The organism is Mycolicibacterium sp. 624, from assembly GCF_040548615.1.
Classification (GTDB): domain Bacteria; phylum Actinomycetota; class Actinomycetes; order Mycobacteriales; family Mycobacteriaceae; genus Mycobacterium.
Map to the genome: position 1 here is coordinate 966261 of NZ_JBEPRZ010000002.1, position 111258 is coordinate 1077518.

The following is a 111258-nucleotide window of genomic DNA, read 5'->3' on the forward strand; positions in this document are numbered from 1 at the left end:
ATGCACCCGAACGCAGTCGAGATCGTGTACGTGCTGCGTGGTCAGCTGCACGTACAGGTCAGCTGCGAGGCGTTCGACCTGGAGCCAGGCGATTACGCGGTGATCAACCGATGCGACCCGCACTACCTGGAGGGTTCGTCCGACAACGTCACAGCCGTCCTGCACTTCGACCTGGCCGCGTTCGCCGACGTCGACCCATTCGTCGAGCACATCGTCTTCGCATGTGAGTCGTTCGACCTCGCTCGTTGGCGCGGGCAGGAAGCCCTGCTGCGTGGCCTGCTTCTCGGCCTCATCGAGGACGCGGCGACCACGTCGGAGCGCGGCCGAACGCCGGCTTCACACACCAGATGCGACGAGCTGATCCGCCTGCTGTGTGGCGGGTACTCACTGGAGCACTACTACAACCGTGACGCCCCCATCAGCACCGGCCGCCGCGAGAAGTTCCTGACCATCTTCCGCCATCTCGTCGAGCACGCGAACCAGCGTGATGTTCTGGATCTCATTGCCGCGCAGCAGCATTACTCCAAGTCGTATGTGTCCCACCTGGTCAAGGAGGTGTCCTCGATCAGCTTGCGCGATCTGCTCGTGTTCTTGCGGGTCGCCGCGGCCGAACGCATGCTGCTGGCGACCGATGCCACCGTGCTGGAGATCTCGGCGGCCTGCGGCTTCTCCGATCTCAAGTACTTCACCCGCAGCTTCGTCGACTGGTTTCATCAGACACCGACGGAGTACCGCCGAAGTACCCGGCCGAAGCTGTTGCGCGACAACGAGACCTCCGCGGTGTCGGACGCCGACGTACTGCACCTGGCCGGAGAGCACCGGCGCAGAGTGGCCTCCCCCGCTGAACATCCGCGGCTGAGCATCACACCACTGCTCCTGAAGAACCTCGGGTCACGAACGGACCCGTTCGATGCGGTGCGCACAAACCCACCCGAACATGACAAGCCGGCTGAAACCGAACCGCGCCGGGCCATCTCCGGTACCAAGCACCTGGTTCCGATTCGGGTGGAACAGGCCGACCTGGACGGCGGCTACCTGATCGACGGGCTGGCATCGTTTGATCAGATCAACACGAAACCATGCCTGGTCCTGGAGTACAGCACCAAGGCCGCCACTGTCGCGCTCATCGAGGCACTCGCGGCACGACTCTCGTCAGCCTCGGTGCCGGATCCGGCATTCTGGCTGGCCTACCGGGCAATACACGATCGTGCCGGTGTCGACGACGTGGTCATGCACGCCGGCGCCGCACTGGGGCTGGACGTCACGCCCATCCTGATGCCGTGACCCTCAGATCGCCGCGGCGGCTTCCCAGAGCGGGCGCGGATCCGCATCGACACCACGCAGCGGGCTCAGCACGACATCGGTCGCGCCGGCGTCGAGGTAGCGACGTAACTGTCGCAGAACGGATTCCGCGTCACCCACCGCGGCCAAGTCGGCGACGGAGCCGACACCCTCGCGGGCGATGACCTTCTGGTAGGACGGGATCGTCCCGTAGAACGCCAGTTGCTCGGCCGCAACGTCACGGCCCCCGTCGACGTCGTCGGTGACCAGAACCGGAACCATGGCGATGACCCTCGGCGCGGGACGTCCGGCCGCGGCCGCCGCCTCGGTGATCGTCGGCACGATGAGCTCCTCGATGGTGCGCGGGCCGGCAAGGAACGGCAGCGTGCCGTCGGCCAGTTCGCCGGTCACGCGTAAAGCCTTGGGCCCCATGGCTGCGACGTACACGGGGATTGGGTTTCCGCCCGGCACCGTGACGGGCCACTCCGGGCTTGCGGTGAACTCGTTCCCGTGGAAGTCGACGGCACCCGTGTCGAATATCGATCGCAGGATCTGCAGGTGTTCGCGCAGTCGGTCGATGGTGTTGGGCCACGCGGTACCGAAGGCGGTCTGCTCGGGGGCGTGCGCGCCGAGACCCAGCCCGAGGCTGAAGTTTCCGTGCGATGCCGCCTGCGCGGTCTGCGCCAGCGACGCCACGATCAGCGGGTGTCGCGGGTTGATCGGCACGACCGACGTACCCACACCGAGGCCGGGTACGGCCGCGCCGACAAGCCCGGCCAGCGCGATGGCGTCGTGGTCGAACTGCTGGGCCAGCCAAATCTGCCGGACGCCTGTGTCGAAGGCCCCGCGGGCCTGCTCGACGACGTCGTCGACATGGTTGTGGGCACGAGGATCTGGCAAGAGCACTACTCCGGTGGGCATATCGCTCACAACCGCGCGCGGCTACGGACGCATTCCCTTCGGATCACCACGAGTCTGACCGGCAGCTACCCGTGATTGCGCGTCACGCGGCATCGCAGCCGGTCCACGGCAACGTCGAGAACCTGCTTCTTGGCGCGCTTGATGAGGAACTCCGGGATTGGCGCGGCCAGGTCGATGATGAGGTCGAACCGTACTCGCGTCTGATCGCCCTCGCGGGTCAGCTTGTACTCGCCGTGCTGACCCCGCTGCTGGAACGTGTCCTCGGCGTCCCACACCACCCAGTCGTCACCCCAGTGGTACTCGAGCACTTCCTTGTCGGTGATGCCCATGATCTTGAGCGTCGCCTTGACGTGGTGTGGCCGACCGTCTGGGTGCCGGTCGAGCACTTCGGCGTGCCGGTGCAGCGTCGACCACGACGGCACCTCCTCGATGTCCGCCAGCGCATCGAGGATGGCGTGGGGTGATGCGTCGAACACCACTTCCCGGCTGGCTCTGACTGCCATAGAGCAAATTTTAGTCCTTACTCCGGCGAGTCGCAGGCCGTACGCCCAGCTAACCGAGATTCACCAGCCGATCTGGTCAATCGGGGTGGTCACGTGCGGCGGCGCGCCGGCGGGGCCGGACGGTGTGCGGGAGAACCGGGGAGCGGGCGCGGCCTGCGTGACCCCGCCTTCCGTCACGATCGTGGAGCGAGCCGTCAGGTGCTCGCTGACCGCCGCCTCGGTCCAGGTGAGCACGGGCGTCACACACGCATCGGTACCGGCGAAGACCGCCGTCCACTCATCGCGCGTCCTGCTCGCGAATCGTTCGGCGAAGATCTTGTGCATCTCGTCGTAGCGGCCCAGCTCGGACTGGTTGGGCACCTCATCGGCGCGCAGGCCCAGCCCACTGACCAGTTGCGCGAAGAACTGCGGCTCAATGGACCCGACGGCCATGTACCCGCCGTCGGAGCACTCGTAGGTGCGGTAGAACGGGGCGCCGCCGTCGAGCAGGAACGACTCGCGTTGATCCCTCAGCGAGCCGGTCGCCTTCATGGTCCACATCATCTGCGCCAGGATGCTGACCCCGTCGACCATCGCGGCGTCGATCACCTGTCCCCTGCCCGAGCGTTCCCGCTCGTATAGGGCGGCGACGATGCCGAGCACCACCAACATCGACCCACCACCGAAGTCGGCGACGAGATTCAGCGGCGCGACGGGTGGTCGGTCACGGTAGCCGATGGCACTCAGCGCCCCGGTCTGCGACAGGTAGTTGATGTCGTGGCCTGCCGTGGTGGCCATCGGCCCGTCCTGCCCCCATCCGGTGATGCGCGCAAAGATCAGTCGCGGGTTGACCGTCGCGCAGTCGTCGGGCCCGATGCCGAGCCGTTCGCACGTGCCCGGCCGGAAGCAGTCGAGCAGCACATCGGCCTTCGCCGCCAGGTCGAGCAACGCCTGGGGGTCGGCCTTCACGTCGAGGTCGACGATGCGCTTGCCGCGGTGCAGCAGGTCGAGGTTCTCGGCAGGCATCTTGAGCGGTCTCTTCGTCCCGTCGCTTCGCTCGCCCGGATCGGGTCGCCGCACGCGCACGACGTCGGCACCCATGTCGGCAAGGATCATGGCCGCGTGCGGGCCCGGTCCGATACCGCCGAGCTCGATGACCCGCACCCCCGCCAGGGGTCCCGTGCTCAACCCTTCTTGACCTTCAGGACCTGCTTGCGCAGACCGTCGGTTGCGGTCTCCATCCCACCCTTCAAGGTGCGCTTCAGGATGAAGCCGGGCATCGGAATCGACAGGTCGATCTTCATGTCGAACTTGACCTTCGTCTTATCCCCGTCCGGGGTCAGTGTGTAGCCGGCGTCCTGCGCCTTCAGCTGCCCGGACGACACCAGGGTCCACGTCACGCCGTTGTCAGACCACGTGTACTCGATCACCATGACGTCGGTCAGGCCTGCGGCCTTCACCGTCATCTCGACCTGCTTCGGCCGCCCGTCGGGGTAGCGCTCGAGGATCTCCGCCTTCTGATACTGCGGTGACCACGTCGGCGTCGCTTCGACGTCGGCGATGACGTCCAGGATCTCCTCGGGCGTAGCTTCAATGACGACTTCACGCGAATCACTGGTTGCCATGCCGCGACATTAGCGGGGTCTGCGCAGTGTCGTGCGCAGTTCACCAGCGAGTGGAAGCATCAACTCCGTGGCAGCAGAGACGAGAGACCAGCCGGACAATCCGCAGACCATCGCCTACCCCGCACCGGGCGCACGCCCGCACCGCCACGACGAGGCAGCGCTGGCGCCGCACGTAATAGTCCTCTTCGGCGCGACCGGCGACCTGGCGAAGCGCAAGTTGCTGCCGGGTATGGCCTATCTCGTCCTGTCGTCCCTGGCCCCGAAGATCCGCGTCGTGGGCACATCGCTGGAGGACCTCACCGACGATGAGTTCCGCGCGCTGACCAAGGAGGCGGTCGACGCGTTCAGCACGCACAAGCTGACCGACGAGCAGTGGCAGAGCTTCGCCAGTCGCATCACCTACGTGCCGCAGGGCGCCGGGCCAGAGGCCCTTGCCGAGGCCGTCGCGGCCGCCGAGGCGCAGCTGGGAGCACAGGCCAATGTCGCCGCCGGGGCGGCTCCAGAAACACAACGGCTGCACTATCTTTCGGTGCCACCCAAGGCTGCCCGTGCCGTCATCGCCATGCTGCGCGACGCCGGTCTGGTCGAACGTTCCCGGGTGGTGATGGAGAAGCCGTTCGGCACCGACCTGGCAAGTGCCATCGAACTGAACGACTTCGTGCACGACACGTTCCGCGAGCGGCAGATCTTCCGCATCGACCACTTCCTGGGCAAGGAGGCCGCGCAGAACATCCTGGCGTTCCGCTTCGCCAACGGGCTGTTCGAGCCGATCTGGAACCGCAACTTCATCGATCACATCCAGATCGACATCCCGGAGACCCTCGGCCTTGACCAGCGCGCCAACTTCTACGAGAGCACCGGCGCCTACAAGGACATGGTGGTGACGCACCTGCTGCAGGTGATGGCATTCGTGGTGATGGAGCCGCCGACTGCGCTGGAACCGCGCGCCATCAGCGAGGAGAAGAACAAGGTCTTCCGCTCGATGCTGCCGATTCGGTGCGCCGACGTCGTTCGCGGACAGTACACCGGGTACCGCGACGAGGACGGTGTCGCAAGGGATTCCGACACCGAGACCTTCATTGCGCTCAAGGTCGGAATCGACAACTGGCGGTGGGCTGGCGTGCCCATCTACCTGCGCACCGGCAAGAGGATGGCCGAGGGCATGCGGATCATCTCGATCGCCTTCAAGGAGGCGCCGCGCACCATGTTCCCGGCCGGCTCGGGCGTCGGCGCCGAGGGTCCCGACCACCTGACATTCGACCTCGCCGACGCATCCAAGGTGTCATTGTCGTTCTACGGCAAGCGACCAGGGCCGGGCATGAGGCTCGACAAGATGTCGATGCAGTTCTCGACCCAGGAGACCGAGGAGCTCGGCGACGTCCTGGAGGCCTACGAGCGCCTGATCCTGGATGCGATGCGCGGTGACCACACGCTGTTCACCACCGCCGAGGGCATCGAATCCCTCTGGGAGCGTTCAACACACCTCCTGGAGGACCCGCCCCCGGTCAAGCTCTACCAACCCGGCACGTGGGGACCCAATGCCATCCACCAGTTGATCGCGCCGAATGCGTGGCGCCTACCGTTCGAGCGCGCCTGGCGCGAGAGGAAGTAACGCCCGCCTACCGTCCCGGCGGCACCAGCATCGACTGCCACGTCTCGTGTCCAGGGTGGGCGAGATCGCCCTGGGTGTGGGTCTGCCCGTCCGGTCCGATGTACGTTCCGGTTGCGGGGTCATACGGCACTGCGGCGACGGCCGGCGGCGCCTGCGGCACGGGTTGACCCGACAGCGTCGCGTTCGGGTCGCCCTTCCAGTTCCATCCGTCGTTCAGCGGAACGTAATGGTCGTCGCTCTCACACAGTTCGACCGTCGGAGCACGTTTGGCGGGATTTCCCTCGCATGGAATATTGCGCACACCACGCACATTCAGCGTGGAGTCCTGCGGCACCCGGCAGTACAGCTCGCCTGCGGGCCGTTCGGGGGCGTCGGTGACCGCCGCCGAGCGCTGCTGGGAGACCGGCAGGAATCCGGTGTTGCACGGCGGCGGCAGGTTGAGGTTCAGGTTGAAGTCGAGGTAGATGCCCCGGTAGTCCTGCTTGGTGCCGGAGTTCGCCAGCGCGATCGCCGACATCACCGCCGTCCCCTGCGGGAAGAGCACCAGGAGCTGCTCGATATCGGAGCGATAGGTGATCGCGATGTCACCCAGGCTGACCATGTTGGCCAGCAGCACCGGCAGGGCGGGTGCGACCCGGTCGAACAGGGCCCGGCCCTCGTTCAGCGCAGGGCCACCCTGGTCGAGCAGACCGGCGAATGCCGCGTCTCGGGCCTCGAGCTGACCGGTGATGGCGGCCATGCGCTGCGCCCAGGTCTGGATCGAGTCTGCGGTCTGCACCTGAGATCTCAGCACGGCGGGCGACTCGTCGATCAATGTCACGAGGGGATTGATGGTCGCCGCACCCTCGATCGCCAGCGATGTGGATCCGTCGACGATACGAGACAGCTCGGGCCCCAGACCGGCGACGGCCTTGCTCGCCTCCTCGACCACTGTTCGCAGATTCTCCTGCGGGATCGCCTGCAGTGCAGTGTTGGTGGCGTCGAGCAGGCTTCCGATATCGGCGGGAATCTGGACCCTGCCCGCGGGTATGACGTCGCCGTCGCTCAGATTCGGCGCTCCGGCGGGCGTGTCAGGGGCGGGGGTCAGCTCGAGAAACTGTTCGCCGACCGCCGAGCGGCTGTGCACCGCAGCGGTCACGTCAGAGGGCACCTTGATCGCAGAGTTGAGCAACAGGGCGGCCCGCACGCCGTCCCGCGCGACGTCGATCGAGGTGACCCTGCCGATCTCGGTGCCCCGGTAGGTCACGACGGACGTCGGGTACAGGCCTCCGGTTGCGGGCAGCTCGACCGTCACGTGGTAGCGGCCGATCCCGAGCAAGGCTGGCACGTTGACGAATCCGAATGCCATGATGCCGCAGGCGATGACGGTGACTGTCGCCAGGATCGCCAGCTGCGTCCACACCGCACGGGTCAGGCGCACCATCAGTACGACCCCCAGTGATAGGGGACGATCAGCGGGTTTCCCGCGGTGTAGGGGCTCGGCATCTGGCCGATCGTGCGGCCCCACTGCAACTCGAGTTCGGTGAGGTTGCCCTCCCACCTCGTCCCAGTGAACAGGCTGCTGTCGAGGCGGCTCAGGGTGAGGTCGACAACCAGGGTGATGTTGGCGAAGTCGCCGCGGAACCAGTTGGCGATGGTGCTCTTCACCCAGGGATAGGTCGATAGGAAGTCCAGCCCCCTGGTGAGTGCGGGCCCGGCGTCGGCCAGCTCCCGGAACACCGGCGCGATGCTGCGCAGGTTGGCGATCAGCGACTCCCTGGTCTGGTTGACCGTCGAGGTGGCGACGGCACTGAACTTGCCCAGCGAGTCGATGGCGTTCGCCAGATTGGTACGCGAATCAGCCAGGACCTCAAGCGCCTTCGGGATCTCGGTCAGTGCCCGATCCACCGTCTCATCGTTCGCGGCGACCTGGCCTGCCAGCGAGTTGAGCCGTTCGGTGGCGGCGATGATGTCATCGGTCTGGACGTTGAGCGCTCCGATGAAGGTGTCCAGTTGGGTCAGCAGACTGCGCATGTCGTTCTCACGGCCGGCCAGGGCCTTGGCGAAGGTCTGGTTGATCTCCTGAAGTTGGCCCAGGCCACCGCCGTTGAGCAGAATCGACACCGAGGCCAGCGTCTGCTCGGTGGTCGGATACGTGCCGGCCGAGGCCAGCGGGATCACCGAGCCGTCGGCGAGTTCACCCCGGGGCGCCTCGTCGGTCGGTGGCGCCAGCTCGATGTGCATGGATCCCAGCAGGCTGGTCTGGCCGACCTTGGCGGTGCTGTTCGCGGGCAGGTGGACGCCACCGTCGATGCGCATCGTGACCAACGCGTGCCAGTCCTGCACCTCGATCTTGGTGACGTTGCCGACGTTGACGTCCGCGACACGAACGCGCGTGTTCCGTTCGATCACCACGACATCGGGCAGCTGCGCGGAGATGGTGTACGAACCGTCGCCGCCTCCCTCGGTGCCCGGCAGGCTCAGCGAGTTCAGCCCCCGCCAGTCGCACCCGGTGATTGCCGTGAGGCTCACGGCGATCAGGAGTGCGGTGAGCACGCGCCTCACGGCGAGCCACCGGGGACCATCAGACCCTCCAGTCCCCTGCCGGGATCGGTGGGCACCGCCACCGGCGGTGGCGGCGGGTTCGGGCTCAACCGGTCCTCGCTGTAGGTGATCTCGTTGGGCCGTGCCGATGCACCCACGAACGGGTTGACGCCCAGCGGCGGATAGTTGAACTGGCGGTTCTTGATGATCGGCGCGAGGTACTGAACGCACAGCTTGGAGGACTGCTCGAAACCCCGCCGCGAGGCGGCCTCGATGGCGCTGCAGATGAACTGGACGGTGTTGGCGAAGTTGACCGGCGCGAGGATTCCGCTGATCGCGCTCTGCGCCGGTTGGTAGATGTTGGTGAAGTTCTGAAACACCGTCGGTGTGATGTGCAGGACCTGCTTGACGTCACCGCGGCTGTCGTTGAGTGCGGTGGTGATGGCGCTGAGCCGGTCGAACGTGACCCCTAGCCCCTCCCTGTTGTCGGCGACGAAGGCCCGCAGGTCGGTCACCGCGGTGTCCAGCCCCTGGGTCGCGTCGGCCACCTCGTTGGGGGTGTTGGACAACACTGTGGTGATGTCGGCCAGGTTGGTGTTGAACGCGGCGAGTAGATCGCTGCTCGAGGACAGGGCCGATACCAGCAGCTGAAGGTTGCGGACTGTGCTGAAGATGTCTGTGCTGTGATCGCCGAGCGCCGAAACCGCTTGGGACAGCTTGATCACCGTGTCGCGGGCAGTGTCACCCTGACCGCGCAGGTTGGCCGCGGCGGTGTTGATGAACTCTCCCACCGCACTCGGCCCACCCGGCGTGGTCGGTTGCAGCGAGCCCGAGAGCTTCTCCAGTTGCTGACGGAAGTCGTCCCACTCGACCGGGACCGCGGTGCGCTCGCGCGGAATCGTGGCGCCCGCCTCCAGTTTCGGCCCACCGGAGTATGCGGGAACGAGCTGGATGGCCCGCGCGCTGACCAGCGACGGTGACAGGACGGCCGCCTGGACGTCGGCTGGCACCGGGTACTGCGACTCGACCGAGAACGTGACCTTGGTGGCGTCGGGTTGCGGCTCGATCTCGTCGATGGTGCCAACGGCCACGCCGAGGATGCGGACCTCATCACCGGTGTAGAGACCGTTGGTGTTGTCGAAGTACGCGACGAAGGTGTCCCTGCTGACGCCCTTCCACCACGGGGTGCCCACCATGGTGATGCCGATGGCGAGGATCACGACCAGCGCCGAGGTCAGCGCGATCCGGGCTGTGCGTACCGACATGATCACTGCCCTCCGTCGGCGGGAGGAGCCACGGGAAGCGGCCCGACGAACGGGGTCGGTATCTGCGGCGCCGCGGCGGGTGGACCCGGCGGCGGACCGCCCGGCGGGGGCGCGGGCAGCGGTCCCCGGTATGGGTAGCGGGGATCGCCGGGGTTACCCGTGATGGCGTCGGGCAGCGTCAGATTCGGCTCGCCACCCTGGCCGGTGCGCGGGAACGGCACCGGTAATGCGGGGGTGCCGGGTTGGCCGACGGGTGGGTCGACCAGTCCGGACGGCAGTTTGACGTTGGGGTCCAGCCCCAGATCGGAGAACGCCGCGTCGATGAAGGGCTGCGCGAACTGGCCGGGTGCGAGGTTGACCACGGACGCCTTGAAGAACGGGCCGGATCCCAGCACCTCACCGAATGACATGGCGTACCGACGCAGCAGATAGAGGGTGCGTTGCAGTTCCTGCTTGCGGGTGTCCAGGATCGACAGCACACCGTTGAGCTTGTCGACGGCCGGCTTCAGCTGCGTGCGGTTGTCGTTGACGACGGCGGAGATCTGGTGCGACACGTCGGCGATGTTGGTCATCAATGCGTCGATCGAATCCCGCTGTGCGAGAACCTCGGCCAGCAGTGCGTTGGCGTTGACCACCAGTGCCGCGATCTGATCGCTGCGCTTGGCCAGCACCCCGGTGACCTTGTTGGCATCGGCGAGCAGATTGCGCAGTTGTGCGTCTCGGTTGTTGAGCGTTCCGGAGAACCGCGCCACCCCCTCCAGCGCGATCCTCAGATCCGGTGGGGTGTTCTGAAAGGTCTGCGCCAATGTGGTCAGCGCAGAAGACAACTGGGCGGTGTCCAGACCGCTGATGGTGGTGGTGAGGTCACCCAGAGCGGCCGGCAGGTCATACGGCGAGGTAGTCCGCTCGAGCGGGATGGTGCCGGTGAGCTCGCCGTCGCCTCGTGGGGTCAGCTCGAGCATCTTGGTGCCGAGCACGGTCTCGGTCTTGATCGCGGCCTCGGTCCGGTCGCCGAGTTCGACGCCGTCGTCGACCGTGAAGTCCACCCTCACCCGGGTGCCCTCCAACTGGATGTCGGAGACCCGCCCGACCGACAGCCCCGAGACCCGCACGTCGCTACCGGACTTGATGCCACCCGCCTCGGAGAAGTAGGCGGAGTGATCGGATGTGCCCTTGACGAACGGGATCTCGTCGTAGGAGAAGGACGCGACCACGATCCCGATCACGACGAGGATCCCGACCGCGCCGACGGCGATCCTGTTGCGCTCGGCAAGTGGCTTGATTCTGGGCCTGTTCATTTGGGTGCGCACCGTCCGGAATCCTGGCCAGCGACCTTGACGAACACCGGTTGACCGCCCTTGCCGTTGAGCTTGAGAATGGCGTCGCACAGGTAGAAGCCGAAGTAGTCGCCGTAGAGTCCCTGCCTGGCCAGCACCTGGTAGGCGTCGGGCAGCGTTCTGACCAGTTCGTCGACGTACTGATGGTCGGCCTCGATCTGGCCGGCGAACCGATCCGTCTCCGTCACGACGTCCTTGATCGGTTGACGGGCGTCGGCCAGCAGGTCCGCGACCGACCCCGCCGCGGCGTTGATGTAGGCGGTGCCGTTGGCGATGTCGGTCTTGCGTTCCGATAGGCCCGCAACGAGTTCGGACAGGTTGTCCAGCCCGTCGGCGAACTGGTTGTCGCGGGCGGCGAAGGTGCCAAGCACGGTGTTGAGATTGGTGATGACCTGGCCGATCAACTCGTCGCGGCCCGCCAGCGTCGTCGTCAGCGCGGAGGTCTGCGACAGCACCGACGCGATCGTGCCGCCCTGACCCTGGAACACCATCAGCAGTTGTGCACTCAACGCGTTGACCTGGTCGGGATCCAGCGCGCGAAACAGCGGCCGGAAACCGCCGATGAGGGCGTCGACGTCCAGTGCGGGCGCGGTGCGCGCCAACGGGATCGTCTCGCCCGGCTGCAGCCTTCGCACCGAGCCCGGACCGTCATCGAGGGCCAGGTAGCGGTCACCGATGAGGTTCTCGTAACGCACCGCCGCTCTGGTGCCCTCGGTCAGTGGCAGGTTCTGATCGACGTCGAACTCAACCGACACTGTGCCGTCCCGCTGCAGGGTCATCTCTCGGACCTTGCCGACCTCGACGCCTGCGATCCGCACGAAGTTGCCGCCCTTGAGCCCCGACACGTTCACGAGCACCGCGTGGTAGGTGGCACGCGTGTCGAAGCGGAACTGGCCGAACACCGTCACCAGGACGAACGTGAAGACCAGGCACATCGCGGTGAAGAGCACGACCCGCACCAGTGTGCGAATGGTTCTGCCTCTCATGGCTGTCCCCCGCCGGGTAACGGGCCGGGAGCAGGGCCGCCCGGGTAGCGGATCTTGGGCGGCTCAGGCACCCCCTTCGTCGCGGGAAAGTAGTTGGCGAAGCCCGGGAATCCGATACCGGGGTTGGGCCGCACATCAAGTCCCGTGCCGAATCCGGTGTCGGTGACGAGGTACTTCACCGGGAAGTTCTTGCTGACATCGGGCAGCGACCCGCAGCCCGGTCTGCCGCCCGGCCCGCCTCGCGCGTTGACGATGGGCAGGTTGTCCGGATAGCGGTACGGGTCGTCGCCCATCAGCAGCCCGGCATCCATGATGACGGACTTTCCGTTGCCGCCCAGCGCATCACGACCGCCGTTCTCCAGAAACCATTGAGCACCTTGGAACAGGCAGGTGTAGCTGGGCGAGTACACGTTCAGCAGGTCGGTCGTCGGCGCGAGCGTGTCAATCGCGCGCGCCAGGTTGAGCTGGTTTGCGCCGATGACCCTGATACCGGACTCGGAGAATCCGACGGCCGACAGCAGCACGTCGTTGAGTGCCGCCGCGTGGCCCGCGATGGTGTCGCTTGTGGTGGTGAACGACTTCAGAGCGGACAGGATGTCCTGGGCGGCAGTGGAATACGCCTGGGCGGTCTGACCGAACAGCTGCCAGTCCTGCTGCACCGTCGACATCCGGGGATTGACGGCGAGCAGTACGGCGTTCGCGTCGGTGATCGCCTGTCCGATGACCTCCCCCTTGCCCCGGAACGCCTCGGCGAGCGCCGACAGCACCGAGTTGAGTTTCGCCGGGTCGATCGCTGCCACGACCGACTGCAGGTTCTCGAACACGGTGTTGACCTCGACGGTCACATTGCGCGACTGCAGCACCGCGCCCGGCTGCAGGGGCTCGAACCCCGCCGTGTCATCGGGAACGATGAGGTCGACGTACTTCGCGCCGAACGCGGTGCTGGACTTGATCTCTGCCGCGACGTTGCTCGGAAGATACTGGAACTGACGCTTGTCGATCCTCAGGGTCAGCTTCGAGAAGGCGGGCTCGCCCGAGGCGCTCTCTGCACCAATGGATCTGACCTCCCCGATCTGGACGCCGCGCAACTTCACCTTGGCGCCGTTCTCCATCACCAGGCCGGATCTGTTGGCCACCAGGGTCAGCGGGACGGTCTCACGCAGCGCCCCCGTGAACAGCAGAGCGGTGACGGCGACCAGTCCGATGGCCAGGAGGAACAGCACGGGTGCCCACCAGATGGGGTCGATCCCCCCGCGTCGGGGTGAGTTGTCCATCGTCTAGCCCGACAGGTGAAAGTTGCCGGACTGCCCGTACACGGACAGTGTGATGGTCAACAGGATGAAGACGCCGGCGGTGATCGACGTCCGCACGGCCCGGCCGACAGCCTCGCCGACTCCTGCCGGTCCGCCCGTCGCGGTGAACCCGTAGTAGGTGTGCACCGCCATCACGGCGGCTGCCATCGCCAACGCCTCGGTGAATGACCACAGCAGATCCGTCGGCTGCAGGAAGGTCGAGAAGTAGTGGTCGTACACCCCGCGCGACTGCCCGTAGATGATCGTGGTGCCGAACCGGGTCGCCAGGAACGACATCAACACCGCGACGGTGTAGATGGGGATGACCGCGACGATGCCCGCCACGATGCGGGTCGACGCCAGGTAGGTGATGGCCCGGATGCCCATGACCTCGAGGGCGTCGATCTCCTCGTTGATGCGCATGGCGCCGATCTGCGCCGTGGCGCCCGCACCGATGGTCGCGGCCAGCGCCACGCCCGCCGTCGCCGGGGCGATGAATCGGACATTGAGGAACGCCCCCAGAAAGCCCGTCAACGCCTCGATTCCGACGTTGGAGAGGGTGTTGTAGCCCTGCACGGCGATCAGCGCACCGGTGGACAGCGTGAGGAAGCCGACGATGACGACGGTGCCCCCGATGACGGCCAGCGCGCCGGTGCCCAGGCCCATGGTGGCGATCAGCCGAAGCACCTCACCCGGGTAGCGGCGGACGGCTTCGCCGGTGGACGCAAACGCGCTTCCGTAGAACGCCGTCTGCTCCCCCAGTTTCCGCGTCGCACCGATGACCTCCGTGAAGGCGGCCCGTGCCGACGGTTCGCTCGCAAGCTCGCTCACGGAGCCACCTTGACGCCGAAGGCGGTGGCCAGGATGTTGATGAGGAACAGCGCCATGAACGCGAAGACCACCGTCTCGTTGACGGCGTTACCGACCGCTGTCGGCCCGCCGCCGACGGAGAGCCCCTTGTAGCAGGCGATCAGGCCAGCGGACAGACCGAACAGCAATGCCTTCACCAGGGAGACGATGACCTGCGGCAGGCCCGTGAGCAGGGTCAGTCCGGCGACGAACGCACCGGGCGTGACGCCCTGGACGAACACCACGAAGAAGTAGCTTCCGACCAGGCCGACGACGGCGACCACCGAATAGAGCATCAGCGCGACGAACGTCGCCGCGACGACCCGCGGCACCACAAGAGCCTGAACCGGATTGACGCCGATGACCTGCATTGCGTCGATCTCCTCGCGGATGGTCCGCGCACCGAGGTCGGCGCACATCGCGGTGGCACCCGCGCCGGCCACAACGATGGCGGTGACCACCGGACCGACCTGAGTGACCGACGCCAACGCGGCGCCCGCACCGGACAGGTCGCCCGCCCCGACCTCGATCAGCACGATGTTCAGCGTGAAGACGATCAGCACGGTGTAGGGAATCGACAGCACGATCGTGGGAACGATCGACACCCTGGCGACGAACCAGATCTGATCGATGAGTTCCCGCCATGCGAACGGGTGGCGGAACAACGCGGCGCCCGTCTCACCGGCGAGCACGACGAAGTCGCCCACCGCAGCGGCGGGTTTGGTCCAGGCTGTCCCAGTCACCGTCGCCTCCCCAGGGATCGCAGCACGAGGTTGGGCGGGACATTAAGAGCGCGGGAGTTAGCCGTCAAAGGGTCGATTTCACCAAACATGCACGTCAATAAGCGAACAAGCTGGTATCCCGTCCGTCGCTACTTTGGTTCACTCTGATCCGATTTGCCCGACTGAAACGGTTGCGCACGCATTTGCGCTTTCGCAATTACGCTCGGACCTATGGGCGTCGAGGTGAATCCGGCAGTCCCGCCGAGCGGGATGGGTTGCGTCGAGTGCGATGCCGTCGGCGGATGGTGGTTTCACCTCCGCCGGTGTGCCGCGTGCGGCCACGTCGGCTGCTGCGACGATTCACTGGCGCGGCATGCCTCGGCGCACTGGCGAGACACCGGCCATCCGATCATCCGGTCGTTCGAGCCCGGTGAGGACTGGTTCTGGGACTACCGGACCGCCGACTACTACGAGGGCCCCGAACTCGTTGGGCCACAGAATCATCCAGAGGATGACCCCGTGCCGGGTCCGCGTGGTCGGGTGCCGGCAGATTGGCTGGAGCAACTGCAGCGCCGAACCGACTGATCCGCCGTGGCCAAGTCCCAGGGTGACAGCACCCTCACGGTGGCGGTCGCGTTCGCCGCGAACCTGGTGATCGCCATCGCCAAGACCGTTGCCGCGACACTGACCGGTTCCGCGTCGATGAGTGCGGAGGCGACGCATTCGTGGGCCGACGCCGGCAACGAGGTCTTCCTGCTCATCGCCAACCGGCGAGGTGGCCGTGACGCCGATGCGCGGCGACCACTGGGCTACGGCCGCGAGGCGTACGTCTGGTCACTGCTCGCCGCGGTGGGCCTGTTCGTCGTCGGCGCGGCGGTGTCCATCTGGCGGGGTGTCACCGAACTGCTGCACGGCGGCGACGGCGCCGAGGACTACCGGATCGCGTACCTGGTCCTCGCGATCGCCTTCGTCCTGGAGGGCATATCGCTGCTGCAGGCTGTACGCCAACTGCGGCGCGACGCAAAGACTTTCGACAGCGATGTCCTCGAGTACGCGCTGCGGACATCGGACCCCACGGTGCGCGCCGTGTTCGCCGAGGACGCCGCGGCACTGATCGGGATTGCCATCGCCTTCCTCGGCATCCTGCTCCACCAGCTCACCGGCGAGGTGGTGTGGGACGCCGCGGGTTCCATCCTGGTGGGTGTCCTCCTCGGCGTGGTGGCTGTGGTCCTGATCGACCGCAATCGAGTGTTCCTCACCGGCGAGTCGGGCTCACCGCGCATTCACGATGCGCTCGTCGCGCGACTCGCCGAGTTTCCCGAGGTCACCACGGTGCGCTTCCTAAGGCCCGAATTCATTGGGCCGAAACGCCTTTTCGTCATCGCCAGCGTGGACCTGGAGGGCGACCGGGTCGAGTCGTCTATCGCCCGCACACTGCGCGACCTGGAGCACCGCTTGGAGCAGGATCCCTACGTCGCCGAGGCCGTGCTGACGGTTTCCGAACCCGACGAAACGGGTACTAGCGGGGGGTGAGTACTGCAGGTGACCCCGAGACCATCGAATCCGAGTCAGGGCCCGAGGGCGCCAAGGACGTCCAAAGCGACCCGGCGAAGGGCGGTGGTGAGAAGTCCGACTGGACCGACGAGGGTGGAGCCCCGCCGACCGGACCCGCTGACGAGGGCGACGAGGCTCCGTGACGCCTAACGCGCGTCGGCGAGTGCGGCCGTCGCGGCGTTGTAGCCCGGGATGAAGGTGATGCCGGGCCCGCCGTGGCAGCCGGCGCTGCCCAGGTACAGCCCGCCGATCGGAATCGGTTGATCGACGTAACCCCTGGGGCCCGGGCGATTGGGGCCCATCTGCTCCGGATGAATGAGGCCGTGACAGTAGTCGCCGCCCGGGGCCCCGAACATCGTGCCCATGTGCTTCGGCGTGAACGTCGTGTGCCGGATGATCTTCGACTCGAAGTCGGGTGCCAGCCTGGTGATCTTCTCGATGACGCGGCGGCCCATCTCGACCTTCAGATCGCCGTAGCTGGCGTCGCCGGTCTCGACGGGGAACCACATTGAGAATGCCGAGATCGCGTGCTTGCCAGCGGGGGCCAGCGCCGGGTCGTGCACCGAGGGAAACTGCATCGCGATCGCCGGGTCGGCGGGAACGATGCCGCGCCGAGAGTCCTCCCACTGCCGCTGGAGTTCCTCGGGGGTGCTGAAGAGCCCGATGCTCGCCTGCATCTCGGGATCGTTGAGCATCTCGTAGGGTGCGGCGAACGTCGGCATGCCGTCGAGCGCGAAGTGCATCTGCAGGTAGCTGCCCCGGTGATCGACCCGGGCGAACCGATCGCGCACATCACCCGGCAGGGCATTCGGGTCGATGAGCTTGGTGACGGTGAGGTCGGGTGCGAGACCGGATACGACGACGTTGGCGTCGACGGTCGAGCCGTCCTCCAGTCGCACGCCGGTGACCCGTCCATCGGCCACCAGGATCTCCTCGACCTTGCTGCGCAGCCGCAGCTCACCTCCACCGGAGACCAGGGTGTCAACCAGATGTGCTGTGAGCGCGCCGATTCCGCCGCGCAGCTTCTTCATCAACTTGGCGTTCTCATCGGGGACCGCCAGCCCGTACGCGAGCGCGGCGGCGCTGCCGGGGGTGGCGGGGCCGCGGTAGGTGGTGTTGATCGCCAGGAACGACAGCATGCCGCGCAGCGCCCCGTGCTTCTCGGCGTCGGGGAGGTACCGGTCGAGGACGTCGGTGACCGAGCCGAACAGCATGTCGGTGATCGCCGAGCGCTCGAATTCGTTGTTCGCGCAGGCATACATCTCGTCGATGGTCTTCGGTGGGGCCGCGGCGTCAAACCGGCCGAGCGCCCGGGTGGGGGCCATGCTCCACGCCATCAGCCCGGCCATGCCGTTGACGGCCTCGGCCCCGTGCACCTCGTTGAGATGAGTGAGCATCCGCATCGGGTCGGCGTAGTACACGACGGGGTCATCCCCGATGCCGCGCAGCGACACCGACATGACGTCGAGGTCCACGGTCGGCAGGTCGTCGAGACCGAGTTCCGCACTGACCTTGGCCGAGGTCGGGAACTGGAGCGACCCCGCGATCTCGAACTTGTACCCGTCGAAGAGTTCGACGGTCGAGGCCATACCGCCCGCGTACAGCTTGGATTCCAGACAGAGCGTGCGCAGGCCGTTGCGCTGCAGTAGCGCCGCCGCAGCGAGTCCGTTGTGTCCTGCGCCAATGACAATGGCGTCGAAGTCCGTCATGTTCCGAGGCTGGCACGACGTCTGATGTTTTGTCAATAATGACGAAACTTGGGATGTGCGTCAGCGGCGATCCGCGTCGAACCCCTCGGAAACCGACTCCAGCGCAGTGCGGCACAGCCGCGCGAGTTCGGGCACGGACCGGTTCTCGTCGAGCATCCACACCTCCATCGCGCCGAACACCGCGGCCGAGATGCAGCGCGCCGTGACGGTGATGCGCAGCCGTTCGTCGGTACCCGCCGCGGGTGGGTCGCTGCGCGTCAGATACTCCTCGACCGCCTCGGCGAAGTCGGCCTCCACCTGACGGATGTGCCGGACGATGCGCCCGGGGTCGAGTTCCCGCGCACGCAACTCGGCGATCTTGGCCACCGCGTCGACGTCATAGGGTGCCGACATCACCGCCGCGTGCACCGAGTCGATGATCGACTCCTCGCCGGACTGCTCGGCCAGCGCGGCGCGAAACCACTGCAGCCCCGCGTCGTAGTCGGCGAACAACAAGTCGTGCTTCGACGTGTAGTGCCGGTAGAACGTCCGCAGCGACACCCCCGCGTCGGCGGCAATCTGCTCCGCGGAGGTCTCCTCGAGCCCCTGCCCCAGGAAGCGCACCAGCGCCGCCTTCTGCAGCGCGTCGCGAGTGCGCTCGCTGCGTGCGGTCTGCGCAGGTCGGACCATGGTGGGTAACGTACCGCGTCAACCTCGCGGGCTGACCAAAGCGATGGCCGCGTCGACCGCCTCATCGGTGATGTCACTCATCCGGCCGCCACTCTCGACGGTGACCGCGGTGAGTTCACGCAGGCCGCCAAGCAGCATCACGATCCGTTGCCGTGACACGGGGCCCGCCCCGCCTGCGAGGAACCCCTCGGACTGGGCGAGCGCCTGAACCATCGTGATGAAGTTCTCCATGGCGTCGCGCTGAAGGTCGCGGGCGGTCAGTCCCAGTGCGGGCACGTCGCGGATCCAGCTCAGCATGAGCGCGGGGCGGGAGTCCACCGATGCGATCCACGCCTCAATGGCCTGGCGCACCTGCGTGTCCCATGCGGCAGTCGGGTCGACGGCGCCGGTGATCCGGCGGATCTGGGTGGCGTTGGCCTCGGCGAGCAGCGCGACGAAGCATTCGTCCTTGCTGGAGAAGTGCTCGTAGAACGTCCTGCGCGACGTGCGCGCCCGGCGCACGATGTCGGCGATCGTGGTCTTCGGATATCCGTCCTCGGCGATCGACTCCTCGAGCGCGTCGAACAGGCGTTGGCGGAAATCGGCTTTCACTGAAGGGAAAGCCTACCGCCGGTCCCGGACGGCCCGGGAAGCGGTCGAATTTCACTGGTCAAACGAACATTCGAAGCCGGTGCCGGCGATATTCGTCCGCATCCCACAGCCGTTCTGAATTCGTGATTCATCGGGCACCGGTATTTGTCGATAGGACGCGCTGCGGGAACGACCGAAGGCAACTGCCCCGTACCCGCGCCACACACCGATGGCACAGGTCAGGCCCGGCACACCTGACATGGGCTTCATGATCAAGACGAATTGTTTGCCCACTATTTCCGTAGTCAATTAATTTAGCGCGGTGTGCACATGAACGCGGGATGGGCCGTCATTCAGGAATCGCAATAACGCTCACAACGCGCAGTGGGCAGATTTATGCTCGCGAAATTAGGGCCCTGGTGCCTGTCAATCGAAGAGAGGGAGGCAGCCGTGCGATCAACACAGCGCTACCTGATAACGGGATTGGCGGCGGCCGCCGTCCCCATCGCGATAGTCGTCGCGGCGCCCCCCGCGACAGCCGACTGCAACTACGCCGGCGGGGCAACCGTGTGCGCCCAGGGCGAGGTCCGCGGCGCGGACGGGGTGCCGAGGGCGGCGACTCCGGTCGTGCCGTATCCGTGCGAGAACGACTGGTACTGCGGCACCGACTGGGATCTCGACATCGGCTGGGATCCGGGCCGTCCCAACCGGCCCAACCGTCCCGGCGGCGGCGGCGGAGGCGGCGGAGGCGGCATCATCGGAGGCCGTTGAGCGACTACCCACAACCACGTCAACCACTTGATGAAGGAGCCACCATGTTGCCCTCAATGCACTCCGCACGCCGCACGTCGGCGGTAGCCATCGGCACCGGCGCCATTGCCGGTGCCATGCTCTTCGCCGCCGCGACCGCGGCGGCCGAACCACCACCGCCTGCACCCGTTCCGCCGCCGTGCACGGCCGCCGAACTCGCGCGAGTGATGTCCGGGGTCACGTTCGACACGTCGAACTACCTGACTGAGAACCCCCCAGTCAACGACTTCTTCACGAGTCTCAAGGGCCAGCCCAAGGACCAGATCTCAGCTCAGGTGCAGACGTACCTGGATGCCAACCCGGGTGTGAGGGAGGAACTTCAACGCATCCGGCAACCCTCGAGGGACTTCCGGGATCGGTGTGGGGCCCCGGTGACCCCCTGAGGGCCTGCTAGGCGATCAACCTACGGCCGTGCCAGCCGCCGGGACCAAGCCGCGGCTGACTTCTTCAGGGACTCGGGTCGCTCGGCCTCGACACCGGGCTGGGTCACCGGCTGCCCGATGCCGGTGTCGAACGGAACGTAGCCGGTCCAGATGCCGGGCTCGGGGGCCTCGTCGGGATGTCCCTCTCTCGCCTTCACGCTGGCCGAGTCCAGCGACAGTCGCAGCACATAGGTGGCGGCCAGTTCGCGTTTGGTCGGTGGACGCACTTCGGTCCATCGCCCGGGCATGAGGTGCTCGGAGATCTTGCGCACGCAGTCCTCACGTTCCTCGGCAGGCACGGCGAGCGCGGTGCCGAAGACGACGGCGCAGCGGTAGTTCACAGTCGAGTCGAACAGGGATTGGGCGTAGACGAGTCCATCGAAGATCGAGATCGTTGCCACGAGATCCACACCTGCGTTCGCCGACTTGGTGAGCCCCGCCCCCGACGAACCGTGCATGAGCAGGAACTCGCCGTCTCGCACGTAGGCCATTGGGATCACCATCGGCTTGCCGTCTGGGCGGACGAATCCGATGTGCGCGATGGTGCCGGCATCAAGGATGGCGTGCAGATCAGAGCGGTTCCTTCGCTGCAGCTCCTTGTAGCGGTGCACGCGAAGCTCGGGGGTATCGGGCAGCTTATCGAGGCTCACTGTCATGCAGGCGATGGTGCCGCCCCGCCCAGCCGTGACAACAGTCCAAAACCACCGATTCCGACCAGTCCACTGCTCACGCGACCCGTTGCGTCGCTGCGGGGATGGGATGATCGTGCGGCTTGCCGACGGGCCGCACGCCCGGGCGAAAGGGGTGTTGGCACGGCCGTGGATATTCCGATGGACATCGACCGCGCCAGCGGTGAGGCCATCCGGTTGCAGATCGTGCGGCAGCTTCGGGCGGCGATCGAATCCGGGTTGCTGGGGCCGGGCTGCGCCGTGCCCTCGAGCCGCAGACTGGCCACGACACTCGGCGTCTCCAGGAGCACGGTGGTGTCAGCGCTGCTCGAACTCGAGGGCGAGGGCTGGATCGAGTCCGCCCAGGGCGCAGGCACTTACGTGTCGCATCGACCGGACGCCCCACGCTCGGGCGGCCTCGACGACCCGCGCACCGACACCTCTGCCGATGCACAGATCGAGATCGACATGCGCCCCGGGGATGTGAACTCCGCCGACGTCTCGATGGCGGGGTGGCGCGCGGCCTGGCGCACCGTCGAGCCCTCGAGCGCACCGCCGCCGTCGGCCGGTTGTCCCGCACTGCGTCAAGCGCTGTCGTCGTACCTGGGATCCTCGCGCGGCCTCCCCTGCGAACCCCGGCAGATCGTGGTGTGCGCGGGCACCGCCGAGGCTCTCACCCTGCTCGCACTCGCCTTCGACTGGCGCGGTGCGGCGGTAGCCGTCGAGGACCCCGGTTACCCCCAGGTGCGTGACGCATTCGCAGCGCTGGGCGTGCGGTGGGCTCCGCTGGATGTCACCGACCCGGGACGTCTGCTCAGCAATCTGCGGTCCATCGATGCGGGGATCGCCGCGGTGTACCTAACCCCCAGCCACCAATATCCACTGGGGCATCGGATCGATCCAGGCATGCGGCGCGACATCATCGAGTGGTCACGCACGTCCGGGGTGATCCTCCTGGAGGACGACTACGACAGCGAGTTCCGGTTCGGGGTCGCGCCGCTGCCCAGCCTCGCCGGCCTGGACCCCGACGCCAGCACCGTGTACCTGGGCACCATCTCGAAGGTGCTCGACCCGGGACTTCGGCTGAGCTATCTGCGGGTGCCGCCACACCTGCTCGACCGCGTCCTGCAGGTGCGCGACATGCTGGGGGCCACCGTCGCCGCACCCGTTCAACAGGCCGTCGCGCACCTCATCGGCAGCGGCGAGCTGGCCCGCCACATCGCCCGGGTGCGTCGGCTCTACCAAGACCGACGCCGGGTGTTGTTGCAGGAGCTTGCGATGGTCCCGGCGATCACCCATATCGCGGGAACCGAGGCCGGATTGCACGTGGTGGCACAGCTGCGCCGGGACATCTCGTCGGCCGCCGTTGTCGACCAAGCCCGGGATCACGGTGTGCTCGTCACTGATCTGGACGATTACCGGGCCCAGCCCGACGCCCAGAGCCCGGGTCTCGTGCTTGGGTACGGCCAGTTGCGGCCCGCCACGATCCGGCAGGCAGTGGGCCGGCTTGCGGCGCTGCCCGCGCTGCGGTGTTAGCGGGCTCCAAAAGCAGAAGACCCGCTGTCGCCAGCGGGTCTTAAAAGTGGCCAGGGCCGGGATCGAACCGGCGACCTTCCGCTTTTCAGGCGGATGAGATAGCCACTGACCTGCGGTTTATCTGCTTCTATGCGTCTTATGTGCCGCATTGAGCAGGGCTGACGTACTCAGCTTGTCCGGCGAACGGACATAAACCGGACATGGTGTTTGCACTCCCGACCAGGAGCTTCCGTGCTGCCGCTTGCGTTGTGGGCAGCTTCGAAGGCTCCGGGGAGCAGGCACCCCGATGCTCAGCATCGCATCGTCAGCCACCGGACCGACACCCTCGACGGGCGGCTCGGCATCGGCATCAGAACATCCGTCCTCGCGGCACGGTTCTGCTGGCGCCTCGGTTGACGGGAGGTCGCGAGCGCCCGAGGCCGCCAGGCCGCAGGGCGCGAGAGCGACAGCGGTCGGCCGGACGTCGACCGAGGCACCCGGCATCACCCCGGCCACGGCCGGCGGGCTTGTTATATGTGCCGAAAATGTCCGCGGCCCACTCGCTGACGGGATCGCGACCGGCGAGCTGCGGGCGATCGATGCATTGGGACTGCGGTTCCCGAGCCCCGAGATGGTCACCGCGGCTGCGGCGCTGTTCGAGCCGGCGGCACCGTGGGCTTGTGGTCCTGGGCGCCGAGGTACCGAACCTGAATCCGGACGGTTTCGCATCACTGTTGGTCCTGGTGTCGTACGGCTCGGGTGGACCAATCCCGTCCGGGTCGAGAAGACCGCCGAGCGGACCGTCGGTCGTCACCAACGTGACGTTGACGATGCGAAATTTCACGTCAGAGACGACCTCGCCCTCGCAGATGGGGACAGTGATCAGGCCGTCGTGTCTTCGATACGACGGAGTCCTACGGCACCCGGCCATGGCCCTGCTGGCGGTGTCATTACCGAGTGGTCCCGCAGATCCCGGTCGGCGATGTGCCGCACGTTCGCCGAACTCGACTACGTCCCCCTTGTGGAATCTGGCCGCGTCCCGGCGATGGTCACACTCACCTATCCTGGTGACTGGGAAGCCGTCGCGCCGGACGGGGCCAGCGTGAAGCGGCATATGGTTTTGTGGCGCAAACGCTTTCAACGCGAGTATGGCGAACCGGCTCGCTACATCTGGAAGCTGGAATTCCAACGGCGCGGCGCCCCGCACATTCACTTGTGGATGGCACCGCCGATGTCACCCGGCCGCTCGGGTCGGGGCTTCGCCCAGTGGTTGTCCAACACCTGGGCTCAGGTTGTCGACCATCCTGACGCCGAGCAGAAGGCGCGGCATCTACTCGCCGGCACCGCCGTCGACGTTCGTAGCGGACTGAAAGCGTGCGATCCGAAACGGTTGGCCATCTACTTCACCAAGCACTCATCACCAAACCTGGACGGCGACAAGGAATACCAGCACATCGTGCCGGAGCATTGGCGACAGCCCGGACGCGGTCCCGGCCGGTTCTGGGGCGTGTACGGACTCAAGAAGGCCGTCGCAGTTGTCGAGGTTGCCCAAGACGCTTACTTGGCGGCGCGTCGGGTCGTGCGGCGGTGGTCACGCAGCCAAGCAGTCTATGGCGATTCGGGCAGCCGCTTCCCCACTGCAGTGGTGCCACGCACGGCCGTCCGCGTGGTCAGTCGTGTCGAGCAAGACACCGGCGTGGTGGGGTATCGGCGGGTGCGGCGACGACGGATGCTCTGCAATCATGGCGGCCTGGCTGGCGGCTACGCGTTGGTCAACGACGGTCCCGGTTTCGCGGCACAGCTCGCCCGCGCGATCAGCCAGGCGCATAGTGGAATTGCTTAGCTGACGTGTCAGTGTGGCGCCGTAGATTCCGCTCCATGGCGACCTACATGCTGAGCGAGAGCGCCGAAGGATGGGTGCTCTACGACGACAAAGGCCGCACGGCAGTCCTGGCCGTCAACCTCAATTCCGCTCTGCTCGACGCAGCAAAAGTGATGCGGGACAACGGCGACCCGGTTCAGGGAGGATGGGCACGCGCGTCGAACGAAGAAGTCATGACGCTGCGGTTCACGCCAGCCGCTTAGCCCCGATCGCTCCATCACCATCGGTGTCGAGCATTTAGTCATGTGGCTGCTGGGAAGTTCCCTCAACTCCTTCGAGGTAGGCGTCCAGGCACTGCTGCAGAACTATCAGCGAGAGCGGCATGACCTCTTCGGCGTCAACGTCGCCGACGTCAGACCCGTCCGGAAGGAAGAAGCCTCCAGTGCTGAGTTCTACGTGGATCCAGAAACGGTGCAGATCCGTCAACGTGGCGATCGCGTCGACCAAGAGCCCAACGTCCGGGTCTGCATCAGGATCTACGATGTATTTGACCAGCTCGTGGACAAGGTCATCACGGTGATCGCGGATTGAGTCAAGCCGATCCGCCTGAATCTGCGTAATTGCATTATTCTGGACTAGCCACAGCAAAGACGCGCGAAACCGGTTCGGCGCCAACAACAAAACGTGACGACGATACCGTTCCTGTTCCTCGGCAGTCATCGAACAGCTGCCGTCAAGGTTCAGGTCCAAACAAAAGAATTCACGAACCTTGTCCAGCACCGCGTGCTTGAGCATCTCATGCGTGACCTGGTAGAGGCCAGCGAACGCCAACGTTCCTCGGATGATGTCTGGCCGCAGTTTCGCGTGTAGCCGCCGTTCGTAACCGACCGGGTCCTCTTGATAGCCCATGGACACAAGTCTGACGGCATGACGTCGGCTATCGCCATCAGATTTGTTCAGATAGCAAAGAGAGACCGCTATGGCTCCAGTAGGTCGACCAGGTGCCGCGCGTCATCACCGCCGAGCAGGTCCATATTGAGCTGCGCCCTGGCCGCCAGTTGAAGGGCACCAACTCCTTCTGCAAGTGCGGCATGCGTCAGACGGTCGAGTCCAGCTCCGATGAGCGGTGCGGCTGTTCTAAGAGCTGTCGGTAGAGCAATCGATCCTGTTGTCCCACCGTGCATCAAAATATTTCGCTGCCGGTAGAGGCGCCTGAATGCTGTTCTCATGTGATTGTTCACGTCTCCGAGAGTGTGCTTCGGCGCTCCAACCAACGACCGCATGCGGCTTTCCGCAGCTCGATCTGACGGGCTGTTGAGGGTGAGTATCCGCCCCGACTCCAATGCGCCCGCCACCAGTCGCGCCCGCTCGCTGTTAATTGGCACTTGGTCGAGTTGAGCGCTGAGGCGATCGGGCGGATCGGGTGCGTGTCGGAATGACAGAGTGGTCAATTCGCCGCGCGGCCAGGATGCCGTCACCAGGACTGCCATTCGATCCGCCGCCACCGCGCCACGACCCTCACGGGCATCGTCTGCATCGGAGGGCGTCGTTAGCAGAGCCTCGATAGCCGCCCACCCACCGGAGACGGCGGGACCAGGGGAACCGTAATTCAGTGGTGCAGCCAGCTCAAGTGCATCGTCAACTGCAGTCGGTGAGTCTACGTCGTAGACTTTTCCTTCGGCCTCGAGTGACAACACGTACGCGGAGCGCGCCTCCTTCTTCAGCCGAATCTCGTACGCCTTCTGGCTATCTCGAACCCAAACAAAGCCGGCCACTTCCGGCCCGGCACTTGAGAAACCACGGCCGTGGCTACTACGAGCTTTGAGCCGATCGACGGTACTCACCACCTGTTCCGCGGCCGCGAAGGGATCGCGCGCTTTCACTTTGTAGTGGAAGCCACCATGCAGACGAAGTCCGCCGGGAAATTTGTTGGGAGACAGCCAATCCCGCATTTGCGTCGTGCTCATCCAGTTCGGCAGTGGCGTTGCTAGCTGTGCATATCTAGGTAGAGAGACGAACGGAATTACTGCGTCGAACTCTCTGTCTGTGCCCGTTGCTAGCTCCTTGGCGGATTCGAAGAGATCGGCCAGTGTGCCGTTGCTGTTATGAAGTCGACCAGCCCACTGGCGCAAAAACCGTACGCTGTAGCCGCAGTCAAGGAGGTGAGAGGCGACTGCACGGGAACAACGCTCCGGAGAGGCCGGAGTAGCTGCATCCGCGGCTCGCGCCCATCCGTCCAGATAGTCCCTGTTGATGAATTCGATCAGCTCATTCAGTCGCCGGTGGTGGCGACTTCCGCATGGCACATTCGACCGGAGAGTTTTACCCAGCTGGACACGCAGGTCGCGTTCGCCGACACCGCGATCACGTCCCGCGAGTCTGTCAATGTCCCGCGCAAGCCACGCCACCGCAGAAGCGGACAGTACCCCCTTCGACTGCCAGTCCGTCGCCTCCGCGAGTTCCCGCAAAGCGAGCACGGTGCCTGTGTCCCACAGCCGGCGCTGCCAGGGAGTTGTCTCGCCGAAGAAATCACGGAGCCGAGCGACTATATGCTGCGGATACGGGTCGTTGGCCAGCGAGTTCGCGAGCTGACCACCCGCCTGATTGCTCATGACAACATTTTGACGTACCGTAAAGGGCACGCACACAGCGGACAGTCTTAAGCCCGGGAACCGCCTCTAACGAGGCCGTTCCCGGCTTTTTTTGGCCGCTCCGCGAGTGAATGACCGGGATCGGCCCCATAACTCGTTGCAGCCGCCGCTGCCCGATCAGCCGTCTCAACCGAACTCCAGGCGTTTGCCGAACCTCGTCCCGTCCACCTGCTCGCCCTCGGGTGCCGCCCTGATGGAAGCCGGAGTACCCGCGACTTGTCCGTGGCTTCTGGCAGTGTCTTCCGGCAAGCCGGCCACGATGCCGGGAGGAGTTCCGCCAAAGGGAGCACAGCGTGGCACAACGAGCCTTCATCAGCTTCGACTACGACAACGACGCAAGGTTGAAGGACCTGCTGATCGGCCAGTCGAAGAATCCCGACTCGCCCTTCGAAGTGCACGACTGGTCGATCAAGACGGCCTCGCCAACATGGCGTGACGAGGCCAGACGCCGGATCCGTGCGAGCGGTCTGGTGATCGTCCTGTGCGGCAAGCACACCCACCTTGCCACTGGTGTCGGCGTCGAGCTTGGCATCGCCCAAGCGGAGGGCGTGGACTACTTCCACCTCGCCGGATACAAGGAAGGGTCGACCCGTCCGACCACGGCGGAGACCACCGACAAAATGTACAACTGGACCTGGGAGAACCTCAAGAAGTTGGTGAACGGCGGGCGATGAGCGAGCTACGCGATTCTCTACCGGACCCCCGGGTACTGGACATTTACAAGCTGGCCGTCGAGATGGCGGACCGCATTTCCGCCCGTCGCGCCGTAGCCAATGCCTTCTTCCTCACCGTGAACACCACTCTTGTCGCAGTGGTTGGCCTGTCCACGACGCAGCCAGACTCTGCTCTGCGGTTCACCACGGTGTGTCTAGCCGGTGTCGCAGTGTCCGTGTGCTGGTGGCTCCTGCTCCGCGTCTACCGCCGGCTCAACGCCGCCAAGTTCGCAGTGATCAACCAGATCGAGGCAGATCATTTGCCGGTCAAGCCCTACACCGACGAGTGGGTGGAGCTGATGCCCGGCGAGCAGACGGCCACACGCCGCGCACGGCTGGGGAAAGCATTCCGCGAGCTGGGCGACATCGAGCGAATCGTGCCAATCGTCTTCGGATTGCTGTACATCGTCCTGCTGGTCGGCAGACTGATGACATGAGCTACCTCGACGCCGACGCCGAGCTGATCCGGAGCTGTATACCCAAAGGCACCGGCGTGCCCAAGGACTCCGGCGACCTGTTCCTCTTCTATGCCGTGCTCATGCGCGCCAAAGGCGAAACCACGCAGGCCGCCGACGTGCACGACGCATGGTCCGCCTGGATGTCCCGCAGCGAACCCAACCACGAATCGATCCGCCCCTTCGACCAACTGTCGCCGTCGGTCCAAAACGAAGACAAACCGTTCCTCGCCGCAATACGGAGCGCCGCCCGAACCCGCGCAGAGAACAGCTGACAGCCTTCGAGCTGCCCCATGGGTCACGGTGCAGGCACCAGCGACGTGGTCAGATCTATGTCTCGGCTGGAGCCACGAACGACTCTGCCACCTGGGCCTGTGCGACACGGTCGTCGCACGCGCGGCGTAGAAACCGATTCCGCCCAAAGACGGAGGCCGTCGCCTGCCCCCGGCGAGCACTGCCACGGGTATCTGCGGAACTCCGACACACCCAGCTAACGACGGCTCGCGCCTACACATCCCGATAGATCGCGTGGCCGCAGACAGGCCCGGCCGAGGGGGTGGGGGTGTTCGGTCTGGGGACGATGGCGATCGAGTGGACACGTCGCGCGCCGCACCCGATCGCCCAGACTGTGCCAGAGGGCGGGAAGTTCACTCCGGCGAACGTTGGCGGAGAGGCGACGCGGATGTGGTGAACGTGTTTCATTTTGCGGCTCCGCGCTGGATAACTGATGGTGGGTGTAGTAAGGCGACGGCAAAGCTGCGGAAGGCGTGGGCGGCAACAACAACGCCCGCCGGACGATAGTTGACAACCGGGCTGAGCAATCGCCTAGCGTTCGACTGACAGTCGGGTCAGTACGCTGTCAGCTATCTGACATGGCGCGATCTCATCGATGCGACCGGGTTAATCAGGGCTACTTTGGCGTGATAGCGACGTATCGCGTGAGGTAGCGACGCTTCGTATCGGCTTTTACAGTCCGTGGAGACTCTCGGGTGGATCGGTTGTGGTCCAAGACCGCGGCACCCCGCCGACGCTACCGATGAGTAGCTAGTTCGCTACTACAAAGACGACCGCAGCAGCGTTGCTCGACCAAAGTAGAACAGGTTCTACAAATACTCCAACGTTCAAATAATTCTCAGGTAGCGTCACGCCCGTCAATATCGACGGTCATCAAACCTAGGAGACTGCGTGCAACTCACGGTTCGCCCCTACGTCACGGCAGGAATCGCGCTGGTCGGTGCCAGTGTCATCGCCGCCACCCCCATCACCCCCCTGCCGGACACCCAGGCGGCCCGCACCGCGGTCTCCAGTGCCTCGGTGCAGCTCTCGGCGATGGCCAATCCCCTCCAGCCGTGGGTCAACTCGTTCAACACCGCCTCCGCCAACGCCACGAGGGTCGCCGACTTCTACTTCAAAGCGCCCGGTGCCGTCCTGCAGCAGGCCATCGTTAACCAGGTCAACTACCTCGGGGTGCTGCTCAACAACCCGGGCCACATCGGCGCCGTACTCAACGACATCGGCACGAATCTGCAGAACGCGTTCAACGCCGCCACCTTCCTCGGCGGGACACCGGCGGATCTCAAACGTTGGGCCGCGGACTCCAACGACGCAATCCACTCCCTCATGTGGGGGGCTCTCACGGGCCTCACCCCCCATCCCGCGATCCCGGCTCTCAACGAGCCGATCCGGACAGTCCTTCAGCTCCTGGCGTCACCGCTAACCGGTGTCCTGATGGGCTTGTCGGGCCCGTTCGTGAGCCCCGTGGTGGCGGCCCTCAACAGCATCCGCGCCATCTTGACCGCCCCGGACATTCAAACGGCATTGCAGACGCTCGTCGCCATGCCAGCTACCGTTGTTGGGGCCTTCTTCAACGGTGCGTCCCTCAACCTTGACGCGCTGGTGCCGCTGATCAGTGCATCCGGGATTATGCCGGCCGGCTTCAACATCACTTCTCTCGGCGTGGAACTTGGCGGACTGTTCACCTCCGGGGCCACGAAGTCCGTGGCCGGGGTATTCCAGCCCGGCGGCTCGATCTTCAACTCCCTGACCTTCGTTACTCAACTAGGAGGCTCACCACTAACCGTTCTGGGCCGTGCGGTCGGCCCGCTTGCCGCGTTGGCGAGTCTTTCGCAGATGATCGCCAAGGCAATCGGTTGGGACGGTGTGGGTAACCCCCTGGCCAAGCTGAAATTCCCGCAGATCACCGGTCCCAGCATGCTGAGGAGCAACGTGTTGGCTGCCGCGGTTGATACTGCGCCGACCGTTGACACTGTCGCCTCGCTGCCATCGGTGAACGCCCAGATGGTCTCGCTGGGCGCCGGTTCGACCCCCGGAGTGGACGCTGCTGCGGGGCAGACGCCGGCTCTGGCCATCGAGGCGCCCAAGGTCGAGGTCACGCCGGAACCCGCAACACCGATCGAGGCGGAAGCGCCCGCTGACGTGCCGACCGATGTCACGGAAACTGAGCCATCCGAACCGAGTACGACGGCACCGGCCGAGGGTGAGACCACTGACACCGACACCGACACCGGCACTGGCACTGGCACTGGCACTGACACTGACACCACCGTGACGCCTGTCGATACCAAGGACGGCAACAAGGTGGTGCCCGGTGTCAAGGCCGGGGCCAACAACAAGTCCGGCGACCGGACCCAGGCGGGGCTCAAGGCTCTCGGCGATCAGGTCGGGGCCGCGGCGAAGAACTTCGGCGACGGGATCAAGAAGGCCCTCGGCGGTAACCGCAGCACCTCCAGCGCCAACTCGAGCAGTACCGGCGGCAGCAACGAGTAACCACACCAGCTGAACCCGTGGGCCCCCTCCTTCGCACCGGAAGGAGGGGGCCTCCTGCTACCCCATACCTACCGCTGAGACCTGGCTCAGCGACCGGGCGCCACCGACGAGAGCGACCCACACCGCGCCCGACAGGCCCCCGATCTGTACGCCGCCACCACGGCGGCGCGCGGAAGCACGTTGCGCCCGCCCCGCGCCAACGCCAAGCGACAATAGCCCGAGAACCGCCATATTCTCGGCACACCATCCGGAAGGGGGCCCTCCTCGCATGACGTTGTCGGCTGACACACGACCCGACGGTCGAGCCTCGACAGCTGCGGCAATGCTGACCGGTTCGGGCCCACTTTCGTCTCACCGAACCCGTGGTGTGCCCGAGTGGTTCATCCAGTTCTTGAACGATCCGCAGTCACACCAGCTGTCAGAGACCACTTTTGCGGCTTATCGCAACGACTTCTGCCGGATCGCCGCCCACGTGACTGCTGGTGACCCAGCGGCACTCGCGGTCACTGACATCACCGAACAATCTCTGCATTCGGCATTCGCCGACTACACCCCCCATCGCGCCCCCGCGACGGTTCGCCGCTGCTGGTCCACCTGGAATCGGTTGTGCACCTACCTTCACACCACCCAACAGTTGACCGACAACCCGATGCAGGCGGTCAGCCGCCCGATGCCGACAAGCCCACTGGCCAGAGCACTCCCACGCCCCGCGGTCGACGCGTTACTTGAGACAGTTGCGCGCGATCGCGCCTCCACCAGCCGCACCGTTTGGCCCGAACGCGATGTCGCAATCATTCTCACGATCCTGCTGACCGGATTAAGCGCCGAGGAACTTCACCAACCCGACGTTGCCGACATCCGCACACGGCCCGACGGCCTCGCGATGCTGCACCTCAACCACACCAGCCGCCGGAAACGCACCATCCCCATCGAACCCGAACTGCTGTCAGTCATCGAGGACTACTTGCACAGTCGCGCAACTAGATTCAGTACGACCCTCAGCCAGGCACCTCCACAGCCCAGCGGGCTGTCAGAATGGCCAGCCCGCACGCCACTGTTCGTCGGCACCGACGGCAAACGAATCACCAACCAAATGCTGCACACCCGAATCAGGCGGACGTTCAAACACGCCGGACCGCACGCACAAACCGTGACCGACGCCCTCATAAACGGCCTCGATCACACCATGACTGGACCCGCACCCTCCGCCGTAGGCACATACACCCTGATCAACCTGCTCCACCCGCCACGCAACGCGCCGACACCCGGTGCTACACGAGATTGACCCCATCGTGCGCCCGTGACTGAGGCGCGGCTTGAAACGCATCCAAGACGCGCACCCCGAACGCCGGGACCATCGCTTCCCGTACTTCTTCCCTTGTCATCCAACGGATTTCACGCGCCTCATCGGTCGCGTGCGGTTCGCCCCCAGCAGGCCGACAGCGGTACACCAACGCGACGATTCCGTGGGCGAGGTTCTTGTAGACGCCGGTGAGGCGCTCGACAGTCACCGCGAGTCCGGTCTCTTCGAGCAGCTCACGCTGAACGCCAGCCTCGAATGATTCGCCGAGTTCCAGCACGCCGCCCGGAGCCTCCCAGTGGCCGTTATCGTCGCGCTTGATGACCAGGACACGGTCGTCGTCGCGGACCACGATTCCGGCGACGCTGACCGAGTGCTTCGGCGTGGCTGCCATGGGTGACTCCTCTTCGGGACCTGACTCCAGTAGTGACAGGGGACGTGTCGTTTCCCTAGACTAGTCGCCTAGACATGTAGGGAAGGCTCCAAAGTGCTGCAACTTGGCCAGATCGACCGAGCGGACGACAAGCCGCCATATCGGCAGATCGCTGGCATGTTGCGCGAAGCCATCAGCTCGGGCCAGCTATCCGCAGACGAACGTCTGCCATCTGAAGCTGCGTTGATCGATCACTTCGGGGTCGCCCGGATGACAGTTCGGCAGGCCGTGCAGGAGCTGCGTTCGGAAGGACTCGTGATCTCCGAGCACGGCCGTGGAGTGTTCGTTCGCCCCGCGGCCCCAATTCGGCGGCTCGCATCTGATCGGTTCGCGCGGCGACATCGTGCTAGCGGCAAGGCTGCGTTCACCGTCGAAGCGGAAAAATCGGGCTACACACCACACGTCGACAACATCACCGTGACGCGCGAGAAGCCAAATTCCGTTGTCACCGAACGTCTTCGCTTGACCGCGGATGACGACGTTGTCGTACGATCTCGGCGTTACCTCGCCGATGACCGGCCAGTTGAGACCGCGATTTCGTACATTCCTGCCACATTTGCTCAGGGCACCACGATCGAACAAGTCGATACGGGACCGGGCGGTATTTACGCGCGTCTCGAGGAGGCCGGCCACACACTCGCCCGATTCACCGAGGAAGTCGGCGCACGGATGCCCACCCCCGAAGAACGCCGCAGCCTGCAACTGGCGGCGGGGGTACCCGTCCTGACTGTGACTCGAACGGCCTACGACACCAACGACGTGGCTGTCGAAGTGTGCGACACGGTGAAGGTGGCGTCCGCCTACCTGCTCGAATACGACTTCTCGGCACGCTGAATCTTCGCGAAACCACCAAAGGCCAGGCAACGCTTGACTTACTCCTCTAGACGACTAGGTTGGATAGTTATCTAGTCCGTTCCACCCGAAAGGTTCCCCAATGTCCATCCCCAAATGGCTCCAGATCGGGCACGACCAGGTGTTTTCGTGCGGCGCGTTCGTCGTGTCGGAGGTGACGCCAATGATCGACTTCGACAAGTCCTCGGGCGAGAACCGCGTACAGGCGAGGGACCGCGACACGGGAGTACCGATGTGGCAGGTCGAAGTGCTCGACGGCGATCCGACAGCTCCGAAGCGCAGCCGCACGGTGACGGTGAAGTTCGCCGCGCCGGTGCAACCCATTGCGCCCACCAATTCCAGCGGAACACCGTTCACTCCTGTGGTTTTCGAGGGACTGACGGCCCTGCCGTACATCGAACGTTCGGGCGACTTCTCGCGGATCGCGTGGTCGTTCCGAGCCGCGGATATGAAGGCGCCGGGAAAGCCTTCCACGGCGTCCAACTCAGGTCGGGAGTCCGCATGAACCCGGACCCGTTCGCACCGGTCGATCCCGACAGCCCGCTGCGGTTCGACCACCTGCTGCACCTGCTGACTAGTTTCGCCCTGTGCATGGCGGTCGTCGTGGTCATCACCGGCGCCGCCCTGACCTACTGGCGGCTGCACTCACCCGAGACCTACGAGGAACGATTTGCAGCACCTGCCAGGCTCCTGCGCTGGCGACTCTGGGCACACGTCTCATGGCAGCGGCTGTGCAAGCGCTGCGGCTTGTCAGCCTCCGAGCAGGTCACTCGCCGCGATCACGACGGACGGCAGATCTCGTCGACGCGCTGGCTTCATCCAAAGTTGTTGGGAACAGCGGTCTCCCGCACCAGCCTGCGCCTGACAGTGCGAGCAAGGATGGGACAGACCGTCGAAGACTTGGAGCGGGCCATTCCAGCGATCCGCGACGCTGCGGGCGCACACTCGGCGCGCTCGGTTGTCATCTCTCCCGGCACGGTACGGATCGAACTGGTCATGCGGGAACAGTTGTCAACGGTAGGTAGCGCTGCTCCGCCGACAGCGGTAGCGACAGCGCGAGTCACGCTCGGGCGATGCGAGAACGGATCACCCTGGACCCTGCCATTGAGCGGCCGGCACACCCTGACCGTGGGCTGCTCAGGCGCAGGCAAAGGTTCGGTCTTCTGGGGCATCGCCGGTGGGCTCAGCCCGTCCGTTGCCGCCGGACTGGTTCGCCTGGTGGGAATCGACCTGAAGTACGGCATCGAACTGTCGGTCGGCTCGGCTCTGTTCACCAAGATCGCCACCACAGAATCCGCTGCCGTGGAAACCCTTGCCGCGCTGGAGAAGTTGATGAACGAGCGCGGCACCGCGATGGCAGGCCGCACGCGCGAACACAGTCCGACCACGGCCTCTCCCCTCGTGGTGTTACTGATCGACGAACTCGCCGGAATAACCGCCTACATGAGTGATCCAGCCCTGCGCAAAGAAGCCGCCGCCTCGTTGTCGCGGATCCTCACCAAAGGCCGCGCCCTGGGAATCGTAGTGACCGCGTTCCTGCAAGATCCTCGCAAAGAAGTCCTTCCGATGCGAGGGCTGTTCACTCAAACCATCGCGCTCCGACTGCGTTCCCGCGACGAAGTCACGATGGTTCTCGGCGACGGCATGGTTGATAGCGCACCCGCACACCGGATCAGCCCTGATAGACCGGGCACCGGCTACGTCATCGCCGAGGACGGCCAAGTGACCAAGGTGCGATCCGACTTCTGGACAGACGACCAAATCCGCTCCACTGCACAGCAATACGGACGGTCCCGAACCGTCGGAGGGCAGCGCAATGAATGACGACTCGTCCATCTTCGAGCCACCCGACCAGGGCCAAGTGACGCGGCATGTAGAAGACTTGATCCACCGTGCCAACCTCGTCCGCAGAGGCGGATGGCACCAGTACCGGCACGTCTGGTCGTGCGGCGAAGTCATCGGCACCGCCCTGGTCCTGGATGATGACGCCGAGCTCCAGCGATGCGGCGAGACAACGATCTCCGCGCTGGAGCGGTGGGCATTCGACCTATGGGGAATCACCGACGGCCAAGCCGACACCGATGCCGGATTGCCGCGCACACGAGCCTGGTTCGGCTCGCTCCCTGCCGACATCCCATCCACAACGAGGTGAAGCAATGGTCACCCACGGTCTCCGGGAAACCCTGCTCACCGCCGGAACCTTCCCTGAACTGCTGACCGCAGAGCAAGTGTCAGCATTGCTCGGCGTCTCGGCCGCGACGCTCAACCGCTGGGCGGCGATCCGCGAAACGACCGGCGAGCAGATCGGCCCGCCCTGCTACACGTTGTCAGAGCGGGTGCGACGCTGGGACTGCGCCGAAGTCCGGTCCTGGCTGAAGCAGGTGCGTCGGTAATGGCCGGTAACACCCCACGCGGCATCCGAAAGCGACTCAACACGGCCGGAGAGTCCCGCTACCAAGTTCGCTACCTGATCCGTGATCCCGACGTACCGTCAGGCTGGGTTGAAACATCGGCCACGTTCCCGACCCTCCGCGAGGCGAAGGCGTTCAAATCCGAACGGGACAACGAAGCCGCGCTCGGCGCCCGTCGGTTCGACCCGCGCCTGGGCCGTACACCGCTGAACCGGGTCTGGACACAGTTCTCCGACTCCAAGAAGCCCGCTGTGTCGCCGAAGACCTGGAGCGGGTACACCCAGCACTGGGGTCTTCGTATCGCGCCGCAGTTCGGCCACGTGCCGGTCGACGAGATCACCCGTGCCGACATCCAGGCGTTCGTCGACGGCCTGACGGTCGGCCCATGGGCGAAGGTGTCCACGCTGCGACTCCTGCGTTCGATTCTCGACGTCGCCCACCAGGACGGCCGCATCCACCGCAACCCCGCCCTCGGTGTCTCAGCGGGTCGTATTCCTGAGCGGGAGCGTCACCGCTACCTGACCGCGCAGGAAGTTCAGACACTCGCCGCTGCCTGTGGCGATCAGGGCGACGTTGTGACCGTCCTCGCCTACACCGGCCTGCGCTGGTCCGAACTCGTCGGCCTTCGCGTCAAGGACATCGACCTGGCCGCTCGCCGTCTGTACGTTCGGCGCGCTGCGCCCGAAGTCGAAGGTCGGATCGTCATCGGTCCCACCAAGACGGCGGCCGGGACCCGAACCATCCCGCTCCCCCAGGTCGTCACTGACGCCTTGAAACCGCGCATCGCTGGCCGCGCTGCCGATGAGCCCGCCGTCACATCACCCAACGGAGCGATGCTCCGGTCCAACAACTGGCGCAGGCACACCCACTGGAACAAAGCCCTCAAGAAGACCGACCTGGCTCCGCTCACCATTCATGATCTGCGCCACACCTACGCAAGCCTGGCAAGAAAATCAGGAGCAGATCTGCGCTACGTGCAGAAGACCATGGGCCACTCGACGCCAACCGTCACCGCGAACATCTACAGCGACCTTTACTCCGACGAGCTGGACCAGGTGGCAACCAACCTCGATCAGCTTCACGCGACTGAGATTCAAACACCCAAGACCGGACAAGAACCGGACGAATCAAACCGACAACCGAGTGCATAACCCGTGTCTATGCAGGTAAAGAATGGTGGCCAGGGCCGGGATCGAACCGGCGACCTTCCGCTTTTCAGGCGGACGCTCGTACCAACTGAGCTACCTGGCCGGAAGGCTCTCGGCCTTTTACGACCGAGAATCCTCGCCGAACTGGCGACCCTGACGGGACTCGAACCCGCGACCTCCGCCGTGACAGGGCGGCGCGCTAACCAACTGCGCCACAGGGCCTTGCTTTCCTGCTGTACTGCTTTCCTGCTGTGCTCCGCGTTACCGCGTTGCGTACCCCCAACGGGATTCGAACCCGTGCTACCGCCGTGAAAGGGCGGCGTCCTAGGCCACTAGACGATGGGGGCCTAATCCGAATCTCTCCGGGGTACTCATCAACACTGTTCCGTTGGGAGCTTCGATAGCTTAGGTTACCGACACCCGAATCCTCAAACGGGGTCGCCAAGTAAGGTGATTCCCCGCGCCCCTATAGCTCAGTTGGTAGAGCTACGGACTTTTAATCCGCAGGTCCCAGGTTCGAGCCCTGGTGGGGGCACAACAGCGTCTACCGGCGCCAGCATGCTCGGAGTAACGACGCATCCTCGCTCCTCGATACTCAGCGGGAGGAACGCGAACGCGACCACTATCGTGTTCGTCACCAGCCCTACGATCTGGAGCCACGATGCATCGCCGCTTGATTACCCGGACCGCCGCCTCGGCGATCGCTGCCGCCACCCTCGGCTGCTCGGTGTTGATCGGTGCGGCGACGGCCGGTGCCACATCGCAGGACGACCAGTTCACCGAAGTCGTGTCGGCCCTCGGCATTACCGTCGAGTCCCCCGAGCAGGCCGTCAAACTCGGCCACGACGTCTGCACCCTGCTCACCCAGGGCGGCGCCCAGGGACCGAATCCGGTGCCCGTCGTGCGCGGAGTGGTGGGCCGCCTCACCAACGCCGGCATGACCAAGGGGCAGGCCGCCAACGTGATGCGCGCAGCCGTCAAGATCTACTGCCCCGAATTCGGCTCGATCGTCGGGCGCTAGTTCACCGAACCCCGGCGGGTGACGTCAGTCGTCGTGCTTGGGCTTCTTCGGCTTCTCGTTGCCGCGGCCCGGCGGTCCGTTGCCGTTGCCGTTGCCTGGCCGTTGCCGAGGCTCCATCGTCGTCGCCGAGGTCGTTGGCCAGGTGACCGACGTGGTGACGGGCACAGCCGACGACGTGGTGGAGCTTGTCGAAGATGAAGTCGTGGGCGGCACGGAGGTGCCGGGCCCCGAACTCGTCGCCTCGGCGATCACCAGGATCAGCGCCAGCACCACGGCCGCGGCACCCGCTGTGAGAGCCAACAACTTTCGTCGTCGTCCCGACGGAGGTGGCGGCATGAGGGCACCGGTGAGCGGCAACGGCGGCGCTGCCATGACCCGCGTCGGCGGGCGGACTCCGAGCAGGGCCGCGCGCATGGCCTCGGCACTGCCGAACCGCTGCGCGGGATCCGAGGACATAGCGCGGTCGATCACGCCCGCCAGTACGGGGTCGACGTCGGGACGTACCGTCGCCAGCGGCGGCAGGTCGTGCTCGGCGATCGCGCGCACCAGCGCGGCCGGCTCGTTCTGCGGGAAGGGCATGCGGCCTGTCAGCGCCTCGTAGCCGACCACTCCCGCCGCGTAGAGATCGTCGATTGGCGTCGCGGGCCGTCCGGCGATGCGTTCGGGGCTCAGATAGGCCATGGTGCCCACCATTTGGCCCACCCGAGTGAGGTCCGTGCCGCCGGACTTGGCGATGCCGAAGTCGGCGAGCTTGGCCTCCCCCGACGCCCCGAACAGAACGTTGGCGGGCTTCACGTCGCGGTGCAGGATGCCCGCCGCGTGCGCGGCACCCAGCCCGGCCAGAACGTCGATCAGAACGGCACGCACGGCGTCGGGCGGCATCGGCCCACGCGCGACGGCATCGGCGAGCGACGCCCCGGGCAGCCGCTCCATCACTAGATACGGCACCCCTCGGTGCTCCCCGCCGTCGTGCACCACGACGATGTTCGGATGGTTCAGGGCCGCGGCCGAGCGAGCCTCGAACTCGAACCGCGCCCGGTGCTCCGGATCCGTCAGCAGTGCGCGGTGGAGCAGCTTGACCGCCACGGGGCGTTCGAGGCGGACGTCCCACCCCGCTTGCACCTCGGCCATGCCGCCGCGTCCCAGGAGCCCGCGGAGTTCGTATCGCCCACCGACGAGTTCCGGGTCCTTCATCGTGCCCACGCTAGCCGCGGCACCGAGTGCTGCCGAATCGTAGAATCGAAGCCGATGCTGTATCCGGTCAACTCGAGGTTCTGGCGACGCCATCCGGCTCTGGTCGCCGGTTCAGTGGCACTCGCGGTCTGGCTGTCACTGCAGGGCTGGTACGCGACTCTGGCCGTGTTGACCACGGCGGCAACGCTGATCGCGATCCGTCGAACGCGCCGTGCGCGGTCGATCGAGCGCGCCGGATTACGCGCACGCGCGGAGTTCGAGAACCGCCTCACGGGTTACGGCGACCCCCGCGGTGTGTTCGGGCGATACCCTCCCGCGCGGGCCGGATGGTTCACCGACCCGGTGAGCCAATGGCGGCTGCGCTACTTCGACGGCTGGGCGTGGACGGGCCACACCGCCGTACGCCCTCAGACCTTCGGGCAGTAGAACTGCGGCTGACCGCGATACTCCACCGGCGGCAGGTTGCGCGCCGGCGTCTGCACCAGCGGGGCATCGGCGGGCAGCCGGCCCGTGGCCCGATCGACCGCGGAACGCTTCCGCGGATGCATCAGCATCCGCTTGGGCAGCACCTTGGTGGCGAGTGTGATGACATCGCAGAGCCGCCTGTGCACGAACTCCTGACGGGGTGACCAGGTGTACCCCATCAGCTCCCGCACCGGCGGATCGTAAAGGGCCACAGTCATGAACGTCAGGAAGTGCTGCATGACCTTGAGGTTCAGCGCCCACAGCGGATCCGGAATCCAGCGCAGGGAGGGATGTTTGGGCATGGTGGACAGATCCATGACCTCAGTCGCCGCGTAGTGCTTCTCCAACACGTTGTTACACATGTGATCCCAGTACTCCTGGAACTCCTCCCAGGACTTGGGCACCGGCCGCATGCTCATCCCGTACATCCGGTACCAGGTGACGTGCTCGTCGAACAGCTGACGCTTGTCGGCCTCGCTGATCCCGCCGCCGAACTTCTCGGCCGCGAGCAGTGTCGACTTGAAGAACGTGGCGTGCGCCCAGTAGAAGACCTCCGGGTTCAGCGCGCTGTACCGCCGGCCCTGCTCGTCGACGCCCTTGATGCCGACGTGGTAATCCCGCACCTCGGCGCCGGTCATCGGCGCGCGGTCACCGTCGAAGACCACGCCGCCGATCGGATAGATCGATCGCAGCAGCCGCGGGATCCGCTCCATGAAGAAGATCGAGTGCTCCTGCACCGCCGCACCCAGCTGCGGATGCATGTTCTGCATCGAACCCGCCCAGGTGCCCTGGAACAGACCGGTCCACTGGCCGAAGTACTTCCATGTCAGCGAGTCCGGCCCAAGTGCCTCGGGAGGCCCGTCATAGCCGCCGGGAGCGACGGGGCAGCCACCGCTGATCGCCGCGTCGCTGGTGACGGGGCAGGCCGGGGACGTATCTTGAGTCACTGGCGGGTATCTCCTGACGGTCAGACGATATTCTGACTACGAGCGTTGTCACCCGCGAGCTTAGGAGGGATGTGGCGTCAGGTCAACGACGGAGCCAGTGGTCCGGTGTGCCACTGGAGGATCGTCAGACGATGCGCCGCGACAAGCTTGTCGCCGCGGGGGTGGATCTCCTGGGCGGCGAAGCCGGTCCGGCGCTGACAGTGCGCGCCGTGTGCCGCGAATCCGGCCTGACGGAGCGCTACTTCTACGAGAGCTTCGCCGACCGTGACGAATTCGTCCGTGCGGTCTACGACCACGTGTGCAGCACCGCGATGTCGGCGCTGACCTCGTCGACCACCCCACGCGACGCCGTCGAACGCTTCGTCGCCCTGATGGTCGACGACCCGGTTCGAGGCCGGGTGCTGTTGATCGCACCCGAGAGTGAACCCGTGTTGGCCCGGTCCGGCGCGGAATGGATGCCGACGTTCATCGACCTGCTTCAGCACAAGCTGACGCGGATCACCGATGCCGCCGTGCAGGCGATGGTCGCCACGGGCCTGGTCGGCGCACTCACGGCGCTGTTCACGGCGTATCTCAACGGGCGCCTGACGACAACCCGCGAGCAGTTCATCGACTACTGCGTCGACATGCTGCTCAGCCGGGTGTCATCGCATTGACCAAACGGCGCTAGACGCGCCTCCCCTGACTACTCGTCGGGGGTGCTGACCTGTTCGAGTTCCTTCTGCTCGGCCGCCGCGGCCTCTTCTTCGGCCGCCTTGGCCTCGCGGCCGGCAGGGCTGGCCAGGGAGTTACCCGGCTTCGTCTCGGAGGCGACGCCACCATTGCAGTTCAAGTAGAACTGGATGCCGTCAACGGCGGAGCCATCGACGGCGCTGGTGAAGGGTGTGGGCTGCGAGCGGGTGACCAGGCACTCGTCCTGGCTGACCTTGTCGCCGACCCTGGCCGCGACCACTACCGACTGGCCGGCATCACTTGCCGCCGAGGAGGCATCCGCATACGTCTGGCCCGCGTAGTCATCGGCGGCCGCGACGCCCGTGCCGAGTGCCGCGGAGATCGCGAACGCGCACACTGCGCCGGACCCCATAACGATGAACTTCTTCACGTTCGACCTCTCTACCAATCCAATAGCTGCTCGGGGATGGTACCGCCGTCGAGCCCCGCGCGCAGTTCTAGTGTGACGGGTGAGAAATGGTCTGCAAGCTGGCGTTTACTCCGAGCTCACTCGGCGCCGGTCTGGGCACCGGCCTCCGCGAGCTGGTCGAGCTCGGCCTGAGCCGCGGCGGCGCGCTGCTTGGCTTCCCGCGCCTCTTTCTTGGCCATATCGGCCTCCCACATCTTGCGACCCGTGGGGCTTTGCAGGGAGTACCCGGGCCACAGCGCGGTGCCGTACTTCGCGTAGCAGTTGAGATGCACGTTCATCACACTGCGGCGCCCGTCGCCGTAGCCGTCGATCGACGCCGCCGGGGTCGCGCTCGAGACGATGCACTGATTCCAGTCCTTGCGGTCACCCACCGTGGTGGCGACCTGAGCAGACATCCCCTGCCTGCTCAGCGCGGCTTTCGCGTCGGCGAAAGTCTGGCCGACGACCCCGTCGTCAGCGCTGGCAACCCCCGCGCCCAGCAACCCCACCGCCATCGCCGTAGTTCCGAATGCACTGGCACCGAGGACCAAGAACCTCTTCACGATTGGTGCGACCTTTCGTCACCGCCGGGGCGATTTTCTGTTTTGCTGGAGGGCAATGGAGTCAACGGATAGTACAACGCCGCCGTCGCGGGCGGTCACGGTTTGAATCCACTTCCGCAACACGCGTCACACAACATCATGGCAAGCTTGAATGTCACCGACATTCACAGATATATTGACTGCAACCAACAGGTACAGATAACTCGGAGGCGCCATGTCGAAGGAATTCACCGACCTGCAGCTTCTGCAGGAGCTAGAGCCGGTCGTCGAGCAGAACATCAATCGGCACATGTCGATGCGCAAGGACTGGAACCCGCACGACTACATCCCGTGGTCAGACGGCAAGAACTTCTACGCCCTCGGCGGCCAGGAGTGGTCGCCCGAGGAGTCCAAGCTGTCTGAAATCGCGCAGACCGCCATGGTGCAGAACCTGTTGACCGAGGACAACCTGCCCTCGTATCACCGCGAGATCGCCATGAACTTCACCATGGACGGCCCCTGGGGCTGGTGGGTCAACCGCTGGACCGCCGAGGAGAACCGGCACGGTATCGCGCTGCGCGACTACCTCCTGGTCACCCGGGCCATCGACCCCGTCGAGCTGGAGACCCTGCGCCTCGAGCAGGTCACCCGCGGATTCAGCCCCGGCCAGGGCCAGCAGGGCGAGATGTTCGCCGAGCGCCTGTTCGACTCGGTCATCTACGTGACGTTCCAGGAGCTGGCCACTCGGGTCAGCCACCGCAACACCGGCAAGGCCTGCAACGAGACGGTCGCCGACCAGCTGCTCGGCCGAATCTCAGCCGACGAGAACCTGCACATGATCTTCTACCGGGACGTGTCGGCCGCCGGTATGGACATCGCCCCCAACCAGGCGATGAAGTCGCTGCACCGCGTGCTGCGCAACTTCAAGATGCCCGGATACACGGTGCCCGAGTTCCGTCGCAAGGCCGTGATCATCGCCGTCGGCGGCGTATACGACCCCCGGATCCACCTCGATGACGTCGTGATGCCGGTGCTGAAGAAGTGGCGCATCTTCGAGCGTGAGGACTTCACCGGCGAGGCCGCCGAGATGCGCGATGACCTCGGCAAGCTCATCGAGGAACTCGAGGAGACCTGCAAGAAGTTCGAGACCGCCAAGCAGCGCCGCCTAGAGCGTGAGCGGCAGGTGGCGGAGAAGAAGGCGATGAAGAACCTTCTGGTGACGTCATCGTCGTCCTAACCGACTCCCGGCCCCTGGCCGACGCACCGGCCCGGTCCGCTCTGCGGATCGGGCCGATCGCGTTGCGCAGTCCCGTCGTGTTGGCCCCGATGGCCGGTGTCACCAACGTGGCGTTCCGCACCCTGTGCCGCGAACTCGAACTCGCCCGCGAGGGCACGGTCAGCGGCCTCTACGTCTGCGAGATGGTCACCGCGCGCGCACTGGTCGAGCGTCACCCGGTGACGATGCACATGACGACGTTCGCTCCCGAGGAGACGCCGCGATCGTTGCAGCTGTACACCGTCGATCCGGCCAACACCTACGCGGCGGCCAAGATGATCGCCGACGAGGGCATGGCCGATCACATCGACATGAACTTCGGCTGCCCGGTTCCCAAGGTCACACGGCGTGGCGGCGGGGCGGCACTGCCCTACAAGCGCAAGTTGTTCGGCCAGATCGTGGCGGCGGCCGTACGGGCCGTCGACGGCACCGGGATCCCCGTCACGGTGAAATTCCGGATCGGCATCGACGACGCCCACCACACCCACCTGGACGCAGGCCGGATCGCCGCAGAGGAGGGTGCAGCCGCCGTCGCGCTTCACGCGCGGACGGCGTCGCAGCGCTACTCCGGCACCGCCGACTGGGATCAGATCGCGGCGCTCAAGCAGCACGTCACGAATATCCCGGTCCTCGGCAACGGCGATATCTTCGCCGCCAGCGACGCCCTGGAGATGATGGCCGCCACGGGGTGTGACGGAGTCGTCATCGGGCGCGGTTGCCTCGGTAGGCCGTGGTTGTTCGCTGAACTCTCCGCCGCGTTCGCCGGACGCGCTCCTGCCACCCCACCGACCCTCGGTGAGGTGACCCACATCATCCGCCGCCACGGCGAACTCCTGGCCGACCACTTCGGCGAGGAGAAGGGTATGCGCGACATCCGCAAGCACGTCGCCTGGTACATGCACGGGTTCCCCGCCGGCGCTGACCTTCGTCGCGCATTGGCACTGGTCAAGACGCGGTCCGAACTCGACGACCTGCTGTCCAAACTCGATCCCGACGTCCCGTTCCCGCAGGCCGCCGAGGGGCCGCGCGGGCGCCAGGGATCGGCGGCATCGGTATCGCTGCCAGAGGGCTGGCTCACCGATCCCGACGACTGCACGGTGCCCGCCGGGGCTGACGTCATGCACTCGGGAGGATGATTCAGCCGAGCATTTAGCGCGATCTGAGACAGCATCGAGACGGCACTGACACGTCGCTGGACTAGCTGACGCTCAGTATTGCTCCGTACGATGTGGGTTCATCGCCACCGGTTCCGGTGGCGGAGCGCCACATCATGCTGCTACAAGACTAGAAGCACTTTTCAGGATTTCTGCGCCATGGGCGGAGTCGGAGGCCGGTAGGACATGAGTGACGGTGAGAACCACACTCCCGGCCGTCCACGCCCGGATGACGCCGCTGGCGACAATAAATGGCTTACCCGATCGCCGCGGTCAATGCGAGGCGCCGCGCCGTGGGAGCGCGCCGCGGCACAAGAATCCGACATCCAAGAACCCAACGCCGACCAACCCGGCACACCGCCGACGGGGAATCACACCGACGGTGTGACCGTCGCCGATCTGATCGCCAAGGTGGCCGGCGCCTCACCACCTGAGCGGTCCACGCGCCGCCCGCGGCGCCACCGCTCGCGTGAGGAGTCCTCCGAACCACCGGCCGAGCCACCGACTGAGCTGCCGCCCGTTGATCCGGCGCCGGTGGCCGAGTACCTCGACTACCCGGAACGCGGCGACTACCCGGAACGGGACGACCACCCCGGCTTCGACCCCGCCACCGACATCCTCCCCGCGATATCCGCCCACTCCGATGAGCTGCCTGTGCTGTCCGAGGAGCCGCGACGGGCCGCGAGGCCAGCCCGCATCGGGAAGGCGCGGCAAGCCGGCGAGACCGGGCGACGGCGCGGTATGCACTCGGCGATGATCGTCGGTCGCGTTGCCGCCGCCCTGATAGCCGTTTTGGCGCTGGCCCTCACTGGCGCGGCGTGGCAGTGGCAGTCGGTGAAGAACGGAAACCTCAACAGGGTCTCGGCGCTGGATCCCAACTCGCGCGACATCCTCGACCCCAACGCTCAGTTCGGTGACGAGAACTTCCTCATCGTCGGAACCGACACTCGCATCGGCGAGAACAGCGAACTCGGCGCGGGCACCACCGACGACGCCGCGGGCGCGCGATCCGACACCATCATGCTGGTCAACATCCCGGCCGACCGCAAACGCGTTGTCGCCGTGTCGTTCCCGCGCGACCTGGCCATCACACCCATCCTGTGCGAACCGTGGGACCCGAAGACGGGCAAGTACGGGCCCATCACCGACCCCGACTCCCCCATGTACGGGCTCGAAGAGGCCTACACCGAGACGAAGCTGAACTCCGCCTACGCCGTCGGTGGACCCAAGTGTCTGGTGAAGGTGATTCAGAAGCTCTCGGGCCTGTCGGTCAACCGCTTCATGGCCGTCGACTTCGCCGGCTTCTCCAAGATGGTCGACGCACTGGGCGGCGTCGAGGTCTGCACCACCACGCCGCTCGAGGACTACGAACTCGGCACCGTGCTGGCCAACGCCGGGCCTCAGCTCATCGACGGTCACACCGCGCTGCAGTACGTGCGCGCCCGCCAGGTCGTCACCGAGACCAACGGCGACTACGGCCGGATCAAACGCCAGCAGCTGTTCCTCTCCTCGCTGCTGCGCTCCCTGATCTCGAAGGACACGTTCTTCTCACTGAGCAAGCTCAACAACGTCGTGAACATGTTCATCAACGACAGCTACGTCGACAACATCGACACCAGGGACCTCGTCGACCTCGGCCAGTCCATCCAGGGTGTGAACGCCGGCCGAATCACGTTCGTGACGGTGCCGACGGTCGGATACGCCGACGAGTACGGCAACGAGACGCCGCGCACCGACGACATGCGTGCACTGTTCGACGCGATCATCGACGACGACCCGTTGCCCGAGGAGAAGAACGCGGACAACACCCCAGTTCCGGAGACGCCGGAGGCAACCCCCGGCTCGGGGTCGCAGCCGTCCACCTCCGAGTCCGCGCCGGCTGAGAAGAGCAACGGTCAGACCGTTGACGCGGTCACCACCGATCCCAGTGACGTCACTGTCCGGGTGTCCAACTCGACCGGCGAGAGCGGCCTCGCGGCCACCGCGGCCAGCGAACTGCAGCAGCACGGGTTCGTCGTCACCGATCCCGACGACTACCCGGGACCGCTCAGTTCGACCACGGTCTTCTACTCGTCAGGCAACGAACAGGCCGCCGCCACCGTGGCCTCCGCGTTCGCCAAGAACACCATCGAGCAGGTGCCCGGCATGGGCAGCGAGATCCAGGTGGTGCTCGGCGCCGACTTCTACTCGGTGGGCGCACCGTCCCCGAGCGGCTCACCGGTCCAGGTTCAGGTCGTCAAGGGCACCAACTCGAGCACACCGACCGAGTTGCCCGAGGACCTCACCGTGACCAACGCGGCGGACACCACCTGCGAGTGACTCACGGGGAATCGCCATTCACCGTTCGTTCACCTGGGACATCGTGACGATTGCGTGGCACAGAACGTAGGCTGACGGCATGCGAACCGCCTATCAAGAGCAGCTGGCTGCCCTGTCCGACCAACTCGGAGAGATGTGCCGACTTGCCGGCGCCGCGATGGAGCGATCGACTCAAGCCCTGCTGCAGGCCGACCTGGTGCTCGCCGAACAGGTCATCACCGACCATGAGCAGATCGTGGCACTGAGCGCGCGCGCCGAGGAGTCCGCGTTCGTGTTGCTGGCCCTTCAGGCGCCCGTCGCCGGCGACCTCCGGGCGATCGTCAGCTCGATCCAAATCGTCGCCGACATCGACCGCATGGGCGCGCTCGCACTGCACGTCGCCAAGATCGCCCGGCGTCGGCATCCCCAGCACGCACTGCCCGAGGAGGTCAACGGCTACTTCGCCGAGATGGGGCGAGTGGCGGTCGAACTCAGCGGCAGCGTCCAGGAGGTCCTCCTCACCCGCGACCCCGAGAAGGCCGCCCGCATCCGTGAGGAAGACGATGCGATGGATGACCTGCACCGGCACCTGTTCAACGTGCTGATGGACCGGGAGTGGAAGCACGGCGTGACCGCCGCCGTCGACGTGACGCTGCTGAGCCGCTTCTACGAGCGCTTCGCCGACCACGCCGTCGAGGTCGCACGCCGGGTCATCTTCCAGGTCACCGGACACTTCCCCGAGGAAGAGGAACTCTCCACGCCGCACTGACCGGGGTCTGCGTCACTCGCCGGGCACAATCCGGACCCCGACCTTGCGGGCGGCCAACACATCGCTCAGAACCGTCGCGATCACCTGCAGATCGGCGTTCGCGTAGCGCTGGAGGAACGCCTCCAGACCCCTTCGCATCTCGTCATGCAACTCGCGGTGAGCCTCGGCGATGGCGTCACCATCAGCCGTGAGGCTGAGCTGGACCTCCTTGCGATTGCCCGGGATGGGTTCGCGCACGACCAGGCCCGCCTCGACCAGTCGCTGTACGTGCTTGGAGACCGTGCCCTTCAACTGGGCGGTTCTAGCGGCCAGCCCGACCACGCTGACCGGTCCGTCAGCGATGCCGGCGAGCAGGTGCATCGAGAGCGTGGGCAGTGATCGCACATTGTCCAAAAGCTGTGGAGGGCACCGCTGCGCCATGAAATCGCGCTCGGCATCACCATCCTCATCACCGTCGAACTTGTCCCCCACTGCACCGAGCAGGTCGTTGATGGTCGCGATCAACGCCGACTTAGTTTTCACGGAAACAATCTTGACAGGGCACACGCACTCGGGCCATAGTTTCTGAAGAAACCATTTCTACCGAAACGATGGGAACTCCGATGAAGGCTGCAGTAGTCGACGAGTGGGGCCGGCCGCCGGTCTACACCGACTTCCCGGAACCACAGCCAAGAGACGGGGCGATAGTCGCCGCCGTCGAGGCATCCGCGCTGACCAACCTCACCCGTGGCTTGGTGACGGGAGCGCACTACGCCAGCAAGGAGATCGAGCTACCGACGGTGCCGGGCGTCGACGGGGTCGTGCGGCTTCCTGACGGTCGCCGGTTCTACACCGGGGCGCTCGCCCCCCACGGAATGATGGCGCAGCGCACCCTGATCAGCCAGCACGGTGCCTTCGAACTACCCGATGGCATCGACTCGGTCACTGCGGCCGCAATCCCCAATCCCGGTGTCTCGGCATGGCTGTCACTCGAACTCGGCGCTGCGGTGAGGGCAGGCGACCACGTGCTCGTGCTCGGTGCCACCGGCGTCACCGGGTCGATGGCCGTGCAGTTGGCGAGTTCACTCTTCGACGCAGGGCGGGTGGTCGTCGCGGGCCGCGACACGGCACGTCTCGACTGGCTGCGCACAGTCGGCGCCGATGACGCCATCGCGCTGGGGCACGACGACCTCGACGCTCGCGTCACCGCACTCCACGCTGAGCGACCCTTCGACGCCGTGCTCGACTACCTGTGGGGCGAACCTGCCGAACGGACGCTGAGCGCGCTGGCCGCCAGTCACTCCGCCGCGCACTACCACCGCACCCGGTGGGTGCAGATCGGCTCGATGGCCGGGCCCACGATGAGCCTGCAGGCAGGTCTGCTGCGTGGGACGGGCATCGTCATGTCAGGGATCGGGCTCGGTAGCGTTCCGCCCGATGACATGGCACGGGCGCGCACCGAGGCGCTGCCGCGACTGTTCGACATGGTCGCCGACGGCCGACTGCACCTACGCACACAGGCCCGCCCACTCGCTGATGTCGAGCGAGTGTGGACGACGGTCGAGCCGTCCGGGACCAGAGTGGTGTTGGTTCCCTAACCGAAGCGGCCCGAGATGTAGTCCTCGGTGGCCTTCTGAGTCGGGTTGGAGAAGATCTTCTCGGTGTCGTCCAGCTCAACGAGACGACCCGGCTTGCCGGTGGCCTCCAGGTTGAAGAACGCCGTCTGATCGGACACCCGCGCCGCCTGCTGCATGTTGTGCGTGACGATCACGATGGTGAAGTCCTGCTTGAGCTCGGAGATCAGATCCTCGATGGCAAGCGTCGAGATCGGATCCAACGCGGAGCACGGCTCGTCCATCAGCAACACGTCGGGCTGCACCGCGATGGCGCGCGCGATGCACAGGCGCTGCTGCTGGCCGCCGGACAGGCTGCCGCCGGGCTTGTCGAGCCGGTCCTTGACCTCGTTCCACAGGTTGGCACCCTTGAGCGAGCGCTCGGCCACCTCGTCGAGTGACTTCTTGTTGCGCACGCCCTGCAGCTTCAGGCCCGCCACCACGTTGTCCCGAATCGACATGGTGGGGAACGGATTCGGCCGCTGGAACACCATGCCGATGGTCTTTCGAACACCGACCGGGTCGACACCGGCACCGTAGATGTTCTCACCGTCGAGCAGCACCGAGCCCTCGACGCGGGCGCCGGGGATCACCTCGTGCATTCGGTTGAGGGTTCGCAGCACCGTCGACTTCCCGCAGCCCGAGGGGCCGATGAATGCCGTGACACTGCGCGGTTGCACCGCCAGCGCCACGTCGGCCACCGCGTGGAATGACCCGTAGTAGATATTGACGTCTTTGAGATCCAGACGCTTGGCCATCGAGACTCCTAAGCCTGCTTGGGTGAAAAGAACTTGGCGATCAGTCGGGCACCGACATTGAGAAGGGCGATCAGCACGATCAGCGTTAGTGCCGCGCCCCACAGCCGGTCGGTGGGCACCGGGTTCGCCCCCGCGCCTGCCGAGATCTGGTCGTACATCATGCCGGGCAACGAGCCCATGAACCCGCCGAACATGTCGAAGTTCATCGCCTGGGCGTAACCGACCAGGATGAGCAGCGGCGCCGTCTCGCCCATGACGCGGGCGAGTGACAGCATGATGCCGGTGACGATGCCCGACAACGCCGTCGGGATCACGATGCGTGCGATGGTCTTCCACTTCGGCACGCCCAGTGCGTAACTCGCCTCGCGCAGATCCATCGGGACGATGCGCAGCATCTCCTCGGTGGCACGGACGATCACCGGGATCATGAGCAGCACCAGCGCCAGCGACACCGCGAAGCCCGACCGCTGGAAGCCCAGCGTGGCCACCCACAGCGCGTAGATGAACAGCGCTGCCACGATGGACGGCACACCGGTGAGGATGTCCACCATGAACGTGGTGACCTTGCCCAGCCGGGTGCCCCCGCCGTATTCGACGAGATACACCGCGACGAAGACGCCGATCGGGATCGAGATCAGGGAGCACACCAAGCCCTGCAGCAGCGTGCCGACGATGGCGTGGTAGACGCCGCCTCCCGGGGAGAACGCCGTCATGCCCGCCTGGGAGTTGGTGAACCACGTCGGTGACGTCAGGGCCGCGATGCCCTTGGTGATGACGGAGTAGAGCACCCACACCAGCGGCACCAGCGCGACCACTACCGAGCCGGTCACCAGCACCGTGGCCAGGTTGTTGGTGAACTTGCGGCGCGCACTGACGCCCTGGAAGGTGGGCGCCTTGACGGGCGCGTCCAATGTCGACGTCATTTTGCGCCCCTCCCGGCGACCGCGGCGCGAGCCAGCGAGTTCACCACGAACGTCAGGATGAACAGCACCAGGCCGGCCGCGATGTAGGCGCCCGCCTTGTACTGGTCGTTGAATTCGCTTGCCGTGGCGGCGATCTTGCTGGCGAAGGTGTAGCCCCCGTCGAACAGCGACCAACCGAACGCGGTCTGCGTGCCGCGCAGGATGATCAGCAGCGCGATGGTCTCACCGAGTGCGCGACCGAGGCCGAGCATCGCGCCGCTGATGTACCCCGACATGCCGAACGGCAGCACGGTGGTCCGGACCACCTCCCAGCGTGTCGCACCGAGCGCGAGCGCGGCCTCGATCTGACCGCGAGGAGTCTGCACGAACACCTCGCGCGTCACCGCGGTGATGATCGGCAGGATCATCACCGCCAGCACGATGCCCGCGGTGAAGATCGTGCCGCCTCCCGCCACCGATGCCGTGCCCGTCTTGAACAGGAACAGCCAGCCCAGGTTCTCGTTGAGGAACAGGGCGAACGGCTTGAGCACTGGTGCCAGCACATACAGGCCCCACACGCCGTAGACAATCGACGGCACGGCTGCCAGTAGGTCGACCAGATACGCCAGCGGACCGGCCAACCGGCGTGGCGAGTACTGCGTCAGGAAGACGGCGATACCCAGCGCCACCGGCATGGCCAGAATCAGTGCGAACACCGAGACGAAGACCGTCACCTGCAATAGGTCGAGGATGCCGAACTGCATCGCCGATGTGTCGGTGGTGACCCAGTTCCCGCCGTAGGTGAAGAAGTTCTCCGTGTTGCGGGTGAGCGCCGGTATGGCGCGCCACAACAGGAAGACCCCGATCGCCCCGATGAGGACGATGATCAGGATGCCGGAGCCCTCCGAGAGCCCGCGGAAGATCCGATCCCCCAGGCGCACCTTGCCGCCCCTGGATGGGTCGGTGGAGATCGGTTCCGGCGCGGGGAACGGTGAAGCGATGACTTCACCCGACCCCGCGTCGGCTGGATTCGGTGTTGTCACTGTTATCCCGTCGGTGACCCTATCGGTCATTACGTCCTGACCCCGTCCTCACGACATTCTCGCTGGCTTATGTGTCGCTAGGCAATTGCGTCGACGGACTTGAGCAGACGCTCCTTGAACGCGGCCGGAAGCGGGACGTAGCCCGCCGCCGACAGATTCGCCTGGCCCTCGTTGGCCGCCACCGTCAGGAACGACTTCACGGCCGCAGCCGTGTCGGCGTCGTAGCCCTTGGAGCAGACGATCTCGTAGGTCGCCAGCATCAGCGGGTAGGAACCGGCTTCCTTGCTGGCGTACAACGCATCCAGATCCAACGTCAGGTCGTTGCCCTCACCCTTGAACGTGGCGGTGTCAACGGCCTTCTGAGTGGTCTCGTCCGTGAGCTCGACAGCACCGGCTCCGCTGTCGATCTGGACGTAGGGCAGTCCGGCCTGCTGAGCGAAGCCCTTCTCGACGTAGCCGATGGAGCCCGGGGTGGCCTGAATCGCCTGCACGACACCGGACGACTTCTGCGCACCCTCGCCCGCGCCGCCCTGGAATTCCTTACCCGCACCCTTGGTCCACGCTCCCGGAGCGGCAGCGCCAAGGTACTTCTGGAAGTTGTCGGTGGTACCCGAGGAGTCCGAGCGGTAGATCGGCGTGATGCCGGCATCGGGAAGGTTGACGCCCTCGTTGAGCGCGGCGATGGCCGGGTCGTTCCACTTGGAGATCTGGCCCTGGAAGATCTTGGCCAGCACGTCGCCGTTGACGACGAGCTTGTCGACACCCTCGACGTTGAAGGCCAACGCGACGGGGCCGAACACCAGCGGCAGGTTCCAGGCTTCGTTACCGCCGCAGCGCTCGGCGGCCTTCGCGACCTGATCGTCCTTCAGCGCCGAGTCGGAACCTGCGATGTCGACCTGCTTGGCGATGAACTGGTCGACGCCCGCACCAGAACCCGTGGGGTTGTACGCCAGCGTCTTGCCCGCGCAGACCTGACCCCACACCTTGTTGAACTCGGCGATCGCATTCTGCTGGGCCGTCGAACCCTCGGCCGTCAGCGAGTTCTTGCCGCCACACTCCGCGGAGGACGACGACGCGGCACCCGAGGCGCTCGTCGATGCCGGGCCCGCGTTGTTGTCACTGCCGCAAGCGGTCAGCATGAGAGCGGCGGCTGCGGTCATGGACAACGCAGTGCCAATGCGATTGAGCTTCACTGATCCCACTTTCAGTTGACGTCTTCGGACTCTCCGGCAACGTATGCGGCCGTCATGGACGGTTCGCGGATGAAAGGTGAACGTGAAGTGAACAGGCTCAGCGATTACACAGCTGAGAGGCTAACCGGCGGTGTACGCCACGTCAGCGCTGAAAACATCGAATCCCAAGCGCTCGTACGTCTTCACCGCGGCTGAGTTATCTGCCTCGACGTAAAGCATCACGGTGGCGGAGGGCCCCAGCCGGTCACTCAGATGGTGTAGGCCGACCAGTGTCAGCGTGGCTCCCAGACCACGGCCCTGGGCCGCGGGGTCGACGCCGACGATGTAGACCTCACCCAAGCCATTCCCGGGGTCGCTCTGCTCCTGCCCACTGGGCCCGGGGCTATGAACCTTCGTCCAGTGAAAGCCCAGCAGTCCGCCGGTCTGCTCGTCGAACGCCAGGAACAGCCCCTCCGGGTCGAACCAGGACTCCGCGCGCCGCTCGGCCACCTCAGCCTCGGTCCACCCGCCCTGCTCGGGATGCCAGGAGAACGCCGCGTTGTTGACGCGCAGCAGCTCGGCGTCATCGGCGGGTCCGGCGTACGTGCGCAGCCGTACGCCGGGCGCCACGGTCACCTCGGGTAGGTCGGCGAGCGACCGTCGCATCTGTAGCAGTTCACGAACGCTGTTCAGGCCCAACGACTTTGCCAACGCGCGGGCGGCCTCGAGATTGCCGTGTGCCCAGATCCTGGCACCGTCACCGCCCTCGGCGAGCCCGGCTCGGACCAGCGCCGAACCGATACCGCGCCTTCGCGCCGCGGGGTGCACGACGACCTCGGCCATTGCGGGTGCCTCTGCGGACCCCGGCACCAGGTTCAGATAGCCGACGATCCCAGAACCATCGGCGGCCTCATCATCGACGGCCAGTAGGTGCCGGGTGCGGTCGTGGGGCAACTCTCGGAGCACCCCGTCCCCCACCGGGGCGACACCGTCAGCCGCCGTAGTGGCATCGACGATGTCGCGGATCCGACGCTGCTCGGCCTCGGACAGTGTTGGGTGCCAGGCGATCATCACTGCGTGCGGAGGGGGTCGAAGGCGTCCGACATGTTCTCGGGCGCCGTGTCGTAGTTCTCTGCGGCGTAGTCGTCCACATCGTCCACGTCGTCGGCAGGGTCGGGCTCCGGGGCGGCCGTGCGACCGCGAGCGGGCCGCACCGCCTTGTAGCCGACGTTGCGGACCGTGCCGATCAGCGCCTCGTACTCCGGGCCGAGCTTGGCGCGAAGCCGTCGCACGTGCACGTCGACTGTCCGGGTGCCGCCGAAGAAGTCGTACCCCCACACCTCCTGCAACAGCTGCGCGCGGGTGAAGACCCGTCCGGCGTGCAGTGCGAGGTACTTCAGCAGCTCGAACTCCTTGTAGGTGAGGTCGAGTGGCCGGCCACGGAGGCGCGCGGTGTACGTGCCCTCGTCGATGACGAGTTCACCGAGGCTCACCTTGCCGAGGCTCTCCTGGTCGGCGACGCCACCTCGGCGGCCGACGAGCAGCCGCAGCCTGGCGTCGATCTCGGCGGGCCCGGTGCTGGGCAGCAGGATCTCATCGAGACCCCACTCGACACTGACGGCCACCAGGCCGCCCTCGTTGACCACGGCCACGACGGGAACCGACGTCCCCGTGGTGCCGAGCAGCCTGCACAACCCACGGGCAGCGGCCAGGTCGGTGCGTGCGTCGACTATCGCCACATCAGCGCTGCCCGCCTCGAGAAGTGAGGACACCTCGGTCGGCGCGGCACGCACGGTGTGCGCCAACAACGCCAGCGAGGGCAGGACCGACTCGGGATGCGGGTCGACGGTCAGAAGTAAAAGATCCAACGGGTCCTCCATCACGCTCCGGGACGCCGACCCGACCCGGCTACGCCGACGGTGTCTGGTCACAGCCCAGATTCATGGCTGACACGTGGCCGTTACCGACCAACGATCGCCTAACGATAGCGTGCCACCTGCGAATTAGCCGCGCTGAGCGGGTGCCCACCCACCAGTACGCCAGAATGTGGCAGTGCGCAGGATCCTGATCGGTCTCATCGCGGGCCTGACATCGCTCGTCGTCGCAGCCGTCGGTGTGGACTTCGGGGCCGCGATCTACGCCGAGTACCGCTGGGCCCGCAGCGTCAGGACCGCCAACGACCTGGGCTTTGACCCGTGGGTCAGCATCCTGGGCTTCCCGTTCCTCACCCAGGCGCGCGAGCACCACTACGGCGAGGTGGAGATGCGCGCCTACGGTGTCGCGCACCCCCTGGTGGGGAAGGTCTCACTGGAGTCCACGCTGCACGACGTCGACCCGAGCGGGTCGTCCTGGCTGGTCGCGCCCGACACCACCCTGCAGGTCGGCAAGGTCGAGAGCCGCATCATCGTCGACTCGACTCACGTCGGCCGCTTCATGGGCGTCAAGGACCTTCTCGTCGAGGCGCCGACGCGGGAGACCAACGACGCCACCGGGGGCACCACCGAGTCGGGCATATCCGACAGCCACGGCCTGGTGTTCACCGGTACGCCCACCGCGGCCGGTTTGGACCTGCGGGTCAGCGTCTCCGTGGACCTGACGATCGTCGGCGAGGATCGGACGACGGTGGCACTGACACCCACCGGCGTACTCACGGGGCCCGGTACCGCCGACCAGGAGGTGCCCGACGAGCAGCTCGCCGCGGTGCTCGCCGCATTCACCACCCGCCTGCCGGGCATGCGGCTGCCCTTCGGCATCGCACCCACCAGCGGAGGCGCCCGCGGGTCCGACGTCATCGTCGAGGGCATCGCCGAGGGACTAACCCTGCCCCTGGATGGGTTCCGACAGTCATGAGCACTTCGGTCGTCGCGGTCATCGCGATCCTCGTCGGCGCGCTGGGCGTGGCCTACGTGATCGGACGACTGATGACGCTGCGGGCCGGCCTGATGCGCGCCCAGTCGGCCGAGGACTCCGTCGACACCAGCGACCTGGGCCTGTCGACGACCGGACCGACCATCGTCCACTTCACCGCCACGTGGTGCGGACCGTGCGCGGCCGTACGCCGTGTCGTCGACCAGGTATGCGCGGAGCTACCCGCCGTCGCTCACGTCGAGATCGATATGGACGCCAATCCAGACGCGGCACGGCGCCTTTCAGTGCTGTCGTTGCCGACGACCTTCGTCTTCGACGTCGACGGCCGCAGGCGATATCGCGCCACCGGTGTGCCCAGGGTCGCTGACCTGCGGTCGGCCGTCGAACCGCTATTGGCCCAATGACGCGGTCTTTGGGTAAGCTGTCGGTCGTGTCCGCCCGCCTTGAGCCCATGCTCACCAAGCGCCGCGCAGTCGATCTGTGCCGCGTCGCGGGTTGTTGCTGTTGTTGTTGTAGCTGCTGAGTCCCGCGCCCTTTTCGCGTCGCACTCGGAGCAGCCCCTCGTGGTGTGCCCACCAACAACTGTCCAACAGCAGGAGCAATTCGTGTCGAACCAGAACTTTGATCAGGTTGACGTTCGCGGTCCGCGTTTTTCCGCGTGGGTGACCACGGCCGTCATCGTGGCGGCCCTGCTCACCTCTGCCGTCAGCCACACCACAGCGGCGCTACTTCTCGCCGCCCAGGGCGTGGTCTTCGCCGTGGGCGCACTCGGTGGCCCCCGCAGGCAGCCCTACGGTCAGATCTTCGCCAGGCTCATCTCGCCCCGGCTCGGTCCGGTGACCAAGCGCGAGCCCGTACCGCCCCTGAAGTTCGCGCAGTTCGTCGGCCTCATCTTCGCGGTGGCAGGCACAGTCGGCTTCGCGCTCGGCTGGACAGCGCTGGGGTGGACGGCAACCGCCCTCGCGTTGATCGCCGCATTCCTCAACGCCGCCTTCGACATCTGTCTGGGCTGTCAGCTGTACCCGCTCGTCGCTCGTCTGCGTCGAGTGAGGGAAACACCTCACGTCCCCGCCTGAACCCCAACACCCCACTGAACCCCACAGCAATCGAAAGGAATCCCTACATGGCTCGCAGTGACGTGCTCGTCAGCACCGAATGGGCTGAGAACAACCTCGAGGCCCCCAACACCGTGTTCGTCGAGGTCGACGAGGACGCGTCGGCCTACGACGTCGGTCATATCGCCGGGGCGGTGAAGCTGGACTGGAAGAAGGACCTGCAGGACCCCGTCAAGCGTGACTTCATCGACCAGCAGCAGTTCTCGAAGCTCCTGTCGGATAAGGGCATCGGCAACGACGACACCGTGATCCTGTACGGCGGCAACAACAACTGGTTCGCGGCCTACGCCTACTGGTACTTCAAGCTGTACGGCCACGACGACGTCAAGCTCATCGACGGCGGGCGCAAGAAGTGGGAACTCGACGGGCGTGCGCTCTCCAGCGACACCGTCGACCGGCCATCCACCTCATATGTGGCCAAGGCCCCGAACAATGACATCCGTGCGTTCCGCGACGAGGTGATCGCGTCGATCGGCGAGAAGAATCTGGTGGACGTCCGCTCCCCCGACGAGTTCTCGGGCAAGATCCTGGCGCCGGCGCATCTGCCGCAGGAGCAGAGCCAGCGTCCGGGCCACGTACCCGGTGCCATCAACGTGCCGTGGAGCAAGGCAGCCAATGAGGACGGCACTTTCAAGTCCGACGAGGCCCTGGCCAAGCTGTACGCGGAGGCCGGCCTGGATGGCGAGAGGAAGATCATCGCGTACTGCCGAATCGGTGAGCGCTCGTCGCACACCTGGTTCGTGCTGCAGGAATTGTTGGGCCACAAGAACGTCAAGAACTATGACGGCAGTTGGTGCGAATACGGCTCCCTGGTGGGTGCCCCGATTGAGTTGGGAAGTTAAATATGTGCTCTGCACCTAAGCAAGGCGTGACGTTGCCCTCGGGCGTCGACCTCGAGAAGGAGACGGTCATCACCGGCCGCGTCGTTGATGGCGCCGGCCAGACCGTCGGTGGGGCATTCGTGCGCCTTCTCGACGGCTCTGACGAGTTCACCGCAGAGGTCGTCGCGTCGGCGACCGGTGACTTCCGGTTCTTCGCGGCACCGGGTTCGTGGACGCTGCGCGCACTGTCGCCCTCCGGCAACGGCGATGCCAGCATCGCCCCGTCCGGCGCCGGTATCCACGAGATCGACGTCAAGGTCGCCTGACCCAGTGCGGAGGCGGGGCATCGGCAAGCGGGGGCACCCCCCGAGCCGAGGCCCCGCCGAAGAACTAGGATGACATCGTGGTTCTGATTTTCGAGTTGCTGCTAGTCGTGGCCGTCGTGGTCATCACGTGGTTCGCGGTCTATGCGCTGTACCGGCTCGTCACTGACGAGTTGTGAGTTCTGACGACGCGTCGACGAGCGGTCTGACCCCGGGATCCGGCGACCGCGCCGTTGCTGCGGCCGCCGAACGCGCCAGGGAGACCGCGGGCCGAAACATCCCCGGGTTCGACGATCTGCCGGTTCCCGCGGACACAGCAAACCTCCGGCTTGGCGTCGGGCTCAATGACGCACTGCTGGCCCTGTTGCCGATGGTCGGTGTCTGGCGCGGCGAGGGCGAGGGCCGCGACTCCGACGGCGACTACCGATTCGGCCAGCAGATCGTGGTCTCGCACGATGGCCGCGACTACCTCAACTGGGATTCCCGGTCGTGGCGGCTGTCCGAGACCGGCGAGTTCGAGGTCGCCTGGCTGCGCGAGACCGGGTTCTGGCGGTTCGTCGACGATCCGGCCGACCCGGGCGAGTCCCAGGCCATCGAGCTACTGCTGGCCCACTCCGCCGGCTATGTCGAGCTGTTCTACGGCAGTCCCATCACGCAGTCGTCCTGGGAATTGGCCACCGACGCGCTGGCACGCAGCAAGTCGGGTGCGCTGGTCGGCGGCGCCAAGCGGCTGTACGGCATCGTCGAGGGTGGTGATCTCGCCTACGTCGAGGAACGCGTCGACGCCGACGGCGGACTGGTGCCCCACCTCTCGGCCCGACTGACTCGATTCGTCGGCTAGTGCGACCCACACACCTGCTCGGCGCGCTCGCCGCGGCCGTAGCGCTCACGTCGTGTGGTGCTGCGGCCGAACCCGCCCAATCACCGTCACCGTCGGCGCCGGCCACCCCGATCGGCCACGGCGGCTACGCCGAATGCCTTGCCGAGCACGGGATCTCCACACCACCCGCCGGTCCTGCCGCACCGCCTGGAGTCGACCCGCAAACCTGGGTTGACGCGCAGCGGGCGTGCGCGGGCAAGGCTCCCGGCCCCACATCCTGACGCGTCGGACACATCCTCGTTCGTCACCGCCCGCGGTCATGTAACAGAAGCAGGGCGGCGACCCGCTTACCTGGCGTATCCAGGTCTGCACCCATGATTCGCTCGGCCTTCTTCATCCGCAGTCGCACGGTGTTCGGATGGACATTCAACATGGCCGCGGCGGCGTTGACGTCCCCCCAGTGCTCGAGCCAGGCACGCACGGTGCCGGCGAGCTCGGTGCCCTCGAGGCGATCGGCATCGCGCAAGCGCTGCAATTCGCTCTGCGCCACGGTGTGAACCGCGGTGACAGCGCGGCTCAAAACGATGGCGTCCCAAACCTGTTCGTGTGTCGCAGAGCGATGCCTCAAGTCGCGCGCCGCGGCCAGCGTATCGACCGCTTCCACACGGGCCGCCGCCAACCCAGAGCTACCTGCGGTGACTCTGCTCGCTCCGAGCGCCCCGGGGGCGGACTCAGCGATATCGTTCAGCCATGGCCAGCCGCCCGGGCCGGGTCGCTCGCCGACCACGGCGAACACCTGTGCGTCGACATCGACGAGCACAGGATCCTCCCAGGACTTCTTCCGCAGGAACGTCCGCCACAGGGTCAGATCCTCGCGCGGGCCGACGCTTGAGAGTCGTTGCAGAGCCACAACTCTGACTGGCTCAGCAACCAGTGACGCGTCCTGCTGGTCGGCGGCGACCTCACCAGCGAGCGCCGCGCGGAGCCGACCTATCGAGTACCTTCCTGCCACCTCGAGTTCGGCGCAGAACCGCACGAGATGCAACGTGACCGCGGTGCACGCCGCAAACAGGCGCGCCTCGAGATCCGGATCGAGGTCGTCATCTGAGATTGCCCAGATCGAACCGATCAGCTGGCCGCCCACGCGTAGCGGGATGACGAGACGCTGCGCAAAGCCCGGCTCCTCGGCCGGCACCAGAAACGGGCTGCTCTCCCGGGCCAACCTCTTGAGAACCCCACTGGCCCGCAATCGCTTCAGGACATCCGACGGAACTGCGCGGCCCATGATGGTTGACGTCCGGGTGACGTCGGCACGGTGTGTGGTCGCCGAGTAGGCGACCACACGGCTGCGGGCGTCTTCGATCGTGACCGGCGAGTCCAGAATCTTGGCCACCACCTCGGCCAACGCGAACAACCGCTGCTGCGCCGATGCGGGACGCGTCACGTCCGCCTGGCCGTCCAGCAACAGTCCGCGCGCCAACCAGATGAACTGCGACCAGTCCATCTGTGGGTTCAACGCCGCCAACGTGACGCCCCGCTCGGCGCCGCAGGCTCGGACGGCATCTGAGACTGGTTGCGGCAGAACGACTACGGCAGCGGCGACACTGGCGGCCAGCTCGACGACCTGCCTCTGCATCTGCTCCTCGGTGGCACCGACGGCAGCTATCAGCGAACCGGCGCCTGCAGCCAAGTGGTCACCCCACAGGTGCACCGCTGTCACAACACGTGGGCTGCCCTCGACCAGGGTCGTTGCAACCCCGGTACCCAACGCCTCGCAGAAATCCACGCCTTGAAGCATGAACAGACTGTAGATCCCGAACAGCCGCGAGCTGCCATGGTGTCCAGTTCTGACATCGCCCCTAATGGATTGCAGGGCACAGTATGTAGTGCGTGAACACAAACAGTGCGCCACTGAAGCGAGTCGCGGTGATCGGTGCCGGCATGGTCGGCCTGTGCACCGCCTGGTACCTGCAGGAGCACGACGTCGATGTCACTGTGTTTGATCGCGAGGACGTCGCCGCCGGATCGAGTTGGGGTAACGCCGGCTGGCTGACGCCCAGCATCGCCACTCCCCTGCCGGAGCCCGCGGTGCTGAAGTACGGACTGCGGGCCCTGCTGAGCCCCTCCTCACCGGTCTACGTCCCGCCCAGCCTCAACCCGAAGCTGCTTCGCTTTCTTGCGCAGTTCGCGCGCAACAGCACCGCCACCCGGTGGGAGAAGGCCATGAAGGCACTGATCCCGCTCAACAACGAAGCGCTTGCCGCGTTCGAGGAAATGGAACTGAGCCTCGCGGAGAAGTCGCTTCCCGCAGTTCCTTTCATCGCCGCCTATCGCAACGCAACCGATCGCAAGGTGCTGCTCGAGGAGTTCGAACAGATCCGTGCAGCGGGCCAGTCGGTCAACTTCGAGCTACTCGACGGAGAGCGGGCGCGCGCGGAGGAGCCCGCACTGTCCTCCGAGGTCAACGCCGCGATCCGCATTCTCGACGAGCGGTTCCTCAATCCTGCGGCCTTCGTCCACTCAGTCGCCGATTCAGTTCAGGCCAGGGGCGGCACCATCGTGCGCGACACGGCCGTTGACCGCATCGACGATGACGGCGCTGGCGTACGGGTCGCAGGCCGGCACTTCGACGCCGTGGTGATCGCGACCGGGGCCCGGCTCAACAACCTCGTCAAGCCCTACGGCGTCAAACGGCTGGTGCAGGCCGGACGCGGTTACAGCTTCACCGTGAAGGTCGACCACCTCCCGCTCGGACCCGTGTACTTCCCCGCCCAGCGAGTGGCCTGCACGCCTGCCGGCGATCGCCTCCGCGTCGCAGGCATGATGGAGTTTCGCGATGTCGAAGCGCCCGCGGACCCTCGGCGCATAAGCGTGCTGCGTGACGCGGCCTCGGAACTGCTGTCCGGTGCTCACCTGGACGAGCGCGAGGACGAGTGGGTGGGTGCGCGGCCATGCACTGCCGATGGCCTCCCTCTAATCGGGCGATCGACCAACCCTGCGGTCTTCATCGCGGGCGGCCATGGCATGTGGGGTATCACCCTGGGCCCGATCACCGGAAAACTGCTCGCGCAGCAGATGACAACACGCCAGACACCGGCTGCGCTGCGCGCCGTCGACCCCCTTCGATGAACGGAAACAAAGCCTCATGAGTGAACTCCGAACGATCGCCTCAGCCTCAGCCCCCGCCGCAGTGGGCCCATACGTGCAAGCCGTCGCCCATGCCGGCGTCCTGTACTGCTCGGGCTCATTGCCGCTGAACCCCGCCACCGGCACGATCGAGGCCACCGACATCGCCGGCGAGGTGCGTCAGAGCCTGACCAACCTGGCCGCAGTGTGCGCAGAGGCCGGTACCGATCTCAGCCGCATCCTGCGGGCCACGATCTACACCACCCGCCTGGGTTCGTTCGCCGATATCAACGCCGCCTACGCGGAGTTCTTCGACACAGCCTTCCCGGCGCGCACCACCATCGAGGTTGCGGCACTGCCCCTGGGCGCCACCGTCGAGATCGACGCCATCGTCGCTCTGAACTGACTCGCTCCGCGACCCCCAGACATGGAGCGGCCCCCGAGCCGTGGTTCTCCTTGGTGGACGACCGAGGGGCTCGGGGGCCGGGTGGCTGCAGGGAATTCGCTAGCGCGCGCAGGTGTCTCGTTTGCGCGTAGAGCAACGACTCCCCGGCGCTGCTAGCGGGCAGCCACCTCACATGTCCATATGCCAATCAATTTGTCGGACCACCTCCCTTCACGTGTACGAGCGACCGTACTCCCGAACCGGCAGGCCGACAACCAATTTTCGGGCCCGATTCAGCCGCCCGCCTGGACCGCCGCGTCAACGAGTTCGGCCACCTCGGCCGCCATGGGTGCGACCGGCAGGAGGGTGCCGTCAAGCACCCCAACCCGGGCTGCCAGCGTCACGCTGGAGAGCAGCCAAAGCCCTTGTGCGGCATGAAGATCCTCGACACGGAGCCGCTGGGCATCGCATCGCCAGCCAGCGCGGCGCGCCACGGCAAACAATGCCTGCGCGGTGGTGCCCGGTAGCAACGGCGACGACGGCGGCGGCGTCAGCAGCACGCCAGGTTCCGGTGCGATCACGACAGTCGACCGCGCCCCCTCCAGCACGAATCCATCGGCGGACACGAGGATGACGTCGGTGGCACCCAGCCGCTCGGCATGCCGCTGCGCCGCAGCGAACATGGCGTAGGACAGCGACTTGACCCGAGCCAGCGACCACGGCGCAGCGTCGACGTCGTAGGCCGGTAGCCCGCGGTCGACCGTCACTGCAGTCACACCGTCACGTCGTGCCACGAGGGCGCGCTCGGGTAGCGCCGACACCGTCACGAACCCGCTCGTCCCGCCCTCGCGGCCACGTCCGTGCAGCAGTCGCAGCACCGCCTCACCCCCAGACCACCGCGACACAGCGACATCGACCGCCGCCCGAAAGCGACGGAGGTCGGGCGCGGGCAGCCCGACGGTCTCGGCCGACGCGGTCAGCCGGGCCAGGTGCGCGGTCAACAGACACGGCACGCCGTCTCGGACCAGGAGGGTCTCGAAGATGCCGTCACCGCGCGCGATCATGGGGTCGTCGGCGTGGAGCGCCGGCGTATGGGCATCGATGACCTCGGGGCCCCATCCGACACCGTCCGAGCCGACACCCAATCGGACGACGACAACGTCGGCGTCGATGCGGGGTGTCATGGGCCTGAGGTTATCCGTGCAGTTCTCCGTAGAGTTGAGACATGTCCGCAGTTCCCGCACCAGATACGTCCCCCGACGCAGGCGCCACGTGGCACCACGGCGATCCGTTCGGGGAGCAACGCGCAGCGTCCGAGTCCGTCGTGATCGTCGACCGTTCGCACCGCGCCGTGCTCGCACTGACCGGAAAGGACCGACTCACCTGGCTGCACACCATCTCCAGCCAACACGTCAGCGACCTGCCCGACGGTGTGGTGGCCGAGAATCTGAGCCTCGACGGGCAGGGCCGTGTCGAAGATCACTGGTTCCAGGTCGACCTCGACGGTGTCACCTTCTTGGACACCGAATCGTGGCGCGGTGAACCGCTTCTGGCCTTCCTGCGCCGGATGATCTTCTGGGCCGACGTCGTCGTGGAACCCGCTGACCTGGCCGTTCTGTCGCTGCTCGGGCCCGCTGTGACGGGAGCCCCGGTTCTGGACGCGCTGGGGCTTGCCGAACTGCCCGCCGTGGGGACGGCGACTGCGCTTCCCGACGGCGGATTCGTCCGACGCCTCGGTGCGACCGACGTGGACGTCCTGGTGCCACGCGATCAGGCCGAGCAGGTGCAGAGCCGGCTGGTTGCCGCCGGAGCCCGGCCCGCGGGCATCTGGGCCTATGAGGCGCACCGCGTGGCGGCGCTGCGGCCGCGCCTCGGCGTGGACACCGACGAACGCACCATCCCGCACGAGGTGGGCTGGATCGGCGGCCCGGGTGAGGGTGCGGTGCATCTCGACAAGGGCTGCTACCGGGGCCAGGAGACCGTGGCGCGGGTGCACAACCTGGGCAAACCGCCCCGCATGCTGGCTCTACTGCACCTCGACGGATCCGGAGACCGGCCCACCACCGGCGATCCCGTATTGGCCGGCGGACGCCCGGTCGGGCGGTTGGGCACCGTCATCGACCACGTCGACGAGGGCCCCATTGCACTGGCCCTGCTCAAGCGCGGGCTGCCTGCCGACACCGAGTTGACCACCGGCGGCGAGGTCGAGGTGGCCGCTGTCATCGACGCCGATTCGCTGCCTGCGACCGAAGGGGTGGGGGCGGGACGGCTGGCCGTGGAACGTCTGCGCGGCCGTTCGCGTTGATACCGCATGCCCGGCGCTCTCACAGAGCCGGGCCTGACAGCACGGAGCCAGAGGGCACGGTAAGGTGTTGCCAGGACGAAAACACACTCAGATCGGAGCCGCCTGTACATCGGGCCGCTCCGTTATTGCGCGAGGGGGTCCCTCATGGGCCGTGGCCGAGCAAAGGCAAAGCAGACAAAGGTCGCTCGTGAGCTGAAGTACAGCTCTCCGCAGACCGATCTCAGCCAGCTACAGCGCGAGCTGTCGCACGCTCCCGACGATCTCAACAGTCGGGCTGTCCCCGACGTACCTGACGAGTGGGTAGAAGAGGACGACTGGCGCCGCTAAGGCCGCGCCCGTCCCCGGGCCAATCATTTGATCGGAATCGCGGGTACTGTCCCACGCTCTTGATGTCCTCAACGGCAGGGGCGTTCCTGACGTACCCGAAGAGCGGGTAGAACAGGAGGACCGGCGCCGCCAAGGCCGCGCCCGTCCCCCAGGCCAATCAACCAATCAGAACCGCGGGTGCTGTCCCACCAGCTGTGCGCGCGCTTCGTCCTTGGCGCCCTTCTTGACCGTGCCAAGGGTCCAGCAGTCCAGGTGTCGGGCGGTCAGGATCGCCAACGCTCGGTCGGTGTCCTCCGGCGCGACGATGGCGACCATGCCGATGCCCATGTTGAACGTCTTGTCCATCTCGGCGCGGTCGATGCGCCCGCGCTGCGCGATCATGCCGAACACCGGTGCGGGCGTCCAGGTGCCACGATCCAGCTCGGCGGTCAACCCGTTGGGGATGACGCGCTCGAGGTTGCCTGCCAACCCGCCACCGGTGATATGGCAGAAGGTGCGGACCTGCGACTCGGCGGCCAGGGCCAGGCAGTCCTTGGCATAGATGCGCGTCGGCTCGAGCAGTTCCTCGCCCAGCGTGCGGCCGAACTCCTCGACGTGGCCGGCCAGGTTCATCCGGTCGATCTCCAGCAGCACCTTGCGTGCCAACGAGTATCCGTTGGAGTGCAGGCCGGTGGATGCCATCGCGATGATGACGTCGCCGGGCTTGACGCGATCCGGGCCCAGCACGTTGTCGGCCTCGACCACGCCGATGCCGGTCGCGGAGATGTCGTAGTGGTCGGGTGCCATCAGCCCCGGGTGCTCGGCCGTCTCACCGCCCATCAGTGCGCATCCCGCCAGGACACAACCATCGGCGATGCCCGACACGATCTCGGCGACACGCTCGGGAATGGTCCGGCCGACGGCGATGTAGTCCTGCAGGAAGAGCGGTTCGGCACCGCACACCACGAGGTCGTCGACAACCATCGCGACCAGGTCGAGCCCGACGGTGTCGTGCTTGTCCATGGCCTGCGCGATCGCGAGCTTGGTGCCTACGCCGTCGGTCGACGAAGCGAGCAGTGGCTCCCGGTAGTCCCCGCGAAGTGCGAAGAGTCCGGCGAAACCGCCGAGCCCACCGCGCACCTCGGGACGGGTCGCCTTCTTGGCCAGGGGCTTGAACAACTCAACGGCACGATCTCCCGCTTCGATGTCCACCCCAGCTGACGCATAGGAGGTGCCGCGCCCTTCGGCCGGCGTGCCCTTGTTCGTCATCGCTGATTCGCTTGCTGAACCTCGCTCATCGCGCCCAAGATTACCGGTACCCGAACCCAGCGGTGCACGCACGCCGGTCGGGCCGATCCAACCGGTCCCCCTCGGCGCCCTCATACGTGTGCCACGCTGGGCCATCATGAACAGACATCGCTGGTTGACGGCCACTGTGGCGGCTGCACTACCGCTCCCGATCGGGGTCGCGAGCCCCGCGTCGGCGACGCCCGGCATCGACATAGAAGCGAAGACGCTGTCACAGGCGACCGTCGACGGAGTGGACTACCTGACCAAGGAGATCACCATCGCGCCGGGCGGCAGCACGGGCTGGCACTGGCACCCCGGACAGGTCTACGGCGTGATCCGGGAGGGCACGCTGACGCACTACGCCTCGGACTGCTCGATCGACGGCGTCTACCCCACGGGCGCCACCATCACCGAGGAGAGCGGGCCCGGCTACGTGCACGTCGGCCGCAACCTCGGTCCCGACCCCCTGGTGATGTGGGTGGGCTACATCGAGCCGGCCGGCGCGCCACAGGCCAATGCGGTGCCCAACCCCGGCTGCTCGTTTGAGTGATGCCGTAAGCGGTCATCCGGACATCCACCGGCTCCGAATACCTACCGAGCCAGCTGGACGATCGGAGAACTGGTGTCGGAGGCGAACACGCGGTGCCTGGTAACCGGAGCAACGGGATACATCGGCGGGCATCTGGTCCCGGTGCTGTTGAGTCGGGGACACCCCGTGCGCGCGTTGGCGCGCAGTCCCGACAAGCTGCGTGATCGAGTCTGGCGTGATGACGTTGAGGTGGCGCGCGGCGATCTGGGTGATCCCGAGTCGCTGACCCTGGCATTCGAGGGTGTCGACGTCGTCTACTACCTCGTCCACTCGATGGGCTCGTCATCCGACTTCGTCAGCGAGGAGGAGCGCTCAGCCCGCAACGTCGTCGCCGCGGCCAGGCACGCCGGGGTGAAGCGGTTCGTCTATCTGAGCGGCCTTCACCCCGACGGCGACCTGTCACCGCACCTGCGGTCACGCGCCGCCGTCGGCGACATCCTGATCGAGTCGGGCATCGAGACCGTCGTGCTGCAGGCGGGCATCGTGATTGGGTCGGGTTCGGCGTCGTTCGAGATGATCCGCCACCTCACCGACAGGCTGCCGGTGATGACCACCCCGAAGTGGGTGCACAACCGGATCCAGCCGATCGCCGTCGACGACGTCTTGCACTACCTGGCCGCGGCCGCCGAGGTGCCGGTGCCCGAGTCGCGCACGTGGGACGTCGGCGGACCGGACGTGATGGAGTACGGCGAGGCGATGCAGGGCTACGCCGACGTCGCCGGGCTCCGCAAGCGCGTGATCGTGGCGCTGCCGCTGCTGACGCCGTCGATCGCAAGCTGGTGGGTGGGCCTGGTGACGCCGATACCCTCGGGCCTGGCGCGCCCGCTGGTCGAGTCCCTGCACTGCGACGCCGTCGCGCTAGAGCGCGACGTCGACTCGGTGATTGGCCCGCCGCCAGACGGCCTGACCCCCTACCGGGAGTCGGTCAGGGCGGCGCTCGACCACGATGGAACGGCGTCAGGCGGTGGGCGTCGTCACCTGTTCCGGTTCAGTTCTGCCCAGCCGCAGTGATTTACGGCCTACGGACGGCGCTGGCGTTGTCGTTGTCGGCTTGCAGCGGAATACCGGTACGGGCCGCGGTCTCGAGCATGTGCTCGATCACGTTCTTGCCCAACGCGGTCTCACCGGGCAACTCGATCGGGTAGTTGCCGTCGAAGCATGCCGAGCACAGTCGCGTCGCGGGCTGCTCGGTGGCCGCGATCATCCCTTGGGTACTGATGTAGCCCAGGGTGTCGGCACCGATCGCGCGGCGGACGCCGTCGACCATCTCGTCCTCGTCGGCCGAGTTGCTCGACGCGTTGGCGATCAGCTCGGCCGGGGTGGCGAAGTCGATGCCGTAGAAGCAGGGCCACCTCACCGGGGGCGAGGCGATCCGGACGTGCACCTCGAGGGCGCCCGCCTCGCGGAGCATGCGGATCAGTGCGCGCTGAGTGTTTCCGCGCACTATCGAGTCGTCGACGACGATCAGCCGCTTACCGCGGATGACTTCCTTCAGCGGGTTGAGCTTGAGCCGGATGCCGAGCTGGCGGATGGTCTGCGACGGCTGAATGAAGGTGCGGCCCACGTAGGCGTTCTTCATGAGGCCCTGGCCGTAGGGGATACCCGAACCCTGGGCGTAGCCGACCGCGGCGGGTGTGCCCGATTCCGGCACACCGATCACCAGGTCGGCATCCACGGGCATCTCGGCGGCGAGCCTGCGGCCTATCTCCACGCGGGTGGCGTGCACCGAACGGCCCGCCAGAATGCTGTCCGGGCGCGCGAGGTACACGTACTCGAAAACGCACGCCTTGGGCGTCGGGTTGGCGAAGCGCGTGGAGCGCACGCCGTCGGCGTCGATGGCCAACAGCTCGCCGGGCTCGATGTCGCGGACGAATGACGCGCCGACGATGTCGAGCGCCGCGGTCTCCGAGGCCACTACCCAACCGCGGTCCAACCGGCCGAGCGACAGCGGTCGCACACCATGCGGGTCACGCGCCGCATACAGGGTGTTCTCGTCCATGAAGGTGAGGCAGAACGCACCGCGCACCGTCGGCAGCAGTTCCAGAGCAGCCTGTTCCAGCGTCGAGTCGGCCGCGCCGTGCGCCAGCAACGCGCCAAGGATGTCGGAGTCGGTGGTCGCGGACGCCGGGGCGCGGGTGTTGATCAGGCCTGCGTCTCGCGCGCGCGCCGCCAGTTCGGCGGTGTTGACCAGATTGCCGTTGTGTCCCAAGGCGACACCGGTACCTGCCGCGGTGTTGCGGAACACCGGCTGCGCGTTCTCCCACGTGGTGGAGCCGGTCGTGGAGTAGCGACAGTGTCCGACCGCGACGTGGCCGTCCATCGCGGCAAGCGTCTGCTCATCGAACACCTGGCTGACCAGGCCGAGATCCTTGAACACCAGCACCTGCGAGCCGTCGGCGACGGCGATACCCGCCGCCTCCTGGCCACGGTGTTGCAGTGCATAAAGGCCGTAATAAGTGAGCTTGGCCACGTCCTCGCCAGGGGCCCAGACGCCGAAGACGCCGCACTCTTCCTTCGGCTCGTTATCTACCTGTACGGGCTCTTCGGCGGTCACAATCAGGCTGCTCCCTGGGGGCTGGGGGTGACGTCTCTGAGTCTACGGTGAACGACGGTCAAAGACGGAATCGCACGACGATGTCGCAGTTCATTTCAACCACGAAGACACCGTGCGCGATTCCCGGCCGCACATTCGCACTCAAGGGAGATACATGCACTGGCGTTTGCCGACCCGCATCGCGTTCCGTTTCTGCGTCGTCTACTTCGGTCTGTTCTGCCTGGCGTTCGCCCAGATCACCTTCGTGTTCACCGGTGTGCTGTCGCAGTGGCTCCCCGACCGCGCCGTGCTGTGGCAGATGCTCGCGCTGGAACCCGTCACCGGATGGGTCGGTCGCACGGTGTTCGGTGTCGACTCGCCGCTGACGGAATCCGGCAGCGGCGATCAGGCCGCCATCTGGGTGCTGATCTTCTGGCTTCTCGCCGTCGCCGTCGTCGCCACGGCCATCTGGTCGGTGCTCGACCGACGGCGCGCCGCCTACCCGCGCCTGGCCGCGTGGTTCACCACGTTCCTTCGCCTCTGCCTCGGCGGTCAGATGCTGTTCTACGGCTTCGCGAAGGTGATTCCGACGCAGATGCCGACGCCGCCGCTGTCGAGCCTGCTCGAACCCTTCGGGAACCTGAGCCCCATGGCGGTGCTGTGGCTGCAGGTCGGCAGCTCGCACCCGTACGAGATCGCACTGGGCGCCGTCGAGGTGGTGGCCGGGCTGCTGCTGTTCTGGCCGAGGACCGCACTGCTGGGCGCGCTGCTCAGCGTCGTGGGCACCGGCCAGATCTTCCTGCTCAACATGACCTACGACGTGCCGGTGAAGATCCTGTCGTTCCACCTGCTGGTGATCAGCGTGATTCTGGTGGCGCCGCATGTCCGGCGACTGGCCGACGTGCTGGTGTTGCAGCGACAGGCCGACCCCTTCATCCCAGCCGACCTGTTCTCCTCCGCCAGGCGCAACCGGATCGCGGTGGCGGTGCAGCTGGCGCTGGGCGTGTGGGTTGCCGCGGGGTGCGTGGCGATCAACGTCGCAGGCTGGTACGAGTACGGCGACGGCAGAACCAAACCCGAGTTGTACGGCATCTGGTCGGTGACCGAGTTCACAGTCGACGGTGATGTGCGGCCCCCGCTGACCACCGACGAGATGCGTTGGCAGCGGGTCGTCTTCGACCACCCGGGCGTGGTGACCCACCAGCGCATGGACGGTGAGCTCGTCGACGAGCCCGCGACGCAGACGGGCGATGTCCTGACGGTGGGCACCACCACCCTGGCCATCGACCGGCAGGGCCCGGACCGATTGCGCCTCGACGGAAAAATGGACGGCAAGCCCGTCACGATTGAACTGCAACGGCAGCCGCTGGACGACTTCACCCTGCGCAGTCGCGGCTTCCACTGGGTGCAGGAGACGCCCTACTTCGGCTGAGCGCCTCAATTCGAAAGCGGGACCACCGGCAGCCATTCGGCGATCTCCTGCGCCCGCGACCCCGACATCTGCAACGCCCCACCGGCGGCAGCGTCGGGTACCGAGAGCAGTCCGGTGGCCAGCAGGAGCCATGTCCTCGGATCGGTCTCGACCACGTTCGGCGGCGTGCCCCGGGTGTGGCGAGGTCCCGAGATGCATTGCACCGCAACGAATGGGGGGACGCGGACTTCGACGCTTGCACCGGGAGCCATCGCCGCCAGTGTTCGGGCCGTGAGCCGGACGGCATCGGCCAGCACGGTTCGGTCCGGCGCCTCAACACCGTCGTCGCGCAGCCAGTCGGCAATTGCGGTCACCGCTTGCCGAGTCTTCGCCGGATCCGCGGTGCGACGGGCAGCCATACCCTAGTGTCGCAAAATGGCTATCGACCGCCACGCGCCGCCGTACAAAGTGGCCGGTGCGGTCTTCCTCATCGTGATCGCCCTGGTCGCGACGCTGATCTACAAGCAGTTCCGTGGCGACTTCGATCCGCGCACGCCGTTGGTCGTCGTATCGCCGCGTGCCGGCCTCGTCGTGGAACCCGGCGCCAAGGTCACGCTCAACGGGGTCGAGATCGGCAAGTTGAAGTCGGTCACCACGACCACGGTCGACGGCGCCGAGGGAGCCCATCTGAATCTCGAGGTCGACTCGCGGCAGCTGTCCCGGATACCCGCCAACGTCGAGGCTCACATCAATGCCAGCACGGTGTTCGGCAACAAGTACATCGCGCTGAGTTCACCGGGTGACCCATCTGCCCAACGCATCTCATCCGGTGGGGTGATCAGGGCATCATCGGTGACCACGGAGTTCAACAGCCTGTTCGAGACGGTGACGGCGATCGCCGAGCAGGTGGACCCAATCAAGCTGAACGCCACCCTAACGGCGACCGCCGAGGCGCTCACCGGCCTCGGCGACCGGTTCGGCGCATCCCTTGAGCACGCCAACGTGATCCTCGACGACGTCAATGCCCGGATGCCGCGTCTGACCGAGGAGATCGTCGCGACTGCCGACCTCACCGAGATCTATGCGGACTCCGCGCCCGGCCTCGCCGACGGGCTGGACGCGGCACTGACGACGGCGGCGTCACTCAACGAGCGACGCAAGGACGTCGACGCGGCACTGATGGCGTCGATCGGATTCGCCACCACCGCAGCCGAGACGTTCGAGGAGGCGGCGCCGTTCCTCGTCCGAGGTGCCGCCGACCTCGTGCCGAGCGCCAAGTTGCTCGACGACTACCGGGGAATGCTCTTCTGCACCATTCGCAACTACCACGATGTCGCGCCGCGGATTCAGCGCTCGCTCGGCGGCGACAACGGGTATTCGCTGTCGGCGTACGGCACGGTGATGGGCGCGGGAAACCCGTTCATCTATCCCGACAATCTGCCGCGCGTCAACGCCAGGGGAGGCCCCGAGGGCAGGCCGGGCTGCTGGCAGAAGGTGACCCGCGACTTGTGGCCACACCCCTACCTCGTGATGGACACCGGCTACAGCATCGCGCCCTACAACCACATGGAGATCGGCCAGCCAGTCGCCATCGACTACGTCTGGGGCCGCCAGATCGGTCAGCTGACCATCAACCCTTGACGTCAACCGCGCTTGAGGTTCTACCGTGGTTGCCATGGCTCCTAAGACGTTTCGGGAACACGAGATCGAGTACATGTCGGCGACCGACCTGGGTCGCCTCGCCACCATGGCGCCGGACGGCACGCTGCAGAACAGTCCCGTCGGCTTCAGCTACAACGACGAACTCAGGACCATCGACATCGTCGGATACGGCATGTCCTCGAGCCGGAAGTTCCGCAACATCGCCACCAACTCGACCGTCGCGTTCGTCGTGGACGATATCGCCTCACGCGATCCGTGGCGGGTGCGTTGCCTGGAGATCCGCGGCACCGCGGTGCAGGCCGAAATCGACACGGTGCCAACCGAACCCAACGGGGACAGGCTGGACCGATCCATCATCCGCATCACACCACGACGCATCATCAGCTTCGGGATCGACGACACCGAAACCGAGCCGCACCTGCTCACCGCGGACGCCCGCGACGTCTGACTGCGCTGGGGGCTAGCCCTACCTTCCGGGTCAGGCCAGCGGCATTGTTCGCTCGCCCCTGCACGGACACGCTTGTGACGTCCAAACACGCAAGCGCAGGGAGCTACCGATGCGTACCGAAGTTCACGAGGATCTGGTCCTCTCACACGCAGTTGTCACCGCCGACGTGGAGGCGCCCATCGATCGAGTCGATATCGCCCAGTGGCTGAGAAGTCTTCCGACGCATGAGTATCAACGTTGCGCGCCAGGGGATCACAAGGCGGCCGGCTACACCGTGGACGACGACGGGACGCCGATGTCGATCAACGTCGAGATGATCGGCACCGGCCTGGTGGTCCAGCAATACCGCTACGAGGTCGCCGAGCCGCACTACTGCAGGATGGTGTCGCTGTCGGACATTCTGACCCCGTCGGGATGGACCACCACGCAGGTCATTTGGGAACTTCGCATGGAGCATCTCGACGGGGATCTGTGCCGCTACACCAACACGGTGACCTCGCACCCCACCGACGACTTCCTGAAGTTCATCGCTGAACAGGGACAGACATTCGAAGAGGCAGCGAACGCCCGGCAGGAGGCCTCGGGACGGCATTGCCGGATCGAGACACCGCTGTACGCGCAGAGCATCGCACGCTGGGCGACTGCGCGATGAGTTCAGCGGTGTTGTTCGACCATCCCGGCCCCCCGGAAGTCCTGCATTGGCGGTCTGTGAACCCAATCCATCCCCGACCCGATGAGGTGGTGATCAGGGTGGCGGCGGCCGGCGTGAACAACGCCGATCTCCTACAGCGCCGAGGGCACTACCCGGTGCCCGATTGGGCGTCACGCACGTTGGGCTTGGAGTGCGCGGGAACGATCACCGAGGTCGGAGCCGATGTGATGGCCTGGGGGCCCGGCGATCTGGTCTGCGCCCTGCTCGACGGCGGCGGCTATTCCGACGAGGTGGCAGTCCCGGCCACCCAGGTCATGCCCATCCCCGCGGATCTCACGGTGATCGAGGCGGCCGCCATTCCCGAAGTCGCCGCCACCGTCTACTCCAACCTCGCCATGATCGCGCGACTCGAACGGGGTCAGACGGTGCTGGTCCACGGCGCAGGCGGCGGTATCGGCACCTTCGCCATCCAGTGGGCGACCGCGATCGGCGCACATGTCATCACCACCGCAGGCAGCGATGCCAAAGTACGGGCTGGCCTGGAACTGGGGGCCCAGACCGCGATCAACTATCGCGACCAGGATTTCGTCACCGCCACGCTGGCAGCCACCGAGGGCCGCGGAGTCGATGCGATTCTGGATGTGGTGGGTTCGGACTATCTCGCACGAAACGTCGAATGCCTTGCACCGGACGGACATCTGGTGATCATCGGCGGAACCACCGCTCCGGCCCCGCTTGATATCGGGTTTTTGATGGCCAAGCGCGCCAGCGTCACCGCAACAATGCTCCGTGCCCGTCCAGCCCACCAGAAGGCCGACATCATCGCGGGAGTGATCCGCGACGTCCTTCCCCTGTTCGAAACCGGCACTCTCCGCGTCGTCGTCGACACCGTCGTTCCCATGGCGGAGGCGGCCCGCGCCCACGAACTCTTGGAATCCAGGAGCACCCTCGGCAAGGTCATTCTCGACAACCGCAACGCCTAGGCCCTGCGCTGCACCGTGAGCGCGGCGATCGCGCCCGCCTCGTTGACCGCCAGGTGAGCCAGCATCGGCGCGAGAAGGCTTCCCGACCGGGCGTAGAGCCACGCGAATGCCCAGCCGGCAGCACCGGTGACGAGCACCGTGCCGACCACGGGTTCACCGACGCGGCGTGCGTCGGCGATATGCGATAGCCCGAATGCGGTGGCCTGCAGCAGTCGGCCCCACCGCGGCCCGAACGCGGCCTCGGCGGCGGCGCCCAGCGCGCCACGATAGGCGGCCTCCTCGCTCCACACCGTGCCGAGCGGGATACGTGCCAGCAGCCACTCCCCCGTCGATCCGGGCAGTTCCCGATCGGCCATCTCGGTTCGCACCGGTGGCAGCGCGGTCGACGTTCCGACGGCAGCCGACAACAGGGCGGCGACCGGAAGTCCCCACCGCAGGCCGCGCCAGATCGCCGGCGGGGTCAGCCCGAGTGCGGCCCCGGAGCGACGGACCAGCACACCGGCCAACACGCCCTGGACCGCCATCTGCGCGCGGGGCGCCATCCCTGGGCCGACCGCGCCACTCCAGGTCACCAGCCCCGTGGCCAACGCGAGGGCGTCACGCATCAGGACGCGGGTCCGTCTTTGGCTGCCGACTTCTGCAGCGAGGCCCGGACGCGTTCGGTGTCGGCGGCGGTCCAACCGTCCGGTGGCACCACGGCGGCCCAGCCGTCCAGCACTGAGTCGCCGTAGTTGTGGCCATGCCCGCCCGGCACCGCGGACGCGTTGGTCATGTCCGCGCTGACCTGCCAGAAGGTGACTATCGGATACCACCGCATTGACGCCGTGCGATCAACACCGGGGGGCTCGACCAGCCACTGCGGCCGGGAGAACACCAGATCCGGTGACCACCAGATGATGGGGTCGGACGCATGTTGCAGGAACAGCACGCGGGTGCCGTTCCATGGGGGTTCGGCGATCCGGGCGATGTCCTCCGCGTCGGCGGCCTGCGAGAAGCGGACCGTGCGCCCGTTGTCGTAGCGCGGTTGCACCTCCGGGGTGCCCGGGTCGCGGCGCGCGACGAGATCACTCCAGAGCGAACTCTCGTGCGGTGGACCAACCCAGAGCACGGCCGAGAAGTCCATCCGCGCGATATCGGGAAGCCAGGGAAAGGCGCCCTGGCCCGCCATCGAGCCCAGACTCTCGCCGTAGAGCACCAGTTTGGGCCGCCCCTGCGGCGGCAACGCCGTCCAGCGATCGTGGATCGCATCGATCAGCATGCGGCCCGACTCGATGGACTTCTCGCGGTCGGCGAGAAACGAGATCCAACTGGGCAGATAGGAGTACTGCACCGCGACCATGGCGGTGTCGCCGTTGTACATGGTCTCCAGTGCGCGGGCGGCGACGGGATTGACCCAGCCGGTTCCCGTGGTCGGCACGATGACGAGCAACTTGCGGTCGAATGCGCCGGTGCGCTCGAGTTCGCGAATCACGACGTCCATGCGCGCGGCATCGCTGTCGGCGGTCTGCAGCCCGGCATAGACCCTGATCGGCTCCTTGGCCGGTCTGCCGTTGACCCGCACCAGGTCGTCGATGTCGGGGCCGGTCGCCACGAAGTTGCGGCCCTGATAGCCCAACGTGTCCCACGGCGCGAATGATGTTGGGCTACCTGATCTCTGTGGCGCCGTGGGTTGGGTGACACCGTCGCGGGTGGCGGAGTTCTGCGGCTGGAACACCATGCTCGCGCCGGTCAGAAAGCCCCGGTACAGCACGCCGTTGATGAGCATGATGAGCACCACGACCATGATCGACGCACCGATGAACAACGCCACCTCGTGATGCAGGTGCCACCGCCGGATGAACAGACGCGCCCACAGCTTGGCGGCATCCAGGAATACCCGCGACATCCCCACGCACAGTCCGCCGACGAGCACCGAGATTCCCAGCGTGCGTAGGTAGGCCGGCGTGTCGGGACCCTCGATGCCCATCAGCGTCGACACCTGGCGCTGCCACGCCGAGGCGGGCACGAGCATCAGCAGGGACGCGGCGATCGATGCCGCGACGGTCACGCCCTTCAACCAGTACAGGACTCGCGGTGCGGGCGGCCACCAGCTGCGGCCGCGGAGAATGAAGCGGCGCACCGCCTTTCCGATCAGCACGCCGATGGCGTAGCCGATCGACGCGTTGAGACCCCCGATGAGCCCCTGGAACAGCCAGTCGCGGGGCAGCAGCGATGGGGTCAGCGACAGGCAGAAGAACAGCGCGCCGAACGGAACGCCGACGAAGTCGAGCCGGAGCAGGCTCCAGGCCCAAAGCAGTAGCGGGTGTTGTATGTGGGCTGGCGCCCTCACCCGAACAGTCCGGGCAGAACGCCCTCCGACGTGCTCCGCAGTTCCTCGAGACTGATGGTGAACTGCCCTTGGACCTCGACGGAGTCACTGCCCTCGTCGACGACGCCGATGCGGACCGCCGGAAGTCCGCGCGCCTCGCACATGGCGCGGAACCGACTCTCCTCGGTACGTGGAACGGCGACCAGCACCCGACCCGTGGACTCCGAGAACAGCGTGACGAAGGGGTCGGCATCCTCCGGAAGCAGGATGCGGCAACCGGTTTCACCGGCCATGGCGGCCTCCACAACCGCCTGGATCAGCCCACCCTCGCTGAGGTCGTGAGCCGCCGAGATCAGCCCGTCGCGCGACCCGGCGGTCAGCACGTCGGCGATGAGCTTCTCGCGCTCCAGGTCGACCGTCGGCGGCATGCCGCCGAGGTGGTCGGCGGTGACCTGCGCCCAGATCGAGCCGTCGAACTCGTCGCGGGTGTCGCCGAGCAGCATGAGCGTCTCACCGGGTTCGGTGCCGAAGCCGGTGGGGATGCGTCGCTTGACGTCGTCGATGACACCGAGCACGCCCACCACCGGGGTCGGGTGAATCGCCGTCGTCCCGGTCTGGTTGTAGAAGCTGACGTTGCCACCACACACCGGAATGCCAAGCGTCACACAGCCATCCGCGAGACCGCGAACGGCCTCGGAGAACTGCCACATGACGCCGGGGTCCTCGGGTGAGCCGAAGTTCAGGCAGTTGGTCACGGCGGCGGGGGTGGCTCCCGTGACGGCGACGTTGCGGTACGCCTCCGCCAGCGCCAGCTGCGCGCCGGTGTAGGGGTCCAGGGCGGTGTAGCGGCCCGATGCGTCGGTGGACAGCGCCACGCCGCGGCCGGTCTCCTCGTCGATGCGCAGCACACCACCGTCGGCGTGCTCGGCCAGCACGGTGTTACCGCGCACGTAGCGGTCGTACTGCTCGGTGATGAACGCACGGCTGCACAGATGCGGACTGCCCAGCAGCGCGAGCAGCGTCGCGCGCAGCTCGTCCCCCGTGGCCGGGCGGGGCAGCTTCGCCGAGGTGTCGGCGTTGAGCGCGTCCTGGGTGTCGGGGCGCTGCACGGGGCGCTCGTAGACGGGGCCCTCGTGCGCGACGGTGCGCGGCGGCACGTCGACGACGGTCTCGCCGTTCCAGGTGATCTGTAGCCGATCGCCCTCGGTGACCTCACCGATGACGGTCGCGAGGACCTCCCACTTACGGCACACCGCCATGAACTTCTCGACGTTGTCCGGCGTGACCACCGCGCACATGCGCTCCTGCGACTCGCTGGAGAGCACCTCGGCGGGCGTCATGAACTTGGCCCGCAGCGGCACCTTGTCCAATTCGATGGACATGCCGCCGTCACCGGCGGAGGCGAGTTCAGATGTGGCACACGATAATCCAGCACCGCCGAGGTCCTGGATGCCGACCACGAGGCCGGCCGCGTAGAGGTCGAGGCAGCACTCGATGAGCACCTTCTCCATGAACGGGTCGCCGACCTGGACGCTGGGCAGCTTCTTGCGGCCCGCGCCGTCCTCGTCGCCACCGAACGTCTCCGAGGCCAGCACCGAGACACCGCCGATACCGTCGAGGCCGGTGCGGGCGCCGAACAAGATGATCTTGTTGCCCGTGCCCGACGCGAAGGCCAGGTGCAGGTCCTCCTTGCGCAGCACGCCCACGCACAGGGCGTTGACCAACGGGTTGCCCGCGTAGCAGGGGTCGAACACCGTCTCGCCGCCGATGTTCGGCAGACCCAGCGAGTTGCCGTATCCGCCGACGCCGCGCACGACACCGTCGAGAACTCGCCGTGTGTCGGGGGCGTCGGCCGCGCCGAAGCGCAGTTGGTCCATGACGGCCACCGGGCGGGCGCCCATCGCCATGATGTCGCGCACGATGCCACCGACACCGGTCGCCGCACCCTGGTACGGCTCGACGTAGGACGGGTGGTTGTGTGACTCGACCTTGAACGTCACGGCCCAGCCGTCACCGATGTCGACCACGCCGGCGTTCTCACCGATGCCCGCGAGCATGGTGGACCGCATGGCCTCGGTGGTCGTCTCACCGAAGTAGCGCAGGTGCACCTTGGAGGACTTGTAGGAGCAGTGCTCGCTCCACATCACCGAGTACATCGCGAGCTCGGCGTCGGTGGGGCGACGGCCGAGGATCTCACGGATCCGCTCGTACTCGTCATCCTTCAGCCCCAGCTCACGGAAGGGCTGAGGCTGATCGGGGGTGGTGGCGGCGTGCTGGACGGTGTCTACAGATGGGGAGGACCCGGATGTCACCCCGGTAGTTTATTCGCTTTGCGTGCGGGCGAACGCGCGCGCTGCCGCTGGCGCCCCAAAACCGTGCAGGAAGACGCTGCCCAACACCACCGCGACCATGACGAGCAGGACCGTGTGTTCGTCGCCTCCCTCGAGCACATTGAAGGCCAGCAGGCCGAAAACGATCGATGCGGCGCCCCGTGGACCCAGCCAGCCCAGCATCAGCCGTTCCGGCCAGGAGAACTTCGACCCGAGCATCGCCACCGCCACCGGCAGCATCCGCACCAGCGTCAACGCCAGCAGACAGAACACCACCACACCGACTGTCAGGCCGGCTCGCCAGTAGGCGATCAACGCGACGCCGCCGAAGACGAACCACATCGCCGCCGTCAGCAGAAAGCTGAGGTCGTCCAGCAGCTCCAGCTCGCGCACGGCATCCTGGGAACGCCGGAAATAGTGATACGCGACACCACACACGAAGGCCGCGACGAAACCGTTGCCCGCCACCCCGAGACTCAGCGTGTACGCCAGGGCGGGCGCGCACACCACGATGATGCGTTTCGACTGCGCGGTCATCCGGCCGCGTCGCTCGGCGGCGTTGGCCGCCAGTGCCAGGCCCGCACCAACCGCCAGGCCGAAGACAAGGGCCTTGAGGGTGTGCGGGACCGCGTCGGCAAGCGCCGCCAGCGGGGTGTCGGCCGGATCGCGATCGCCGCCGGCGAGTGCCAGCGCAAAGATGAAGATCGGCGAGATGATGCCGTCGTTGTAACCGGCCTCCGCGTTGAGCAGATCGCGGACCCGGCGGGGCACCTGCCTATCCCGCACAATCGATGGGACCGGGGAGAAGTCGACCAGCGCCACGATGCACGCGATGACGAGCAGGGTCCCCCACGAGGTGCTGGGCAACAGCCAAAAGCCAAGCAGCACCGACAGTCCCAGGCTCAGCGGCAGGGCGATGAAGAGCAGTCGCATGGTCGAGCGCGGGTCACCACCGAACAGGCGCCCACGGACTGCGGTCGCGTCGACGAAGAGCAAAACCGCCAGGATGATTCCCGCGATGTGCTCGGCAAGCTCGGAATCGAGGGTGTCGGCCAGCGAGCCGTGCGTGGTGTATTCGACTACCGCGCCGGCGATGACCAGGAACAGCGGTGATGTGATGAGCCACCGTTTGAGCCATCGGGCCGAGAGCGCCCACCCCGCCAAGACGACCGAGACCGCGATGAGCGACAGCAACACCGGCGCGATCTTGCCACGTCCACCGGCATTCTCAGCGGTGTGTCAGGCCTCGCCCGCCACGCAGAAGGCGTTGCCCTCGGGGTCTGCCAGCACCACCCAGTCGAACCCCGGCCCGAAGCTGTTCCGGCCGACCTCTGTCGCCCCGGCGGCGACCAGTCGGGCCACCTCGGGCTCCTTGTCGGCACTGTGGAAGTCCAGGTGGACCTTGTTCTTGCCCGGGGTCGGATCGGGCACCCTCTGGAACCCCAGCATCGGCCCCTTCTCCAGGGCCACCATGACGAACTCCCCCGGTGCCACGGCATTCACCGTGCCGCCGACAGCCTCACTCCACCACGCCGCGAGCGCGTCGGGATCTGTGCAGTCGAAGGTCACCATCGCAATATCGAGAGACATGCGACTCACGCTAGATCACGCCGGTGACAGAAACGCCTGCAATGCCGACGAGTAGGACGCGACATCGTGAGCCCCCATCAGCTCACGCGCCGAGTGCATCGCGAGCTGGGCCGCGCCGACGTCGACGGTCGGTATTCCCGTGCGCGCAGCCGTCATCGGACCGATGGTCGACCCGCAGGGCAGATCGGCGCGGTGCTCGTAGCGCTGCAACGGGACACCCGCCTGCTCACATGCCAGCGCGAACGCAGCCGCCGTACGACCGTCGGTGGCATAGCGCAGGTTCGGCTGCACCTTCAGCACCGGCCCGCCGTTCACCGCGATCAGATGGCCCGGTTCGTGGCGATCCGGGTAGTTGGGATGCGTCGCGTGCGCCATGTCGCCGGAGGCCACCATGGACCCAGGGATGCGGCGCAGGAAGTCCTCGCGTCCCCCGCCGGCGGCGAGCGTGATGCGTTCGAGCACCGTCAGCAGCAGATCGGACTGCGCGCCGTGGTCGGACGTCGAGCCGACCTCCTCGTGGTCGAACAGCGCAAGCACTGGCAGGTGCTCACCCGGTTCGGCGGCCAGGAACGCCTCTAACCCGGCGTAGCAGGTGCCCTGATTGTCGAGCCGGGGCGCACTGACCATGTCGCGGTCGACGCCGATGACCGTCGACGGGGCCAGGTCGTGGGTCATGAGGTCCGCAGCGAGCACCTCACCGGGGTCGAGGTCCACACTCGCGGCGACGTAGGAGACGAAGTCGCGTGCGGAATCGCCGACGCCCCATACGGCGTTGACGTGGCGCTGCGGATCCAGCGTCACACCCTTGCGGTCCTCGGAGAGGTGTATCGCCAGCTGCGGCACACGCAGCACCGGGTCGTCGACGCGGACCAGCACGTGCTCGACGGTGTTGCCGCGGCGCAGCGACAACCGGCCGCTGACCCCGAGGTCGCGGTCGAGCCAGGAGTTCAGCCAGGCTCCGCCGTAAGGCTGCAGTGCCACGACGCGCCAGCCGGCGACGACCCGGTCGGGGTGCTGTTTGACCCGCAGGTTCGGACTGTCGGTGTGACCGCCGACGATGCGGAACGGCGTTGCGGCGCCGTTCGTCCGCCACGCCACGAGTGAGCCCGCGCGGACCGTGAAGTAGCCGCCGGGCGTGTTCGGCCAGTGCTCGCTCTCGGACAGTTCGGTCAGGCCCGCGTCACGCAACCGCCGCGCTGCGGTCTCGCACACGTGATAGGGCGACGGGGATGCGTCGATGAACTCGCAGAGGCTCTGGGGGCTGGCTGCCATCTTTGTATCTTGACGGGTGATTTCCCCCGCGTTGGCGCTAGGGTCCAGATGTGCCCGATGCCGTTCCGCAGCCAGTGCTGGCGCCGCTGACGCCTGCTGCGATCTTCCTGATCGCCACGATCGACGACGGCGGCGAGTCCGTGGTGCACGATGCGCTCGGCGATATCTCGGGCCTAGTGCGCGCCATCGGCTTTCGTGATCCGACGAAGAATCTGTCGGTGGTCGCCTCGATAGGCTCCGACGCGTGGGACCGGTTGTTCGCCGGACCGCGACCCGTCGAGTTGCATCCCTTCATCGCGTTGGAGGGCCCGCGCCACCGTGCGCCGTCCACTCCGGGCGATCTGCTCTTCCACATCCGCGCGGAGTCCCTGGACGTCTGTTTCGAGTTGGCTGGCAAGCTTGTGGAGGCGATGGCCGGTGCCGTGACCGTCATCGACGAGGTACACGGCTTCAAGTTCTTCGACAACCGGGACCTGATGGGTTTCGTCGACGGCACGGAGAATCCCAGCGGTCAGATCGCTGCGAGCGCCACGCAGATTGGCGACGAGGATCCCGACTTCGCCGGCGGTTGCTACGTGCACGTCCAGCGCTACCTGCACGACATGAGTGCGTGGAACTCGATCTCGGTCGCGGAGCAGGAGGCGGCGATAGGCCGCACGAAGCTCGACGACATCGAACTCGATGACACCGTCAAGCCCGCCAACTCGCACGTCGCGCTCAACGTCATCGAGGACGACGACGGCAACGAGTTGAAGATCGTGCGGCACAACATGCCGTTCGGCGAGGTCGGTAAGGCCGAGTTCGGCACGTACTTCATCGGCTACTCCCGTGCGGCCGCGGTCACCGAGCGGATGCTGACCAACATGTTCATTGGGGATCCGCCCGGTAACACCGATCGGATCCTGGACTTCTCGACCGCGGTCAGCGGCTGCCTGTTCTTCACGCCCACCGCCGATTTCCTCGATGATCCACCGCCGTTGCCCACCGACGCGGATGTCGACCTCCCCGTGGCCACCGCACCCGCTCCCTCGTATTCCGGTTCGCTCTCGATCGGCAGTCTGAAAGGACATCCCTGATGAACAACCTGCACCGCGAACTCGCGCCGATCACCAACGAGGCGTGGGCCGAGATCGAACTTGAGGCGACCCGAACCTTCAAGCGGCACATCGCAGGTCGTCGTGTGATCGACGTCAGCGGGCCCAGCGGGTCGACGACGGCGGCGATCAGCACCGGTCACCTGCTGGATGTGGAGTCACCCGGTGACGGCGTGGTCGCACACCTGCGTGACAGCCGTCCGCTGGTGCGCCTGCGGGTGCCGTTCACCGTGGGCCGCACGGATGTTGACGATGTCGAGCGCGGCTCGCAGGACTCCGACTGGGATCCGGTGAAGGAGGCCGCCAAACAACTGGCATTCGCCGAGGACCGGGCCATCTTCGAGGGATACCCGGCGGCGTCGATCAGCGGCATTCGCAAGACGAGTTCCAACCCGGCTCTCGCGCTGCCAGAGGATGTCCGCGAGATCCCCGACGTCATCGCCCAAGCCCTGTCCGAGCTGCGCCTCGCCGGTGTCGACGGACCGTACAGCGTCCTGCTGTCGGCCGATGTGTACACCGCGGTCAGCGAGACCACCGCGCACGGCTATCCGATCCGCGAGCACCTCGGCCGACTGGTCGACGGCGACATCATCTGGGCACCCGCGATCGACGGCGCGTTCGTGCTGTCCACCCGGGGCGGGGACTTCGACCTGCAGCTCGGCACCGACGTGTCGATCGGCTACCTGTCCCACGACGCGGAGACGATCTCGCTCTACCTCGAGGAGACCCTGACGTTCCTCAACTACACCGCCGAGGCGTCCGTCGCCCTGACTCGCTAGTCGCCTGTGCGATTTCCGGAATAAACGATCCGGAATTGGCGCTTGTGCGGTTCATGACCGACACACTCACAGGCAAGACCGCACTCGTCACCGGCGCCACCGCGGGCATCGGCTATGCCATCGCACGACAACTCGCATCCGAGGGCGCCGAGGTGATCGTGCACGGCCGCAACGCCGAGCGCGGCGCCAAGGTGGTTCAGGAGATCCAGAACACTGGCGGCACAGCCCGTTTCATCGCCGCCGATGTGTCCGATGTCACTGACGTGCGTCGCCTGGCCGATGAGGCGGGTGCCGTCGACATCCTGGTGAACAACGCGGGCATCTACCGCTTCGCCCCGACGTTCGACACCACCGACGCCGACTTCGACGATCAGATCAACACCAACCTGCGCGCCCCCTACGTGCTGGTGCAGAGGCTGGTACCGGGCATGGTGGCGCGGGGCCACGGAACCGTCATCAACGTGACGACCGTCGCCGCGACGGTCCCCGCTGAGGGCGCGGGCATCTACGGCGCGAGCAAGGCCGCGCTCGAACTGCTCAACGCGCTGTGGGCCGACGAGTTCGGCGGCCAGGGCGTGCGGGTCAACGCCGTCGCCCCCGGCCCCACCCAGACGCCCGGCACCCTGGTGTTCGAGGATGGGCTCATCGAGGGCCTGGGCAAGACCACCGCGCTGGGCCGCACCGGCGAGGCCGACGAGATCGCCAACGTCGTGACGTTCCTGGCCTCACCGGCGGCGAGCTACGTCAACGGAACAGTGGTGACCGTCGGCGGCGGCTACCGGGCCGTCCATCCGGCCGCCTGACCCCACTGCGATTTCGGCGCGGTCTGGAGCGGTGGGCGCTCCTTAGCGCGCCGAAGTCACGCAGGCTAGGCGGCGAGGACGGCGTCGAGCGCCGAGAAGAACATGCCGAGCCCGTCATCGGACGGCCCGGTCAGCGCCTCGGTGGCGTGCTCGGGATGCGGCATCAGGCCGACGACGCGGCCGTTGGCCGAGCTGATGCCGGCGATACCGCGCATCGAGCCGTTGAGGTTCTCGCGGTAACGGAAGACCACACGGCCCTCGCCCTCGAGTTCGTCGAGCACCGACTCGGAGGCGACGTAACGGCCCTCCCCTGACTTCAGCGGGATCAGCAGGTCGGCGTCCTGCTCGTAGCGCGTGGTCCACGCCGTCGAGGTCGACGTGACCTGCAGCCAGACGTCGCGGCAGATGAAGTGCAGTCCGGCGTTGCGGGTCAGGGCGCCGGGCAGCAGGCCCGCCTCGCACAGCACCTGGAAACCGTTGCAGATCCCCAGCACCGGCATACCCTTGGCGGCCGCGGCGACGACCTCGCCCATCACGGGCGCGAACTTCGCGATCGCACCGCAGCGCAGGTAGTCGCCGTAGGAGAACCCACCCGGGACGATGACGGCGTCGACACCCTTGAGATCGGCGTCGGCGTGCCAGAGGTTCACCGACTCGGCGCCCACGGCACGCGCGGCGCGGGCCGCGTCGACGTCATCGAGCGTCCCGGGGAACGTGATCACCCCGACGCGCGTGGTCACTGATCGTCCCTGGTGATGACCCAGTCCTCGATGACGGTGTTGGCCAGCAGCGACTCGGCGATCTCGGCGAGCGCGTCATCGCTGACGCTGTCGTCGACCTCGAGTTCGAACCGCTTGCCTTGCCGAACATCCGACACTCCGGCATGGCCGAGGCGGCCAAGGGCACCGACGATCGCCTGACCTTGCGGATCGAGGATCTCAGCCTTCGGCATGACGTGCACTACGACCCGGGCCACGGGCGGCTCCTTCTGGTGGAGAACGGTCGGCGATCACTCTACCGGCGGCACAATGGAGCCATGCAGCTGACGCATTTCGGCCACTCCTGCCTGCTGGCGACGTTCCCCGACGGCGGGGGCGCCGACACCACGGTCCTCTTCGACCCGGGCACCTTCTCGCACGGCTTCGAGGGCATCACCGGCCTCTCCGCGATCCTGATCACCCACCAACACCCCGACCACGCCGACGTCTCGCGTCTGCCCGCACTGCTGGACGCGAACCCGCAGGCCGCGCTGTACGCCGACCCGATGACCGCCGCCCAGCTCGGCGCGCCGTGGACGGCTGTGCACGCCGGTGACGCGTTCTCCGTGGGCCACCTCGCCGTCCGCGGCGTCGGCGGCACCCACGCGGTGATCCACCCCGAGATCCCGGTTATCGACAACATCTCCTACCTCGTCGGTGACGGGGATCACCCGGCGCGCCTGATGCACCCGGGCGATGCGCTGTTCACCCCCGGCGAACCCGTCGACGTGCTGGCCACGCCGGCGGCCGCACCGTGGATGAAGATCTCCGAGGCCGTCGACTACCTGCGAGCCGTCGCTCCGACGCGCGCCGTGCCGATCCACCAGGGCATCGTCGAACCGAGTGCACGGGGCATCTACTACGGCCGGCTCTCGGAGATGACCGACACCGACTTCCAGGTCCTCACCGAGGAGAACGGCACTTCGTTCTAGGCGTGCCCGTTCTAGGCGTGCCCGTTCTAGGCGTCGCGCGCGGCGGCGCGGCCCGCGGCACGACCGGAGAACACACAGCCCCCCAGGAACGTGCCCTCGAGTGACCGGTAGCCGTGCACGCCGCCACCACCGAAACCGGCGGCCTCACCGGCGGCGTACAACCCATCGAGCACCTCACCGTCGGCCTTGAGGACCCGCGCATCCAGGTCGGTCTCCATGCCGCCCAACGACTTCCGGGTCAGAATGTGCAGCTTCACCGCGATCAGCGGGCCCGCCTTCTCATCGGTGAGCCGGTGCGGTGCGACGACGCGACTGATCCGGTCGGCCAGGTAATTGCGCGCCCCGCGGATCGCGGTGATCTGACTGTCCTTGGTGTACTTGTTGACCACCTCACGGTCGCGCGCGGTGACCTCGTCGGCCACCACGGCGTAGTCCAGCGGTTCGACGTCGGGGATGGCGTTCATCTTGGACACCAACTCCTGCAACGAATTCGCCGAGACGAAGTCGACGCCACGATCGACGAATCGCTGGACGGGCGCCGGCGCCCCTGGCTTCACGCGGGCCAGCACCTGGCGCACGCTGGCGCCCGTTAAGTCAGGATTCTGCTCCTGACCGGACAGCCCGAACTCCTTGGCGATGATGCGGGCGTTCAGCACGAACCAGGTGTAGTCGTAGCCCGTCTTGGCGATGTACTCCAGCGTGCCCAGCGTGTCGAACCCCGGGTACAGCGGCGCGGGCAGGCGTCGACCGGTCGCGTCGAGCCACAGCGATGACGGGCCAGGCAGGATTCGAATCCCGTGATCGGGCCAGATCGGGTCGTAGTTGGTGATGCCCTCGGTGTAGTGCCACATCCGGTCGCCGTTGATCAGGTGCGCGCCCGCGGCCTCGCTGATGCCGAGCATCCTGCCGTCGACGTGCGCGGGCACCCCGGACAGCAACTGCTCGGGCACCCGGCCCATGCGGGCGGGCCAGTTGGCGCGGACCAGGTCGTGGTTTCCGCCGATGCCACCGCTGGCCACGATCACCGCGGAGGACCGGAACTCGAACTCGCCCTGGATGTTCCGAGACGACGCCACACCGCGCGCGGCCGATGACGGATCGAGCACCGCGCCACGAACACCTGTCACCGCACCGGCCTCGACGATGAGTTCATCGACGCGATGCCGGTGGGCGAACCGCACCCGCGGATTGTTGGTCAGTCGGCGCGCGAACACGTCAACGATCGCCGGCCCGGTGCCCCACGTGATGTGGAAACGCGGCACGGAGTTGCCGTGCCCTCGGGCGTCGTACCCGCCGCGCTCGGCCCACCCGACGAGCGCGAACGTCTGCAGACCGCGCTCGCGCAGCCAGCTGCGCTTCTCGCCCGCCGCGAAGTCGACATAGGCGTTGGCCCACTGCCGCGGCCAGTGGTCCTCGACGCGGTCGAATCCGGCGGTGCCCATCCAGTCCTGCAGCGCCAGCTCGTAGCTGTCACGGATGCCGAGCCTGCGCTGTTCGGGGCTGTCGACGAAGAACAGCCCACCGAACGACCAGAAGGCCTGACCACCAAGGTTGGCGGCGTTCTCCTGGTCGACGATCAGCACCGACCGTCCCCGGTCGACCACTTCACATGCGGCCACCAGGCCCGCGAGTCCGGCACCCACCACGATCACGTCAGCGTCAGCCATGACGCCAACTTAGCTTCGAACGCTCAGGCGGCGTCCGTCATTGCCGGCATGGGCGCCCACCGATACACCGCGGGGGTGCACCCGTGCATGAGCGCCAGGTCGATGGCGTCGAGCGCGGCCTGCCGCGGCCCGGACTGCGCCAGCTGACCGGCCGCGACCGCGATCCGGACGGTCCCGGATCGCCGTGCCGTTCGTTCGGCGGACAAGACCAGCGTCCGGCACCACCACGTCTCGGCGCGGAATCCCCCGCCGATGCCGAGGACGCGCGCTCGAAGCGTCGTCTGACGGACCAGGTCGGTGATACCGCCGATCCCTACCAGCAGCCGAAAGCCGTTGCGGGGCAGCACGGTAACCGTGCCTTGTGAGACAGTCCAGCCCGGTGCGGCGAACAGCCGGGTGCGCAGCCCGAGATGTTCGAGCACCCGGTCGGCGCCCATCAGTCGCAGGTTCGCCTCGTGCGCGGGCAGCGTCGCGAACTCGCCGCGGCGCTTCTTGGTCGCCGCTTCGTCGTAGCCGTGCAGCACGACGGCGTCGCCGTCGGCGCGGCGCTGTGTCAGCCAGTCGACGGTGCCCGGATCGGCGTCGAGACGGTAGCCACCCTTGAGCCGCGGCGCCACGAGCAGCGATGCCGGAACCCGGCGCCGTTCGAGTTCGGCGCGGAACGCCACGGCGTCGGCCAGTGTGCGGTCCCTGATCCCGGAGACCGAGACGATCAGCTGTCCAGCCACGCCCGCAGTATGGCAACGCAAGGTGTCCCGATGGTGACGGACACGTGGGCGGGAGTTGACGATCCGGTGCGGTCAGGCAGGCATGCGATCAGCGAGGCAGGACGGCCTCGATGGCGCCGATCACCTCGGGGGCGTCAGGCTCGGTGCGCGGCCGGAACCTGTTGACGACCTCGCCGCCGGGTGCCAGCAGGAACTTCTCGAAGTTCCACTGCACGTCACCGGATTCGCCCTCGGCGTCGGCGGCCTTGGTGAGTTCGGCGTACAGCGGGTGCCGGTCGTCACCGTTGACGTCGACCTTGGCCAGCAGCGGGAACGTCACGCCGTAGGACGTCGAACAGAACGTGGCGATCTCCTCGGGCGTCCCGGGTTCCTGACCCATGAACTGGTTGCACGGCACGCCGACGACCGTGAGGCCGCGGTCGCCGTACTCCTTGGCCAGCTTCTCCAGCGCGGTGTACTGCGGGGTCAGGCCGCACTTGGACGCGACGTTGACGACCAGCGTTGCACCGTCCGACAATTCGGCCAACGTGGTGGGTTTGCCGTCGAGCGTGGTCAGGGCGATCTCTTTGAGGCTCACGTCCTCGACGCTAACACCGTCATCCGTCGAACATGATGGCGCCGAGTCGTTCGACGGTGTCGATGGGGTCGCCCGCGGTGTCGATTGCGCCGTTGAGCCACAGCAGTGCGAACCCGTGCACCATCGACCACGCGGCGAGCGCGGCACCCTCGGGGTCGGCCTTGGCCTTGGCGTCGCCCAGCGTGCCGACACCGCGATTGAGTTCATCCGCCGCGGCGGCCTCCGCCTCGACGAGTGCGTGATCGGTGTCGTCGTAGAGCGATCTGTCGAACATCACGGCGTAGTGGCCGGGGTGGTCGAGCGCGAACCGGACGTAGGCCTTGGCGGCGTCGATGAAATCCGGCGTGGCCGCAGCCAGCGCGGCGGCAAGCAGCCGGTAGCCCTCGGCGGCCAGCGCGGTGAACAGGCCGCGGCGGTCGCCGAAGTGGTGTGCCGGTGCCGCGTGCGAGACACCGGCCGCGCGGGCGAGTTCGCGGAGCGAGATGCCGTCCGCTCCGCGTTGGGCCACCAGTACGGCCGCCTCGGCAAGGATGGCGGCCCGCAGATCGCCGTGGTGGTAGGTCTCCTTGCTCACATCCAGGATCGTAGCCGGGAATCTTGACAGCGGATAGATCGCTGATACGGTTATCTTGCCACTGTCTAGATTAGGAGTGCCACCATGGCCGTGTTGCTCGCACTGGTCCTCGGAAGCCTCGCGGCTCGTGTCGTCGGATGGCTGGGCGTCGACTACGTCGACGGGTGGCCACAGGCCATCGCCGTCGGCCTCGCCGTAATGTTCGCGATGACGGGCGGCGCGCACTTCGCGCCGGGGATGCGACGCGACATGATCGCCATCGTCCCGCCACGAATGCCAGCACCCGCCTTGTTGGTGAGCATCACCGGCGTGCTCGAACTGCTCGGCGCCGCAGGGTTGCTCTACCCGCCCACACGAGTGGCCGCGGCAGCGTGCCTGTTCGTCCTGATGCTCGTCATGTTCCCCGCCAACGTCTATGCGGCCCGGATGCCCAACCCGCCCAAGTCGATGAAGTCTCGACTAGACGTGAGAACCGCGGAAGAGGTGGTCTATCTCGCCGCCGCCGTGGTGGTCGCCGTCGGCAGTGGCTAGCAACCACGCGTACTGGAACGCCGCCTCCCGCCACCGTTCGTAGCGTCCGCTGATCCCACCGTGCCCGGCGGTCATCTCGGTCTTCAGCAGGACACGGGGTGCGTCCTTGGCCGGGTCGAGCTGCGCGTGCCGCAGTGCCGCAACCCATTTCGCCGGCTCGGTGTAGTACACCCGGGTGTCGTTGAGCGACGTCATCGCCAGAATGGCCGGGTACTGCTTGGCCTCGACGTTCTCATACGGCGTGTAGGACTTCATGTACCGATAGACGTCCTCGTTCGCGAGCGGGTTGCCCCACTCGTCCCACTCGGTCACGGTCAGCGGCAGCGAGGGATCCAGGATCGTGGTCAATGCGTCCACGAACGGCACCTGCGCCAGGATTCCGGCGAACATCTCGGGTGCCATGTTCGCCACCGCACCCATCAACAGGCCGCCCGCGCTGCCACCGAGCGCGACCAGGTTCTCCTGGCGCGTCACCCCGGTATCGACGAGATGCCTTGCCACCGCGATGAAGTCGGTGAAGGTGTTCTTCTTCTCCAGCAGCTTGCCGTGCTCGTACCACGGCCTGCCCAGTTCGCCACCCCCGCGCACGTGCGCGATGACGAAGGCCATACCGCGATCCAGCAGCGACAGGCGCGCGATGGAGAACCGGGGATCCTCGCAGGACTCGTAGGCGCCGTAGCCGTAGATCAGTGTCGGCGCCGGGAACTGCAGCCCGGCGCGGTGAATGATCGAGACCGGGATGCGCGCCCCGTCGGGGGCGATCGCCCAGTCCCGCCGCTCGACGTACTCGTCGGGGCGGTAGTCGCCCAGCACGGGCTGCTCGCGCAGCAGGATCCGCTCGCCCGACGCCAGGTCGATGTCGTACACGCGCAGCGGCACCACGAACGAGGTGGTGGCCACTCGCAGGCGCGGTGCCGACCAGTTCGGATTGCCCGCCAACCCCGACGAGGTCAACTCCGTGTCGAACTCGATCTCCGCGGGGCGACCGTAGTTACCGTCGGCATAGATGGGCCACAACTGGGTCCGCGGCAGCGCCTCGCTGCGGTAGCTCACCACGAGGAGGCCGTCGAAGGCGTCGACCCCGTCGAGCCTGACGTCCTCACGGTGCTCGATGAGGGTGCGGAACGCGGTCGGATCGCTGACCGGCGCCTCGACCAGGGTGAAGTTCTCGGCACCGTCGTTGTGCAGGATGAGGAAGCGGTCCTCGCCACCGACCACGGCGTGCTCGACGGAGTACTCGACCAGCTCGCGCCGCGGCAGCACCGACGTGAACGTGGCCTCCGGATCGGCGGCATCACCGTAGAACACCTCGGTGGTGACCGAGCTACCCGCGGCGATGAAGAGGTACTTGTCGCTGCGCGTGCGGCCGACGCCCACCCAAAACCGCTCGTCGGGTTCGTGGTAGACCTTCTCGGCCGGTAGGCCAGCGCCGATACGGTGGCGCCAGATGGTGTCGGGCCGCCATGCATCGTCGACCGTGACGTAGTAGATCGTGCGATGGTCCGCGGCCCAGGTGGCACCGGCTCCGATGCCCACGATGGAGTCCTCGTAGAGCTCACCGGTCCGTAAGTCCTTGAACTTCAACGTGTAGCGCTCGTCGCCAACCACGTCGACCGAGTACGCCAGGGTGTGCCCGTCGACGCTCACCGTCGCCGCACCCATGGAGAAGAAGGAGTGCCCCTCGGCTTCGACGTTCTCGTCGAGCAGTATCACCTCACCCGGAACCTCGGTGTGCTCGTCGAACTGCGGCGGCGTCCAGTCGTCGGGATCGGTTAGCGGGCAACGGCAGTGCACGCTGTACTGCTTGCCCTCGAAGGAGCGCCCGTAGTACCACCAGTCACCGCGACGGGTTGGCACGGAGAGGTCGGTCTCCTTGGTGCGGGCCTTGATCTCGTCGAAGATCTGTTGCCGCAACGGCTCGAGATGATCGGTCTGCGTCTCGGTGTAGGCGTTCTCCGCCTCGAGGTAGGCGATGACATCGGGGTTCGACTTGTCCCGCAGCCACTCGTAGGGGTCGATGAAGACGTCGCCGTGGTGCTCGCGTCGGTGGTCGACACGCTTGGCTGTCGGCGGTGTACTCGTCATTCGTTTCCGATCCAATCCGCGAACTTGAGCCCCGAAATACGTTCGTAGGCTTCGATGTAACGATCTCTGGTGGCGGCCACGACGTGTGCCGGCAGAGGTGGCGGCGGCACGTCTGCGCCGCGATCCCACCCAGAGTCTCCGCTGGTGAGCCAGTTCCGGACGAACTGCTTGTCGAAGCTGGGCTGCACGACACCCGCCTGATAGGTGTCGGCCGGCCAGTAGCGGGACGAGTCGGGGGTGAAGACCTCGTCGGCCAGCACCAGATTTCCATCGGCATCGACGCCGAACTCGAACTTGGTGTCGGCGAGGATGATTCCCCGGCTCAGCGCGTGCTCGGCCGCCTTGCTGTAGATCGCCAGGGTGGCGTCGCGCAGCTGCTCGGCGCGTTCGGCACCGACCAGCGCGATGACGTCGCCGAACGTGATGTTCTCGTCGTGCAGCCCGAGTTCGGCCTTGGACGCCGGAGTGAACAGGGGCTCGGCGAACTTGCTAGCCTCGGTGAGCCCCTCGGGCAGCTGGATACCGCACACCGAGCCGGTCTTGCGGTAGTCGATGAGCCCCGACCCGGTCAGGTAGCCGCGGGCCACGCACTCCACCTGGATCATGTCGAGCTGGCGCACCACCAGCGCGCGGCCGAGTACCTCGGCGGGGATCCGCGGGTCATCGGGTGGGCCGGCGAGGTGGTTGGGCACGTCGAGGAGGTCGAAGAAGAAGACGCTCATCGCGGTCAGGACGCGGCCCTTGTCGGGAATCGCGCTGTCCAGGACGTAGTCGAATGCCGAGATGCGGTCCGATGCGACGAACAGCAGATGCTGGTCGTCGATGCGATACAACTCGCGAACCTTGCCACTGGCCAAATGCTGGTAGTCCGAAAGAGCTGGGCGCATTGGGCAAGCCTATCGGCCCGGCTGTGTTGGGATCGATCCATGAGTTCCAAGTACGTCCCCTACGCCACCACACCCGCCCGGCTGCTGCGCCAGGTGATCAGCGATCTGGTGGTGCTCGTCTGGACCGTCATATGGATCACCGTCGGCCTGGCGGTGCACACCGCGGTGTCGACGATCGCCGAGGTCGGCAGGCAGGTCGAGGACGGCGCCACCGGCGTAGCGGGCAACCTCAACTCGGCGGGCGACAACGCGGACAACTTCCCGCTGGTGGGCGACTCCCTGGCCAAACCGCTGCGCGCCGCCAGTGAGGCCGCCCTCGACATCGCCGGGGCCGGGCAGAACCTCGACACCACGGCGACCTGGCTGGCCGTGGTGCTGGCGCTGGCCGTCGCGGCGCCACCGATCCTGTTCATCGCGATGCCCTGGCTGTTCCTGCGGATCAAGTTCTTCCGTCGCAAGTGGACGGCGATCACACTGGCCTCGACCCCGGCCGGTGAGCAGTTGTTGGCGCTGCGGGCACTGGCGAATCGGCCGCTGGCCAGGCTCGCCGAGGTCAGCATCGACCCGGTGGGCGCCTGGCGGCGCGATGACGCCGTCGCCGTTCGCGGCCTGGCCAACCTGGAGCTGCGCTCGGCAGGCATCGCCCGCCGCCACTAACCCCCCAACCCCTCGCGATTTCGGCGCGGTTAGGAGCGCGCTCCGCTCCGAAACGCGCCGAAGTCACACCGGAGGGCGCCATTCGATGCCCGCGTGCGTCTGAATGTTCGTGCTCGACGATCTCCTACGCCTCCACGACGGTGTCATCACGCTTGACCAGGCCGCGCGTTGTGGTCTGTCCAGACATGCGGTCAACAGACACGTTCGGTCTGGTCATTGGCGACGCTGCTCGCAGGGCGTCTTCTTCGTCGACGATCGCGCATTCACCGATGCTGCACGTATCCGGGCGTCGGTGTGGGGTTACGGACCACGCGCGACGGCGAGCGGCCTAGCCGCGGCGTGGTGGTTCGGCCTGACGAAGTTCGCACCTGAAGTGGTCGAGGTGACGGTGCCGAGGAACAGTCATGGGCGCAGTCGGCAAGGAACGCGTTTACGCCGACGAGACCTCATGCCGGCCGACGTCGTCGAGCGCGATGACCTGCAGGTGACAGCTCTACCCCTGACGGCGGTGGAGGCATCGGTGCAGCGCGGTGGTGGCCCAAATCTGATGGACACGGCGCTTCAACGGCACACCAACCTCCGCCCGCTGTGGAATGCGCATCTGCGAAACAAGGGCCGATACGGCTCCCCCGCGGCGCGAAGGCTGCTCCAAGCGGCCGACGGCGGGGCGCGGTCGGCCGCCGAGCGACTCTTCGCGCAACTGTTGAGGCAAGCCGGCATCACCGGGTGGAAGGCCAATCAGCGGGTGGCCGGCTACGAGGTCGACTACGCGTTCGAGGCGTCCAAGGTGGCCATCGAGATCGATGGCCTGGCCTTCCACAGCGACCCCGACGACTTTCAGCGCGACCGCGTGAAGCAGAACGCGCTCGCCCTGGCGGGCTGGCAGGTGCTCCGATTCACCTGGCTGGACCTCACCGAGTACCCGGAACGGGTGATCGCCGAAGTCAACCGCGCGATTTCGGCGCGCTAAGGAGCGCGCGACGCTCCGAAACGCGCCCAAATCGCAGAGGGTTAGGCGAGTTCGACCACCATGTGCCGGATTCCGGTGTGCCGGTTGCTGCGCGTCCACTCGACGGGCGCCACCAACTCCGCCGACGAGAACCGGCTCAACAGCTCCTCGAACAGCACCCGCAGCTCCAGGCGAGCAAGGTTGGCACCCAGGCAGTAGTGCACGCCCTGACCGAATCCCAGATGCGGGTTGGGCTTTCGCGTCATGTCGAACACGTCGGCGTCGACGAACACCGCGGAGTCGCGGTTCGCCGATCCCTCCCAGATCTGCACCTTCTGCCCGGCCTTGATCGCACAGCCACCCAGCTGCACATCCCGCGTGGCGGTGCGGCGCTTGGACGGTGACGGTGACGTCCACCGCACCATCTCCTCGATGGCCCCGGGCAGCAGCTCCACGTCGTCGCGTAGAAGCGCCATCTGCGACGGGTTCTCGATCAATGCCAGCAGCCCGCCTGCCACCGCGTTGCGGGTGGTCTCCGCGCCCGCGCTGAACAGCAGGCTGAAGAACAGGTACAGCTCCAGATCCGACAGTCCGCCGCCGTCGTCCACGGCCGCGTTGGCCACGATCGACAGCATGTCGTCGGTCGGTGCCGCGCGCTTGGCCGCAATCAGCTCCTGACCGTAGGAGTACATCCGCGAACCGGCCTCCTCGACCGACAGCCGGGACACCTCCGCGGTGCGCGAACCACCGAAGTCGAACTGCGGCTCGATGGCCTCGAAGAGCCAATGCCGTTCGGACTCCGGCACTCCCAGCAGGATGCAGATCATCTGCATCGGCAGTTCTGCGGCGACATCGACCAGGAAGTCGAACGGCACACCGGGTTCCACGGCGTCCAGCAGCCGCCGGGCGCGCGAGCGCAGATCATCGGACACCCGCTGGATCATCCGCGGGGTCAGACCCGAGCTGACCAGCCGACGGATCTGCGAGTGCCGCGGATCGTCCATCATGTTGAGCACCTGGCCCGCTATGGACAGATCCTGCAGCAGCGTCCCGCCGAACGGCCGGGCGCCGCCCGTCACCGACGAGTACGTCTCCGGGTCCCGCAACACCGCAAGGGTTTCGGCGTGGGTGGCCACCGACCAGAAGCCCTCGCCGTCGGGGGTGTGCTCGGTGGGCTCGTGCCAGTACACGGGCGCCTCGCTGCGGTGCCGTGCGAACAGATCGTGCGGGAATCCCGACGCGAAGTTGTCCAGATCGGTGAAGTCGACCTCAGCCAGCGCGGCGCCCATCGTCACAAGATGTCGCCGGAGGTGTAGCTGGCCGCCTCCGGATACTGGCGGACCAGATCGTCGACTGCGGCGACCACGGCGTCGACCTGTGCGCCGGCGGCGCCGCTGAACGCCGCCTTGTCGGCCAGCGCGGCGTCGAGCGCCGCGCGGTCCAGCGGCAGCCGCGGGTCGGCTGCCAGGCGGTCGAGCAGGTCCGGCTCAGACCCCTTCTCGCGCATCGCCAACGCGACGGCGACGGCGTGTTCCTTGATCACCTCATGGGCGGTCTCACGCCCGACCCCGGCACGCACCGCGGCGATGAGGATCCGGGTGGTGGCCAGGAACGGCAGGTACCGGTCAAGTTCACGCTGGATCACCGCCGGATAGGCGCCGAACTCGTCGAGCACCGTCAGGAAGGTCTCGATCTGCCCGTCGACGGCGAAGAACGCGTCGGGTAGCGCCACGCGACGCACCACCGAGCAGAAGACGTCACCCTCGTTCCACTGCGCGCCAGCGAGTTCGGCCGCCATCGAGCCGTAGCCGCGCAGAATCACCTGCAGACCGTTCACGCGCTCGCATGAGCGGGTGTTCATCTTGTGCGGCATCGCCGAGGAACCGACCTGCCCGGCCGCGAATCCCTCGGTGACCAGTTCGTGGCCGGCCATCAGCCGGATGGTGTGAGCCATCGATGACAGCCCCGCACCGAACTGCACCAGCGCGGACACCACGTCGTGGTCGAGTGAACGCGGGTAGATCTGGCCGACGCTGGTGAAAACTACGTTGAAGCCCAGGAATTCGGCGATGCGGCGCTCTAGCTCGGCAAGCCGCTCGGTGTCGCCGTCGAACAGGTCGAGCATGTCCTGCGCGGTGCCCATCGGGCCCTTGATACCGCGCAGCGGGTAGCGGTTGATCAGCTCAGAGAGCCGGATCAGCGCCAGCATCGTCTCCTCGGCCGCCGAGGCGAACCGCTTGCCCAGCGTGGTGGCCTGCGCGGCGACGTTGTGGCTGCGGCCGGCCATGACGACGTCGCGGTAGAGCACCGCCCGTTCGGCGAGCCGGGCGACCACCGCGACGCCGTGGGCGTGCACGAGTTCCAGCGAGCGCCGGATCTGCAGCTGCTCGACGTTCTCGGTCAGGTCGCGGCTCGTCATGCCCTTGTGCACGTGCTCGTGGCCGGCCAGCGCGTTGAACTCCTCGATGCGCGCCTTCACGTCGTGCCTGGTCACCCGCTCGCGGGCGGCGATGGAGCCCAGGTCGACGTCGTCGATCACCCGCTCGTAGTCCTCGATCACGCCTTCGGGCACCGAGACGCCCAGCTCAGCCTGCGCGCGCAGCACGGCCAGCCAGAGGCGCCGCTCGGCCACGATCTTGGCCTCGGGCGACCAGATTGCCGTCATCTGATCGCTGGCGTACCTGTTCGCCAAGACATTCGGAATCGTCACGGAAGCACAGCTTACGTTCCGAGTGGGGCAAGCTGACCCCATGTACTTCGTGGGTCTCGACCTTGCGTGGGGGGAACGCAAGCCGACCGGTGTCGCCGTGATCGACGCCGACGGCGCGCTCCTGCACGTCTCCGCACAGACTGATGACAAGAGCATCACCAAGGCGATCAAGCCCTACGTCGGCGGCGATGTCGTCGTCGGGATCGATGCGCCGCTCATCGTGACGAACCCGACCGGCAACAGGCCGTGTGAGGCGGCGCTGAACCGCGACTTCCGCGCCTTCCAGTCCGGCGCGCACCCGTCCAACACCGGCAAGCCCGAGTTCGCCGACGGCACGCGCGGTGGGCGCCTCGCCGCGGCTCTGGACCTCGACCTCGACCCGCGGTCGGCACATCCGCGCCGCGCGCTCGAGGTCTACCCGCACGCCGCCTCGGTGGCGTTGTTCCGGCTCGGCCGGACGCTGAAGTACAAGGCCAAACCCGGCCGCGACATCGACCAGCTGCGTTCGGAGCTGCTGAAGTTGATGGACCTCATCGAGGGCCTGGCCGACGCCGACGTCACGCTGCGCGTCGAGCCCAACGAGGACTGGCAGCGGCTGCGTCGCGCGGCCGAGGGGGCCACCACCAAGAGCGAGCTCCGCCGCGTCGAGGATCCCGTGGACGCGGTTCTGTGTGCGTACATCGCGCTCCACTCCGTGCGCCGGCCCGATGACGTCACCATCTACGGCGACGCCGACACCGGTTACATCCTCACGCCGACGCTGCCGGTGGGGCTGCTGCCGCAGAAGTCGGAACCGGCCTCTGCCGCCACACGCGCCGCCGTCGCCGAATACGTGGCGCGCCGCCCCGCCCTCGTCATCTCCACCGATCACTACCTTCAGCTGGTGACGGCGCTGCTCGACGACGCAGGCATCAACTACCTCAGCATCACCGCGCGCACCAAGAGCGTCGAGTCGTTCGCGGCCAAGGCCGCCCGGATGGTTGACGACCAGCCCATGTTCAGCGACCCGCTGGTGGAGATCACCGACCAGATCGGGTTGCGCGTCATCACCTACCTGCGTGACGACGTCGCTACGGTCGCCACGCTGCTCGCCCAGGAGCTGCGGCTGCTCGAGGATCGGGACTGGGGCGTCGAGACCGCACGCGAGGGCCGTTGGGGCTACGCCAGCAGGCACCTGCTGGTCGGGGTGGAGGGCGAGCAGCAGCCGGCCTCGATCCAGCTCCGCACGGTTCTGCAGCACGCGTGGGCGGAGTTCGAGCACGACGTCCGCTACAAGGGTTCGATCCCCGCCGAGCACGCGCCCGATCTGGATCGCCGGTTCGCACTCGCCGCGGGTCTTCTCGAATTGGCCGACGGCGAGTTCACCGCCATCCGCGAACGCTTGCGCTCCACCGTGGTGGACGAGGAGACGACGGACGAGGAACCGTCCACGGATCCGCGTGTCGCCACCCCGGTGCTCGCCACCTACCTGGGCAACCGCTACGCCGACGCGGGCTGGTCGCGCACCGACCACTACGGCTGGATCTCGGGTCTGCTGCTGGAACTCGGCATCACCTCACTCGACGAGCTGACGGCAGTCCTCGATCGGGTCGACGAGGAGGCGATCAACAAGGCGATGGGATACCGCTACCCGGCGGGTGCGGTACGGCGCCTCGACGACGCGCTGCTGGCCGTGTTCGGCGACGACTATCTCGCACTGCACGGGAACGCGCACCGAAAAGAGCTGTTGCAGAACAGGTTAGAACGCCTACGTGCCGGCCTGGCTAATCAGGCGCCTCGCCGAGATGAACCGGGTCGGTGATGCCCGCGCCACGGATGCCGAGCTGCCGGTTGATTCCCATCGTGATGAAGAACAGGACGATGCCGATCACGATGAGGATCCCGGCGAGCACGTACTGCTGAACGGGTCTGCCCGAGAACGGCAGCACCAGGTACGCCGATGCGAGGAAGCCGACGACGGGTAGCGCTGTGGGCGTCCTGAAGTGCCCGCCGACCGCACGCACGTCGCGGCGCAGCACCAGCACGGCGACGTTGACCATCGCGAAGACGGCCAGCAGGAGCAGTGACGTGGTGCCACCGAGTACGGCTATCGCATTGCTGTTCGCGAACGCGGTCACATAGAAGATGAGGCCGAACGCGATCAGCGTGGTGAACACGATGGCCACCCACGGCGCACGACTCCTGGGGTGCACCGTTCCGAGCACCGGCGGAAGGACGTGCTGGCGGGACATGCCGTAGATGAGCCTGCTGGCCATCAGCATGTTGATCAGCGCCGTGTTGGACACCGCGAACATGGAGATGAACGGCAGGATGGTCTCGATCGGAAGCCCTGGTGCGCCGGCCTTGACGACCTCGACCAGCGGGGTGTCGCTGGCCTCGAGCACGCCGACGGGCACCAGTGCCACAGCGACGATGGCCACCACGACGTAGACGACGCCCGCGATGCCGAGACCGGTCAGCAGCACCTTGGGAAAGATCCGGACTGGGTCCTTGGTCTCCTCGGCCATGTTCACCGAGTCCTCGAAGCCCACCATCGCGAAGAACGCGAGCGACGTCGCCGTGGTGACGGCCAGGAAGACGTTCTTGTCCTGAGCGGTCTCGAAGGCCACCACGCGGGCGAAGTCGACGTCGGCGCCACCGCCGCCGAAGGCCCAGAATCCGACGCCGACCACGAGTAGCAGACCGGTGATCTCGATGACGGTCAGGACGACGTTGAGCTTGACGCTCTCGCCGACGCCGCGCAGGTTCACCGCCGCGATGAGGGCCATGAACAGCAGTGCGACGACGACGATTCCGGCCTTGCCCCAGTCGAAGTCGAAGGCAGTGAAGAAGTTCGCGGCGAAGAAGCGGGATGCGGTGGACGCCGACGTGATGCCCGAGCACATCACGATGAACGCCACCAGAAAGGTGACGAACTGGATCCCGAATGCCTTGTGCGCGTACAGCGCAGCGCCCGCGGCCTGGGGGTACTTGGTGACGAGTTCGAGGTAGCTGAACGCCGTGACGGTGGCAACCAGGAAGGCCACCAGGAACGGAACCCAGGCCGCGCCACCGACTTCGGCGGCAACGTCGCCGACCAGCGCGTAGACGCCGGTGCCGAGAATGTCACCGACGACGAACAACAGCAGCAGTCCAGGCCCCATCACCCGCTTGAGTTGAGGCTGCTCCTCGACCGTGTCTGGTTGAGTCATGACACCTCCTGGCACATCGCCGGTTTAGTCCATCATCAGCCAGAGTCGCGTGCTTCGCTGGTCAATTCGCCGATCCTGACCAGACGTTGGCGGTGTCGGTCATCGCCGTGATCTGGCCGAGGAACAAGCTGACCGCGGCTGGATCCTGCCCGCGTTGCCACCCGAATGTGGTGGGACGCTGCGCCCTGTCGTGCCAGAAGTGGTGAGGTCTGGACTCCGGCCTGGTGGCCACCAGCCACACCGCGGTGTCGGCGCCGTCCGCGGCGTCTCGGAGCAGCGGGCGGGTAATGGTGCGGAACGTCGGCAGCGCGTCGGCGACACCTGGTGTCTCGACCCAGCCCGGGTGCATGCTCTCGACGCGGACGTCGGTGCCCGCCAGTCGATCAGCCCATGCCTCGGCGAGGACGACCTGCATACGTTTGGTGCGCGCATAGACCCGGACGCCGTCGTAGTCACCTCCGGTCGACTCGATATCGTCGACGCGCAGTGGGGCACTGTACATCCCGCCCGAGGACATGAAGACCACCGACGACCCCTTGGCCGCGTTCAGCAGTGGCAGCAGACGCTCCGTGATGAGGTGTGGCCCGAGGACATGACAGGCGAGTTGCGTCTCGTGGCCCTGCGGGGTCTCGGTGCGTTCCCTGGGCATCGCCCCGGCGTTGTGCACGAGACCGGCCAGGGCGTCGACTCGCCCGGACAGGTCGTCGGTCCATGCCCGCACGGCCGCGAGATCGCCGATGTCACAGATCTCGTCGATGACGACTGAACCCGGAGCCTCGCGGCGCACGACGCCAGCCGACTGCCTGACCTTGTCGGGGTTGCGGCCGAGCAGGTGCACGGTGGCACCGAGTCGGGCGAAGGACGTGGCCATCGCCTCACCTATGCCGGCCGTGGCGCCGGTGACCACGACACGCTTGCCGGCCAGCGCCCGCGCGGGCGGGTCGGCGGGCCACCAGAGTCGTCGGATTCCGGAGCCGAGTTTCGTGTAGCCGATCAGTGATCGGTCCAGAACGGCGTCAACGACGCCAGTCAGCACACTGGTGGTGTTCATTGCCCTAGGCAGTAGCCCGCAGCGGCGCTCGTCAAACCCCGGTGGTGTCGTAGGGAGCCAGGACGTCGATGACCTCCACCAGGGTTGCGCGCGCGGTGGCCCGCGGCCCCTCCCCGACGCCCACCAACGACGCGACCACGGCCCCGTCGACAGCACACACCAGTGCGGTGAGCAGTTCCTCGCGCACGGCGCGGCCCGAACGCTCGACCACCTCGAGCACCGCATCGGAGCGTTGTTGCATCATCCGGCGCTGCACATCGCGCAGGCCGGGCTGGCGCGCGCATGCGATGTAGCGCTCATACCGGGAGATCAGTTCCTCGGACTCGCGTGTTCCGGGCCCGTCGCCGACGAGAAGGTCGACGAGGACATCGGCGGTGGACTCGGCACCCCGCTTGCGGCGCGAGAGCCCGGCGACGCGCAGGTTCAGCTTCTCGGACTCGCGCGAGCCGACGTGTTCGACCGCCTTGGTGATCAGGTCGTCGAGCGAGGAGAAGTAGTACGTGGTGGACGCCAGCGGCAGCCCGGCCCGGCGGGCGACGGCGCGGTGCCGGACGGCATCGAAGCCGCCCTCGCACAACAAGTCGGCGGCCGCGCTGACAAGCGCGTACCGTCGCCTCTCACCCTTGGGGGTGACTGCTGCCGTCACGCTTTGCATGCTGCCAGTCGCGAGGTCGCGGCATAGCGGTTTCGATCAATCATCGGGTGTTGCTCATAATTTGAGTTCCCTTGCCTTCCTGCCTCGGTCAGATCGGTCCAGACGCCGGTGGCATGATGGCCCACATGCCAGACCTGAACCGTCGCGCAGTCCTGCGTCTCGGTGCCGGCGCCGCGCTCGGTGCGGCGGGCGCTTACGCACTATCGACGACGCTCGGGCAAACTCCGGCCACCGCGACGCCCGTGCCAACCTACGTCACGGGATCGTTCGTCTCCGCGGCGCGCGGTGGGGTTTCGACGAATTGGGCGATCGCGCGGCCACCCGGTCAGACCGGACCACTGCGCCCCGTCATCGCGCTGCACGGTAAGGGTAGTGATGCCGCCGCTGTGATGGCGGGCGGTGTCGAACACGGTCTCGCACAAGCGGTCGCCGCCGGTCTCCCGCCGTTCGCGGTGGTGGCGGTCGACGGAGGTGGCAGCTACTGGCACCGACGCGCCTCGGGCGAGGACTCGGGCGCCATGGTGCTCGACGAGTTGATCCCGACGCTGGCGGACCAGGGGCTCGACACGTCCCGCGTCGGATTCCTGGGCTGGTCGATGGGCGGTTACGGGGCGCTACTCCTCGGTGGGCGACTCGGGCCGGCGCGCACCGCGGCGATATGCGCGGTCAGCCCCGCCCTGTGGACGTCGTCGGGAGCAACGGCTCCCGGCGCCTTCGACGGCGCCGAGGACTATGCGGCGAACAGCGTCTGGGACCTACCCGCCCTTGACTCGATCCCGATCCGCATCGACTGCGGGAACGGAGATCCCTTCGCGTCGGCGACCAGGCAGTTCATCGCCGGGTTGCCCACTCCGCCCGCGGGCGGGTTCTCCCCCGGCGGTCACGACAGCGCGTTCTGGAATGCGCAGCTTCCCGCCGAGATCACCTGGATGGCACCGCTACTCGTCGCCTGAGGCGTTTCTGGGGCTACAGACTGATTCGCCCCTCGGCCGCGGCCAGGCCGATATCGCTGCGAAAGTGTCCCCCCGGCAACCGGATCGAGCCCATGAGTTCGTAGGCGGCGGCACGTGCCGCGTCGAGGTCGGCTCCGGTACCCACCACCGAGAGCACCCGCCCGCCCGATGACACGACGGCACCGTCGTCTCGCCGGGACGTACCCGCGTGCAGGACACCCTCGGCCTCGGACCCGCCGATGGCGTCCCCGACGCGCGGGCGCCCCGGGTAGTTCTCGGCGGCAAGCACAACGGCCACCGCGGCGCCGTCACGCCAGGTAAGCGGCGGGTGCTCGGCGAGTTCACCGACGGCCGCGGCACGCAGGAGCTGCCCCAGGGGCGACTCGAGAAGGGCAAGCACGGCCTGTGTCTCGGGGTCGCCGAAGCGGCAGTTGAACTCCACCACCGCGGGTCCTCGTGACGTCATCGCCAGGCCGACGTAGAGCAGCCCGGAAAACGGGCATCCACGCGTAACCAACTCTGATGCAACCGGTCTGACGATGTCGTCGACGATGGCGGCGACGGTCTCCTCGGGCAGCCAGGGCAACGGCGAGTACGCGCCCATACCGCCGGTGTTGGGCCCCGTGTCGCCGTCGCCAACGCGCTTGAAGTCCTGGGCGGGCAGCAGCGGGACGACGGTCTCGCCGTCGACGACGCAGAACAGGCTGACCTCGGGGCCGTCGAGGAAGGACTCCAGCAGCACGGGGTGCCCGGAGTCGAGCAGGCTGGCAGCGTGTGCGCGGGCGAGGTCCCGGTCGGGCGTGACAACGACGCCCTTGCCCGCGGCCAGTCCGTCGTCCTTGACCACCCACGCCTGATCGCCGGCCGACGGCCCGAACCGGTCCAGTGCCGCATCGAGATGCGCTGGGTTGTCGACGATCTCGCTGGTTGCGGTGCGTACCCCTGCGGCGTTCATGACGTCCTTGGCGAAGGCCTTGGAACCCTCGATGCGAGAGGCCGCCTTGGTCGGCCCGAAGCAGGCGATACCCGCGGCGCGGACGGCGTCGGCGACGCCGAGCACCAGGGGGACCTCGGGTCCGATGATCACGAGGTCGGAGCCGAGCGACTGGGCGAGTTTCACCACGGCCTCGCCGGAGGTGATGTCGACGTCATGCTGGCCGGCGAGGTTCGCCGTGCCGGCGTTACCGGGCGCGACGGACAGCTCGGTCACCTCGGGGTCCCGGCGCAGCGCCAGCAGCAGCGCATGTTCACGGGCACCGGATCCAATTACGAGGACGCGCACGGTTGTCAACCTTATCCCGAGGACTTCGGGCATACACACTACGAATCGGTGTATGGTCTATCTCAACGGTGCCGTACGTCACACGATGAGGTGGTGGATATGACGACCATGCAGAACACCAGCCCGCTCCTACCCCCGGGGTATGACTTCACCGACCCCGATGTCCTGCTCAGGGGCATCCCGGTGACGGAGTTCGCGGAACTGCGCAAGACCGCGCCGGTGTGGTGGAACGAGCAGAGCGAGTCGATCTTCAACGACGGCGGCTACTGGGTGATCAGCCGTCACGAGGACATCAAGTCCATCTCGCGTAACGGCGACCTCTGGTCGACCAACGCCAAGGGCGCGGTGATGCGGCTGCCCGACGGGGTCACCAGCGAGCAGCTCGACCTGACCAAGGCACTGCTGATCAACCACGACGCCCCCGAGCACACCCGCCTGCGCAAGATCGTGTCGCGGCTGTTCACCCCGCGGGCCGTGGCGACGCTGGAGCAGACGCTCGCCACCGCGGCCAGGGAGATCGTCCGCACGGCCGCCGAGAAGGACAGCGGCAACTTCGTCGACGACATCGCGACGAACCTGCCGCTGCAGGCGATCGCCGACCTCATCGGCGTGCCCGAGCAGGATCGGCAGAAGCTCTTCGGATGGACCAACGCCATCATGAACACCGACGATCCCGACTTCGACTCCGATCCGACGGTGGCCAACGCCGAGTTGATGGGCTACGCCTACACGATGGCCGAGGAGCGCAGGCGGCATCCGGCCGATGACATCGTCACGCGCCTCATCCAGGCCGACGTCGACGGCGAGTCGCTGGGTGACGTCGAGTTCGCGTTCTTCGTGATCCTGCTGGCCGTCGCGGGCAACGAGACAACCCGCAACGCGATGACGCACGGTATGAACGCCTTCTTCGACAACCCCGACCAGTGGGAGTTGTTCAAGCGGGAGCGCCCCTCCACCGCGGTCGACGAGATCATCCGGTGGGCGACGCCCGTGCACTGCTTCCAGCGCACCGCGCTGAGCGATGTCGAACTCGGCGGCGTGACCGTCAAGGAGGGCCAGCGGGTCGGCCTCTTCTACAGCTCGGCGAACTTCGACGAGTCGGTGTTCGAGTCGCCGTTCAACTTCGACATCCTGCGCGACCCCAACCCGCACCTGGCGTTCGGTGGCAACGGCGCCCACTTCTGTATCGGCGCCAACCTCGCGCGCATGGAGATCAAGCTGATCTTCGACGAGATCGCCGACCAGATTCCCGACATCGCCAAACTCGCTGAACCTCAACGACTGCGGTCGGGCTGGATCAACGGCGTCAAGGAACTATCGGTCTCTTACCGGGGCTGATCCTCGCGGCGCTACGATTCCGACGTGCGCACCCACGGCTGGTCGGGATCGGCTCCCGCGAGCGATGACGAGGCCGTGGCGCGCATTCTCGCCGCGGCAGGCCAGGCCATCGACGCCCGCGGCGCCGAGATCTCCATCGCCGACGTGGCCCGCACGCTCGGCGTCACGCGCCAGACGGTGTACCGCTACTTCCCCAGCACCGACGCCCTGCTGATCGCCGCCGCGGTGCACGCGGCCGACGACTTCCTGGAGCGCCTGGCCACCCATCTGCACGGCCTGCACGATCCGGTCGACGCGGTCACCGAGGCCATCGCAACGGCACTGGAGTGGCTCCCCAAGGACAAGCACATCGGCCTGCTCGTCGTGCCCGGCCGGGCCGACGCGCACACCGAGTCGGTGACGTCGGACGTGGCGCAGCGCTTCGCCAACTCGATGCTGCGCCGGTTCGACGTCGACTGGGCGGCTCAGGGGTTCACCGACGCAGACCTCGACGAACTCGCCGAGCACCTGCTGCGCATCATCCAGTCCTTCGTCATCGACCCGGGCCGGCCGCCGCGCACGGGCCAGGACCTGCGCGACTACCTGCGCCGCTGGGTGGGCGCGGCAGTGGGCACACGGCCGTCGCCGGAGGCGACCATCAGACAACCGTGAGCGGCAGCGACTTCCGTTCCTCGAACACCCAGCTGGCACCACCACTGAACTTGCACACCTCGACCTCGGGCAGCTCCTTGGCCGCGGTGTCGGTCTCGATGACGCGGACCGTCCAGTCGGACTCCGTCCCCGAGACCTCGGCACGCAGGTGCGGGTCCACGGCAGCGACGATCGCCTGCAGCGGCTTGTCGGACACCGGCGAGCACAGCGATATCCAGGAGCCGTCCTCGTAGGCGGGTGACCTGCGCACGTGGACGAAGCCCGGGTCGACGTCGGCCGACACGTAGGCCGCCGGGTTCAGCAGCGGGTGCAGTTCGAGCACCCGCAGCGCGCCCTTGACCCCGCCCGGCAGCTTCAGCGCCTTGTGTATCCGCTCGGCGGCGACGCCGGCGATGCCGATCAGCTGCTTCGTGCGGATCGACTCCTCCAGTGCCGCATCACCTTTCGTGCGAGCGCGGACCGCCAGGGTGAATGACAACACCAACAGGTGCATCTGCAGACAGACCTCGTCGGCAATTCGGACCAGGGCCGAGTGCGAGAACGCACCGAAGTCGACATCGGACAGCAGCGGGCCCGAGTAGTCCGCCATTCCCTCGTCGTTCGGATCGATGGCAGCGAGCTCGCACGAGTAGGCCCGGCTGGCGCCAACGATGTCCATCGCGGGGATGAACGGCACCTCCGGGTAGGACTCGTCGATGATCACGGTCCACCTGCAGTGGGGGTGCTGGTCGGACGGTGTCCTGGGCGGCCGGTGGATGGGCCGGACCTGAGCCTTGCGGTTGGTGGCCAGTGCGGTCGCATCGAAGGTCGGGTCCTCGATGTCGTGGCACATGCCCTTGACGTAGTCCTCGCCCATGGGCTCGACGTCGAGCAGCGCGCCGCAGTGGTCGAGGTGGAACTCGCCGTGCCAGCGGTCGTGCACGGTGTAGCGGAAGTCCATGAACTGGGGCGGCGCGCCGATATCGAGCTGCAGCCCCTTGAAGAGGGTGAAGATGTCGACACCCTCGTACTTGAGCGCCTTCTGCATCCGCTTGGTGTAGAGCGGGCTGGACGCCGCCCACTCCTCGATCGCGATCTGCAGCATCTCCTCGCGGCCGAATGACGATATGCACCACGCCATTCCGGAGCGATCGATGAGCTGACCGATCAGCAGCAGCTCGGGAACCAGCGTCGCCAGTTCCTCGCGTGACAGCGCCGCATACCTACTCATCATCGAGGGTCTTGCCCGTGCTCATCTTGACGGCCGCGTTGACGTTCGCCTTCTTGTCCTCGCCGGCCCCCGCGTCCGCTGCCTTCTTGCGTTTGGCGGCAACCTTTCCCACCACACCGTTGAGCCCGGAGCCTCGGGGGAAGCCCACGTAGTGGGTGAGGAAGATCGCCATCTCCTTCAGTTCGTCCTCGGTGAGTTCGCCGTTGGCCAGCGCGGCATTCACCTGAACCTCGGCCAATCCCTGCTCGCCGAGCGCGGTCACGACGGCGAGCGTCATCAGGCGCTTGTCGCGCATCGAGAGGCCGGGGCGGTTCCAGATGGTGCCGAAGAGGTGATCGACGGTCAGGTCGAAGTACGGGTCCCCCTCCATGTTCGGCATCTCCCACGAGTAGACCTCGTTCATCTTCTCGAGGCCCTTGCGGCGTGCTTCGTCCATAGGAGCTACTCCCTCGTGCTCGACGTGTGCGGCACACCGAGTCCGGCGGCCAGATTCTGCAGCGCCAACTCCGCGAGCGGCAGGTCAACACCCTTCGCCTCGCCGAGCGCCAGCGCCAGGCTGAGGTCCTTCTCCCCCAGCCCGCGGGTGTGGGTGAACGCGTCGTGTAACCAGTGGTCGGGGGCCAACGTCGTCATGTCCTCGCGGACCATGATCGCGCCGGGACCGCCGGTGAGCGCATCGGTGTGGCGGACCACCCGGCCGAGCTGACCGAGATCGATACCCGCGGCCTCGGCGAGCTTCATCGCCTCACACGCCGCGGCATAGGAGGTGAACGTCAGCATGTTGCGCGCCAACTTCATTCGCGTTCCCGCGCCGGGCTCCCCGGCGTGGATGACCATCGACGCGAACTGCTTGAACGCTGGCTTGATGCGCTCGTACACCTCACGGTCGGCGCCCACCATGACGGCCAGCTCGCCGTTGGCAGCCGCGCCACCGCCACCGGATACCGGGGCATCGATGACGTGAATGTCGCGCGGCCGCAGCGCGTCGGCCAGTTCGATCGCCGTCTCCGGGCTGATCGTCGAGTGGATCGCGATGACGGTGCCCGGCTTGGCGTGCTCGGCCAGCTCGGCCACCACCTCGCGTACCTGAGCGTCGTTGAGCACGGTCACGCTGATGATGTCGGCGGTCGCGACATCGGCCACGCTATCGGCCAGCGTCGCACCGACTTCGGCCAGCGGCGTCATCGCCTCGGTCCGCAGGTCGAACACCGTGACCCCACCGGGCCACTCGACGAGCCGCTTGGCCATCGGCGCGCCCATGTTGCCCAGGCCGATGTAGCCCAGCTTCAGGTCCTCAGTCATGTGTTGCGTCCTCTCACGAACGGAAGATCTGTCCGCCGTCGACGTTGAAGATCTGCCCTGTGATCCACTTTGCCTGATCCGACAGCAGGAACAGGCACATGCCAACCAGATCCTCCGGTTCGCCCATGCGCGACAACGGAATGCCCTTAACGATGTCGGCCACCATCTCCTGCGGCGTGGTCGTGCGGTTGGCCTCGGTGTTGATGGGGCCGGGCGCGATCGCGTTGATGCGGATGTTCTGGCCACCCAGTTCGGTGGCGAGTTGCTGCGTCAGACCGTTGATGCCGACCTTGGCCAGACCGTAGAAGTTCGAGTACATCCACGCCGCCGTTGAGGACTGGTTGATGATCGCCCCGCCACCGCGCTTGGCCATCTTGCGATACACCGCGCGGGTGCACAGCAGCGCACCGTCCATGTTCACGCTCATGAACTTCTTGTAGTAGTCCCAGTCCACGCTGACGAGGAAGTCCAGCTTCATCCCGCCGAAGATCGCGGCGTTGTTGACCAGGTAGTCGATACCGCCGAACTCGGACAGCGTCTGCGCGGCCATCTCCTTGGCGGAGTCTGGATCCGACACGTCGACGCGCACGGCGAGTGCGTTACCGCCCTCGCCCTTGATACCGTCGGCGACCTTCTGCGCGCCCTCGACGTTGATATCGGCCACGACGACGGCCGCACCCTCACGCGCCAGCGCCTCCGCGTACGCCTGCCCGATGCCGCCACCGGCTCCGGTGACGATCGCGACCTTCTCCTTGAACTGATCCCCGTACAGGCCCACTGCTTCTCCTTAGTTCGCTTCTCGCTCGTCAGACCGAAGTGGCAATCGCCTTGGTCTCGAGGTACTCCTCGAAACCCGCGAGCCCCATCTCCCGGCCGATGCCGGACTGCTTGTAGCCGCCGAAGGGCATGTCGGCCGAATACCAGACACCACCGTTGACGTTGACCGTGCCGACCCGCAGCCGCGCGGCGACACCCTGCGCGCGCTCGTCGTCACCGGAGAACACCGTCCCCGACAGGCCGTAGGGCGAGTCGTTGGCGATGCGCACCGCGTCGTCGTCACCGTCGTGCGCGATGACCGTGAGCACGGGACCGAAGATCTCCTCGCGGGCGACCTTGGCGT

The 111258-nt window shown here is 66.6% G+C and carries 119 protein-coding genes and 5 tRNA genes (2 of these 124 running past the window's edge); 60 read left to right on the plus strand and 64 right to left on the minus strand.

Annotated elements, in window-relative coordinates; genetic code table 11:
• A protein-coding gene (locus ABIA65_RS11645) for an AraC family transcriptional regulator (protein WP_354523583.1) crosses the window boundary here: on the plus strand, positions 1 to 1284 show its 3' portion. The gene continues 81 nt to the left of window position 1, outside the view; 1284 of the gene's 1365 nt are visible here — the last part of the coding sequence; its start codon lies off the left edge, out of view; its stop codon occupies positions 1282 to 1284.
• A gap of 3 nt (positions 1285 to 1287) precedes the next feature.
• Here ABIA65_RS11645 and ABIA65_RS11650 read toward each other — a convergent pair whose 3' ends face one another.
• The 4 genes from ABIA65_RS11650 to ABIA65_RS11665 form a co-directional block, all read right to left on the minus strand.
• Positions 1288 to 2202 (minus strand): LLM class F420-dependent oxidoreductase, encoded by a 915-nt coding sequence (locus ABIA65_RS11650; protein WP_354523584.1) that lies wholly within the window; start codon positions 2200 to 2202, stop codon positions 1288 to 1290.
• A 65-nt stretch (positions 2203 to 2267) separates the two neighbouring features.
• Complete coding sequence (locus ABIA65_RS11655) at positions 2268 to 2705, minus strand: SRPBCC family protein (protein WP_241403163.1); 438 nt, start codon at positions 2703 to 2705, stop codon at positions 2268 to 2270.
• A gap of 60 nt (positions 2706 to 2765) precedes the next feature.
• Positions 2766 to 3872, minus strand: coding sequence for a CaiB/BaiF CoA transferase family protein (locus ABIA65_RS11660; RefSeq protein WP_354523585.1), 1107 nt, complete (start codon positions 3870 to 3872; stop codon positions 2766 to 2768).
• Positions 3869 to 4309 carry an SRPBCC family protein gene (locus ABIA65_RS11665; RefSeq protein WP_241403161.1) on the minus strand — a complete coding sequence of 147 codons (441 nt, stop codon included), beginning with the start codon at positions 4307 to 4309 and terminating at the stop codon, positions 3869 to 3871. Before ABIA65_RS11665 ends, ABIA65_RS11660 begins: the two co-directional genes overlap by 4 nt.
• A 67-nt stretch (positions 4310 to 4376) precedes the next feature.
• Here ABIA65_RS11665 and zwf point away from each other — a divergent pair, with 67 nt between their 5' ends.
• On the plus strand, positions 4377 to 5921 hold the full coding sequence (zwf, locus tag ABIA65_RS11670; protein WP_354523586.1) for a glucose-6-phosphate dehydrogenase: 1545 nt from the start codon (positions 4377 to 4379) through the stop codon (positions 5919 to 5921).
• A gap of 7 nt (positions 5922 to 5928) precedes the next feature.
• Here the strand turns inward: zwf and ABIA65_RS11675 are convergent, their stop codons facing one another.
• Genes ABIA65_RS11675 through ABIA65_RS11710 form a run of 8 tightly spaced genes read right to left on the minus strand, consistent with a single transcriptional unit; the run spans position 5929 to position 14916 of the window.
• Positions 5929 to 7344, minus strand: a complete 1416-nt coding sequence (locus ABIA65_RS11675) for an MCE family protein (RefSeq protein ID WP_354523587.1) — start codon at positions 7342 to 7344, stop codon at positions 5929 to 5931.
• Positions 7344 to 8465 carry an MCE family protein gene (locus ABIA65_RS11680; protein WP_354523588.1) on the minus strand — a complete coding sequence of 374 codons (1122 nt, stop codon included), beginning with the start codon at positions 8463 to 8465 and terminating at the stop codon, positions 7344 to 7346. The genes ABIA65_RS11675 and ABIA65_RS11680 overlap by 1 nt, the downstream gene beginning before the upstream one ends.
• Positions 8462 to 9715 carry an MCE family protein gene (locus ABIA65_RS11685; protein WP_502919545.1) on the minus strand — a complete coding sequence of 418 codons (1254 nt, stop codon included), beginning with the start codon at positions 9713 to 9715 and terminating at the stop codon, positions 8462 to 8464. Before ABIA65_RS11685 ends, ABIA65_RS11680 begins: the two co-directional genes overlap by 4 nt.
• Complete coding sequence (locus ABIA65_RS11690) at positions 9712 to 11007, minus strand: MCE family protein (RefSeq protein ID WP_502919546.1); 1296 nt, start codon at positions 11005 to 11007, stop codon at positions 9712 to 9714. The genes ABIA65_RS11685 and ABIA65_RS11690 overlap by 4 nt, the downstream gene beginning before the upstream one ends.
• Positions 11004 to 12032: an MCE family protein gene (locus ABIA65_RS11695; RefSeq protein WP_354523590.1), complete on the minus strand. Its 1029-nt coding sequence runs from the start codon at positions 12030 to 12032 to the stop codon at positions 11004 to 11006. The genes ABIA65_RS11690 and ABIA65_RS11695 overlap by 4 nt, the downstream gene beginning before the upstream one ends.
• Complete coding sequence (locus ABIA65_RS11700; RefSeq protein ID WP_354523591.1) at positions 12029 to 13306, minus strand: MCE family protein; 1278 nt, start codon at positions 13304 to 13306, stop codon at positions 12029 to 12031. Before ABIA65_RS11700 ends, ABIA65_RS11695 begins: the two co-directional genes overlap by 4 nt.
• A gap of 3 nt (positions 13307 to 13309) precedes the next feature.
• Positions 13310 to 14155: an ABC transporter permease gene (locus ABIA65_RS11705; protein WP_354523592.1), complete on the minus strand. Its 846-nt coding sequence runs from the start codon at positions 14153 to 14155 to the stop codon at positions 13310 to 13312.
• The gene (locus ABIA65_RS11710) at positions 14152 to 14916 is read right to left on the minus strand and encodes an MlaE family ABC transporter permease (RefSeq protein ID WP_241403153.1); all 765 of its coding nucleotides are present in this window, start codon (positions 14914 to 14916) and stop codon (positions 14152 to 14154) included. The genes ABIA65_RS11705 and ABIA65_RS11710 overlap by 4 nt, the downstream gene beginning before the upstream one ends.
• 210 nt (positions 14917 to 15126) lie before the next feature.
• On the opposite strand from ABIA65_RS11710, the gene ABIA65_RS11715 reads away from it, so the two are divergent.
• The 3 genes from ABIA65_RS11715 to ABIA65_RS11725 are packed head-to-tail and all read left to right on the plus strand — an operon-like array spanning position 15127 to position 16592.
• Positions 15127 to 15480, plus strand: a complete 354-nt coding sequence (locus ABIA65_RS11715; RefSeq protein WP_354523593.1) for a UBP-type zinc finger domain-containing protein — start codon at positions 15127 to 15129, stop codon at positions 15478 to 15480.
• 6 nt (positions 15481 to 15486) lie between these two features.
• Positions 15487 to 16428: a cation diffusion facilitator family transporter gene (locus ABIA65_RS11720; RefSeq protein WP_354523594.1), complete on the plus strand. Its 942-nt coding sequence runs from the start codon at positions 15487 to 15489 to the stop codon at positions 16426 to 16428.
• Positions 16425 to 16592, plus strand: a complete 168-nt coding sequence (locus ABIA65_RS11725; protein WP_354523595.1) for a hypothetical protein — start codon at positions 16425 to 16427, stop codon at positions 16590 to 16592. Before ABIA65_RS11720 ends, ABIA65_RS11725 begins: the two co-directional genes overlap by 4 nt.
• 3 nt (positions 16593 to 16595) lie before the next feature.
• Here ABIA65_RS11725 and ABIA65_RS11730 read toward each other — a convergent pair whose 3' ends face one another.
• From ABIA65_RS11730 to ABIA65_RS11740, 3 genes are read right to left on the minus strand one after another with little or no spacing between them, the layout of a single operon-like run.
• Entirely contained in the window at positions 16596 to 18158 is a 1563-nt protein-coding gene (locus ABIA65_RS11730; protein WP_354523596.1) for a phytoene desaturase family protein, read from the minus strand.
• A 60-nt stretch (positions 18159 to 18218) separates the two neighbouring features.
• Positions 18219 to 18827, minus strand: a complete 609-nt coding sequence (locus ABIA65_RS11735) for a TetR/AcrR family transcriptional regulator (protein WP_241403148.1) — start codon at positions 18825 to 18827, stop codon at positions 18219 to 18221.
• A gap of 18 nt (positions 18828 to 18845) precedes the next feature.
• Positions 18846 to 19418, minus strand: coding sequence for a TetR/AcrR family transcriptional regulator (locus ABIA65_RS11740; RefSeq protein WP_241403147.1), 573 nt, complete (start codon positions 19416 to 19418; stop codon positions 18846 to 18848).
• A gap of 429 nt (positions 19419 to 19847) precedes the next feature.
• Here ABIA65_RS11740 and ABIA65_RS11745 point away from each other — a divergent pair, with 429 nt between their 5' ends.
• Complete coding sequence (locus ABIA65_RS11745) at positions 19848 to 20168, plus strand: hypothetical protein (protein WP_354523597.1); 321 nt, start codon at positions 19848 to 19850, stop codon at positions 20166 to 20168.
• A 44-nt stretch (positions 20169 to 20212) separates the two neighbouring features.
• Positions 20213 to 20590: a heme-binding protein gene (locus ABIA65_RS11750; RefSeq protein WP_241403142.1), complete on the plus strand. Its 378-nt coding sequence runs from the start codon at positions 20213 to 20215 to the stop codon at positions 20588 to 20590.
• Positions 20591 to 20610: 20 nt separating this feature from the next.
• Here the strand turns inward: ABIA65_RS11750 and ABIA65_RS11755 are convergent, their stop codons facing one another.
• Positions 20611 to 21285: a pyridoxamine 5'-phosphate oxidase family protein gene (locus ABIA65_RS11755; protein ID WP_354523598.1), complete on the minus strand. Its 675-nt coding sequence runs from the start codon at positions 21283 to 21285 to the stop codon at positions 20611 to 20613.
• 174 nt (positions 21286 to 21459) lie between these two features.
• Between ABIA65_RS11755 and pdxR the strand changes: the two genes are divergently transcribed.
• Positions 21460 to 22833, plus strand: a complete 1374-nt coding sequence (gene pdxR / locus ABIA65_RS11760) for a MocR-like pyridoxine biosynthesis transcription factor PdxR (protein ID WP_241403140.1) — start codon at positions 21460 to 21462, stop codon at positions 22831 to 22833.
• Between the two features lie 47 nt (positions 22834 to 22880).
• Here pdxR and ABIA65_RS11765 read toward each other — a convergent pair.
• A tRNA-Phe gene (locus tag ABIA65_RS11765) sits at positions 22881 to 22945 on the minus strand.
• Between the two features lie 174 nt (positions 22946 to 23119).
• Here ABIA65_RS11765 and ABIA65_RS11770 point away from each other — a divergent pair.
• Together ABIA65_RS11770 and ABIA65_RS11775 are read left to right on the plus strand one after the other, a co-directional pair.
• Positions 23120 to 24655, plus strand: a complete 1536-nt coding sequence (locus ABIA65_RS11770) for a rolling circle replication-associated protein (protein WP_354523599.1) — start codon at positions 23120 to 23122, stop codon at positions 24653 to 24655.
• A gap of 35 nt (positions 24656 to 24690) precedes the next feature.
• Positions 24691 to 24897, plus strand: coding sequence for a hypothetical protein (locus ABIA65_RS11775; RefSeq protein ID WP_354523600.1), 207 nt, complete (start codon positions 24691 to 24693; stop codon positions 24895 to 24897).
• Between the two features lie 34 nt (positions 24898 to 24931).
• Here ABIA65_RS11775 and ABIA65_RS11780 read toward each other — a convergent pair whose 3' ends face one another.
• Positions 24932 to 25543 carry a hypothetical protein gene (locus ABIA65_RS11780; protein WP_354523601.1) on the minus strand — a complete coding sequence of 204 codons (612 nt, stop codon included), beginning with the start codon at positions 25541 to 25543 and terminating at the stop codon, positions 24932 to 24934.
• Between the two features lie 68 nt (positions 25544 to 25611).
• On the minus strand, positions 25612 to 27246 hold the full coding sequence (locus ABIA65_RS11785) for an integrase (protein WP_354523602.1): 1635 nt from the start codon (positions 27244 to 27246) through the stop codon (positions 25612 to 25614).
• A gap of 332 nt (positions 27247 to 27578) precedes the next feature.
• Here ABIA65_RS11785 and ABIA65_RS11790 point away from each other — a divergent pair, with 332 nt between their 5' ends.
• From ABIA65_RS11790 to ABIA65_RS11810, 5 genes are all read left to right on the plus strand, one after another.
• Positions 27579 to 27959: a TIR domain-containing protein gene (locus ABIA65_RS11790; RefSeq protein ID WP_354523603.1), complete on the plus strand. Its 381-nt coding sequence runs from the start codon at positions 27579 to 27581 to the stop codon at positions 27957 to 27959.
• Positions 27956 to 28435 (plus strand): RipA family octameric membrane protein, encoded by a 480-nt coding sequence (locus tag ABIA65_RS11795; protein WP_354523604.1) that lies wholly within the window; start codon positions 27956 to 27958, stop codon positions 28433 to 28435. Before ABIA65_RS11790 ends, ABIA65_RS11795 begins: the two co-directional genes overlap by 4 nt.
• Positions 28432 to 28728: a DUF7701 domain-containing protein gene (locus ABIA65_RS11800; protein ID WP_354523605.1), complete on the plus strand. Its 297-nt coding sequence runs from the start codon at positions 28432 to 28434 to the stop codon at positions 28726 to 28728. The genes ABIA65_RS11795 and ABIA65_RS11800 overlap by 4 nt, the downstream gene beginning before the upstream one ends.
• Positions 28729 to 29638: 910 nt before the next feature.
• The gene (gene gjpA, locus ABIA65_RS11805; RefSeq protein ID WP_354523606.1) at positions 29639 to 31240 is read left to right on the plus strand and encodes an outer membrane porin GjpA; all 1602 of its coding nucleotides are present in this window, start codon (positions 29639 to 29641) and stop codon (positions 31238 to 31240) included.
• Between the two features lie 268 nt (positions 31241 to 31508).
• A complete protein-coding gene (locus ABIA65_RS11810) occupies positions 31509 to 32525 on the plus strand; it encodes a tyrosine-type recombinase/integrase (RefSeq protein WP_354523607.1) in 1017 nt (338 codons plus the stop codon).
• On the opposite strand, the gene ABIA65_RS11815 is transcribed toward ABIA65_RS11810, so the two are convergent.
• Positions 32512 to 32934, minus strand: a complete 423-nt coding sequence (locus ABIA65_RS11815; protein ID WP_354523608.1) for an NUDIX hydrolase — start codon at positions 32932 to 32934, stop codon at positions 32512 to 32514. The two genes, ABIA65_RS11810 and ABIA65_RS11815, sit on opposite strands and share 14 nt — an antisense overlap.
• A gap of 93 nt (positions 32935 to 33027) precedes the next feature.
• On the opposite strand from ABIA65_RS11815, the gene ABIA65_RS11820 reads away from it, so the two are divergent.
• The 6 genes from ABIA65_RS11820 (at position 33028) to ABIA65_RS11845 (ending at position 37387) form a co-directional block, all read left to right on the plus strand.
• Complete coding sequence (locus tag ABIA65_RS11820) at positions 33028 to 33807, plus strand: GntR family transcriptional regulator (protein ID WP_354523609.1); 780 nt, start codon at positions 33028 to 33030, stop codon at positions 33805 to 33807.
• Between the two features lie 100 nt (positions 33808 to 33907).
• Positions 33908 to 34330: a plasmid replication, integration and excision activator gene (locus ABIA65_RS11825; protein ID WP_354523610.1), complete on the plus strand. Its 423-nt coding sequence runs from the start codon at positions 33908 to 33910 to the stop codon at positions 34328 to 34330.
• Complete coding sequence (locus tag ABIA65_RS11830; protein ID WP_354523611.1) at positions 34327 to 35649, plus strand: FtsK/SpoIIIE domain-containing protein; 1323 nt, start codon at positions 34327 to 34329, stop codon at positions 35647 to 35649. The genes ABIA65_RS11825 and ABIA65_RS11830 overlap by 4 nt, the downstream gene beginning before the upstream one ends.
• Positions 35642 to 35977, plus strand: a complete 336-nt coding sequence (locus tag ABIA65_RS11835; protein ID WP_354523612.1) for a hypothetical protein — start codon at positions 35642 to 35644, stop codon at positions 35975 to 35977. Before ABIA65_RS11830 ends, ABIA65_RS11835 begins: the two co-directional genes overlap by 8 nt.
• Positions 35978 to 35981: 4 nt before the next feature.
• Positions 35982 to 36218, plus strand: a complete 237-nt coding sequence (locus ABIA65_RS11840; RefSeq protein ID WP_354523613.1) for a helix-turn-helix transcriptional regulator — start codon at positions 35982 to 35984, stop codon at positions 36216 to 36218.
• Positions 36218 to 37387 carry a site-specific integrase gene (locus tag ABIA65_RS11845; protein ID WP_354523614.1) on the plus strand — a complete coding sequence of 390 codons (1170 nt, stop codon included), beginning with the start codon at positions 36218 to 36220 and terminating at the stop codon, positions 37385 to 37387. Before ABIA65_RS11840 ends, ABIA65_RS11845 begins: the two co-directional genes overlap by 1 nt.
• A 23-nt stretch (positions 37388 to 37410) precedes the next feature.
• Here ABIA65_RS11845 and ABIA65_RS11850 read toward each other — a convergent pair.
• The 3 genes from ABIA65_RS11850 to ABIA65_RS11860 all read right to left on the minus strand — a co-directional run bounded on the left by ABIA65_RS11850 (position 37411) and on the right by ABIA65_RS11860 (position 37731).
• Positions 37411 to 37487 (minus strand) — tRNA-Phe (locus ABIA65_RS11850).
• 42 nt (positions 37488 to 37529) lie between these two features.
• Positions 37530 to 37606: transfer RNA gene (locus ABIA65_RS11855), tRNA-Asp, on the minus strand.
• 52 nt (positions 37607 to 37658) lie between these two features.
• A tRNA-Glu gene (locus ABIA65_RS11860) sits at positions 37659 to 37731 on the minus strand.
• Between the two features lie 115 nt (positions 37732 to 37846).
• Between ABIA65_RS11860 and ABIA65_RS11865 the strand changes: the two genes are divergently transcribed.
• Positions 37847 to 37919 (plus strand) — tRNA-Lys (locus tag ABIA65_RS11865).
• A 126-nt stretch (positions 37920 to 38045) separates the two neighbouring features.
• On the plus strand, positions 38046 to 38405 hold the full coding sequence (locus tag ABIA65_RS11870; protein WP_354523615.1) for a DUF732 domain-containing protein: 360 nt from the start codon (positions 38046 to 38048) through the stop codon (positions 38403 to 38405).
• Between the two features lie 24 nt (positions 38406 to 38429).
• Here ABIA65_RS11870 and ABIA65_RS11875 read toward each other — a convergent pair whose 3' ends face one another.
• Positions 38430 to 39599, minus strand: a complete 1170-nt coding sequence (locus tag ABIA65_RS11875; protein ID WP_354523616.1) for a serine/threonine-protein kinase — start codon at positions 39597 to 39599, stop codon at positions 38430 to 38432.
• Between the two features lie 54 nt (positions 39600 to 39653).
• Between ABIA65_RS11875 and ABIA65_RS11880 the strand changes: the two genes are divergently transcribed.
• Complete coding sequence (locus ABIA65_RS11880; RefSeq protein ID WP_354523617.1) at positions 39654 to 40025, plus strand: DUF2510 domain-containing protein; 372 nt, start codon at positions 39654 to 39656, stop codon at positions 40023 to 40025.
• Here ABIA65_RS11880 and ABIA65_RS11885 read toward each other — a convergent pair.
• Positions 40007 to 41011: an oxygenase MpaB family protein gene (locus ABIA65_RS11885; RefSeq protein ID WP_354523618.1), complete on the minus strand. Its 1005-nt coding sequence runs from the start codon at positions 41009 to 41011 to the stop codon at positions 40007 to 40009. The genes ABIA65_RS11880 and ABIA65_RS11885 overlap by 19 nt on opposite strands.
• A 71-nt stretch (positions 41012 to 41082) precedes the next feature.
• Between ABIA65_RS11885 and ABIA65_RS11890 the strand changes: the two genes are divergently transcribed.
• Entirely contained in the window at positions 41083 to 41667 is a 585-nt protein-coding gene (locus ABIA65_RS11890) for a TetR/AcrR family transcriptional regulator (RefSeq protein WP_241403135.1), read from the plus strand.
• Positions 41668 to 41696: 29 nt separating this feature from the next.
• Here ABIA65_RS11890 and ABIA65_RS11895 read toward each other — a convergent pair whose 3' ends face one another.
• The gene (locus ABIA65_RS11895; protein WP_241403134.1) at positions 41697 to 42113 is read right to left on the minus strand and encodes a hypothetical protein; all 417 of its coding nucleotides are present in this window, start codon (positions 42111 to 42113) and stop codon (positions 41697 to 41699) included.
• A 116-nt stretch (positions 42114 to 42229) separates the two neighbouring features.
• The gene (locus tag ABIA65_RS11900; protein ID WP_354523620.1) at positions 42230 to 42694 is read right to left on the minus strand and encodes a hypothetical protein; all 465 of its coding nucleotides are present in this window, start codon (positions 42692 to 42694) and stop codon (positions 42230 to 42232) included.
• Between the two features lie 214 nt (positions 42695 to 42908).
• Here ABIA65_RS11900 and ABIA65_RS11905 point away from each other — a divergent pair, with 214 nt between their 5' ends.
• From ABIA65_RS11905 to phoU, 4 genes are all read left to right on the plus strand, one after another.
• Entirely contained in the window at positions 42909 to 43910 is a 1002-nt protein-coding gene (locus ABIA65_RS11905) for an acyl-ACP desaturase (protein ID WP_241403132.1), read from the plus strand.
• 41 nt (positions 43911 to 43951) lie between these two features.
• Positions 43952 to 45085, plus strand: a complete 1134-nt coding sequence (gene dusB / locus ABIA65_RS11910; protein ID WP_354523767.1) for a tRNA dihydrouridine synthase DusB — start codon at positions 43952 to 43954, stop codon at positions 45083 to 45085.
• A gap of 204 nt (positions 45086 to 45289) precedes the next feature.
• Positions 45290 to 47422: an LCP family protein gene (locus ABIA65_RS11915; RefSeq protein WP_354523621.1), complete on the plus strand. Its 2133-nt coding sequence runs from the start codon at positions 45290 to 45292 to the stop codon at positions 47420 to 47422.
• A gap of 79 nt (positions 47423 to 47501) precedes the next feature.
• Positions 47502 to 48170: a phosphate signaling complex protein PhoU gene (phoU, locus tag ABIA65_RS11920; RefSeq protein ID WP_241403130.1), complete on the plus strand. Its 669-nt coding sequence runs from the start codon at positions 47502 to 47504 to the stop codon at positions 48168 to 48170.
• Between the two features lie 12 nt (positions 48171 to 48182).
• Here phoU and ABIA65_RS11925 read toward each other — a convergent pair whose 3' ends face one another.
• The gene (locus ABIA65_RS11925; RefSeq protein WP_354523622.1) at positions 48183 to 48692 is read right to left on the minus strand and encodes a MarR family winged helix-turn-helix transcriptional regulator; all 510 of its coding nucleotides are present in this window, start codon (positions 48690 to 48692) and stop codon (positions 48183 to 48185) included.
• Between the two features lie 80 nt (positions 48693 to 48772).
• On the opposite strand from ABIA65_RS11925, the gene ABIA65_RS11930 reads away from it, so the two are divergent.
• Complete coding sequence (locus tag ABIA65_RS11930) at positions 48773 to 49747, plus strand: quinone oxidoreductase family protein (RefSeq protein WP_354523623.1); 975 nt, start codon at positions 48773 to 48775, stop codon at positions 49745 to 49747.
• Here ABIA65_RS11930 and pstB read toward each other — a convergent pair.
• From pstB to ABIA65_RS11960, 6 genes are all read right to left on the minus strand, one after another.
• Complete coding sequence (pstB, locus tag ABIA65_RS11935; RefSeq protein WP_241403127.1) at positions 49744 to 50520, minus strand: phosphate ABC transporter ATP-binding protein PstB; 777 nt, start codon at positions 50518 to 50520, stop codon at positions 49744 to 49746. The genes ABIA65_RS11930 and pstB overlap by 4 nt on opposite strands.
• 8 nt (positions 50521 to 50528) lie before the next feature.
• Positions 50529 to 51443: a phosphate ABC transporter permease PstA gene (gene pstA, locus ABIA65_RS11940; protein ID WP_241403126.1), complete on the minus strand. Its 915-nt coding sequence runs from the start codon at positions 51441 to 51443 to the stop codon at positions 50529 to 50531.
• Complete coding sequence (pstC, locus tag ABIA65_RS11945; RefSeq protein WP_354523624.1) at positions 51440 to 52495, minus strand: phosphate ABC transporter permease subunit PstC; 1056 nt, start codon at positions 52493 to 52495, stop codon at positions 51440 to 51442. Before pstC ends, pstA begins: the two co-directional genes overlap by 4 nt.
• A gap of 47 nt (positions 52496 to 52542) precedes the next feature.
• The gene (gene pstS / locus ABIA65_RS11950; RefSeq protein WP_354523625.1) at positions 52543 to 53625 is read right to left on the minus strand and encodes a phosphate ABC transporter substrate-binding protein PstS; all 1083 of its coding nucleotides are present in this window, start codon (positions 53623 to 53625) and stop codon (positions 52543 to 52545) included.
• 153 nt (positions 53626 to 53778) lie between these two features.
• Positions 53779 to 54708 carry a mycothiol synthase gene (gene mshD / locus ABIA65_RS11955; protein ID WP_354523626.1) on the minus strand — a complete coding sequence of 310 codons (930 nt, stop codon included), beginning with the start codon at positions 54706 to 54708 and terminating at the stop codon, positions 53779 to 53781.
• Complete coding sequence (locus tag ABIA65_RS11960) at positions 54708 to 55505, minus strand: winged helix-turn-helix transcriptional regulator (protein WP_305853330.1); 798 nt, start codon at positions 55503 to 55505, stop codon at positions 54708 to 54710. Before ABIA65_RS11960 ends, mshD begins: the two co-directional genes overlap by 1 nt.
• A 184-nt stretch (positions 55506 to 55689) precedes the next feature.
• Here ABIA65_RS11960 and lmeA point away from each other — a divergent pair, with 184 nt between their 5' ends.
• From lmeA to ABIA65_RS12000, 8 genes are all read left to right on the plus strand, one after another.
• Complete coding sequence (lmeA, locus tag ABIA65_RS11965) at positions 55690 to 56487, plus strand: mannan chain length control protein LmeA (RefSeq protein ID WP_354523627.1); 798 nt, start codon at positions 55690 to 55692, stop codon at positions 56485 to 56487.
• Positions 56484 to 56909, plus strand: a complete 426-nt coding sequence (locus ABIA65_RS11970; RefSeq protein ID WP_241403120.1) for a thioredoxin family protein — start codon at positions 56484 to 56486, stop codon at positions 56907 to 56909. The genes lmeA and ABIA65_RS11970 overlap by 4 nt, the downstream gene beginning before the upstream one ends.
• Positions 56906 to 57028, plus strand: a complete 123-nt coding sequence (locus tag ABIA65_RS11975) for an Ms5788A family Cys-rich leader peptide (RefSeq protein ID WP_354523628.1) — start codon at positions 56906 to 56908, stop codon at positions 57026 to 57028. Before ABIA65_RS11970 ends, ABIA65_RS11975 begins: the two co-directional genes overlap by 4 nt.
• An 82-nt stretch (positions 57029 to 57110) precedes the next feature.
• Complete coding sequence (locus ABIA65_RS11980) at positions 57111 to 57581, plus strand: DUF4395 domain-containing protein (protein ID WP_241403119.1); 471 nt, start codon at positions 57111 to 57113, stop codon at positions 57579 to 57581.
• Positions 57582 to 57628: 47 nt separating this feature from the next.
• Positions 57629 to 58462, plus strand: coding sequence for a sulfurtransferase (locus ABIA65_RS11985; protein ID WP_241403118.1), 834 nt, complete (start codon positions 57629 to 57631; stop codon positions 58460 to 58462).
• A 2-nt stretch (positions 58463 to 58464) separates the two neighbouring features.
• Complete coding sequence (locus ABIA65_RS11990; RefSeq protein WP_241403117.1) at positions 58465 to 58767, plus strand: DUF1416 domain-containing protein; 303 nt, start codon at positions 58465 to 58467, stop codon at positions 58765 to 58767.
• Between the two features lie 172 nt (positions 58768 to 58939).
• Positions 58940 to 59605 (plus strand): heme-binding beta-barrel domain-containing protein, encoded by a 666-nt coding sequence (locus ABIA65_RS11995; RefSeq protein ID WP_241403116.1) that lies wholly within the window; start codon positions 58940 to 58942, stop codon positions 59603 to 59605.
• Complete coding sequence (locus tag ABIA65_RS12000) at positions 59605 to 59865, plus strand: hypothetical protein (protein WP_354523629.1); 261 nt, start codon at positions 59605 to 59607, stop codon at positions 59863 to 59865. The genes ABIA65_RS11995 and ABIA65_RS12000 overlap by 1 nt, the downstream gene beginning before the upstream one ends.
• A 23-nt stretch (positions 59866 to 59888) precedes the next feature.
• On the opposite strand, the gene ABIA65_RS12005 is transcribed toward ABIA65_RS12000, so the two are convergent.
• Entirely contained in the window at positions 59889 to 61382 is a 1494-nt protein-coding gene (locus ABIA65_RS12005; protein WP_354523630.1) for a PucR family transcriptional regulator, read from the minus strand.
• 92 nt (positions 61383 to 61474) lie between these two features.
• On the opposite strand from ABIA65_RS12005, the gene ABIA65_RS12010 reads away from it, so the two are divergent.
• On the plus strand, positions 61475 to 62713 hold the full coding sequence (locus tag ABIA65_RS12010) for an NAD(P)/FAD-dependent oxidoreductase (protein ID WP_354523631.1): 1239 nt from the start codon (positions 61475 to 61477) through the stop codon (positions 62711 to 62713).
• Positions 62714 to 62729: 16 nt separating this feature from the next.
• The gene (locus ABIA65_RS12015; RefSeq protein WP_241403113.1) at positions 62730 to 63116 is read left to right on the plus strand and encodes a Rid family detoxifying hydrolase; all 387 of its coding nucleotides are present in this window, start codon (positions 62730 to 62732) and stop codon (positions 63114 to 63116) included.
• Positions 63117 to 63388: 272 nt separating this feature from the next.
• On the opposite strand, the gene ABIA65_RS12020 is transcribed toward ABIA65_RS12015, so the two are convergent.
• A complete protein-coding gene (locus ABIA65_RS12020) occupies positions 63389 to 64279 on the minus strand; it encodes an aminodeoxychorismate lyase (RefSeq protein WP_354523632.1) in 891 nt (296 codons plus the stop codon).
• Positions 64280 to 64320: 41 nt separating this feature from the next.
• Between ABIA65_RS12020 and ygfZ the strand changes: the two genes are divergently transcribed.
• Complete coding sequence (ygfZ, locus tag ABIA65_RS12025; protein ID WP_241403111.1) at positions 64321 to 65400, plus strand: CAF17-like 4Fe-4S cluster assembly/insertion protein YgfZ; 1080 nt, start codon at positions 64321 to 64323, stop codon at positions 65398 to 65400.
• Between the two features lie 144 nt (positions 65401 to 65544).
• The gene (locus ABIA65_RS12030; protein WP_241403110.1) at positions 65545 to 65727 is read left to right on the plus strand and encodes a DUF3073 domain-containing protein; all 183 of its coding nucleotides are present in this window, start codon (positions 65545 to 65547) and stop codon (positions 65725 to 65727) included.
• Between the two features lie 165 nt (positions 65728 to 65892).
• Here ABIA65_RS12030 and purM read toward each other — a convergent pair whose 3' ends face one another.
• A complete protein-coding gene (purM, locus tag ABIA65_RS12035) occupies positions 65893 to 66975 on the minus strand; it encodes a phosphoribosylformylglycinamidine cyclo-ligase (protein ID WP_241403109.1) in 1083 nt (360 codons plus the stop codon).
• A gap of 136 nt (positions 66976 to 67111) precedes the next feature.
• Here purM and ABIA65_RS12040 point away from each other — a divergent pair, with 136 nt between their 5' ends.
• Together ABIA65_RS12040 and ABIA65_RS12045 are read left to right on the plus strand one after the other, a co-directional pair.
• Positions 67112 to 67546 carry a cupin domain-containing protein gene (locus ABIA65_RS12040; RefSeq protein WP_241403108.1) on the plus strand — a complete coding sequence of 145 codons (435 nt, stop codon included), beginning with the start codon at positions 67112 to 67114 and terminating at the stop codon, positions 67544 to 67546.
• Positions 67547 to 67618: 72 nt separating this feature from the next.
• Complete coding sequence (locus ABIA65_RS12045) at positions 67619 to 68596, plus strand: NAD(P)H-binding protein (protein WP_241403107.1); 978 nt, start codon at positions 67619 to 67621, stop codon at positions 68594 to 68596.
• 1 nt (position 68597) lies between these two features.
• Here ABIA65_RS12045 and purF read toward each other — a convergent pair whose 3' ends face one another.
• Positions 68598 to 70139, minus strand: coding sequence for an amidophosphoribosyltransferase (gene purF, locus ABIA65_RS12050; RefSeq protein WP_241403106.1), 1542 nt, complete (start codon positions 70137 to 70139; stop codon positions 68598 to 68600).
• A gap of 154 nt (positions 70140 to 70293) precedes the next feature.
• Here purF and ABIA65_RS12055 point away from each other — a divergent pair, with 154 nt between their 5' ends.
• On the plus strand, positions 70294 to 71550 hold the full coding sequence (locus ABIA65_RS12055; RefSeq protein WP_354523633.1) for a DoxX family protein: 1257 nt from the start codon (positions 70294 to 70296) through the stop codon (positions 71548 to 71550).
• Between the two features lie 5 nt (positions 71551 to 71555).
• Here ABIA65_RS12055 and ABIA65_RS12060 read toward each other — a convergent pair whose 3' ends face one another.
• Positions 71556 to 71948 carry a sterol carrier family protein gene (locus tag ABIA65_RS12060; protein WP_241403104.1) on the minus strand — a complete coding sequence of 131 codons (393 nt, stop codon included), beginning with the start codon at positions 71946 to 71948 and terminating at the stop codon, positions 71556 to 71558.
• A 16-nt stretch (positions 71949 to 71964) separates the two neighbouring features.
• Between ABIA65_RS12060 and ABIA65_RS12065 the strand changes: the two genes are divergently transcribed.
• From ABIA65_RS12065 to ABIA65_RS12080, 4 genes are all read left to right on the plus strand, one after another.
• Positions 71965 to 73170 (plus strand): MCE family protein, encoded by a 1206-nt coding sequence (locus ABIA65_RS12065; protein ID WP_354523634.1) that lies wholly within the window; start codon positions 71965 to 71967, stop codon positions 73168 to 73170.
• A 34-nt stretch (positions 73171 to 73204) separates the two neighbouring features.
• Complete coding sequence (locus tag ABIA65_RS12070; protein WP_354523635.1) at positions 73205 to 73639, plus strand: PPOX class F420-dependent oxidoreductase; 435 nt, start codon at positions 73205 to 73207, stop codon at positions 73637 to 73639.
• 109 nt (positions 73640 to 73748) lie between these two features.
• Complete coding sequence (locus tag ABIA65_RS12075; protein ID WP_241403101.1) at positions 73749 to 74291, plus strand: hypothetical protein; 543 nt, start codon at positions 73749 to 73751, stop codon at positions 74289 to 74291.
• A complete protein-coding gene (locus tag ABIA65_RS12080; RefSeq protein WP_241403100.1) occupies positions 74288 to 75274 on the plus strand; it encodes an NAD(P)H-quinone oxidoreductase in 987 nt (328 codons plus the stop codon). Before ABIA65_RS12075 ends, ABIA65_RS12080 begins: the two co-directional genes overlap by 4 nt.
• On the opposite strand, the gene ABIA65_RS12085 is transcribed toward ABIA65_RS12080, so the two are convergent.
• The 6 genes from ABIA65_RS12085 to ABIA65_RS12110 are packed head-to-tail and all read right to left on the minus strand — an operon-like array spanning position 75271 to position 82774.
• Positions 75271 to 75879 carry an Rv0804 family intramembrane glutamic endopeptidase gene (locus ABIA65_RS12085; RefSeq protein ID WP_354523636.1) on the minus strand — a complete coding sequence of 203 codons (609 nt, stop codon included), beginning with the start codon at positions 75877 to 75879 and terminating at the stop codon, positions 75271 to 75273. The genes ABIA65_RS12080 and ABIA65_RS12085 overlap by 4 nt on opposite strands.
• On the minus strand, positions 75879 to 77603 hold the full coding sequence (locus tag ABIA65_RS12090) for an alpha/beta hydrolase (RefSeq protein ID WP_354523637.1): 1725 nt from the start codon (positions 77601 to 77603) through the stop codon (positions 75879 to 75881). Before ABIA65_RS12090 ends, ABIA65_RS12085 begins: the two co-directional genes overlap by 1 nt.
• Positions 77600 to 79894, minus strand: coding sequence for a phosphoribosylformylglycinamidine synthase subunit PurL (gene purL, locus ABIA65_RS12095; RefSeq protein WP_241403097.1), 2295 nt, complete (start codon positions 79892 to 79894; stop codon positions 77600 to 77602). The genes ABIA65_RS12090 and purL overlap by 4 nt, the downstream gene beginning before the upstream one ends.
• 9 nt (positions 79895 to 79903) lie before the next feature.
• Positions 79904 to 81109 (minus strand): cation:proton antiporter domain-containing protein, encoded by a 1206-nt coding sequence (locus ABIA65_RS12100; protein WP_354523638.1) that lies wholly within the window; start codon positions 81107 to 81109, stop codon positions 79904 to 79906.
• Positions 81110 to 81151: 42 nt separating this feature from the next.
• The gene (locus ABIA65_RS12105; protein WP_241403095.1) at positions 81152 to 81502 is read right to left on the minus strand and encodes a VOC family protein; all 351 of its coding nucleotides are present in this window, start codon (positions 81500 to 81502) and stop codon (positions 81152 to 81154) included.
• 15 nt (positions 81503 to 81517) lie between these two features.
• On the minus strand, positions 81518 to 82774 hold the full coding sequence (locus ABIA65_RS12110) for a M18 family aminopeptidase (RefSeq protein ID WP_241403094.1): 1257 nt from the start codon (positions 82772 to 82774) through the stop codon (positions 81518 to 81520).
• A gap of 50 nt (positions 82775 to 82824) precedes the next feature.
• On the opposite strand from ABIA65_RS12110, the gene ABIA65_RS12115 reads away from it, so the two are divergent.
• From ABIA65_RS12115 to ABIA65_RS12125, 3 genes are read left to right on the plus strand one after another with little or no spacing between them, the layout of a single operon-like run.
• On the plus strand, positions 82825 to 83850 hold the full coding sequence (locus ABIA65_RS12115; protein WP_354523639.1) for a Dyp-type peroxidase: 1026 nt from the start codon (positions 82825 to 82827) through the stop codon (positions 83848 to 83850).
• Complete coding sequence (locus ABIA65_RS12120; RefSeq protein ID WP_241403092.1) at positions 83850 to 84647, plus strand: family 1 encapsulin nanocompartment shell protein; 798 nt, start codon at positions 83850 to 83852, stop codon at positions 84645 to 84647. Before ABIA65_RS12115 ends, ABIA65_RS12120 begins: the two co-directional genes overlap by 1 nt.
• 53 nt (positions 84648 to 84700) lie before the next feature.
• On the plus strand, positions 84701 to 85450 hold the full coding sequence (locus tag ABIA65_RS12125; protein ID WP_354523640.1) for an SDR family NAD(P)-dependent oxidoreductase: 750 nt from the start codon (positions 84701 to 84703) through the stop codon (positions 85448 to 85450).
• A 65-nt stretch (positions 85451 to 85515) separates the two neighbouring features.
• Here ABIA65_RS12125 and purQ read toward each other — a convergent pair whose 3' ends face one another.
• Positions 85516 to 86190 carry a phosphoribosylformylglycinamidine synthase subunit PurQ gene (gene purQ / locus ABIA65_RS12130; protein WP_241403090.1) on the minus strand — a complete coding sequence of 225 codons (675 nt, stop codon included), beginning with the start codon at positions 86188 to 86190 and terminating at the stop codon, positions 85516 to 85518.
• On the minus strand, positions 86187 to 86426 hold the full coding sequence (gene purS, locus ABIA65_RS12135) for a phosphoribosylformylglycinamidine synthase subunit PurS (RefSeq protein WP_241403089.1): 240 nt from the start codon (positions 86424 to 86426) through the stop codon (positions 86187 to 86189). Before purS ends, purQ begins: the two co-directional genes overlap by 4 nt.
• Before the next feature lie 60 nt (positions 86427 to 86486).
• Between purS and ABIA65_RS12140 the strand changes: the two genes are divergently transcribed.
• The gene (locus tag ABIA65_RS12140) at positions 86487 to 87140 is read left to right on the plus strand and encodes an MBL fold metallo-hydrolase (RefSeq protein ID WP_354523641.1); all 654 of its coding nucleotides are present in this window, start codon (positions 86487 to 86489) and stop codon (positions 87138 to 87140) included.
• A 26-nt stretch (positions 87141 to 87166) separates the two neighbouring features.
• Here the strand turns inward: ABIA65_RS12140 and ABIA65_RS12145 are convergent, their stop codons facing one another.
• From ABIA65_RS12145 to ABIA65_RS12160, 4 genes are all read right to left on the minus strand, one after another.
• Entirely contained in the window at positions 87167 to 88807 is a 1641-nt protein-coding gene (locus tag ABIA65_RS12145; RefSeq protein WP_354523642.1) for an FAD-binding dehydrogenase, read from the minus strand.
• Positions 88808 to 88830: 23 nt separating this feature from the next.
• Positions 88831 to 89535, minus strand: a complete 705-nt coding sequence (locus ABIA65_RS12150; RefSeq protein WP_354523643.1) for a DUF2334 domain-containing protein — start codon at positions 89533 to 89535, stop codon at positions 88831 to 88833.
• An 88-nt stretch (positions 89536 to 89623) separates the two neighbouring features.
• Positions 89624 to 90112 carry a glutathione peroxidase gene (locus tag ABIA65_RS12155; RefSeq protein ID WP_354523644.1) on the minus strand — a complete coding sequence of 163 codons (489 nt, stop codon included), beginning with the start codon at positions 90110 to 90112 and terminating at the stop codon, positions 89624 to 89626.
• Positions 90113 to 90131: 19 nt separating this feature from the next.
• Positions 90132 to 90686, minus strand: coding sequence for a TetR/AcrR family transcriptional regulator (locus tag ABIA65_RS12160; protein ID WP_354523645.1), 555 nt, complete (start codon positions 90684 to 90686; stop codon positions 90132 to 90134).
• An 84-nt stretch (positions 90687 to 90770) separates the two neighbouring features.
• On the opposite strand from ABIA65_RS12160, the gene ABIA65_RS12165 reads away from it, so the two are divergent.
• The gene (locus tag ABIA65_RS12165; RefSeq protein WP_241403083.1) at positions 90771 to 91217 is read left to right on the plus strand and encodes a DoxX family protein; all 447 of its coding nucleotides are present in this window, start codon (positions 90771 to 90773) and stop codon (positions 91215 to 91217) included.
• On the opposite strand, the gene ABIA65_RS12170 is transcribed toward ABIA65_RS12165, so the two are convergent.
• A complete protein-coding gene (locus ABIA65_RS12170) occupies positions 91146 to 93302 on the minus strand; it encodes a S9 family peptidase (RefSeq protein WP_354523646.1) in 2157 nt (718 codons plus the stop codon). The two genes, ABIA65_RS12165 and ABIA65_RS12170, sit on opposite strands and share 72 nt — an antisense overlap.
• Positions 93299 to 94189 (minus strand): phosphoribosylaminoimidazolesuccinocarboxamide synthase, encoded by an 891-nt coding sequence (locus ABIA65_RS12175; protein WP_241403081.1) that lies wholly within the window; start codon positions 94187 to 94189, stop codon positions 93299 to 93301. Before ABIA65_RS12175 ends, ABIA65_RS12170 begins: the two co-directional genes overlap by 4 nt.
• 39 nt (positions 94190 to 94228) lie before the next feature.
• Between ABIA65_RS12175 and ABIA65_RS12180 the strand changes: the two genes are divergently transcribed.
• Positions 94229 to 94846 carry a hypothetical protein gene (locus ABIA65_RS12180; RefSeq protein ID WP_354523647.1) on the plus strand — a complete coding sequence of 206 codons (618 nt, stop codon included), beginning with the start codon at positions 94229 to 94231 and terminating at the stop codon, positions 94844 to 94846.
• A 109-nt stretch (positions 94847 to 94955) separates the two neighbouring features.
• Positions 94956 to 95816, plus strand: coding sequence for a PDDEXK-like endonuclease domain-containing protein (locus ABIA65_RS12185; protein ID WP_354523768.1), 861 nt, complete (start codon positions 94956 to 94958; stop codon positions 95814 to 95816).
• Between the two features lie 41 nt (positions 95817 to 95857).
• On the opposite strand, the gene ABIA65_RS12190 is transcribed toward ABIA65_RS12185, so the two are convergent.
• Positions 95858 to 97084, minus strand: a complete 1227-nt coding sequence (locus ABIA65_RS12190) for a cytochrome P450 (protein ID WP_502919547.1) — start codon at positions 97082 to 97084, stop codon at positions 95858 to 95860.
• 2 nt (positions 97085 to 97086) lie between these two features.
• Positions 97087 to 98505 carry an adenylosuccinate lyase gene (gene purB / locus ABIA65_RS12195; protein ID WP_354523649.1) on the minus strand — a complete coding sequence of 473 codons (1419 nt, stop codon included), beginning with the start codon at positions 98503 to 98505 and terminating at the stop codon, positions 97087 to 97089.
• A gap of 40 nt (positions 98506 to 98545) precedes the next feature.
• Between purB and relZ the strand changes: the two genes are divergently transcribed.
• Positions 98546 to 100306, plus strand: coding sequence for a bifunctional ribonuclease/(p)ppGpp synthase (gene relZ, locus ABIA65_RS12200; RefSeq protein WP_354523650.1), 1761 nt, complete (start codon positions 98546 to 98548; stop codon positions 100304 to 100306).
• Here relZ and ABIA65_RS12205 read toward each other — a convergent pair.
• The 3 genes from ABIA65_RS12205 to ABIA65_RS12215 all read right to left on the minus strand — a co-directional run bounded on the left by ABIA65_RS12205 (position 100269) and on the right by ABIA65_RS12215 (position 103402).
• Positions 100269 to 101696 (minus strand): APC family permease, encoded by a 1428-nt coding sequence (locus tag ABIA65_RS12205; RefSeq protein WP_354523651.1) that lies wholly within the window; start codon positions 101694 to 101696, stop codon positions 100269 to 100271. The two genes, relZ and ABIA65_RS12205, sit on opposite strands and share 38 nt — an antisense overlap.
• A 61-nt stretch (positions 101697 to 101757) precedes the next feature.
• Positions 101758 to 102747: an SDR family NAD(P)-dependent oxidoreductase gene (locus ABIA65_RS12210; RefSeq protein ID WP_354523653.1), complete on the minus strand. Its 990-nt coding sequence runs from the start codon at positions 102745 to 102747 to the stop codon at positions 101758 to 101760.
• 31 nt (positions 102748 to 102778) lie between these two features.
• Positions 102779 to 103402 carry a TetR/AcrR family transcriptional regulator gene (locus ABIA65_RS12215; RefSeq protein WP_354523654.1) on the minus strand — a complete coding sequence of 208 codons (624 nt, stop codon included), beginning with the start codon at positions 103400 to 103402 and terminating at the stop codon, positions 102779 to 102781.
• A gap of 113 nt (positions 103403 to 103515) precedes the next feature.
• Between ABIA65_RS12215 and ABIA65_RS12220 the strand changes: the two genes are divergently transcribed.
• Complete coding sequence (locus tag ABIA65_RS12220) at positions 103516 to 104355, plus strand: alpha/beta hydrolase-fold protein (RefSeq protein ID WP_354523769.1); 840 nt, start codon at positions 103516 to 103518, stop codon at positions 104353 to 104355.
• Positions 104356 to 104368: 13 nt separating this feature from the next.
• On the opposite strand, the gene purD is transcribed toward ABIA65_RS12220, so the two are convergent.
• On the minus strand, positions 104369 to 105637 hold the full coding sequence (gene purD / locus ABIA65_RS12225) for a phosphoribosylamine--glycine ligase (protein WP_241403072.1): 1269 nt from the start codon (positions 105635 to 105637) through the stop codon (positions 104369 to 104371).
• 99 nt (positions 105638 to 105736) lie between these two features.
• Here purD and ABIA65_RS12230 point away from each other — a divergent pair, with 99 nt between their 5' ends.
• Both ABIA65_RS12230 and ABIA65_RS12235 read left to right on the plus strand, forming a co-directional pair.
• Positions 105737 to 106975, plus strand: a complete 1239-nt coding sequence (locus ABIA65_RS12230; RefSeq protein WP_241403071.1) for a cytochrome P450 — start codon at positions 105737 to 105739, stop codon at positions 106973 to 106975.
• A gap of 24 nt (positions 106976 to 106999) precedes the next feature.
• Positions 107000 to 107626, plus strand: a complete 627-nt coding sequence (locus ABIA65_RS12235) for a TetR/AcrR family transcriptional regulator (RefSeq protein ID WP_241403070.1) — start codon at positions 107000 to 107002, stop codon at positions 107624 to 107626.
• Here the strand turns inward: ABIA65_RS12235 and ABIA65_RS12240 are convergent.
• The 5 genes in view from ABIA65_RS12240 to ABIA65_RS12260 are tightly spaced (at most 28 nt apart) and all read right to left on the minus strand, a layout consistent with a single transcriptional unit that may run on beyond the window.
• Positions 107613 to 108839 (minus strand): hypothetical protein, encoded by a 1227-nt coding sequence (locus ABIA65_RS12240; RefSeq protein WP_354523655.1) that lies wholly within the window; start codon positions 108837 to 108839, stop codon positions 107613 to 107615. The two genes, ABIA65_RS12235 and ABIA65_RS12240, sit on opposite strands and share 14 nt — an antisense overlap.
• The gene (locus ABIA65_RS12245; protein WP_354523656.1) at positions 108829 to 109272 is read right to left on the minus strand and encodes a carboxymuconolactone decarboxylase family protein; all 444 of its coding nucleotides are present in this window, start codon (positions 109270 to 109272) and stop codon (positions 108829 to 108831) included. Before ABIA65_RS12245 ends, ABIA65_RS12240 begins: the two co-directional genes overlap by 11 nt.
• 5 nt (positions 109273 to 109277) lie before the next feature.
• Positions 109278 to 110138 carry an NAD(P)-dependent oxidoreductase gene (locus ABIA65_RS12250; protein WP_354523657.1) on the minus strand — a complete coding sequence of 287 codons (861 nt, stop codon included), beginning with the start codon at positions 110136 to 110138 and terminating at the stop codon, positions 109278 to 109280.
• A 13-nt stretch (positions 110139 to 110151) separates the two neighbouring features.
• A complete protein-coding gene (locus ABIA65_RS12255) occupies positions 110152 to 110916 on the minus strand; it encodes an SDR family oxidoreductase (RefSeq protein ID WP_241403066.1) in 765 nt (254 codons plus the stop codon).
• A gap of 28 nt (positions 110917 to 110944) precedes the next feature.
• Positions 110945 to 111258, minus strand: partial view of an aldehyde dehydrogenase gene (locus ABIA65_RS12260; RefSeq protein ID WP_354523658.1) — the 3' end only. The gene runs 1153 nt beyond the window's last position; the window shows 314 of its 1467 coding nt (coding positions 1154-1467); the start codon falls outside the window, past its right edge; it ends in the stop codon at positions 110945 to 110947.

Excerpts from the sequence above, each read along its gene's own strand:
- ABIA65_RS11650 (WP_354523584.1), bottom strand. The coding sequence starts at position 2,202 with ATGCCCACCGGAGTAGTGCTCTTGCCAGATCCTCGTGCCCACAACCAT.
- ABIA65_RS11655 (WP_241403163.1), bottom strand. The coding sequence starts at position 2,705 with ATGGCAGTCAGAGCCAGCCGGGAAGTGGTGTTCGACGCATCACCCCAC.
- ABIA65_RS11665 (WP_241403161.1), bottom strand. The coding sequence starts at position 4,309 with ATGGCAACCAGTGATTCGCGTGAAGTCGTCATTGAAGCTACGCCCGAG.
- ABIA65_RS11675 (WP_354523587.1), bottom strand. The coding sequence starts at position 7,344 with ATGGTGCGCCTGACCCGTGCGGTGTGGACGCAGCTGGCGATCCTGGCG.
- ABIA65_RS11690 (WP_502919546.1), bottom strand. The coding sequence starts at position 11,007 with ATGAACAGGCCCAGAATCAAGCCACTTGCCGAGCGCAACAGGATCGCC.
- ABIA65_RS11695 (WP_354523590.1), bottom strand. The coding sequence starts at position 12,032 with ATGAGAGGCAGAACCATTCGCACACTGGTGCGGGTCGTGCTCTTCACC.
- ABIA65_RS11700 (WP_354523591.1), bottom strand. The coding sequence starts at position 13,306 with ATGGACAACTCACCCCGACGCGGGGGGATCGACCCCATCTGGTGGGCA.
- ABIA65_RS11715 (WP_354523593.1), top strand. The coding sequence starts at position 15,127 with ATGGGCGTCGAGGTGAATCCGGCAGTCCCGCCGAGCGGGATGGGTTGC.
- ABIA65_RS11730 (WP_354523596.1), bottom strand. The coding sequence starts at position 18,158 with ATGACGGACTTCGACGCCATTGTCATTGGCGCAGGACACAACGGACTC.
- ABIA65_RS11735 (WP_241403148.1), bottom strand. The coding sequence starts at position 18,827 with ATGGTCCGACCTGCGCAGACCGCACGCAGCGAGCGCACTCGCGACGCG.
- ABIA65_RS11750 (WP_241403142.1), top strand. The coding sequence starts at position 20,213 with ATGTTGCCCTCAATGCACTCCGCACGCCGCACGTCGGCGGTAGCCATC.
- ABIA65_RS11755 (WP_354523598.1), bottom strand. The coding sequence starts at position 21,285 with ATGACAGTGAGCCTCGATAAGCTGCCCGATACCCCCGAGCTTCGCGTG.
- pdxR (WP_241403140.1), top strand. The coding sequence starts at position 21,460 with ATGGACATCGACCGCGCCAGCGGTGAGGCCATCCGGTTGCAGATCGTG.
- ABIA65_RS11770 (WP_354523599.1), top strand. The coding sequence starts at position 23,120 with ATGCTCAGCATCGCATCGTCAGCCACCGGACCGACACCCTCGACGGGC.
- ABIA65_RS11775 (WP_354523600.1), top strand. The coding sequence starts at position 24,691 with ATGGCGACCTACATGCTGAGCGAGAGCGCCGAAGGATGGGTGCTCTAC.
- ABIA65_RS11780 (WP_354523601.1), bottom strand. The coding sequence starts at position 25,543 with ATGGGCTATCAAGAGGACCCGGTCGGTTACGAACGGCGGCTACACGCG.
- ABIA65_RS11785 (WP_354523602.1), bottom strand. The coding sequence starts at position 27,246 with ATGAGCAATCAGGCGGGTGGTCAGCTCGCGAACTCGCTGGCCAACGAC.
- ABIA65_RS11795 (WP_354523604.1), top strand. The coding sequence starts at position 27,956 with ATGAGCGAGCTACGCGATTCTCTACCGGACCCCCGGGTACTGGACATT.
- ABIA65_RS11800 (WP_354523605.1), top strand. The coding sequence starts at position 28,432 with ATGAGCTACCTCGACGCCGACGCCGAGCTGATCCGGAGCTGTATACCC.
- ABIA65_RS11810 (WP_354523607.1), top strand. The coding sequence starts at position 31,509 with ATGACGTTGTCGGCTGACACACGACCCGACGGTCGAGCCTCGACAGCT.
- ABIA65_RS11815 (WP_354523608.1), bottom strand. The coding sequence starts at position 32,934 with ATGGCAGCCACGCCGAAGCACTCGGTCAGCGTCGCCGGAATCGTGGTC.
- ABIA65_RS11825 (WP_354523610.1), top strand. The coding sequence starts at position 33,908 with ATGTCCATCCCCAAATGGCTCCAGATCGGGCACGACCAGGTGTTTTCG.
- ABIA65_RS11830 (WP_354523611.1), top strand. The coding sequence starts at position 34,327 with ATGAACCCGGACCCGTTCGCACCGGTCGATCCCGACAGCCCGCTGCGG.
- ABIA65_RS11835 (WP_354523612.1), top strand. The coding sequence starts at position 35,642 with ATGAATGACGACTCGTCCATCTTCGAGCCACCCGACCAGGGCCAAGTG.
- ABIA65_RS11840 (WP_354523613.1), top strand. The coding sequence starts at position 35,982 with ATGGTCACCCACGGTCTCCGGGAAACCCTGCTCACCGCCGGAACCTTC.
- ABIA65_RS11845 (WP_354523614.1), top strand. The coding sequence starts at position 36,218 with ATGGCCGGTAACACCCCACGCGGCATCCGAAAGCGACTCAACACGGCC.
- ABIA65_RS11870 (WP_354523615.1), top strand. The coding sequence starts at position 38,046 with ATGCATCGCCGCTTGATTACCCGGACCGCCGCCTCGGCGATCGCTGCC.
- ABIA65_RS11875 (WP_354523616.1), bottom strand. The coding sequence starts at position 39,599 with ATGAAGGACCCGGAACTCGTCGGTGGGCGATACGAACTCCGCGGGCTC.
- ABIA65_RS11880 (WP_354523617.1), top strand. The coding sequence starts at position 39,654 with ATGCTGTATCCGGTCAACTCGAGGTTCTGGCGACGCCATCCGGCTCTG.
- ABIA65_RS11905 (WP_241403132.1), top strand. The coding sequence starts at position 42,909 with ATGTCGAAGGAATTCACCGACCTGCAGCTTCTGCAGGAGCTAGAGCCG.
- ABIA65_RS11915 (WP_354523621.1), top strand. The coding sequence starts at position 45,290 with ATGAGTGACGGTGAGAACCACACTCCCGGCCGTCCACGCCCGGATGAC.
- phoU (WP_241403130.1), top strand. The coding sequence starts at position 47,502 with ATGCGAACCGCCTATCAAGAGCAGCTGGCTGCCCTGTCCGACCAACTC.
- ABIA65_RS11930 (WP_354523623.1), top strand. The coding sequence starts at position 48,773 with ATGAAGGCTGCAGTAGTCGACGAGTGGGGCCGGCCGCCGGTCTACACC.
- pstB (WP_241403127.1), bottom strand. The coding sequence starts at position 50,520 with ATGGCCAAGCGTCTGGATCTCAAAGACGTCAATATCTACTACGGGTCA.
- pstA (WP_241403126.1), bottom strand. The coding sequence starts at position 51,443 with ATGACGTCGACATTGGACGCGCCCGTCAAGGCGCCCACCTTCCAGGGC.
- pstC (WP_354523624.1), bottom strand. The coding sequence starts at position 52,495 with ATGACCGATAGGGTCACCGACGGGATAACAGTGACAACACCGAATCCA.
- pstS (WP_354523625.1), bottom strand. The coding sequence starts at position 53,625 with ATGACCGCAGCCGCCGCTCTCATGCTGACCGCTTGCGGCAGTGACAAC.
- mshD (WP_354523626.1), bottom strand. The coding sequence starts at position 54,708 with ATGATCGCCTGGCACCCAACACTGTCCGAGGCCGAGCAGCGTCGGATC.
- ABIA65_RS11970 (WP_241403120.1), top strand. The coding sequence starts at position 56,484 with ATGAGCACTTCGGTCGTCGCGGTCATCGCGATCCTCGTCGGCGCGCTG.
- ABIA65_RS11975 (WP_354523628.1), top strand. The coding sequence starts at position 56,906 with ATGACGCGGTCTTTGGGTAAGCTGTCGGTCGTGTCCGCCCGCCTTGAG.
- ABIA65_RS11985 (WP_241403118.1), top strand. The coding sequence starts at position 57,629 with ATGGCTCGCAGTGACGTGCTCGTCAGCACCGAATGGGCTGAGAACAAC.
- ABIA65_RS11990 (WP_241403117.1), top strand. The coding sequence starts at position 58,465 with ATGTGCTCTGCACCTAAGCAAGGCGTGACGTTGCCCTCGGGCGTCGAC.
- ABIA65_RS12005 (WP_354523630.1), bottom strand. The coding sequence starts at position 61,382 with ATGCTTCAAGGCGTGGATTTCTGCGAGGCGTTGGGTACCGGGGTTGCA.
- ABIA65_RS12015 (WP_241403113.1), top strand. The coding sequence starts at position 62,730 with ATGAGTGAACTCCGAACGATCGCCTCAGCCTCAGCCCCCGCCGCAGTG.
- ABIA65_RS12020 (WP_354523632.1), bottom strand. The coding sequence starts at position 64,279 with ATGACACCCCGCATCGACGCCGACGTTGTCGTCGTCCGATTGGGTGTC.
- ygfZ (WP_241403111.1), top strand. The coding sequence starts at position 64,321 with ATGTCCGCAGTTCCCGCACCAGATACGTCCCCCGACGCAGGCGCCACG.
- ABIA65_RS12030 (WP_241403110.1), top strand. The coding sequence starts at position 65,545 with ATGGGCCGTGGCCGAGCAAAGGCAAAGCAGACAAAGGTCGCTCGTGAG.
- purM (WP_241403109.1), bottom strand. The coding sequence starts at position 66,975 with ATGACGAACAAGGGCACGCCGGCCGAAGGGCGCGGCACCTCCTATGCG.
- ABIA65_RS12040 (WP_241403108.1), top strand. The coding sequence starts at position 67,112 with ATGAACAGACATCGCTGGTTGACGGCCACTGTGGCGGCTGCACTACCG.
- ABIA65_RS12055 (WP_354523633.1), top strand. The coding sequence starts at position 70,294 with ATGCACTGGCGTTTGCCGACCCGCATCGCGTTCCGTTTCTGCGTCGTC.
- ABIA65_RS12060 (WP_241403104.1), bottom strand. The coding sequence starts at position 71,948 with ATGGCTGCCCGTCGCACCGCGGATCCGGCGAAGACTCGGCAAGCGGTG.
- ABIA65_RS12065 (WP_354523634.1), top strand. The coding sequence starts at position 71,965 with ATGGCTATCGACCGCCACGCGCCGCCGTACAAAGTGGCCGGTGCGGTC.
- ABIA65_RS12070 (WP_354523635.1), top strand. The coding sequence starts at position 73,205 with ATGGCTCCTAAGACGTTTCGGGAACACGAGATCGAGTACATGTCGGCG.
- ABIA65_RS12075 (WP_241403101.1), top strand. The coding sequence starts at position 73,749 with ATGCGTACCGAAGTTCACGAGGATCTGGTCCTCTCACACGCAGTTGTC.
- ABIA65_RS12080 (WP_241403100.1), top strand. The coding sequence starts at position 74,288 with ATGAGTTCAGCGGTGTTGTTCGACCATCCCGGCCCCCCGGAAGTCCTG.
- ABIA65_RS12085 (WP_354523636.1), bottom strand. The coding sequence starts at position 75,879 with ATGCGTGACGCCCTCGCGTTGGCCACGGGGCTGGTGACCTGGAGTGGC.
- ABIA65_RS12105 (WP_241403095.1), bottom strand. The coding sequence starts at position 81,502 with ATGTCTCTCGATATTGCGATGGTGACCTTCGACTGCACAGATCCCGAC.
- ABIA65_RS12110 (WP_241403094.1), bottom strand. The coding sequence starts at position 82,774 with ATGGCAGCCAGCCCCCAGAGCCTCTGCGAGTTCATCGACGCATCCCCG.
- ABIA65_RS12120 (WP_241403092.1), top strand. The coding sequence starts at position 83,850 with ATGAACAACCTGCACCGCGAACTCGCGCCGATCACCAACGAGGCGTGG.
- ABIA65_RS12125 (WP_354523640.1), top strand. The coding sequence starts at position 84,701 with ATGACCGACACACTCACAGGCAAGACCGCACTCGTCACCGGCGCCACC.
- ABIA65_RS12140 (WP_354523641.1), top strand. The coding sequence starts at position 86,487 with ATGCAGCTGACGCATTTCGGCCACTCCTGCCTGCTGGCGACGTTCCCC.
- ABIA65_RS12145 (WP_354523642.1), bottom strand. The coding sequence starts at position 88,807 with ATGGCTGACGCTGACGTGATCGTGGTGGGTGCCGGACTCGCGGGCCTG.
- ABIA65_RS12165 (WP_241403083.1), top strand. The coding sequence starts at position 90,771 with ATGGCCGTGTTGCTCGCACTGGTCCTCGGAAGCCTCGCGGCTCGTGTC.
- ABIA65_RS12170 (WP_354523646.1), bottom strand. The coding sequence starts at position 93,302 with ATGACGAGTACACCGCCGACAGCCAAGCGTGTCGACCACCGACGCGAG.
- ABIA65_RS12175 (WP_241403081.1), bottom strand. The coding sequence starts at position 94,189 with ATGCGCCCAGCTCTTTCGGACTACCAGCATTTGGCCAGTGGCAAGGTT.
- ABIA65_RS12180 (WP_354523647.1), top strand. The coding sequence starts at position 94,229 with ATGAGTTCCAAGTACGTCCCCTACGCCACCACACCCGCCCGGCTGCTG.
- ABIA65_RS12190 (WP_502919547.1), bottom strand. The coding sequence starts at position 97,084 with ATGGGCGCCGCGCTGGCTGAGGTCGACTTCACCGATCTGGACAACTTC.
- relZ (WP_354523650.1), top strand. The coding sequence starts at position 98,546 with ATGTACTTCGTGGGTCTCGACCTTGCGTGGGGGGAACGCAAGCCGACC.
- ABIA65_RS12205 (WP_354523651.1), bottom strand. The coding sequence starts at position 101,696 with ATGACTCAACCAGACACGGTCGAGGAGCAGCCTCAACTCAAGCGGGTG.
- ABIA65_RS12210 (WP_354523653.1), bottom strand. The coding sequence starts at position 102,747 with ATGAACACCACCAGTGTGCTGACTGGCGTCGTTGACGCCGTTCTGGAC.
- ABIA65_RS12215 (WP_354523654.1), bottom strand. The coding sequence starts at position 103,402 with ATGCAAAGCGTGACGGCAGCAGTCACCCCCAAGGGTGAGAGGCGACGG.
- ABIA65_RS12220 (WP_354523769.1), top strand. The coding sequence starts at position 103,516 with ATGATGGCCCACATGCCAGACCTGAACCGTCGCGCAGTCCTGCGTCTC.
- ABIA65_RS12230 (WP_241403071.1), top strand. The coding sequence starts at position 105,737 with ATGACGACCATGCAGAACACCAGCCCGCTCCTACCCCCGGGGTATGAC.
- ABIA65_RS12240 (WP_354523655.1), bottom strand. The coding sequence starts at position 108,839 with ATGATGAGTAGGTATGCGGCGCTGTCACGCGAGGAACTGGCGACGCTG.
- ABIA65_RS12245 (WP_354523656.1), bottom strand. The coding sequence starts at position 109,272 with ATGGACGAAGCACGCCGCAAGGGCCTCGAGAAGATGAACGAGGTCTAC.
- ABIA65_RS12250 (WP_354523657.1), bottom strand. The coding sequence starts at position 110,138 with ATGACTGAGGACCTGAAGCTGGGCTACATCGGCCTGGGCAACATGGGC.